Here is a 115,343-nt window from a genome sequence, read left to right as displayed (position 1 = left end):
CGAGGGGAGCTGCCCAAATGCGGCGACAGCTTCCAAGCCCTCGCTTGCCCACAGGCGGTATAGAAGCTTCGGCGAGCCGTCGTCGCGGCGCAGCCCAAAGTGGTAGTGTCGCTCGTCGGCGTGGAAGCCGTCCTGGTGGGAAAGGTTCGGATCGAGGTCGTCGAGCGAATACCAGTAAAGGCGGTCGGCCGGGGCGTGCAAAGCGGCGAGGAAGTGCTGCAACTGGCGAAATTCATCGTGCCGCCAGGTGGAGTAGCCCGCCTCGGTAATCCACAGTTGGAGGTGAGAATTGCCGCTTTGGTCGAGGACATCGCGTACCTCTTTCAGCGGTTCACGCCAGTCCTGCCACTGGTGGTCCCAGGTTTCCGGGAATCCATGAACGGAGACCGCGTCGAGGTGCTGCAATACCCCACGTTGGGCGAGATTCCAGAAAAACTGGCCTTCGATCGGGCTGACGCCACCCAAAACGACTTTCTTCCCGCACTGCTTGGCCCAGTGAGCGGCCATGCCGATCATCTCGGCAAACTTGGCCCAACCCGGGTCGTGATGGAAGTCCCACTCCACATGGTTGTTGGGTTCGTTCCACAGCTCGACCCATTCAAAATGCTCTCCGTAGCGCCGGATCACTTCATCGGTGAAGTCCGCAAACGCCTTCAAATCCTGCGGTGGGGCGCTGGTGCGCGGCGCCTCGGCAATCGAGGGCGGGGTGTAGTTCAGGCACGGCAGCAGCTCGACTTCCGCCGCCAGTGTGGGGACGAGCCAATCATACCACGCTTTGCCCTCCGGTCGGTGGTAATCTGCCCACGAAAAGCCGATGCGCAGGTGCTCGACGCCCAGCTCGCGTACGGCTGCAAGCACGCTGGCGACGCGGTCTTCTTCGCCTGGGCGGAACCATTCCACAAAACCAAGGGGAGTGCGGGGCGTTTCGCCATTGGCGGCGGAGTCGGTAGGAGAAATGATCATGGCTAAAGGGTCAGTCCACGTTGAGTCAGTTCGGAGCGGGCGGCCTCCGTATGGTCGGTGGCGATCTCGCCTTCCAGCCATTGGGCCAGTTCACGCATGCCATCTTCAAGACGCACTTCGGGCGTGTAGCCCAGGATATCCCGAGCCTTGGAGATATCGGCGAAGCAGTGGCGGATGTCGCCCACGCGATACTTGCCGGTGGTCTCGTAGCCCAGGTAGCTGCGGCCCATGGCTTCAGCCAGGCGCTGTGTCAGCTTTTCAATCGTGATGGGCTGGCCACTGCCCACATTGAAGACCTCGTTATGGGCGCGCTCGTTGTCCAGCGCCAGACGGCAGCAACGCGCGACATCCTTCACATGCACAAAGTCGCGCTGTTGTTGGCCGTCTTCAAATATCTGGGGCTGCTTGCCGTTGAGATAGCGCGAGGCGAAAATCGCGATGACACCCGTGTAGGGGTTGGAAAGGGCCTGATGGGGCCCATACACGTTGAAAAAGCGAAAAGCGGTCGTGGGGATGTTGTAAGCTTTGCCCACGATCAGGCACATGCGCTCCTGGTCGAGCTTGCCCAAGGCGTAAATCGACGAGGGCAGGGGCTGCTTGCTCTCTGGCGTCGGCACCGGCTCCAGTAGCTGGTCGTCTTCGTTGCGCACTTCCCACTGGGCCTGCTTCAGTTGCTCCAGACTGCGCTCGGGCACGCTGCACACCTCACCGCCGGGCTGGCGGTAAAGCCCCTCGCCATAAACGCTCATACTGGAGGCCACCAACAGGCGCTGGACCGGGCGTTCGATCAGGCATTGCAGCAGATTAGCGGTGCCTTGGTTATTGATCGCGGTGTAACGGTCGACTTCATACATGCTTTGGCCAACGCCCACGGCGGCGGCAAAGTGGTAGACGGTATCGATCCCAGCGAGGGCTTCCTGCAGCTCTCCCTTGTTTCGGAGATCGCCGCGGAAAAATTCCACGTTAGGATGCAGGTAGCCGGGAACCGACGGGGTATCGCCATGCACCTGTGCCTCCAGCGAGTCCATGACCCGGACACGATGCCCTTGGGTCAGAAGCTCGGTAGCGAGATGCGAACCGATAAAACCAGCTCCGCCCGTAATCAGGATGTGTCGTTGTTTCATGGGTGAGTGGGGCTGCGCACGCCTGATGCCAATCATAAGGTGGATTTTGTTAAACCGTTGGGATACCCGCTCTTACAATTTAGGCTTCTTCTGCTGCAGGGGGAGGCTGCATCCGCCCGTGCACCGTGCATGGCGGAATGGCATGGGCAGTTGCAGCTCACGGATTTAGGTGTTTACAATCTCTCCCCCGTTCGGATGGAGGACTTGGCCGGTGTAAAAACTGGAATCGCTGGACGCCAGAAAGACGTAGGAAGCAGCCAGCTCGTTGGGCTGCCCCGGACGCTGCATAAGGTTGTCGCTCCCAAACTCCTTGACCTTGTCTTCGTTGAAAGACGCAGGGATCAGAGGCGTCCAGACCGGGCCGGGGGCGACGGCATTGACGCGGATCTTGCGCTCGGCCAGCTGCGTGGCCAGCGAGCGGGTAAAGGAAACGAGCGCGCCCTTGGTCGAGGAATAGTCTACCAACCCCCCGCTACCCCGGTACGCGGTGACGGAGGTGGTATTGATGATGGCTCCACCTTCCGGCAAGTGGGGCAGGGCGTACTTCGTCAGCGCAAAAGCCCCGAAAACGTTCGTGCGAAAGGTGCGCTCGACCGTATCGAGGTCGATGTCATCAACTTTGGTGCATACGTGTTGCTCGCCTGCATTGTTCACGAGGATGTCGAGCCCGCCGAACGTCTCGACGACTTTCTGCACGGCCTCTCGGCAAAAAGCGCGATCTCCAATATCGCCCGCCAAGGCCAGCGAGCGCTGTCCGGCGGCCTCGATCGCCTTCATCGTACGCTCGGCATCGTCGCTCTCATCGAGGTAGAGTATGGCCACGCTTGCGCCCTCGCGCGCGAAGGCGGCGGCTACGGCAGCCCCGATCCCGCTGTCGCCCCCGCTGATCAGGGCGCGTTTACCCTTCAAGCGTCCTGCGGCAGGCGAAGCTGCTTGTCGCACCTGAGGTGCGGGAGTCATCTGGGCCTCATGCCCGGGCTGCTTGTCTTGATGTTGAGGAGGTAAGGTATTCGACATGCCTCCCTACATGCACCAAAAGTGCCAGAAAAGACCGTTGGACGAAAAATAATGATGAAGATGAAGCTTTCGAAGAATTACCCTCATGAAGGCGTGCATCTCAGTTTGCACCGCGAAAGTTAGCGAATCGCAAAGGCTCGGATGGGCCTCAATCAGCATATGTGACGACAGATTCTTTATTTCCCTGAACAGGAGTAAGAAAGCAAAGATGTAAGCGTTATTGGTATGGGCATTGCGCAAGTGAAAGGCGTCTGGAAACAGAAAATAAACCCACTGAAAATAAAATTATGATGAACAACCAGAAAACCACCCAAAGCCTCCGACGCCACGCCCGTAAGCCGCTTTCCGCGCTGCTCGCTGCCACTACGCTTGGCCTCTTGATTACTCCAAGCGCAATCTTCGCCCAGAACGGCGATTGGGAATATACCGATGAAGGCTGGAGCCAGGAAGAATGGTATGACCCCACTGACTGGTTTGATGATGAATTTCAGGAGTTGAACCAATCCGACTATGGTCGCTATTGGAACGACGATTCCTGGAGCAATAATATGGCCTCCAATAATAATGTAGGCTACGATGGCGACTACTATTACAATCGGAACGACAGCTCCGATCAATGGGAGCGCCAAGGTACACGCGATCAAAACAATAACCGCCAAGATCGAGCCCGCTCGAATTACGAGGCGGAATATGTGATCTATACCTTTACGAGCACCGATCGCCAGCGACAGCAGGATTCCCGGAACATGCGGAGCAACGATCGTAGCCAGGGAAACCGCAACCAGGCTTCTCAGGCGGAAGACAAGCAGAAGACGAAGAGCAAGCAAATCCAAGGCGAGATTCAAGGCTTTCGCCAAATGGAGCTGCAGACCCAAGAGGGCGATTCCGACCAGTTTACGGTCGTCAAGCTGCGCCTCGACGACGGTCGCAATACGGTCGTCAGTCTCGGTCGCTCGAACGATCTGCAAGATCTCAACCTTGAACAAGGGGACCAGGTCCAGCTGAAAGGCACCGTCGGCCAGATCGACAACCAGCCTGTCTTCATTGCTCAGAAACTGCGCGTCAACAACCAGACGGTAGACGTCAACCGCGCCATTCGACGCGAAAGCGTGAACCAGAGCCATTCCGACCGTAACCGCCAAGGTAATCGGAACGGCAGTTCGCAGAACTCCGACTGGAAGCAGTCGACTTCTTCCTATAACCCGGAAGACCGCAACCGTTCTGAAAGTTCCAACCAGAACCGCAGTAACTGGAACCGCAATCAGCAGGCTTCCAACAGCTCGGACCGCTACAACGATACCTATTCGTACGACTCCAACCAGCGGAACTGGGAGCAAAGCAGCCGCGACCGCAATGAGAGCCGTAATCAGCAAGCGAGTAACCGCAGTTCCGGCCAGTCCAATCAGTCCTACACCTACAATTCGAGTGAGGGCAGCTGGGAACAAGGCAACCGCGATCAAAACCGTAGCCAAAACCAGAATCGTTCGGATCGCAGCAGCCAGAATCAATCGGTGACTTCCTACACCTACGACTCGGCTGACGGGCAGTGGAGCGACAGCAAGGATCAGCGCAACGCGACCAACTTCAACTCCCAGAACCGGACGGCTTCTCGCATGCGTGCCATGCAGAATGAGGACCGCGACACCACCGCGTCCACCTCGCGAGATCGCAGCAATCAAAATCGCTACGGCCAGAACAGCAGCTCTGGCGACCAGATGGATCAGGTGACGCTCCGCGGCCGGGTCGAAGACTTTCGCCGGGTGACGTTGAACCGTAGTGGCCAGGATTCCGAGGAGCAAACGCTGGTCCGCATTCGCCTCCAGAATGGTGAAAGCGCCCTCATCAACCTCGGCTCCGACACCTCCCTCTCGGATCTCGATTTGCAACGTGACGACCGTGTTATGATCAGCGGTGAGCGTCAGCAATGGGGAGACCGTAGCATCGTTCAAGCTCAACGCATTCGTGTGGAAGGCGAAACCGTCAAGTCTTCTTCCTAAAGCTTAATGCTTGATTAGCAGATGCTTGGTAAGCCGTCCCGATGCGTTTCGGGGCGGCTTTCATGATTTTTATGCCGGTTTGGAACGGCGTATGCAAAAAGGTTTGGCAAACATCAACCCATCAGAGCCATGCTTGGATATATTTTTGCCATCATCGGTGTCGTGCTCCTGATCGTGCTCGCCTTTGCCATTCGCGGCCCGGCGAAAAATCAGGGCCTGAACGACGCCAAGCGCCTCCGCCCAGACGAACGCGCCGGCACCTCGCGCAGCGAACCTGTCGCCGAAGAGCCGCAACCCGGCCCGGTCAACAGCATTAACCGCCCGCGCACCTCCCACTAATTTTTCACAGACACAGAACCTCAACCGGACAAGACAATGTTGAATACCCTACACGATCTCTACCTCGAACAACTCCGAGACCTTTATAGCGCCGAGACGCAACTGATCGAAGCGTTGCCGAAGATGGAGGCCGCCGCCTCAAATCAGGACTTGAAAAAGGCTTTCCGCGAGCACCTCGATGAGACCCGCAACCAGGCGGATCGTCTCCTCAAGATCTTTTCTCAGCTCAACCAGCGCCCGGACGGCCATACCTGCGAGGCGATGAAGGGACTGATCCGCGAAGGCGAAGAAGCGATTCGTGAGCTCGGCAACCCTGAAGTCAAGGATGCCGCGCTCATCGCTGCCGCCAACCGCGTGGAGCACTACGAGATCGCCGCTTATGGCGCCACCAAGACCTTTGGCAAGATCCTCGGCGAAAAAGAAGCCGTCGACCTGCTCGAAAAGTCCGAAAAGGAAGAAAGCGCTGCCGATAGCAAGCTGACCAAGCTGGCCGAGGGTGGTATGTTCTCCAAGGGCCTGAACGAGGCCGCCGCCAAGCGCTAAGGCGACTCTTTCATGCACGGGTCGTAGCCTTCGGGTTGCGGCCCTTTTTGTAACCCATACCGGAAACCGCTATGTTGGAATATATTATGGTCGTGGCGGTCGTCGTCGTCATCCTGGGAGGCCTCTTCTGGTTCCTCTGGAAAGGACGCGAGCTGGACCGCGAACAACAAAACCGCCAAGTGCGGGCCGCTGAACACGCCGCCCAAGCGCATCAAAAATCGACGCATCCCACTCGCGGATGACGTATTTTCCGTTTAGTTCCTGAAGGCATGGAAGTCCATGTCTTGCAGCACTTGCCGTTTGAAGCTCCTGGCTCGATTGCGAGCTGGGCCGAAGCCCGGGGGCACCAGCTTAAGGTGACTCACCTCTATGCGGGCCAGACGGTGCCCGCCGCCGATGAGATCCGGATGTTGATCGTGCTCGGCGGCTCGATGGGGGTGAATGACGAGGCAGATTATCCGTGGATGACGGATGAGAAAAAGCTGCTTCGCCATTTGCTCCATCAAACTCAAGTCCCTGTAGCCGGGATTTGCCTGGGTGCGCAATTGATTGCTTCTTGCCTCGGCCAGAGAGTCTTTCGCGGCCCTGTGATGGAAGTGGGCTGGGCGCCGCTCATGCTGACGCCGGCCGCTCGTGAAGACCGCGTAGCATGGCAGGCAGGCATTACGCCGCTGCATTGGCACCACGACACCTTTGAATTGCCGCCCGAAGCGATCGTGTTGGCTTCTACGCCTGATTTCTCCCACCAGGCCTACCGGTGGCAAGATCGCGTGCTCGGCCTCCAGTTTCATCTGGAAGCGACTCCTGCAGGAGTAGAGGCCCTTTGCGCAGAATGCCCGCAAGACGTGCAGGCGGGCGTTTGGGGCCAGACACAGGCTCAAATTACCAACTGCGCCATCCAATGCGTCCAGACGCAGCCGTTGCTTTTCGCACTGCTGGACGATTTGGCGAGCCAGGCGCAGTAAGCTGCAAGCCTATTCAATGCCCGGATGCGCTTCCCGTCCCCATAATTCGGACGGGTAGACACCTTGCGCAATTAATTCATTAAGCTTGGCCTGCACCTGCGGGAGGTCTTCCCGGTAGGTCATGCCAAACCATGGCGAATCGGTCGATGGGACGGCCACCTCCAGCTTGCCCTGCTTTACGCCGGCCATCACGGCCGAGGGTAGATAAAATTCACCTTTGGACAGATCGCGGTCGGGCGTCTGCAAGAATGTCTTCAGCTCATCCTGCAAGAGATCGAAGAAACGGGGGGTAAAGCCGAAACAGTTGAGCGATACGGGCGTGCTGGGCGCCAGCTCCTGCTCGTCGCCCTCGCACTGACCCATAATGCGGTCGTCCCCTTGCCGCTCGATTTTGGTAAACTCGGTCAGCTGTTGCAGACTGCCGTTGTTAACCACGCATACGCCGCGAGATACCGGGCCGTGGGGAGAAAGAGTGTGATTGAGCGGATAGGAGACCAGGACCGCCTGGTCGACCTCGCCCGCTTTGGCTTCGGCCTCTTTGAGGCCCTTGATCAGCGTCTGGTAGGCGCCCTTGCCGTAAAAATCGTCGGCATTGATCAGGCCGAAAGGGCGGTCCACCACGGCACGGGCCGCCCACAAGGCGTGTCCGGTGCCCCACGGCTTGGTCCGCTCTGGCTGGTTCGCCAGTTCTACGGGCAGCTCGTCCGCCTTTTGGTAGGCGTAGCAATACTTCAGGCGATTGCCGAAACGGCTCGCTACCTGCCGCTCGAAGTCCTCCTCCAGCTCCGGGCGGATGACGAACACGAAGTCCGTAAAGCCAGCGCGCTGGGCGTCGAAGAGCGAATAGTCCAGCAAGGTGGAGTCGTCGGGCCCGAGTGCATGGAGCTGTTTCAAGCCGCCGAAGCGGCTGCCCATCCCGGCAGCGAGGATTACGAGGGTGTAGCGTTCCTTCATGGCGGCAGTGCTTTAGCGAGTCACACCAGAGGCGGCAAGCGCTTCCTCGGCGGGTTTGGCGCCGGCACGATCCCGGTAATACTGGCGCAGGTGCTGCATGATGCGTTGGGCGGTCTTGCCATCCCAGAGCGGCGGCACTTGGCAGTCGAAGTCCGGGTCGTCCATCACGCGGCGGAAGGCGGCGTAGATCTTCTCCGGATCGGTACCGACAAGCTGGTTGCCACCGAATTCGCAAGTCGAGGGGCGCTCGGTGTTGTGGCGCAGCGTCAGGGTAGGCTTGCGCAGGCACGTGGCCTCTTCCTGCAGGCCGCCGGAGTCGGACATCGCGATCCGGCAGTGCATCAGCAGGTTGATAAAGTCGAGGTAGCCCAGCGGCGGCAACAGGTGGAAGCGCTCGCTGTTCTGGACTTCGTCCCACCAGCCGAAGGCTTCGAGGCGGGCCTTCGTGCGCGGGTGCATCGGCCAGACGAGCGGCAGTCGCTCGGAGCACGAGTGCAGCACATCCAGCAAGCCACGCAAGGTCTCCTTATCGTCCACATTGGAGGGGCGGTGGAGGGTCACGAGGCCATAGCCGTTGTCAGGCAGGTTCAGGTTTTGCCAATACCCGCGCGCTTCCGCCTTTTGCTGGAAATGGAGCAGGGTATCGATCATCACGTTGCCGACAAAAAGGATGCGGCTGTCGTCCACCCCCTCGGTGCGGAGGTGGTTCACGCCGCTTTGCTCGGAGACGAAGAGCAGGTCGCTCAGGCGGTCCGTCACGAGGCGGTTCAGCTCTTCCGGCATTTCGCGGTCAAAGCTACGCAGCCCGGCCTCGACGTGGAAGAGGGGGATGTGGCGGTGCGCCGTAGCCCAGGAGGCTGCTGCGGTGGAGGTGACATCGCCTACCACGATCACGCCGTCGGGCTTTTCCTGCTCCAGGAAAGCGTCGAAGCGCTCGATAATCTTGGCCGCCTGGACGTTGATGCCGCCGGTGCCGATTTCGAGGTTGGCGTCTGGCTGACGGATGCCGAGGTCGGCAAAGAACGCCTTGCTCATCTGGTCGTCGTAGTGCTGACCGGTGTGGACGAGTGAAATGCGAAAATCGTCGGCCTGCTCGAAGGTGCGCATGAGCGGCGCGATCTTGATGAAATTCGGTCGCGTGCCGGCGACAATTACCAGGTGGATCGGGTGAGACATAGGATAAGAAAGTGGGTTTATCAGGCGCGCACGGGTTGCCATTGGTGCGGCGCGCCGGTGGTCAGCAAATCGAGGTAGACGCCGGCAAAGCGCTGGCGGTTGTAGGTGTTCTGGACAAACTCGCGGCCTCGCAGGCCCAGTAGCGCCCGGTGTTGCGGATCGAGCAAGGGCATGAGGTTGGCGAGCAGGTCGTCCACCGATTCGGGTTGGAAATTGTAGCCCGCCTGCGCTTCGTCCACCACGCGGGCAGCATCGCCAGCCACGCCATTGAGGATGGGACAGGTCATGGCCATGGCTTCAAAGAGCTTGCTCGGCAGCACGGTGCGAAAGAGGTCGGTATCGCGCAGGTGCACGAGCGCCACATCGCTCAGGCTCCAGTAGCGCGGCATGTCGCTCTTGGGCACGCGCCCCGTCAGGATCACATTGGAAAGGTGCTTCTCGGTGCGCAGTTGCTCCAGGCGGGTGCGGTCTGCGCCGTCGCCCACAATCATGAAGACTACCTGCGGATGCGTCACCTGGATCTTGGCTGCGGCTTGCAGCACTACATCGAGGGCCGAAGCCATGCCGACCGTACCGACATAGGAGACTACGATCTTGCCCTGCAGGTTCCATTGGGCCTCCAGCGCCGAATCGCGCGCCATCGGCTGGAACTGCTCCGGGTCTGCACCATTGGGGATCACCGTCAGCTTGGCGTCTGGCACGCCCTTGGAGCGGAGCTTTTCAGCATAGCCTTCGCCTACCGTTACAATGTGATCGGCGGAGCGGTACATTGCCTTTTCGAGGCCTTCCAGAAAGCGATAGACGCCCGAATCCGTTTTCATCGCACCTACTGCCGCAATGGACTCCGGCCAGAGGTCGCGGATTTCGAGGATAAACGGGAGCCGGCGCAGCTTGCTGAGGATCGTGCCTGCCCAACCCGCAAAGAACTGCGGCGAAGTTGCGATCAGGCGATCGGGGCGCTTCTGGAAGAGCCCCACGCACACGGCCATGACCATGTAGCTGAGGAAATTCAGGATGCGCTTGGCGAAGCCAGCATTGGGCGCGAGATAAGTCCAGACCCGCACCACCTTGATGCCGTCGATCATTTCCGACTGGCACAACTTGTTGCGGTAGCCTTCGTAAACCACGCCATCCGGGACGTTCGGCACCCCCGTGATGACGGTAACTTCGTGGCCGGCATCGACCCAGCGGCGGGCAAACTCATACCAGCGTGAAGCCGGCGCGTTGCCTTCCGGATAAAAGTAGTGCGAGAGCAGCAAGATTCTCATACGAGCGAGGGAGAAGAAGCGAGTGCCTTGGGTTGGCAATTCGCGTGCCAGCCTCCCGTCGGCGCGGCCCGTAGTTGCAACTCGTGCCGCCAATGGCTGGCGTGCGGCCCTACTTGCGCGCGGCCTACGAGCATGGAGCGCGCTTCTTCCTGCTGAAACGCCGGGTGGTAGACGCTCGCGCCCACTTCCCACACGACGTTGCGGGGCAGGGCGGAGTGGAATTCTATTTCCGCCGGATGTTGCCAAATCGCGCCGTCGACCGCATCGCGAAAGCCTACTTGCGGTGCAAGGTGCAATCGAGTGGTGGCGCTGAGAGTGCAGGATGCCTGTAGGGTATCTTCCCAGGCAATACGCCCGGAGGCATCACAGTCCCAGGCGCGCGTATGTCGATACGTCTGGCCGCGCTCGGCGTAAGAAACGAGTTCGCCACGTACGCGCAGTCCGCGTTCGTCGGCCTGCTCGATCTGATGCGTCACTTTTCCCTCGCGGGCGGCGCGGAAGGCCGACCACAGCTCGATCTGGCGCAGTCCCTCGACCTCCACCGTATTGTGCGCGGCGACCGAACGGTCATAGGTGCGGCTGGCGTTGGGTAGGTAATGGTGCACGCCGGTATCGGTCACGATCCGGGTCGAGCCCACCGACAGCTCGAAGGAGCCGAAGTCGGCGTGGGCGTGCCCAGGTTGGTGGCGCGGGGCGAACGAGCCGAGGTCGGCGATCAGGTTGAGACCTTGGTGGCAGAACCCGAAGTAACCAGCCGCCGGCAGGGCCCAGCCGCCGTCGAGGCGCCGGTTGTCGATCAGTTCCTCACGTTCGAGATGGCCGAGCAAAACGCGCGGCGTATGGGCGATACCGCACGCGCTGTCGTTGAACAACGCGATTTCTCCATCGCCATGGCTCAGGCAGCGCAAGGCCCGGGCGCCGGCTTGTAAACGCGCGCGCAGGATCGACTGGCGACCCTCATCCAGAAACGCCTCCGTCTGGGCGAGGGCGTAAAGTAATCGGGCCTGATAAAGCGGAGAGCGCTCATAGTGCATCCCGTCGCTCAAAAACTGGCGATCCAGTTCTTCTTCCAGCAACGGCCAGGCGGATTCCCACAGGCCCTTGGCCCAGGCACCGTCGAAGGCTGCGGCTACCATCGTCAGCGCAATGGCATTTTCAAGCAGGTGGTTGGCCTGCAGGTGCACCTCCAGATTACGGCGCAGGCACTCGGCCTGTTGGTAGATGCAGCGCCACCAGCGTTCGCGAAAGCCTTGATTTTCCAGTGCCGCAAAGCCGCGCTCGCTAAAGTAGCCCACCCAATTTTGCAGACGGAGCGAGATCACATACGGCTCCCACGCGTCGGTCGAAACATCGGCGGGGTGGGTCTGCATCCAGTCTTCAACCATCGCGGCAGCCTCTTCGGGCTCAAGACTCCAGATCCATTCGTGGTATTGCAGGTTGTAGAGCCATAGCTTGGAAGTTTCGCCAACCTGCCAACGATTGGCCGAGGTGCCGACCCGCTCTTCGTTGAGAAAGTTCCAGCGTGCACGGCGGAGCGAAGAGACCGGATTGAAGTCCGCACCTCGGGCCGCCAGCAACGGACGCTGGGGGCGGCGGCGCCAGCCAGGGAAGGGCGGGGCCTGTTCCGCCGCTGGTGCCGGACGAAAGCCGCGCAGCTTCTGGGAAACTTGCGCGGCAATCTGGACCGGCAGCAGGCGCCGGATGGTATGGGCGTAGAGCAGAGCCTGGTCGAGCTTCATCGCTGGGCTTCCAGTTGCTCTGCTGCTTCGAGAGTCGCTTCCGTCACTTCCACCAGTTCGGCAAAGGGGATCGGCATCGGCTGGCCTTCGCGCAGGGCCTGAGCAAAGGCGTCGACTTCGGCCTGATGGCCCTTGTCCTGGCTGGACGAGTAGCTGGCCTTGGCTTGTGGCCACTGATGCGTCTTCAGCTTTCGGAAGTTGTCGAGCTGCATCACGCTGCCGCTGGCAAATACCTCCAGGCGCTCCTTGGGCAACGATTTGCTGCCATTGGCGAAGTAATGGACCGTGCCGATGGAGCCGTTTTCAAAGCGCAACTGGATAGAGGCCGTGTCGATCGGATGATCGGAGGGCGCGGGCATGCCTACCGCGCGCACTTCGGTGATCGGGCAGCCGGCGAGGAAGCGCAGCAGGTCGATAAAGTGGCAGCCTTCGCCGCGAATCCGTCCGCCGCCGGTCTGGACATCCTGCGTCCAGTGTTCGGCCGGGATAGCTCCCGCGTTAACGTTCATTACCATGCTGATCGGGCCGCTTTTACGGCTCAGCAGGCGCTTCATTTCCTGCACCAGCGGGGCAAAGCGGCGGTTGAAGCCGACCAGCACTTGCGGGTTCAACCCCTCGTCGCGGAGGTTCTGGTAAGACTTCAGCACATCCTGCAACTCGCCGCGCGTCAGGCAGAGCGGCTTTTCAACAAACACCGCCTTCCCGGCCTGCCAGGCTTGGTGCACGAGGCGGGCATGGGAGTTGTGCGGCGTTGCCACGATCACCGCGCGGATCTCCGGATCCTGCAGCACGTCTTGCAATTCGGAGGTCGCGGTAGCGAAGCCCAGCTTACGCCCCAAAACGGCCGCGTTGGTCCCGCCGGGGGCGCAGATCGTGCGAAGGTCGGCGCCCGCCTTGGCGAAGGCCGGCAGCAGCACCTTACCCGCAAAGCCACCTGCACCGATCGCGCCCAAGGCGAGGCGGTCGGCCTTCTGCCCGGTCGGCTCGCGCAGCTCGATTCGGCGCGCCCAGGCATGTAGCGGCTCGGTTCCCGCCACGATTTCCGTGCGGGCCTCGTAGTTCAACACGATGCCGAGCGCCTCACGATTGCTGATCTGGCTGTATGCCTCGACCGCATTGGCAAAGGGGTAGCGGTGGGTGATCAGCGGTGCGACTTGCATCGCCCCACGCTGGAGCTGATCCAGCACCGCTTCGAAATTGCGTTGCTCCGTCCAGCGCACAAAGCCGATGGGGTAATCGAGTCCCATCTGCTCATAGCGGGCGTCGTAACGGCCGGGACCGTAAGAGCACGATACCTGGAACGAGATCTCCTTGGCGTAAAAGTGGTTGCGATTCAGCTTCAGGCCGATCACGCCCACCAGCACCACGCGGCCGCGCTGGCGGCAGACCAGGGCTGCATCGTTGGCTGGATCGTCGCTCTTGGTCGAAGCGGTGATCAGCACCCCGTCGACCTCGCGACCGCCATTGGCCTGCTTGATCGCTTCCACTGCGTCCATGCCGGGCTGCATCTGGACGGTCTTGACGCCAAACTGCTCGGCCAGGCGGCACTTTTGCGGGTCGAAATCGGTTCCGATCACCTTGCAGCCATGGGCTTGCAGCAGTTGCACCGAGAGCAAGCCGATCAGGCCGAGGCCCATCACTACGATGGTTTCGCCGAGGGTCGGCTCCAGCAGGCGGATGCCTTGCAGGCCGATGGCCCCGGTGACGGTAAAGGCGGCTTCGTCGAAGTCCACCCCGTCGGGGATGCGGGCGCAGAGGTTGCGCGGCACGCAGACGACTTCGGCGTGGGAGCCGTTGGAGACGACGCGGTCGCCCGGGGCGAGATCGGTCACGCCTTCGCCCACTGCCAGCACGACGCCGGCGTTGCAGTAGCCGAGCGGGATCGGCTGGTCGAGCTTGGTCTGGACGGCGTCCCAGGTGGCCTGGATGCCGTCGGTGCGAGCCTTCTGCAGCACTTCCTTCACCCGGTCGGGCTGCTGGCGGGCCTTGTCGAGCAGGCTCGCTTGACCGAACTCCACCAGCATCCGCTCCGTCCCGAGCGAGATCAAGCTGGCGCGGCTTTCAATCAAGACTGCCCCACGCTTCACTTGCGGAGCGGGGACCTCGATCAGTTGCGTATCTCCGTTGCGCAGGCTTTGCAGGATCTGCTTCATGACGCGGTGTGGCGGGAAAGATTTTCGTTAGTGCGGTGCGTTTCGGCGGTCGCTTCAGCCGGCTTGCGCTTGCGGAAGACCCAGAACTTCGAGATCAGGAAGTTGCTGAAGGTCCCGGCGACGATGCCGAGCACGGCGGCGAGCAGCGGGTAGGCTTCGAAAAACTCCACCCGGTGGGCGAGACTCACCGATACACCCCAGTTGATCGCCGCGCCGAGGGAGCACGTGGCGATGAACTTCGCGTATTGCGCCATCACGTTTTCCGTGCGCGTGCTGCTGAAGGTGATGCGCCGGTTGAAGTAGAAATTCCAGCTCATCGCGGTGAAGATCGCCATGATCCGCGCCACGGAGAAGGGCAGGGAGAAGGCGAGCAGCACGCTCATCAGCAACAGGTCGACGAACATGCCCGACGCGCCCACCATCAGGAACTGGCCGAGCTGGGCCAGGCTGCCAAACTTGAAGTCGAAGAGACGCTTGATGTGGCGGAGGTAGTTCCACTGTTCCTTGAGCGTCAGCTTGCTCTCGCCGTAGAGGCGGTCCTGGAAGTGGATCGGCACTTCGGCGACTTCGCGGCAGCGGCACTTCACCAGCAGCTCGAGTCCAATCTTGTAGCCGCACGGGTTCAGATTTTCCGCCCGGCGGAAGACCCGCTCGGGCATGGCAAAGAAGCCAGCCATCGGATCCTTCACCTTGGTAAAGGGCCGGGCCAGCAGCGTAGCCACCTTGCTGTTGAGCCAGCGGAACGCACCCCAGTTTTCGTCCGTCGAGCCGCCGGAGACGTAGCGGCTACCGATCACGAATTCCACATTCGGGTGCTGCTCCAGCGCCTCGCACATGGCCGGGAGGGCTTCCGGCGGGTGGCTGAGGTCGGCATCCATGCAGAGCAACAGGTCGGCCTCGCGGGCGTTGCGCATCCCATGCAGGACGGCGGAGCTGAGGCCGCGCTCTTCGGTGCGGACGATGAGGCGGAGGGGGTGGCCCTCCGCCACGAGTTTTTCGCAGACTTCGGGCGTGTTGTCCGGGCTGTTGTCGTCGACGACTACCACCTCATAGGGCCGCTGTGTAGGCAGCATGGTGTCGCGGATGCGCTGCAGCAAGACGGGCAGGTTTTCCGCTTCGCCGTAGGTGGGGACGATGATGGCGAGACTTTGAGGGTGAACCATTGAGCAAAGATTTGAGAATTAAAGAGAAGGAGCGTAAGGGCCGCGGGAAAGAGGTTGAGCGGTGTCCGGTTGAGCGCCTTTGCGCACCCACACCCATTCCGCACCCAGATCGGGGCGGCGCTCGAAGTTTTCGAGCAAGGCCTGGTGCAGCTCCGCCCGCGTTTCGTCGGGGATGGGCGCCCAGTAGGGGTGGTAGGACAGCTCGGGGTTGAAGATCACGAGCTGCGTGCTCGAATCGGCTGCCAAGGCCGGGAGCTGAGCGATCCACGGGTCGATCGCATAAGCCGGCATGTTATGGAAAAAGAGGAACGGGAAGTTCGGACGCGCGCCCGTGTAGTAGTAGAGCGCCGCCGGCTTCAAGTCGTCAGGACCACGGTCGAGGAAGAGCGCGTGCTGCCCGGGCTGGCTCACGTAGGCACCGAGTTGGTGAGCATGTTCGCGGATCTCCGGGCGGTCGCTGATCCCGAAGATACGGGCGAGGCTCTCGTGCTTGAGTGCGATCCCGCCCACCAGGATAGCCAGCGCGGCGACGGCCCCGGCGGTGATCCATTGCGGCTTCAACAGGCGCGCACTCCAGCGGCGGCCATAGTATTGCCAGCCATAGCCGAGCAAGACCATCAATGCGGGCACGGCGGCCAGTGCATAGTGCGAATAGGGGCGCTTTTGCAGCGAAAGCAGGAAACCGAGCGAGATAAAGAGCGCCAGCTGCAGCATCGCTTCGTCTTTCCAGAACTTGCCTTGCAGGACTCGGAAGCCCACCACCGCCAGGGCGGGAACGACAAACCAGCCGAGGCGCAGGGTGATCAGGAGGAAGCCGCCCAAGGAGTAGCGTTGCTCGTAGCCCGCCATATCGAGAAAACTGCGCTGCCAGAGCAGGTCGGCAATGCCTTGCCACTGGGCCAGCAGCCAGAAGGCGGCAGTGAACGCGATAAAACCTATCCAGTGTGCCGCAGTGCTGCCCATTGCCTGCTTCCAGCTGGCGTTGCGGAAAAGCGCCTGGAGTCCGGCCATCGCGGTAAAGGCAATCGGCAAGCCGTAACCAACCTGCTTGAAAGTCGCACCGGCGGCAAAGACGAGCCCGGCCAGCAAGGCGGCCTTAACCGTCAGCTCGCGGTCGCGCAGCACCCACAAGCCCAGCGCGGTGCATGCCGCCAGGCCTGCTTCGGTCATCACCAGCGAGCCTTCGGCAAACCATAGGGCCAACAGGCTCGCCACCGCCAGCCAACCGAGTTCATGGCCGCGCAGGCGCCCGCGCATCGGCTGGACGCAAAGGGCTGCCGTGCCGAGCATGAGGAGCCACGAAACAATGCGGCCCGTCCACCAGTGGTGGCCGAGCACCTTCATTGCACTACCAAACACGAGAAACGTCGCGGGCAGCTTGTTGTCGTAAACCACATACGGATTGTTGCCCCTGGCCCATTCCTCGGAAAAAAGGAGGAACACGCTGTCGTCGAGCATGTAAGGGCGTGCGAGGCCATAGCCCAGGAAGGCCAACGCGATAAACCCAAAGGCGAGCCCCCAGACGAGGGGGGAGGTGAGCCAACTGGCACGCGAGGTGGCCTTGTCCTGCGGCCAGGAACCGGCAGGAGCAGCAGGAATGGAAAGACCGTCGGCCATGGCCTTAAGCGCGTTCGGAGATGGTTTCGGAGGCCTGCACGCCCTTGTCCTGGTAGTGGCGTTGCATGATGTCCGGATTCAGCTTCAGCTCAAACACCTTGCACTCGATCTGGGTAAAGTAGACGAGGCGGGAGAGGGCAAAAGCGAGGCCCGCGCGTCCATCCAGAAAACCGAGTTTGAGGATGTAGGAGTGGATGAAGTAAAGGAAACCGGAGCCCGGTGTCTTGCGCAGCATGCGCTTGAGAAAGCGGCGTACGGGCGGATAGCTCTCTTCGATCCGGTGGAGGTGGATGCGGTGCACGGCCTCCAGGTCGGAATACCGATTGTGGCGCTTGTAATAGTGGAAAAGGGTCTTGCAGTCGCGGTGCAGCGCGTGGTGCTTGAGGCGACCGACTTCGCCGTCGATCTTCGGCTGGTAGTTGCCTTCCACCTCCCACATGGTCGAGACGAGCAGCTCGTTGGTGGGGATGAAGTGGGCGGTGCCACGACGGAAGAAAATCAACTTCATCGAGTGGCTGCCATGCACGAGACGGCGGCCTAGGAAGTAGTTGTCGTAGCTGATGAAGTAGCCGGTTTTGGCATCGGGATCGGCAGCTGCGCGTCCGATCTCGTCGCGCAGCTCAGCCGTCACTTCCTCGTCGGCATCGAGCATCAGGACCCACTCATGGGTCATGGGGCAATTATCGAGTGCCCACTGCTTCTTTTTAGGGAAGTCCCCGTTCCATTGGAAGGGGACGACGCGTGTATTCGGATACTGTCGGGCGCGTTCGACCGTGTCGTCGGTGCTATGGGAATCGACGACGAAAACTTCGTCGAACTCCTTAACTGACTCCAGACACTTGTCGATGTTGGCCGACTCGTTCTTGGTTAGAATGATGACGCTGACGGGCAGCGGGAAACTCGAGAGATTGTTGCGAGCGCTCATGAGGGCTTTGTTCAGAGATCTGAGAATAGAGGTCGCTCAACCTTTGGCAGGTAGAGTGCCAACTTAGGTTCTGTTGCGCGTATTCCTGGGCGCGAAGGCCCATTTCCTTGCGATTCGCCTGTTCGAGGCGGGCCATGTCGTGCGCGATGACATCGGCGTCCAGGCTGGTTACAATGCCTGCATCGGCGGCTTTCACGTAGCGGTGGGTGTCTACCCCGGGGGTTACCAGGCAGGGTTTTCCGTGGGCCATGCCTTCCACAATGATCACCCCAAAATTTTCATCGGTCGAGGTGAGGGCGACGGCTTCGCTTGCAAAGATTGCACCTTGTTTGGTCGGACCTTGCAGGAATCCCGCAAAGTGCACGACCGATTCCAGCTTTTGCTGGCGGATGATACGTTTGACTTTGTCCTGCAAGCCGTCTTCGGTCCCGGCGATCACCATATGCCAGTCGCTGCCTTGGGCGCGACGCTGGGCAAAGGCTCCCAGCAGCAAGTCGAGGCGCTTTTTGGGCGCGATGCGCGACATATAGAGCCAGAAGGGCTTGCCCTTCAGCTCCGGCAGACGCGTGTGAAAGGCCTGAATTGCGGTCTTGCAGTCCACGTCGGGCAGGCGGATGCCGTGCGGGATGATCTCGACACGCGTCTTGATCCCCAGCTCACGCAACTCTTCCCGTTCGCGCTCGGAGGTAGCGTGAATGAAGGCTGCACCTTGCAAGTCGGCCTGGACGCCACCCCAGCGGTAGAGGAGCTTCTTGAATTTTGCACGACCGGAGTCGAGGCACGCTTCATTGAGGCTGCCCGCCGGACGAATAATGTAGGGGATGCCCGCCTTGCGCGCTTCTGCTGCCGCGGCATGGGTCAGGTGGCTGAACACCCCGTGAATGTGTACCACTTCGGGCTTGCGCTGCGGATCGCGGAACTTCTCGCGCAGGTGCGCAACGCAGGCTGGCGAGTAGCTGAACCGCGACCACGGGCGGGTGCGGCCATAGGCCTTGCCGATGTAGAGCCCCACGCCATAAAAACGCGCATCTTCATGCAGACGATGGAGATACGCGAAACGCTCTTCCCATGGCTCGATCGACTGGGCGTCGGTCGCCACGACCTGGACTTGGTGGCCCAGAGCTAATTGGTGCGAGACAAGTTCGCGGAGGGATTCGCTGGGGCCGCCGGAGCGGGGGTCGAGACTGTGTTGGACGTGGAGAATTTTCACGAGCGGTCAGGGTGTTGAGAGGGATAGGGCAGGATCTGCCGACCATACACAGGTTGAGCCACCTGCAGCGGTTCGATCTCTGGCTGTCTTGCTACCAGCATTTCTTCTGCCGGAGCCGGGTTGGTCCGCATCCAAAGCAGGGCCATGCAGGCCCAGAAAGGCATGGTGCCGAGGTTGCCCACAGAAAAGAGCCAGCTTTCGAAAAACGCGCTGACCATGCCACCCATGGCGACTCCCGTGCAGCCTGCAATCAGGTGTTGCGAGCCCTTCGGCATCGGGAAATCGCTCAGCAGGATGCGGCCGTAAAGCCAGCCCACCAGTGCCAGGAAGAGCAGCAGGCCCACCACACCGTTTTCCTGCCACACCTGCAGGAAAGAATTGTGGAGCGGGTAGCCTTGGTCGTAGTCCGTCAGGCGCGGGTCTACGCCGTCGGAGACACCGCCGATACCGTAGCCCTGACCGAGCACAAAGTGCTTCTGGATGCTCAGCCAGCCAAGGGTCCAGCGCGTCAGGCGGTTTTCGGCCACATCTTCGACGTTGAACTCCGTCGTTTCGCCGCGGGAGGCAAAGGAGGCAAAGCCCTTTTCGATCGCGCTGGTGTCGGCAAACATCGCGAAGAGCACCACCAGCAACATACCACCCAGGATCAAGCCCTTGGCCTGGCGCTGGTAAACGAGCAACATGCCGGCGGAAGCTGCAGCGAGGGCCAGAATACCCGCGCGGCTTTGCGATTGCAGCACCATGTAGAAGGCGAGGGCGGCAAAAGCCAGCCACCAGATGTGCTTCTTCTTTTCCAGCCACAGCCCGATCATCAAGGGCACGGTGACGGCGGCACAGATGCCGATCTGGTTGGGATTGCCAAAGACCCCGGCGAAACGCCCGCCGTGGATGCCGCGATAGACTTCGTAGCCGTTCCAGGGCAAGGCCTTCCAGCCCGCGAAATACACGATCGACGAGACCACCGCGAGCGCGGCGCCATAGCCGGCCACCACCTTGATGCTGGCGCGAAAATGGCGCAGTTCATGTGCCCGTGAGGCCAGCACCACGAGAAAGCCGCACATGCAGCTGATCGAGATCGCCCGCAGCAGCGTATAAGCCTGGTCGGGCGACCAGAAAACCGAGAACAGGCGCAGCCCGGCATTGGCCCCCAGGAGCCAGAGCAAGGTCTGGCCCGCCGGGTTCATCAAGTCGCCAGTGCGAAAGAGCATGAATCCGCCGATCAGGGCGGAAAACAATACCCAGCGGACATCGTCGAGGCCCCCATTGATCAGGGGCAGGTAAAGCACGACGAACAGCAACCCCAGCAGCAGCAAGCTGAGGTAATCAGGACTTTTGGATTCGGAAGCTTCCATGGATCAGGACACGGTGGCGGCCGCCAAGCGCACGGCCTGCATGAATTCTTGTTCGCTGGCCTCGTGGGTCCACTCGCCGGCAATTTCGCGTGAGCGCTGGCCCATCGCCGCCAGTTGCGCGGCATTCCAGGTCTTGGCTTCGCTCAACGCTTCGGCCCAGCGCATAGGGGTGTTGGGCTCGATGCGGAGGCCGTTATGGCCCGGTTGCAGGATGTCGTGGGCCGCACCTACCTTGCCGGAGAGTAGCAGGGGCAGGCCGCAGGCCGCCGCTTCGTTTACGACCACGCCCCAAGGCTCTTCGCGAGAGGGGAGGACAAAGAAGTCACTCGCAGCGTAAAGCTCGGGCAGTTGGTCATTGGGCAGGAAGCCCGGCATCGTCACCGGCAGCTTGTGCTCCGCCACGATGGCTTCGAGTTGCTCCTTTTCCGGGCCATCGCCCACCAGCAGGATCTGCGGGCGTTGAGCCTCGGGTAGTTGTGCCATGCCTTCGAGCAATACGTCGACGCCCTTCACGCGCAGGAAGCGCCCCACGAAGACGCCCAGCGGACGTTGCGGGTCGAGGCCCAGCTTTTGGCGAATCTCTTGTCGACGCGGGCGCGCCTCCAGGCTGCGTTGTTGGAAGAAAGCGACTTCGGGCACATTGCCCACGATGTAAATTTTATCTCCGGAGATGCCGACCTGCTCCCAGTAGCGCTTGGCGAGGGTACCGGTGGCGAGGGCCGCCGCGGCATCGCGGATGGCAGGGAAGATCATCGTTTCCTTGATCTTGCGCTTCCAGAAGACGCGCGTCTTCAGCACGTGGCTTTCGCCCTGCAGCACAAAGGGGATGTTGTGGCGACGGCAGTGCTGGATGGCCCACCACATCGTCGGGTGGTGGTAGCCGGAGATCACCACCACGTCCCACTTCTTCGGGTCGAGGCGTTGGCGGATGACCGGGTTGATACGCAGGTAACGCTTTTCGCGCAGGCTGGTGGGCACGTTGATGCCGGGCAGCACCTCGTAGTCGATCGCCTGGCTGGCGGAGATTTCCCACGGGCGGGAAGAGCTCTTCCAGGTGAGGAAAAAGAACTTTAGCTGCAAGTCTTCGCGCTGCGAGAGGCGCTGGAAGAACGGGAGCTTGTAGGGGGTCGGCGAGGAGGTGACCCAGGCAACCCGGAGCGGGCGGGCGCTTTTGGGCGAAACGGTCGAGAAATCGAGAGAGGGTGTGGCGGTCATGCGGAACGCTTGGAAACGTGGGACTTGATCCAGCGGAATTTACCGGAGGCTTCCTGCTCCAGTTGCTGGCGATGGTGGAAGCGGAGGTGGATTTCGCCGCCTGCGGCACTGCGAAGGCGTTGGCGGACGACACCCAACCGGTTTTCGTCGAGCGGAGAGGGAGAAGCGTAGAAAATGTCGAGCTGGCCGTAATCGTTCTGCACGATCTGGTAGCGCTCGACCTCGTCGAGATACTTCATCGCGTGCGTGAACATCACCCCCGGGCGGGCGTCGCCGCTGGCGGTGTAGATCAGGTCGTAGGCACGCCCTTGGATCTGGCCCATCTGGCGAAGTAGCGGGGCTTCGGGGGCGCGCTCGACTTCCTGGGCGAGGTCGCCCGTGTCGTAGCGGATCAGCGGCACCGTCTGGCCGAGCAGCGAGGTGATGACCACGCGGCCCAATTCTCCGGGGCGCACTGGCTGGCCCGCTTCGTCGAGCAGCTCAATGTGGTAAAAAGGCGAGATGGCGTAGAGATTGCCATCGGGGTGCTCGTAGGCGGCGGAACCGGCTTCGCAGAGCCCGTATTCGCGCACGGCGGGTGCCTGGAACGCCTGCTGGATCGTCTCTGCCTGCCAGTCGTAGAGCATTTCTCCGGTGCTGACGACCGCTTGCAGGCGGTTCAGCGCCCGGTGTAGCTTGGGCGTGCCGCCGTGCTCGTTGAGGTATTCGGCGGCGGTGCTGAGAGCGGTGGCATAACCGACGACGTAGGTGGGCTGAAACTCGGCGATCAGGCTCCAGAACTCCTTCAGCTTGTCCTTGCCCAGGTCGTAGGCCGGGAAGACGCGACGGTTCATCGCGGCATCGAACAAGTGGCGGCGGGCCAGCTTCAGGCGCGCGGGCAGGCTCTCGGCCAGATACTTCGAGTGCCCCCAGAGCGAGACCGAGCGGGAACCCGGCTGGATGCCCCACCAGGAGCGGCCGAGATACATCGCGGCGGTCACCACGCTGGGCACTACGGGGTCGACAAAGGCCTTGAGCGGCGAACCCGTTGAGCCAGCGGTCTGGATCTTCGGGAGCGGCCCGGTATAGCCCGGACGCACGAAACGTTGCGGGTCGCGCTTCAGGTCGTCCTTGGTCAACACGGGCAGCTTGGCCAGGCTTTCGAGCGGGTAATCGGCATCGAAACCGCGACCGGCGGCAGCAAAGACTTCGGCGTAATAGGGCACCTGCCAGGCGGCGTGGAGCAGCTCTTGCAGGCGCTGCTCCAGATAGGCCTGTTGTGCGGCCAGCGGCTGGCTGCTCAGGACCTCGGCCTCTTGATAGAGCCCGTAGCCTTGCGTCTTGCGCACGCGGTCGGCAAAAGTGGGGCCGCAGCGGCGAAAAGCGGCATCGTAGGCGTCGACTAAGGCGTTCATGTGGTGCGGAGGGCGTAGCGGCGACGGCCGGCAAAGTAGGAACGCTCGCGGTTGATGCGCTCGTATTCGGCCCGCTCCGTCACGCGGTGGACCATGAGGTAGTCGATGAGGTTCTGCGTTTGTGGTGCGATCGGGCGACGCAGGTGGCGCAGCGTGTGGAAAAACTCCTTTACGTGTAGCGCCAGCCCCGGCAACAGCTCCTTGAAATAGCCGTTGGCGGTAGCGTCCTTGGCGTAGCGGACGAGCTTCCACGCAAAGTCGAGCCACACGCGCCCCAGGTAGGGGTTGTAGGTGGCGTTGTTTTGCATGCGGTGCAGATTCGACATCAGGAGCCGGTGCGACTTCACACGCTCCTTGGGCGAAAGTGCATGGCGTACGTGGACTTCGGGCCAATAGTAGACGTCGTAACCGGCATCGAGCACGGGGATCGCCAGGTAGGCCTCTCCGCCTGCCACCAGGTAGTGGTGGGGGAAGCCGCCCGCCTTGAAATAGGCCTCGCGGCGGATCAGCGCGGCACAGCCGTGGAACTGCCAGCGGAAGCAAGGCTCCTTGGCCTCTTCGCGCCCGAAGCCCATGCTGTAGACCGTCTCGCTGTGGAGGTCCTTGATCATGGGCTGGAGGATGCCGATGGAGCGCTCGGCTTCCATCTTGGCCACCAGCTTTTCCAGCGCGTCGGCGGGGGCCACCGCATCGCTGTCGATCATGAAAATGTAGTCGCCGGTAGAGTTCCAGATCGCCATGTCGCGCGGGCCCCAGGCACCGAAGTTGTGGGGCATACGGATGAGGCGCACGTGGGGGAAACGCTCGGCCACGGCTTCGGCGGAACCGTCCTTGGACCCATTGTCGAGCACGATGGTCTCGGTGCGTGCGTAGGTCTGCTGCTCCAGTGAGGCCAGGCAGTCGAGGATCTCTTCCTTGCGGTTGAAACTCAGGACGATGATGCTGACGAGAGGATCGTTCATGAAACGGCGACAGGGGCGGGGGTGGGCATCGAGCGGGCGGCAGGAGCGGCGGGTAGCAGGCTGTCCAGCTCGTTTGCGAGCATGGCGGCCTGATTCTGGCGCGTGTAGGTGTTGATCAGCGCGACATCCGGGTCGATGCGGAGGGGGCCCGTTTGCTTGCGCGTGATCAGTTCGTAAAGCTTGTCGGCGTACGCCTGCACGTCGGCGGGATCGACTACCCAGCCGGCGCGGGCATCGCGCACCAGGTCGGCGGCGTCACCCTCGGGCACGGCGGCCAAGATGGGCTTATGCTGGGCGAGGTATTCGTAGATCTTGCCCGAGGCGTTGTAGCTGCGGCGGTTGTCGGCCTCGCGACGCATGGGCAGGAAAACCGCATCGCTGCGCGATACCAGCTGGATCGCTTCGCGGTGGGGCAACATGCCGTGGACATGCACCGTGTCGGCCACGCCGCATTCTTCGGCAAAAGCCTTGTTGTCGGCCGGGATATTGCCCGCCAGGTCGACGCTCAGCTTGCCCCGTAGCTCCGGGTGTTGCTCAAAGAGGCGCTGGATGCCGAGGATCAGGAAGCGGGCGGAGTGCGTGACAAAGTCGACCTCGCAATTGCGGTAGGTAAGGCCACCGCTGCGGTGGAGGCGGTTCTGTTTGCCACCCACCGAATAAAGGCGACCGGCATAGCCGAGGCGGAAGACACCGTCGTCTACTCGCTTGTCGGCTTCCAGCCCCTTGAAGTCTTCCGGGTCGAAGCCGTTCGGGATCAGACGAATCTTGTGGGCAAACTCCGGAAAAGCCTCAGCCAGTGCGTCCCGCATTCCGGAGGTGACGACCAGGGCGCGGTCGCAATGCAAAAGGCATTTGCGCTCCATCTCGCGCTCGCGCTCAAAGTGCCACTTGCTGGGCCATGTGATGCTGGTGCTGTTGGTCCAGGGGTCGCGGTAATCGAGGATCCAAGGTAATCCCAACTTTTTTTTCAGCTCCAGCCCTACAAGGGCCGAGGCAAAGGGCTGAACCGTCGAAAAGATTGCATCTATCCGACTCTGCTTTGCAATTCGCAATGCTTCCTTGACCGCCGCGTCTTTCCAAAGCACTTGCGCATCGGGGCGCAGCCCGAGCGTCACTAGCGGCCCGAGGTGCATCTTGCCCAGCTTTTTGACCAGCTCTTCCCGACCGGGCACTCGGTGGACCTGGGTGCCGTTGAGGTTCTTGAGCAGGCTGTTGTCGCGGGTGTTCGTGATGCTGCCGTCGTCACAGGTGACGACGTGGGACTGGTAGCCGTGGTCGGCGAGGTAGCGGGCGAATTTCGAGGGCCGTTGCACGCCGCTGCCGCCGCGGGGCGGGAAATAATACGAGATGAGAAGCAGGTTTCGCATGTGCCTAAGCGGAGAAGGAATCGAGCAGGTGAGTCAGTATCTGCCGGGCGGCGTCCCCTTGGCCATAAGGCCGGTTCCAGGGGCCGGTCGTCCGGTTGAGCGCCGCTTCGATTTGCGGGACGGGATCGGTGCTCAGGTCGACCAGTTGGTTACACTGGTTGGCGAGCGTTTCGCCCCATTCCGTTTCGTCGCGCAGCGTCAGACAGGGCTTTTGCAGGAAGTGTGCCTCCTTTTGCAGACCGCCCGAATCCGTGGCTACGAGCTTGCATTCTCGCAGGAGCGAAAGCAGGTCGAGATAGGCCAGCGGGGCGATCCGGTGCACGCGCTCCGAAAAAGGATTTTCACCATGGAAGGCCTTCTCGATCGCGCCGTTGGTGCGCGGGTGGAGCGGCAAGACCACCGGCGCCGATTCGTCCGCCAAGTGGTTGAGCACGCGGATGGCGGCGCGTAGACGGTCGGGGCAATCAGTGTTTTCCGCCCGGTGCAAGGTCGAGAGGATCAAGTCACCGTCCGGGAGCTTGTTCTCCTCGCGGATCTTTGCGGCCCGGCCTTCGTTGGCGATCTTGTCGGCATAGTAGAGCACGCCGTCATACATCACGTCACCCACGACATGCACGCCGTCGTAGATGCCCTCGCGGTAGAGGTTCACGGCGGAATCGCGGGTGGGGCAGAAGCACCACTTCGAGAGCTCGTCGGTCAGCACGCGGTTGATCTCTTCCGGCATGCGGCGGTTGAAGGAGCGCAGGCCCGCCTCCACGTGGGCGAGAGGGATGTGCAGCTTGGCGGCGGCAAGGGCGCCGGCAAGCGTGCTGTTGGTGTCACCGTAGACGAGCACCACGTCGGGCTTGCGTTCGAGCATCTCCTTTTCGAGCGCTTCGAGCATGCGGCCGGTCTGTTGACCGTGCCCGCCGCCGCCCAGCTCGAGATTTTTGGCCGGCTTCGGAATGTCGAGCTCGTCGAAGAATACCTGCGAGAGGTTCGAGTCGTAATGCTGGCCAGTGTGGATGATCGCTTCTTCGACCGCCACGCGGTCGCCGAGTTGCGCATTGTATTCACGGACGGCACGCGAAAAGGTAGCCGCTTTGACGAATTGCGGGCGTGCGCCCACGATGGTTAGGATCTTGAGCATGGAGAGAGAGGTCAGAGAGGGAGAAGGGTTTTAGAATGCCAGCACCGCCCGAGGGCCTTCGCGACGGACGCGGGCCAGGCGATCCCGGACTTTCTGCCAGGGCAGGAGCCCCGTGAGGTGCAGCAAAAGGGCGTAGACGAGGGCAAAGGTGATTCCGGCCACGGCGACGCGGACGAAGATCGACTGGCCGAGCACGAGCTCCTTGGCGGCAAAGCCCACCGCACCGGCGATGCCCGCGGCAAGTGCGATCTTGCCGAGGGCTTTCCACGGCAACAGCTCGGCCGTGGTGGCCTGAAATGCGCGCCGCAGGAAGAACAGGTTATAGGGCTGGGCAAAGACCAGCGTGCAGAGGACGGTGGCCAGGGCCGCGCCGTTGGGGCCCATCCAGCGCACGAAGATCACGTTGGTGATCACCGTGAGGATCAGGAACAAAACGGTGCGCTTGAAAAGCAGGCCGCTGCGCCCGGTTGCCATAAAGACTGCGTCGAACCGCACGATGCGAGTCGGGAGGATCGACAGGTAAATGATAAAGGGAATGGCGCTGGCGGCGTAGGCATCGCCAAAGAGCAGCACCATCGCCTCCGGGGCGAGGATGATCAGCCCGGCGGTGACGGGGAAGAGCAAGTGAGCGCATTGCTCGGCGGCTCGCTTCCAGAGTGGCAGGCAGCTCTTGAAGTCGCCCGACTTGCTGGCCTTGCTCATTTCCGGCAGCATCACGGCGGTAATCGAATCGGTCAGTGCGCCCACGATGGGCAACTGCATCGCGCCGTTGACGAACACCGCGAAGGCGGCAGGGCTGGCCATGGCGGCGACGATCCACTTGTCGAGGTTCATCGCCACATTACCCATGATGTTGGTCAGCCCGAGCGGGGCGCTGTAGCGGACTTGCTGCCACGTCTCCTTGAAGCTGAGCTTGCCATTACCCGCCGGGACTGCGCGCCACATGATGACGAACGCCACCAGCGTCATGATCCCGGTGCCGATCACCATGGCCTGGAGGGCAGGGCCGACCTCGTCGGTATACAACGCGACGCCGATCACGAGCCCTGCGATGAGCAGGCGACTGATGATCGAGTAAAGCGCGGTGATCATCGCCTTGCCTTGCACCACCAGGCAGGCGGGCAGGGCGAGCGACGGTAGCAGGAAGACCGGATACAGGGCGAAAGCCTGCAAGAGCGGCTCCAGGGCCGGATTGTCGAAGTGGTGGGCCAGCCAGGCGTTGCCGCCAAAGTAGAGCAGGGCACCAAAAACGAGGCCCATGCCGGAGAGCACGAGCACGTTTTCCAAAAGACGAGCCCGGGAGGCTTCGCCTGCACCGGGCAAGAAATAATACAGCGCTTTGGGGATCCCCAGTGTCAGCAGTGGGGCGACGAACCCGTATGCGAGCAGCACTTGGCGGTAGCTGGCGTAGGTCTCTTGCGAGAAGAGGCGCGCCAGCACCGCCATGGTCAACAGCCCCGCCAGGTTGGCGGACATCTTGCCGATGCTGAGGGCCGCCGCCTGGACTTTGCGGGAGTGCTTCATTTAGCGGAAGAAGGCAACCAGTTGCTCGATCACGTAGTCTTGGTCGTCCGCGCTCAGGTGCGGGTGCACCGGCAGCGCCAGCACTTCCTGGGCAGCCAGCTCGGCCTCGGGGAATTCGCCTTCCTTGTGGCCGAGGTAGGCAAAGCACTCCTGCTGGTGGAGCGAAAGCGGGTAGTAGACGGCAGTGGACACGCCGCGATCCTTCAGGAACGCCTGCAGGGCGTCGCGACGATTGGTGCGGATGATGTACTGGTTATAGACGTGGCGGCTCTGGCGCTTGGCCAGCGGCATCAGGTGCCCGCCGGAGATCAGGCCGACTTCCTGCAACGCACTGTCGTAACGCTGGGCGTTCCGCTGGCGGCTTTCCGTCCACTGGTCGAGGCAAGGCAGCTTGGCCTTCACGACGGCGGCGTGGATCGTATCCAGACGGAAGTTGCCCCCGATCACGGCGTGGAAATACTTGGGCTCGGCTCCGTGGACGCGTAGGCGACGCAAGCGGTTGGCGCGCTCTTTGTCGTTGGTCGTCACGATGCCGCCGTCGCCGAGGGCACCGAGATTCTTGGCCGGGAAGAAAGAGAACGCACCGTAGTGGCCGATGGAGCCCGCGCGGTGGCCGTCCTCTTCCGCGCCGATGGCTTGGGCGCAGTCTTCGATCAACACGAGGTCGTGCTCGTCGGCGAGCGCCTTGAGCTGGGCGGTCTCGGCCATTTGCCCATAGAGGTGCACCGGGATGATGGCCCGGGTACGGGGCGTAATGGCGGCTGCCACCTGTTTGGCGTCGATGTTGCACGTCGCCGGGTCGATATCGACAAAGACAGGCTTGGCCCCGACGCGGCTGATGCAGCCGGCGGTGGCGAAGAACGTAAAGGGCGTTGTGATCACCTCGTCGCCGGGCCCGATTTCTTCGGCCATCAAGGCGATGAGCAGGGCGTCGGTGCCAGATGAGACTCCGATACCGTATTGCGCCTGGCAATAGGCGGCGACGTCGGCCTCACATTCGGCGACTTCGGGGCCATTGATGTAGGCGCCCGATTCGATCACGCGGTCGATGGCCTCGCGGAAGGCCGGGCCGACATCCTGGTGGTGTGCCTGGAGGTCGAGCAATGAGACGGAGCGGGAGGGAGAAGAAGCGAGTGGCATGTGCGTAAAACGAGAAGGATACGGGAAAAAGAACGAAAAGAGCGCTTACGGGTGGTAATGCGCGTAGGGGTTCTGGCCTTGCGCGAGGGCCTCTGGCAGCGGGTCGTCCTCCGGCAGGTCGAAACAGTAGAGCTCGCCCTGTTCGTTGAGGGCGTAGTGCAGCCCCGACTCGGGGCAGGTCCAGACGCCATCTTCAGACTTGCGCAACGGGTGCCCGTGGCGGCTGACGTAACCGGCCGGGCGAGCGGGTACGCCCATCATCAGCGTATAAGGTGGCACGTCCTTCGTCACCACGGCCCCGGCGGCAATCATGCAGTAGCGGCCGAGCTTGGTGCCGCAGACGATGGTGGCGTTGGCCCCGATGGTAGCGCCGCGCTCGATCTTGGTCTTCTCGTAGAGGTGGCGGCGGACCACCTGCGAGCGCGGATTGCTGATATTGGTCAGCACGCACGAAGGCCCGAGGAAGACGTCGTCTTCGATCTCCGTGCCTTCGTAGACCGAGACGTTGTTCTGGATCTTCACGCGGTCGCCGATCACCACATTGGGCGCGATCATCACGTTCTGCCCAAGCGAGCAGTTTTCGCCGATCACCGCGCCGGAATTGACGTGCGAGAAGTGCCAGATGCGCGTGCCGCTGCCGATTTGGGCGCCGTCGTCGACGACGGCCGATTCGTGGGCCTTGTAGCTCATACCGAGGCAACCTCCAGTTGAGAGAGTTCAACGGTGGAGCCGGTGTCCATCGCACGCTGGCAGGCTTCGAGCGTCCGCATGACGGCCTGCCCGGAGACGCCGTCCGTAAACGGCTGGCGGCGGTCTTGCATGCAATCCAGGAAGTGCTGGCACTCGGCCTTGAGCGGCTCGGAGGTCGGGTATTCGATCAGCTCGGCCTCGGCGCGCTTGGCGACCGGGCCGCGGTCGGACCACTCGACCCGGTGGGCAAAGAGCTGCAGCTTGCGATCGGGCAGGGTATCGTCGAACACCGCCATGCGGTCTTCGCCCACCACCACGATGCGCTGCTCCTTGAACGGGTTGAGCCAGCTGGCCTGCAGGTAGCCCTCGACTTCACCCGGGAAGTTGAGGTGCGCGTGCACCACGTCGGCCACGTCGCCCTGCAGGAAGCCCGTGCCGTGGCAGTGCACGGAGACGGGTTCGCTACCGGCCAGCCGCAGCATCACCGAGAGGTCGTGCGGAGACAGGCTCCACAGGGCGTTCTCGGCCGTGCGAATCTTGCCGAAATTGAGGCGACGGCACTGGATGTAGCGCAACGGCCCGAGCGCACCTTGCTCCACCAGCTCATAGAGGCGGCGGACGGCAGGGTGGTGCTCGAGCAGGTGGCCGACCATCAGCAGTCGGCCATGCGCTTCAGCGGCAGAGACCATGCGCTCGCCTTCCTCGGCATTCATCGCCATCGGCTTTTCCACCATCACATCCTTACCGGCGGCGAAGGCATCGCACGCGATCTGGAAGTGGGTGGGAGCCGGCGTGGCGATGACCACGCCGTGGATGTCGTCGCGCTCCCAAAGAACCGCCGGATCGTCGAAGACTTCCGCGCTCGGGGCGAGCTTGCGGGCTTCTTCGCGGCCCTGCGGCGAAGGGTCGACCACGGCCGCCAAGGCGCCGAGTTCGGCAAAATTGCGGACCAGGTTGCGGCCCCAATAGCCGCACCCCAGCACGGCTACCCGGCGGTCGAGGTGGTTCAGCGAGGATAAGGACATGGAGATGGAGAGAGGCTCAGGATTTGAAGAGCTGGCCCTCGCGGATGCTGCAGCCGTGCATCGCGTTGCGGGTGTCGACGATCAGGTCGGTCCAGTTGGCCAGCTCTTGGTAATCGACGCTTTGGTGGTTGGTGGCGATGAGCACGAGGTCGAACTCCTGCAGCACATCCTGCTTCCACTCGATCGACTTCCAGCCGGTGTATTCCGGGTGTTCGCGCGTCTTGGGTACGACAGGGATGTGCGGGTCGTAGAAGGAGACTTCGGCGCCATGGCCGCGGAAGAGGTCCATCAACTCCAGGGAGGGCGACTCGCGCATATCGTCGACGTTCGGCTTGTAGGCCAGGCCGAGGATCAGCACCTTGCTGCCCGAGATTGCCTTGCGGCGGCCGTTAAGGGCCTCCATGCAGCGCTGCAGCACGTAGCGCGGCATCTGGGTGTTGGTCTCGCCTGCGAGGGAGATGAAGCGGGTAAACTGGTTGTACTCGCGCGCCTTCCAGCTCAGGTAGTAGGGGTCGATCGGGATACAGTGGCCGCCGAGACCCGGGCCCGGGTAGAAGGGCATGAAGCCGAAGGGCTTGGTCTTGGCTGCGTCAATCACTTCCCAGATGTCGATGCCCATGGCCTCGTAGACGATCTTGAGCTCGTTCACGAGGGCGATGTTCACGGAGCGGAAGATGTTTTCCAGCAGCTTGGTGGCTTCGGCCACGCGGCAGGAGGAGACGGGCACGGTCTTCTCGATGGCAGTGCCGTAGAGAGCGCAGGCGCGCTGGGTGCAGCTGGGCGAAATGCCGCCGACCACTTTGGGGATGCGGCCCACCTGGCTCAGCGGGTTGCCCGGGTCTTCACGCTCGGGCGAGAAGGCGAGGCAGAAGTCACGACCGGCGACGAGGCCGGAACCCTCTTCGAGGATGGGGCGCAGTTCGTCGTCCGTCGTGCCCGGGTAGGTCGTCGATTCGAGAATGATGAGCTGGCCGGGGCGGATGTGCGGCGCGATGGAGCGACCCGTGGCGAGCACGTAGGTCAGGTCAGGCTCATGATTCTTGTTCAGCGGCGTGGGCACGCAGATGATGACGGCCTCGGTCTCGGCGATCGACGAAAAGTCGTTGGTTGCCTGGAAGCGCTCGTTGTCGAGCTGCTCCTGGAGGGAGGCGGAGGCGATGTGCTTGATGTAGCTTTCGCCCTTGTTCAAGCGCTCGACCTTTTCATCGTCGATGTCGACGCCGTTCACGTTCAGCCCGGCGCGGGCGAACTGGAGGGCGAGCGGCAGGCCGACATAGCCCATGCCGATGATGGAGACGGAGGTGAAGGCGGCTTGTTCGCCGACTTCCACCGAAAAGTTTTCGCTAGGCGCGACCGGTTTCAGGCTGGAGAGGTTCACGGGCTGCGAGAGAAGAGGACTGTGAGGAGGATTTGTTGTCGCCATAGTAGTTGCGGTAAGTCTTTTCGTCGTAGAATCCATAGAAGCCGTATTGTTGGGTGCGGCTGGTCTTTGTTTGGTTGAAAATGACGCCGAGCACGCGGCCGGGCGTGTGGTCGATCCGCTCGAGCAGGTATTTCACCTTGCGGCGGTTCACGTGATTGTGCTTGGCCACGAAGATCGTTTCATCGGCCTGGCTGGCCAGGAAGAGGGCATCGGAGAAGCCGCCGACCGGGGGCGTGTCGATGATGATCTGGTCGTAGTTGTCGCGCAGGCGCAGCAGCAGGTTGTGGAACTTCTGCGACTGGAAGAATTCGGAAGCTTCCTGGGTGGTGCCACCGGTGCGGAGCACGTGCAGGTAAGGGCTCACCTGGCGGATCTCCAGCAAGGGATCGTCGAGCACCGATTGCTCAGCGGAGGGCACATCGCCACGCTCCAGCCAGGGGATCAGGCCCGCGTCGTTCTTCATTTCGAAGTAGCGGTTGATCTGGGGGCGACGCAGGTCGCAGTCGATCAACAAGGTGCGGGCGTGGTGCTTGGCGAAGCAGCTCGCGAGGTTGCAGGCCACGAAGGTCTTGCCTTCTCCCGGGAGCGTCGAAGTGATGATCGAGACGCGGGGCGAGGTGGCTTCGCTCATCAGCATGATCTGGCTGTAGATCGAGCGGAAGTATTCGCGGGCTCGCGGGTTCTCGTTGTCGAGCACGATCTTGGCGCGTTTCTCCGGGTTGTTGCCCTTTACGAGCGGGATTTCACCAAGGAAATTCTTCTGCAGGAAGCTGCCCACGTCCCACTCGGTCTTCAGCTTGTTGTCGAAGGCCTCCATTGCAATCGGGATGCCGACGAGGATGAGGAGGAAGAGCATGGCCGAGGAGGCGATGACCTTGTTGCGGTCGGGCGTAAAGGGAGCGCCGGCAGGCTGGGCTTCGTCCACGATGCGGGCGTTGACGTTGCCGAGCTGGCTGGAGACGTTGGTCTCGTTGAGGCGCGACATCAGTTGGTCGAACAGGCGCTGGTCGCTCTCGATCTGGCGGCGCAGCACGTTGTATTCGATCGCCTGACGGTCGCGGCGCAGGGCTTCCTGCTCGGCGGAGGCCAGTTCGGTCTGCAGCTTGTTTTCGCGCTCCTGGGCTTCGGCCAACTGATTGCGCAGGTCCGTCACGCGGGTCTGGATCTGGCGGTCGAGCATTTGCTCAAGGCCTTCGATCTTCTGGGCGTTCTCGACCATGCGCGGGTGGCGCTCGAGATACTTGGTGTTGAGCGTTTCACGCTCGGCCTTGGCTTCCGCCAGCTTGGCGGCGGTAGCGTCCACGCCGCTGCCTTCGGAGATCGCGGGGATCTGGAGCAGGTTGCGGTCGGTCTGCATGGCATCCTCGACTTCGGCCACCTTGGCGGAAGCATTGAGGCGGTTGACGCGGGCCCGGGTCACGGCGGCGTTCAGCTCCTTCATGCGCTCCAGCACGATGTTCTGATTCTCTTCGAGCGAGACGAGATTGTGCTGTTGGCGGTAGTCTTGCAGCTTCAGCTCGCTGGCTTCGATCTGGCCGCGAAGCTCGTCAGCCTGCTGGCGGAGGAAGCCGAGAGCGCGCTCGTTACCGAGGTCGCTGCGCTCGCCCATGTAGTCGATGTATTCCTGGGCATAGCGGTTGGCCAGCAGGGCGGCGCCTTCGGCCGAGCGGTGGCGGAACGTGATGCGGAAGAGGGGTGCGCCACGGCCCGGGGAAATCGCGGAAGCCTGGCGGATGACGCTCGCGAGGGAAGGCGTCTTGCCGTCTTCATCCGCATAAGGGCGGGTGAGCAGCGTCTGCTCTTCCTGGTTGAGAGAGTCGATCACGCGCTGCATGAACTGGCGGCTGGTGATCTGCTCCAGGTGCACTTGCAGGATCATGTCTTCCTTGCCGCGCAAGGAGGTATCGACCACTTCCTCGATGTCCACGATGCGTTCGGGCGTGGTTTCGAAGAGCAGGGTGGTACTGGATTGGTAAAGACGTGGTTGCGACCACATGTAGGCGGCCAGTAGGCCAGCCGCCACCAGGGCGATCAGGGCCGCCCACCAGGCGCGTTCCCGCACGATCAGCAGGTAGTCCTGCAGCGTACGCTTTGGTTCACGTTTGGGGGCGGTAGTCCACCCGGAAGAGTTGTTGTGCGTATCAGCCATGGCAGCGCCGAGCGAGTTAGGAAGGGAGGGGTTAAAAAAGTCGTTGGGGGACTACGATGATGTCGCCTGCGTAGACGAAGTAGCCGTCCTGGTTGGACACGTCGTTGCGTGCCTTGAGGAACTTCTGCACATCTACACGGATAGTCGTGCGGCGGCCTTCCTCGTCGGTGCGGGTGATCTTGACATCACCCGTGTCGGCGATGCCGGTAAAACCACCGGCGCGGGAGAGGGCTTCGACGATCGGGATGCGGTTGTTCTCGATCGGCAGCGAAACCTGGCCCGGGCTGCGAACTTCCCCGAAGATCGAAATCTGTTTGGGGGTGTATTCATCGATCGAGACGGTCACCTGCGGGTTGCGCAGGTAGCGCTCGTCGCGAAAGAGCTGCTCGATCTTGTTTTCCGCATCGCCCACCGTCAGGCCGCCGATCTCGACGCGCCCGAGCAGAGGGATTTGCACCCGGCCCTGGACGTCGACGCGTTGCGAAGTCGTCAGGTCGGGATTGTCATAGACCGTGATCGTGAGCAGGTCTTGTTGATTGAGGCGATAGACGTCGGAAGACGGAGCGGAAGTTTGCCCGTGCAGCGCACTGCCAAGCAGGAGGCAGGCAGTCAGGAGGAAGCGGAAGAGAGTGTGCATGTTCGTTGGTTTGAGCTAGAAGCGTTGCATGAAGCCGGCCTTGAGCGTGTAGCGCGTGTAGTTGTTGGCTTCCAAATCCGAGTCGCGCTTCATCCAGGAGGCTTCGCCGAAAAGTCTGGAACCTTCCCACATCGAGTAGAAGACGCCTTGCCGGGCTACGAAGATCGTGTCGTCGCTACTGCTGTCGTTGTTGGAGCTGAAGCGGTAGATGTCGTAGCCGACGAAGGTCATGGTATAGAGCTTCGGGTTCCATTCCTTCTGCATCTGGGCAGAGAAGCTCGTCTCGTCGTTACTGCGGCCGTCTACAGTGGTGTTGTAATCCTGGATGGCCGTGAAATCGAAGAGGATGTCTTCGCGGAATTGCCAGCGGGCCTGCGCTTCGAAGAAAATCGCGTCGTTGTCCTGGCGGCTTACGATGACGCCGCCGCGGTCTTCGGAATCGAAGTTGCGCTGCTGCCAGCCAATCCGGGCGCTAGTCTCCAGTTTTTCATTCCAGACGCCGCGGGCGCCGATGTAAATGGCGTGGTCGTCGCTGTTCAGCTCTTCGTCGTTCCGCAGGTCGGGGAACTCGGCGAGGCTGAAGTCTTCGATGTCGGTATGGCGGTAGCGGTAACCACCGAGCAAGTCCCAGCGCTCCGAATAGGTGTAGACCAGGTTGGTGCCGCCTTCATAGGTTTCGTTACCGATGAAGTTCGCATCGTAGATATTGGTATTCTGGTAGCTGCCGAACAGCTCGGACGTGATGCGGTCGGTATAATGGTAGAGGAACAATCCGTCCGCAGTGGTAACCTCGCCGTGGATGCGGCTACGGTTGCCCGACAGGTCGGCTACTTTACTGTTGATCTCGTTGAACTCGTTGTAGCTGCCCTTGAGGTCCACATAATAGCGGCGCTCGTCCACATTAGGGAACGTCAGCTGGATCGAAGACTTGATATCTTCTGAGTTTTCCGAGTCGAACTCGTCAAAGTAGTTGAACTGCACGCCGCCCTTGGCGATCAGGTGCATAATGCCATACGTGCGCTCATAGGAGATTGCCGGGCGCACGGAGAATACGGTATCGTCCGGGCTTACGTTGTTACCGAAAACGGCGCTGTCGTAGGTGACATCGGCCAGAACTTCTGCGTGAAAGTAGTTACGCGGTCCAAGTTGAGCCGCGGCGGGAGCGGCCCCCATGGCAATCAAGGCCAGAGTGCCACCTGCGAGTCGTGGGTTTAAAGGACAATTCATATCGAGAAACGAGAGTGGTCGCCGCAGCGATGCCAATATCTTTGCAAGGATGGGACCAAAACGAGGCGAGAAGCTGTAACTTGCTGATTTTCAGAGGGAAGAAAATCTTCTATCTTGCGGTGCATGGGGGAAGGCCCCTTTGTCGTGCAGTCTGCACCTTTGAGCGCAAATTCGATCTTGCAGATTGTAGATTGCACTCCTGTCGTTTGGCCGGTTCGCATTCTGCCTTGTTACAGAATGTTAAAAAACGGCCGCGGCCCTAAAAGGCACGATCGACCGTTGTCATTGGTAAGCAGGTAGTTACTCGACCGTAACCGACTTCGCGAGGTTGCGCGGGCGGTCCACATTGCACCCGCGAGCCACCGCTGCATAATACGAGAAAAGCTGCAGGGGGATGGATGCGAGGACCGGCATGAGCGCCTCATGGGTTTGCGGGATCGTAATGATGTCGATCCCCTTCTCTTCGCAAAGGGGGCTGCCCTCAGTTGTAACGACAATAACGGGGCCACCGCGAGCCTTCACTTCATGGATGTTGGAGGCCACCTTCTCGATCATATCGTCCTCCGGTGCGATAAAGAGGGAAGGGCAGGTGGGCGAGACGAGGGCGAGGGGGCCGTGCTTCATTTCCGCCGCCGGGTAACCCTCGGCGTGGATATAGGAAATCTCCTTGAGCTTCAGGGCGCCTTCCAACGCGAGCGGGAACATCATCTGGCGACCGAGGAAGAGGAAATCGTTGAAGTCGGCATACTTCTTGGCCACGGCTTCGATCTCCTGGGTCTTTTGCAATACCTGCACGATCTGCTCGGGCAATTCGTGCATCGCCTTCACGATGCGCATGCCTTCGGTCATGCTCAGATCACGCAAGCGGCCGAGGTAAACGCCCACCATCGTGGCCAGCAACACCTGGGAGGTGAAGGCCTTGGTCGAAGCGACGCCGATTTCCGGGCCGACGTGTTGATAGATACCGCCGCCTGCTTCGTGGGCGATAGTCGAGCCCACCACATTGGTGATGGCGAGCGTCTCAAAGCCCTTGCGCTTCATTTCGCGGAGCGCTTCCAGCGTGTCGGCAGTTTCGCCGCTCTGGCTGATCACGAAGCACAGCGTGTCGTCGGGGATCGGGGCGTTGCGGTAGCGCAGCTCGCTGGCGTACTCGACGTCGACTGGAATGCGGGCCAGCTTTTCGATGATGTACTTTGCCAGGAGGCAGGCGTGCCACGCCGTGCCGCAACCCATGAAGAGGATGCGGTTGATGCGGCGCAGGTCCTTCGCTTCGAGGTTGAGGCCGCCGAACTTGGTTGTGCTGCCGTCGGAGCTGAAGCGACCGCGCATGGAGTTGCGCAAGGCTTCGGGTTGCTCGAAGATTTCCTTGAGCATGAAGTGCGCGAAATCGCCGCGGCCGTAGTCATGCTCCTCGCGTGCTTCCATCTCGCAGATCTCGGCAGTCACGCGCTCGTGATCGAGATTGAAGATTTCGAAATCCTTACCCGTCAGGCAGGCGACTTGGCCGTCGTCGAGATACACGATGTTGTTCGTGCGCCCGCAGAAGGCAGCGGCGTCGCTTGCGACCATGTTTTCGCCATTGCCGATGCCAAGCACCAGCGACGAACCCAGGCGGGCGGTAATGATCGTGCCGGGTTGCTCGGAGCACATGGCGGCGATCCCATAAGAGCCCTTCACTTCGCGCAGGCCGGCGAAAACGCTTTGCAGGAAAGCATCCTCAAGCCCCTGGGCGCGGAAGTCTTCATAATACTGGGCAATCAGGTTGCAAAGCACTTCCGTGTCCGTCTCGGAGTGGAAGTGCACGCCGTTTTGCTCCAGGCGGCGCTTGAGCACGGTGTAGTTCTCGATCACCCCATTGTGGACGAGCGCGATACGCCCGCAGTTAGAGAGGTGGGGGTGAGAGTTCTCAGGCGTCACGCCACCATGGGTGGCCCAGCGGGTATGGCTGATTCCGGAGTTGGCGTGAACCTTCTCCTTCATCACGATCTGGCCCACCGTTTCCGGGCTGCCGATATCTTTGAAAATCTTGATGCCCTTGCCATTCATCAGGGCATGGCCGGCGCTATCGTAGCCACGATAGGCCAGGCGGTTGAGTCCTTCGACCAGAATTTGAGGGGCGGCGTCATCGCCCACGTATCCAACAATACCACACATAAGAGAAAGAGGTTAAGAGTGCTGGCTCCCCTTCTACCATGCCCCATGCCAATTGCCGGATGCCCCTGCGTAACAACCTCCATTTTGAGGGCGATCACCCAACGCTCTAAAGGATTTTTTACAGACTCTCCGTGTAATTGCCGTGGAAATCATGCAGGATGCGTGCAGAGTGCGGTCAGTATGCATCCCTAGGAAATGCAGCCTGCACTTCAGCCTATTCTATTTCTAGATATTGCTGACAATTTCCCACTATTTCTGCGCCTTGAGCGGCAGGTGAGGGGTATTCCCGGATAGAGGTGGCATTAAATATGTTAGAGGGCAGGCATGCTCTCTACCTCGTCTCAGCCCGCAAAGGCGTTGGAGAAACCCTTTACGCCTCTCGTCGTATCTGCGCCCGAAACGCATCGTCAGCCGCTCGCGCGATTTACCACGGCTTCCTTTGTCAGTGGAAGCCTTGCCGTCTTCGATACGGTCCTCAGTTTTGGGGTCCTGCAAGCTATTTCGTGGGGGGTAAACCACTACTGGAAGGTAGCGGTCAGCCCCGGTGTAATTGGCGCCACCGCGCTTGGCGTCTGGATTACATCCATTCTGGCAGGAGGTTACCGTCGCTCTAGCCTGCTGCGAGGCGATGGCTGGATGATGGACTACTGGACCGCCGTTATTCTCTTTGCCGTCGTCTCTGGGGCCCTCTTCGGGTTTTCCATTCAGTATGACTGGGTCACCATCAAGTCGGCCCTACTGGTCCTTCTTTCCGTCTCCGGCACGATCCTGATCGGCATGGCAGCTCGCAAGATGCTGGCGCGCTTTTTGCGCGACACCTTACGCCAACGCTACATTATGGTAGTGGGCTCACCGGAACACACCCGCGAGTTTTGCCGCGAAATGCAGGCCGAAAACTGGCCTCACCGCGTCGTGCATGTCGACATGCAAAGCGTGACTGCTGATGGTGTGGCCTCTCGTGCCCTCTGGGGGCAGGCGCGCGAAGCGCAAGTAGAGTCGGTCGTTTTGCTCGATCCGGTGGAATCGGCCTCGAACACTTTCAAGGAAATGCTTTTGCGCTGGGACCGCCACAGCATCCCGGTTTTCGACCTGCACCGCTTCTATGCCAATTTCTGGCAGAAGGTGCCGCCTTACGCCTTGCATGCGGGCTGGGGCCAGGAAGAAGGCTTCTTGCTGCACCGCCAGCCGGTCTATCGCATGATCAAGCGCGCGGTAGACCTCGCGGGCGGCTCTGTCATGCTGGTTGCACTCTCGCCTCTGCTCGCGCTGCTTGCGCTGGCTGTGCGCCTGGAGAGCAAAGGCCCGGCGATTTTCCGCCAAACCCGCGTGGGGCAGGGCGGCACGCCCTTTACAATCTACAAGTTCCGCACCATGTGCGAAAGCGCCGACAAAGGCGACCGCTACACCCGCACCAACGACAAGCGCATTACTCGGGTGGGTGCCATCTTGCGTAAAACCCGACTGGACGAGCTGCCCCAGCTCTTCAACGTGCTCCAAGGTCAGATGAGCCTCATTGGCCCCCGCGCCGAATGGGTGCGCTGCACGGAGGAGTATGAGAAGACCATCCCGTATTACCACTGGCGTCACATCGTGAAGCCTGGGATCTCCGGCTGGGCACAAGTGAACTATGGCTACGGAGAAAATGAGGAGGATACCAAGGAGAAGCTGAAGCTCGATCTCTACTACGTAAAGCATTACTCTCCCTGGCTCGACATCCGTATTATCCTCAAGACTCTGTCGGTCGTCGTGACAGGTAAAGGCCAATAAGCCTGCCCATTGCGGCACGCAATGTGCGCGATTCAGGTATTGCAATGCGCATTCACGTTGTCCCAGGTGAGGATAGACTGAAGAGTAAGCCGCTGATAACAAGATAGATGCAGCCGTGACCAATTTTTGGCACGGCTCTTTCTATATCTGGAGGTGCATGAAAAACGCACTTTCTCTTCTGGCCTTCTCGCTTGTAGGGTCCGCGTGCTCGCTTCTCGCTCAGACGCCAGAACCGTTGCACTACTGGGCTTTCACCGAAGTCAACGGTGGTGTAGCTGTAGATGCCGGCACGGCCGGCTCTGGCGCTACCTTGCGCGGAGGCGCCCACAACAACAAAGTAGGCGTCAACACCCAAGGTCTCGGCCTGCCGAGCGGAGATGCTGCCGCCGTTTTCACTTCGACCTCTATCAACCAGTTGACCTTGGCTGCATGGATGCGTGTCGCTAGCATGCCAGACCCTGCGGCCGAAGTTTATGCTGGTCGTATCATCGAAGCTCCCGCTTATACGCTGTTTGTATCCAATAATCCCACTGCGCTCGTCTTCGAGTATCGCTACGACGACTTTTACGAAGCCAAGTGGCGTTGGAATATGCCCGCCAGCGAATTGCTCGGCAAGTGGAACCAGGCTGCTGTCGTGTTCGACCCGATGCTGCCGACCAACATCCCCACTCTTTATCTCAATGGCCAGCCGGTAGCAGGCGGCGTGCGCGACAAACTGAGCGAAGGTGCACCCATTGATAATGCCGGCACCGGCTATATTGGTAACCGTCAGGAAGGCGACCGCCGCTTCCTCGGTATGATCGATGAGGTTATGGTCTTTGATGCGCTGTTGACCCAACAGCAGATCAATGAGGTTAGCCTCACCTATCTGCCAGAGGAGTATTTCAGCTTCTTCAATTCCGAATACCGTGATGGCGACTGGGTTTACGCCGACTGGATGGGCTGGGTATTCGTGCGCGATTTCCCTTGGTGCATGAGCGCCCGTCAAGGCTGGTTCTACGTGGATGTGGCGACCGATTTTGGCGGAGGCAACGCCTACTTTGCCGCTACACGAGAGGATAACGGGCAGCCGCTCGGCTGGGTCCACCTCTCTCGCGATTCGGACAACCTGCTCTACCACTTCGGCCTCGAAGCATGGATCCAGTACGATCCGAATTCCGTCCGCAACCGCTATTGGAACTTCCAGAGCGAGTCGTTTATTATCACCAACCCGTAAGCGCTCCTGCGTTTATCTCTATTCTTTTGAGCCGTCCTCCTCATGGGGGCGGCTTTTTTCGTTTTGCAGCAGTTGCTCCAAAGCGTGTTGCAGTTCTGCCTTACGAACGGGTTTTGAAAGGTAGGCATTCATCCCGGCGGCCAGACACTGCTCAGCATCGCCCTGCATGGCATGGGCCGTCAAAGCAATGATGGGAATGGAGCGCACGGCCATGCCGACGGTGCCCAGGCGGATGCGCCGGGTGGCTTCATAGCCATCCATTTCCGGCATCTGGCAGTCCATGAGGATCCCATCAAAGCGTTCCTCCTGCAGGATCATCAAAGCTTCACGGCCATTGGCGGCCACGCGGGAGCTATGGCCCAGCCCCTTGAGGGTCAGTTGTAGCACCCGCTGATTGGTTTCGATATCCTCGACGATCAGCAGGTGCAAGGGACGGGGAGGGGCGACAGGGGAGGCGGTCCGCTCTCTTTGACCGTGGCTGTGGAGCTTGGCCCAGACGTCGGTCGGGCGCAGCGGCTTATAGATTTGGCCCATTTGCCAGCCCCGGCGCTGCGAAAGCGGGAGTGTTTGCCCAAAGGGCAGTAAGGCAAGGCAGGGCAGAGCAGGGTGCCGCCGCTGTAGCTCAGCTCTAGCTTCATCGTCCGGAGATTCCGGGGCTGGCGGCACTCCGAGCACGATCAACCCGGGAGCAGTGGCGTTTTGCAACGCACGATGTGCTTCCAGCCACGAGCGAAATGGCTCCACTTCGGCGCCGGCGAGGGCCAAGCGGCGCGTAGACAATTCGCGGGCGTCCGGGTGGGGCTCCACCAATGCAATCCGGAGGCTGGCGCGGCGTGCATTCGATTCTGCCCAGCGGATGACCTTGCACGGGAGCTGGAACCAGAATTCGGACCCCCGCCGGGGCTGGCTGCGCAGGCCGATCTGGCCCTGCATCAGCTCTACCAGTCGACGACTGATGCTCAAGCCCAGCCCTGTGCCGCCGTGGCGACGCGTCAAGGTGCCATCGGCCTGGGCAAAGGGCTGAAAGAGCTTCTCCTGTGCTTCTGGCGAAATGCCACATCCGGTGTCGGCGACGCAGAATGAGATGTGCGGCACATCGCCATTCTCACCAGGCATCAAGCGAGCCTGTAGAATCACGTGGCCCGTCTCAGTAAACTTGACCGCGTTGGACAGCAGGTTGACGAGGATCTGGCGCAGGCGGGTCGGATCGGTCTCCACGTATGAAGGGAGGTCCGGAGCCCAGTCGAGCAGCAGTTCCAGACCTTTGCGCGCAGCTCGTTCGGCCAGCATCAGCAGGCAACCCTCCACCAGCTCCAGCAGGCCCACCGACTCCGGCTGGATGTCGAGGTGTCCAGCTTCGATTTTCGAGAAATCGAGGATGTCGTTGATGATCCGCAATAGCGATTCCGCGCTATCGTGGATCGTCCGGGCAAAAGACCCTTGTTGCTCGTCGAGTTGCGTTTCGAGCAGCAGGTTACACATCCCGATGACGCCGTTCATCGGGGTGCGGATTTCATGGCTCATGTTAGCGAGGAACTCGCTCTTCAGGCGCGTGGCCGTCAGTGCGGCTTCGGTCGCCTTCTCCAGCTCATGGTTGGCATGGTTGAGCTGATTGGCCATCTGCTCCAGCGCCTGGTTCTTGCGGCGCAGCTCCACCTTCTGCGCTTCGACGAGCTCCAGTTGCTGCATCAGCAGGCGATGTTGGAGGTTGAGCAGCTGGCGGGTGGGGATCAGGCCAAGGAATCGCTGTTGAGGCCCCAGCAAGACAACATCGTCATAAAGGTGGTCTTCGGGGCGCTCGAAAAGCTCGCGCAATACCTCTTCGAAAGCATCGCCCTCCTGTAGCGTGAGCGCGGGCGTAAACTTGATCTCGTGGACCATCTTGCCGCCATACAGCGCAAAACCGTAGCGTCGCCCGAGCAATGCGCCCAGCTGGGTTTTCGAGATCAGCCCCGCAAAGCGCCCCGACTCCTGCACGATGGCGACAAATTCGCGCTGGCTCTCCAGCAGAAGTTGCTGGACACGTTCCAGGGTCTCATGGGGCGAGACGGCCAGCGTCGAGGCCACAAGCGCGCCGTAGCTTCCTTGGAGGGAAACCGGCAGGGGTGTTGGATCATGGGTTTCGGTACTCAGCAAGAGTGACACTTAACCCAATTCGGATTTCTGCGAGCCTGCCCTGTAACAGTTCGGTGAATTTACGCCGTCACTACAGCCAAAGCTACAAAAGCTGACCCTGTTGGTGGGCCGGAGGCACCAGGCCGAGGTATTCGTAACCTCGCCGCGTCAGCATCCGACCTTGCGCCGTCCGCTGCAAAAAGCCCTCCTGGATCAGATACGGCTCATGCACTTCCTCGACCGTATGCGGTTCTTCGGCCACTGCGACAGAGAGGGTACTGAGGCCCACCGGGCCGCCGCCATAGTTTTCCGCCAGGCAGCGCAACAGGCGCTGGTCGAGTTCATCGAGCCCGTAGGCATCGATCTCCAGCAGTTCGAGCGCTTTCGAGGCGGTCGCTTTGGTGATCACGCCCGTGCCGCGCTGCTCGCTGTAGTCGCGGACGAAGTGGAGCAGGTTGTTTACGATTCGGGGCGTGCCCCGAGCCCGACGAGCGATTTCGCGCGCGCCCTCATCCTCGATCGGCACGCCCAAAAGATGGGCGCTGCGCTCCACGATGTGGGTCAGGTCGTCGCGATCATAATAATCGAGGCGCGTCTGGAGTGTAAAGCGGCTGCGCAGCGGTGCGGTCAGAAGGCCGCGCCGAGTGGTGGCACCGATCAGGGTAAAGCGCGGGATGTCGAGCCGGACGCTGCGCGCGTTGGGCCCTTGGTCGAGCATGATGTCGATCCGGAAGTCTTCCATCGCCGAGTAGAGATACTCCTCCACCGTGCGCGGGAGGCGGTGGATTTCGTCGATGAAGAGGATGTCGCCCTGCGAGAGGTTCGTCAGCATGCCCGCAAGGTCGCCCGGGCGTTCGACCACGGGCCCGGAGGTCACACGGACCTGCGTGCCCATCGCGTTGCCGATGATCTGAGCGAGGGTCGTTTTGCCCAAGCCGGGCGGTCCGCTTAACAGGATGTGGCTGAGCGTGCCGTTGCGCTGCCGGGCGGCATCAACCATCACGCGTAGGCGCTCGACCGTCTTGGCCTGCCCGGTAAAGTCCTCCCAGCTCAGCGGCCGCAGCGCAGCCTCCCAGCTGGCAGGCTCCTGTTGGGCTTGTTCGAGGAAGGCGCGCCCCTTGGGCTGTGGATCGAGGTTACTCACCTTTCAGCTCGCTCGGCATTTCACTCTCGGGCAGGCGCTCGATCTGGGCGCCCAGCGTCCGCAGCTTCACTTCCATCTGCTCATAACCGCGGTCGAGGTGGTAGATGCGCTGCACCCACGTTTCGCCTTCGGCGGCGAGGCCGGCCAGCACCAGGGCGGCGCTTGCACGCAGGTCGCTCGCCATCACCGGGGCGCCGCTGAGACGGTCCGTGCCTTTGATGATGGCATTCGCGCCCTCGATTGCGATGTTGGCCCCCATGCGCAGCAGCTCCGGCACGTGCATGAAGCGATTCGGGTAAATCCGTTCGGTAATGATACTGAGGCCGGGCGTCAGCGCCATCAGTGCGCACATCTGGGCCTGCAAGTCGGTCGGGAAACCCGGGTGAGGCAAGGTGATCAGCTCGATCGGGTTGCGCGGGTCGCGGCGCGCGCCATGCACCGTAATGCGGCGGCGCTCGGTGTCGGCTTCCCAAGGCACATTGGCTTGTTCAAAGATATCGAGCAGGGCGCGCATGTGGCCGGGCACGACATTCTCCACCGTCACGTCTCCACCGGAGATGGCCCCGCCCACGAGAAAGGTGCCGGCCTCGATGCGGTCGGGCACGATGGTGTGGCGGCAGCCCTTGAGCTTGTCGACGCCGGTGATGCGGAGGTAGTGGCTGCCGATATTCTCGATCTGCGCCCCCATCTTGACGAGCATGTCGCAGAGGTCGACCACTTCGGGCTCGCAGGCGGCGCTCTCGATGCGGGTGATGCCCGGTGCGAGCACCGCCGCCATGATCATGTTGGCCGTGCCGGTGACGGTCGAGCCGTGGCGTCCGCCGAGGAAAAGGTAGTCGCCTTGCAGCTTGCTGCCGTCGACCTCCACGTAGCCGCGGTCGATCTTCACGTCGCAGTTCAGGCGTGCGAGGCCCTTGAGGTGGAGGTCGATCGGGCGGGGGCCGATGACGCAGCCGCCGGGCAGCGACACGCGGGCGTAGCGCAAGCGACCGACGAGCGGCCCCAAGAGCGTGACGGAGGCGCGCATCTTGCGCACTAGCTCATATGGCGCGATCGGGCTGACGTTGCGTGCGGTGATCTTCCAGGTGTGCGGATCTGGGCGCTCCACCTCTGCGCCGAGATAGCGCAGGATTTCGCCCATATAGCGCACGTCGGAGAGGTCGGGAACCTGCTCGATAACGCAGGTTTCCTCAGTCAACAAAGTAGCGGCAAAAATGGGTAATGCGGCGTTTTTGGCGCCCGACATGGTCACCGTGCCCTGTATCGGGCGGCCCCCTTCAATCCGGATCACATCCATGGACGATTATCCTGCAGACTCGGGATTGGTTGACGAGGAAGATTTGGGCCCGCTGCGACGCTTGCGTCGGCGCGGCTTGTCCTTGCCGTCCGCTCCAGCGTGCTCGTTGCGTTCGCCCCGCTCGTGGTCTTGCCCTTGGCGCGCTTTCGGTGGGTTGGGGTTGCCGCCAGCCTCCTTGCCTTTGCCGCGTCGGTTGCGTCCACCGCGCCGCCGGCCCTTGCGAGGCCCCTTGTCACCCTCATCGTTGCCTTGGCGATTCGCCTCCTCGCCTGCCGGTCCTGACGCCTCTGCTTTGGGTTGCTGGGGCTTGGGCTGCTTGTCGCGGCGGGGCCGTTGCTGCTCGTTCTTGCCGTGCTTCCCGTCTTTGCCGCCCTGCTTCGGGCTATTGTTATTGCGGCGACGGTTGCGGGGGCGCTTGCGTGGAGCTTCCGTTGCGGCATCGTCTGTTTCCTGGCCCTGCGGCTCGTCTCCCTCCGGATCTTTCTCGGCTTGTCGGGGACGAGGTTTGCGCGGGGCCTGCTCTTCGCGGGATTCGCGCCATTCTTCCCACCATTCTGCCAGACGAGCCCGGAATTCCAGCCAGCCGCCCATCAGCCCGGAATGGCGGACGGTGGTCTGCTTGTCTGCCACGCGAAAATCACGCTCCAGGGTACGGCTGTCGAGCAGGGTCACATCTTTCGCTTCCGGCACCTTGAGGTGCGTGGCGTGGTTGTGCTTGCCGGACGCACGCCCATTCCGCTGCGGCGTGTAATCGACGGCAGGGATGCTATGGGGGGCCACCGGGGTTACATGCAAACGCCCTTGGGCGTCACGTTCCAGATAGCGATCAAGGTTTTCAAACTCGGGCATGGCAAACGGCGCTCCGGCACTGGAAGCAGACAGACAGTAAAACCGGGGAGCGAAGAGGGTCATGAAGCCCGAAAGCTTGGCCGTCTTCAATCTTTTTCAGCGCCTTCCGGGGTTTGCCTTGCCGCCTTTCCAGCTCGCTGCCATACGAAACGGGGATGGACAAATTGGCTGAGATTTTCCGCCTGCAGGAGGCGCTCAACGAACGCATCGGCGTGAGCCTGAAAGACCTCGACGAGGCCGAACGTACCAAGTGGGTGCTCAATTACACCCGCGCCATGCAGCAGGAGATGGCCGAGCTGGTCGACTCCGTGCCGTGGAAGTGGTGGGCCCGCTATCAGGAGTTCGACCTCCAGAACGCCCGCGTGGAGGTGATCGACCTGTTCCACTTCCTCGTCTCGCTTGCCCAGACCCTTGGCATGACCCCCGACGACGTTTTCCAGGCCTACCTCAAGAAAAACGAGGTGAACCACAAGCGCCAGGAGACCGGCTATACTGCCAAAGACGCCGAAGACTCGCGCCACATTTAGGCACCCCGAGCGCGCGGCCATTGGCTGTGCGCGAGCAACTGCAGCGGATGGCAGATCAGTAAAGGCATCAGGATCAGCCCAAGCTGCTCTGCCCACACCGTGGGGCCAAACAGAAGAGTGGCGATGGGGATGCCCGTCGCCAAGCTCTTTTGCCCGCCGGTGATGAGCAGGCTGATCCGCTGGGGCTCCTCCATCCGACGCAACCGTGCTATCACCCAGAGTGCGAGTTGGCCGCCCGCAAAAAGCAGCACCGCGCTGCCCCCGGCCGCAATCGCTTCCCCCCGGCTCAAATCGGCCCAGACGCCTTGGGCCACGCTGCGGGCCATGGCGAGAAACAGGAGGTATAGAATTACCCCAAGGTTGAAATACGCTGCCCACCACGGCGTGGCATAAGGCCGCACCGCCGGAAAGGTCCGCAGCCACGTGCCCAGTAACAAGGGGAGGGCGAGCAGGAAGAAAAGCTCTTCGATCAGCCCCCAGAAATCGCCGCTCCCGCCCTGCGATTGGGCGAGATAGAGCGACATCAGTGCGGGAGTAAGCAGCACCGAGGCCAGATTGGAAACCGCAGTGGCCATGAGCGCCATGACGCGATCGCCGCCATTTTCGGTCGCAATCGCCACGGCGGAAGTCACGGTAGTGGGCAAGACTGACAGGAAGGCCAGGCCAATTGCGATGGCGGGCGGCAAGGGCAGGGCCTTCACCAACAGCCAGCCGATGATCGGCAGGAGCACAAAGTTGCCCGCGAGCACCCACGCAACCCGCTCCAGTTGCCGCCCCCAGCCCCCCAGCTGCTTGAGGTCGAGCGAAAGGCCCTGCAGCAGGAAAATGCCGAAGATGCCCGCGTTGCGCGCCCACGCATGGTCGATAGCAGATCCCCAGGAGCCCGGGATGACCGCCGAAAGGGCGATCACCAGAAAAATGCCGGGGATCATAAGTTGCCGGGCGGAAACTTTCATGGGTGAAGCTTGCGCACAAACCGACAATCCTGACAATGCGCCCTTTATGGGAAATGTAGAAAAGCGATTGCAGGAATTGGGTCTCGAATTGCCCGGCGTGCCGAAGGCCGCTGGCTCTTACGTCTTGAGCCGCCGGACGGGTAACACCCTTTATATCTCTGGCATGCTGCCGGTGCGCGACGGCCAGCTGACCTGCAAGGGGCCCGTGTTGGAGGAAAAGACCCTCGAGCAGGCCCAGGAAGCCGCCGCCCTTTGCGTGGCCAATGCCCTCGCCGTGGCTCAAGCCGAGCTGGGCAGCCTCGACCAGATCGAGGCCGTGTTGCTGCTCCAGGGCTTTGTGCTCGCGCCGCCGCGCTTCCCTGACAGCCCTAAGGTTATCAACGGCGCCAGCGACTTTCTCGTCAAAGTGCTGGGCGATGCGGGTAAGCATGCCCGTGCCGCCATCACCGTCAGCGGCTTGCCGCTCGATGCGACGGTAGAAGTGCAGCTGACACTGGCGATCAAGGGTTAATCCTTGCCGCCGATTCCAATCATCTATTCATAGCAGTGTTATGGCCCGATCGCGTTTTTCCTTCTCCCGTCTTTGGCGCAAACAGAAAACCTTGATCCTCGGCGCAGGGGCCGTGGTGGTGTTGGCGCTCGCGCTGTGGGCGATCTCCGCCCTGGCTTCTGGCGGCGTTTCGAGTGTCTCGCCCCAGAGCGCCCAGCGCGAAGCTGATCCGAGCGCTCCCGGCGGTGCAAACCACACCTATACCGATATCAAGCCGCTGATCGAGGCACACTACTCGGCGGTCGGCGGGCGTGCCCGCCTGCGTGAGCTGAACAGTTTGCGCATAGTTGGCACCTACTTTACGGCCGACGGCACTTCGTTCCCGCTCGACGTGATCAAGAAGAACCCCTTCCAGCTGCGGATCAAGATCCAGCGAGACAATCTCGACATGGTGACGGGTTACGACGGCGAAAGTGGCTGGCAAGCGGTGATGCGCGACGGCCAGGCGCTCCGCGTGAGCGACGTGACCGGCGCCGAAGCCACCGCGCTGCGGCAAGACGCCGACCTCCATAACCTGCTCTACAACTACGGCATCCGCGGCTACAGCCTCAGCCACCCGCGCTTGGTCGACTGGAAAGAAGGAGTGCCCGCCTACGAAGTCGAAGTGCGCGACCAGAACCGGGCTTTGATCAAGACCTATTACCTCAACCGCGAGACGCTGCTCGAGCTGGGCAACGTGCAGGATCGCGAAACCCAAGGCAAGATGGTCACCTACCGTGTCGAATATGAAGACGAGCGCCCTGTCGACGGCCTTACGCTGCCGCACCGCGTGATCACCTATCAAGACGGCCAACTCTATTCGCGCATGGAGATCGAGTCGATTGCGGCCAACGTCGGCATCCTTGGCGATGCCTTCAAGAAGCCCGACCTCGCCCCCTATGTGAAGGCGAAGATGGAGGAAATGGAAGCCGAGAAGGCCGCCGCCTCCACCCCCAAGCCGGCGGCGCCCTAAGGCGCCTATGCAAGGATCTGCGGCGGCAGCGGGATCTTGATCTTGCGCTGGCCGTAGTCGTAACGGGCGAGGTAAGGATCGCTGGCGGCATCGCCAGGCTGCGGTTCGGCCTCGCCTTCTTCGTCTTCGATTTCCTCGAGCACTTCCTCGGGCGTCTCGTCGACGATTTCGATGCCCATATATTCGGTCGGCGCTTCCAGCGGCTCGGGCTCATCGAAAAACTGGGACAGACGCCGCGCTTCCGGGAAGAGCAACTCACTGGGGCCTTCGACCGCACCGCTTTTCTTCAGCGTGGCGACCATGAAGGGGTAGGCGTGTTTCTGGAGGTCGCGTTCCAGCTCGCTCACCCACTTCTTTTCTACGGCGTCGCGGTGGCTGAACAGCAGCACGTCGCTGAAGTGCATGCACGCGTCATACCATTGGCGCAGCGACGGGTGGTCGTGCACAGCAGGGCAATCGAAAATCGTGATGATTCGCGCCAGGTCGAGGTCGAACTCCTCCTGCCAGCCGCGGACGGCTTCCAGCCAGTCGCGCGGATCGTCGCCCAATGGCGGGAGCAGGAAGGCAGCCTCGCTTTCTTCACCGGCTGGGATCGTGGGGGTGCCGGACGCAATGGCTTCGATCTGGATCTGTCGAGCCAGCTTGTGCTCCGTGGTCGGCAAGTCGGCCTCTTCCAGCCAGAGCGATACCTTTTCGCTGGCTTCCCAACCGGTCCGGATGAGGAAATCGGCGAGCAGGATGCGGTCGGCCGGATTTACGCCGAGAATGATATAAAGTGGGCGCGTCATAACTCTAACCTGTTGACTAAAATAGACCTGCTGACAAGCGCAGGGGCACGAAACTCCTGCTTACGGTGCCGTTTTCGCAGTATTTTGCGGCTGGGCGGCTGAGGGCGACTCGGCTGGCTGGGCCTCGCGGGTGCGGGTGATCTCCCAACGTTGCGTGTCCGGGTTCCACTCCTGCCGCGTATCCTCGTCGACGAATTCGTATTCGCCTGTTTCCGGGTTAAAAGCGCGAGTAGGGTCGCGGTTGAATTCGAATTGATCGCGCCGGCGCTGCTCTTCATTGGCGGCAGTGATCGCGTCGAGATACTGATCGCGGTTTAGCTCGCCGGCCAGCAGTTGGCCCGTCGGGGAATTCTCCTTGAACTCCTGCCAGGAGCAACCGGTGATGAACAGAGGCAAGGTGCAGACAGGCACGCAGAGAAAGCGCAGGTCCATAAGCACACAGCATGGACGGCCCTGCGCTTCTCGGCAAGCTGGAGTGCAGGGCAGGCCTAATATTCCAGCAGCTCGGGGTCGAGCACCATGTCACCCACACGCGTTACCGGGCCGATCATCGTCACGCGGAAGTCGTCGTCGATCAGCAGTTCGAGCGTGCCGCCCGGCATGTGGACGGTGAAGTGGTTGTCGACCAAGCCCATCTTGCGGGCGACGGCACCGGCCGCGCTGGAGCTGCTGCCCGAGGCGAGGGTATAGCCCGCGCCGCGCTCCCAGATCTCGATCTGGATGTTTTCGCGGTCGATCACCTTGAGGAACTGCACGTTGGTGCGGTTGGGGAAGCGGGCGTCCTTTTCGAGGATCGGGCCCAGCTCTTTCGTCTCACGGGCGGAAATTTCATCGCGCGGCAACACACAGTGGGGGTTGCCGATGGTTGCGGCGTAGTAGCGGTATTCCTTGCCACCAAGCGTGATCGGCTCGTCGAGCACTTCGCGCGGGCTGCCCGCGACGGGGATTTTCGACGAGTGGAAGCTCACCTGGCCCATCTCGACCTTGATCAACCCGTCTTCACGGATCTGGCACTGCACCACGCCGCCCTTGGTCTCGATGCTGAACTCGCGGCCCACCTCCACGCTCTTGATGTCGAGCAGGAAGCGGCAAAAAATCCGCAGGCCGTTGCCGCTTTTCTCGGCTTCGCTGCCATCGGGGTTGAAAATCCGCAGTCCGAAATCGGCCACCTCGGAGGGCAGGGGGCCATACAGGATCCCATCGGAGCCCAAGCCGAAATTGCGGTGGCACACGCGCTCGACGAAGGCTGGCGTGAGCGTGGCTTCCTCCGCCTGTTCCATCGGAAGCACCAGATAATCGTTGCCCAAAGCGTGGTATTTCGCGAACTGCATAAGCCCTCTATTTGGACGCGTGATTCGACCGACGACAACCGAAAAACGCGCCGGTTGGCCGCTTGCAAGCCGCTGCGCCGCAACACGAAAAAGCCCCGCAGCGCATAGGCGCAGCGGGGCGAAAAGGAGGACGCGGAGCGCCCGCTCTTAGCCGTGGTAGATCTTGAGCAGGGTGTCGGCGATTTCGCTGGGCGTGGCCGCCACGGCGATGCCAGCATCCTTGAGCGCTGCGATCTTGGTCTCGGCCGAGCCGCTGCTGCCGCTGACGATGGCGCCGGCGTGGCCCATGCGACGGCCAGGAGGCGCGGTCGTGCCAGCGATAAAGGCGGCGACCGGCTTCTTCACGTATTGCTTGATGTAGGCGGCGGCTTCTTCTTCGGCGCTGCCCCCGATTTCGCCGATCATGATGATCGCGTCGGTGTCCGGGTCTTCGTTGAACATGCGGACGGCGTCGAGGTGGCTGGTGCCGTTGATCGGGTCACCGCCGATGCCGATGCAGGTGCTCTGGCCGTGGCCGCGGGTCGTGAGTTGATACACGGCCTCATAGGTCAGCGTGCCGGAGCGGCTGACGACGCCCACCTTGCCGGGGGTCGCGATGTAGCCGGGCATGATGCCGATGTTGCACTGGCCGGGCGTCATGATGCCGGGGCAGTTGGGCCCGATCAGGCGGGTCTTGGGCGCCTTCTTGAGGGCGTCCTTCACGATCGCCATATCGCGCACCGGGATACCCTCGGTGATGCAGATGACGAGCTCGATCCCGGCTTCGATCGCTTCGAGGATCGAGTCGGCCGCGAAAGGCGGGGGCACAAAGATGACGCTGGTATTGGCGCCTTCCTTCTCCACGGCTTGCGCTACGGTGTCGTAGATCGGGAGCTTGTCTTCGAACTTCTGGCCGCCCTTGCCAGGCGTGACCGCGGCGACGTAGTTCGTGCCGTATTCGATGTTCTTGCGGGCGTGCAGGCTGCCGAAATTACCGGTGATGCCTTGGCCGACCACGCGGGTGTCTTTACCAACCAAAATAGACATGGTGTTGAAAAGGTAGAAGTTTGCAGGTGGTGGCTTAGGCCGACTTGGCGGCCTTCACTTGGGCGACGATCTTCTCGGCGGCGTCGGCGAGCGTGTCGCCGGAGGTCAGCTGGATGCCGCTCTCGGCGAGCAGCTTCTTGCCCTCGGCCACTTCATTGCCTTCGAGGCGCACGACGAGGGGCACCGTGATCTCGACGTTGTTAGCCGCGCCGATCACGCCCTTGGCGATACGGGCGCAGCTCATGATGCCGCCGAAGATGTTGACGAGGATGCCTTCGACCTTCGGGTCGCTCAGGATGATTTTGAAAGCTTCCGTCACGGCTTCTTCGGTCGCACCGCCGCCGACGTCGAGGAAGTTGGCCGGGTTGCCGCCGAAGTGCTTGATGATGTCCATGGTCGACATCGCGAGGCCGGCACCGTTCACGAGGCAGGCGATATTGCCGTCGAGCGCAATGTAGCTCAGGCCGTGCTTGCTGGCTTCGATTTCCTTGGGGTCTTCTTCACCCAGGTCGCGCAGGGCCACGATCTCGGGGTGGCGGAAGAGCGCGTTGGAGTCAAAGCTCACCTTGGCGTCGAGGGCTTGAAGGTCGCCCTTCTTGGTGGTGATGAGCGGGTTGACTTCGACCATCGCACAATCCTTCTCCCAGTAGAAGCGATACATGCCGCTGATCAGCTTGTCGAACTGCTTCATCTGCTCCTTGGAGGTGAAGCCGAGCCCGAACGCGAGCGTGCGCTTGTGGTGGTTCTGGAGGCCGGTCGCCGGGTCGACGAGCACCGAGGTGATCTTCTCCGGCGTGTGGGCCGCGACTTCCTCGATGTCGACGCCGCCCTCGGTCGAGGCGATGATGACGATCTTGCTGGTGGCGCGGTCGAGCGTCAGGGCCAGATAATACTCCTTCTCGATGTCGACGGGCTCAGTGAAATACACCGTCTTCACCTCGCGGCCCTGCGGCCCCGTCTGGTGCGTGACGAGCGTATTGCCCAACATCTTTTTGGCGTAGTCCTTCGCTTCTTCGGTCGTCTTGGCGATCTTGACGCCGCCCTTGAAGCCGTCGGTAAAAGTGCCTTTGCCACGCCCGCCAGCGTGGATCTGCGCTTTAACGACCACTGCGCCGCCGGAGAGCTGGGCGAGCGCCTGGTCGACTTCCGCTTCACTCTTCACCGCAACGCCCGGAGCTACGGGGACGCCAAACTCGGCGAAAAGTGCTTTTGCCTGATACTCGTGGATATTCATGAGGAAAGGGGTGCTTTTGAGCTGAATTCTCAGCTAAACAGACTGTTCTGGGAAGACAATGACTTTTGGACCGCAGGGGCAAAGTCATTTTCATGGGTAATGAGGTGGCGAATCTCATCTCTTAAGCGAAGGAGGCAACTTCGCCGCGTTCGGACGGTCCGGCGGCCTAGCGCTCCCAATCGAGTCTTACGATGCGCGCGCCCCAAGCAGGCAGGCGGAGGCTGCGCTCGGCAGGCTCCGGAGGGTTCGTTGAATCGAGAATGGTAACATGTTGCAAATCAAGCCCCTTCTTGGTCTTGAGCTGTTGGGGTAAATCTGCCTTCACCTCCTGCACCTGTGGGGACTGGTTCAGCAGAATCACATAGCTGCATGAGCCGTCTGGCGCCTCTGCCGCTACGTAATCGACCGCCGCGTTGCCTATATCGAGGTCGAGCCAAGCCAACTGTGCAGGCTGTCCGAAAATCTCGCCCGGGGCAAAGCCGTAGCACGCATGCGGGCCGACCTTGGGCGTCATGAAACCGCGCGGAAAGCGAACTGCGCCATGCGTCCGGTAAGAAGCTTCGGAGATCAGGTAATCCGTGATCCAGCCGATCTGCCACCAGCCGTGGTGAGGGTAGGGGCCTGCGCCTCTATTCATGGCAACCCAGTAATAGGAAGCAACTTGCGTCTCTTTGTTTACAAAAGCATCGCGTGCGAGCGTAGCGGCGCGGGCAAGCTCTACCAGATAGGTGTCGCCCGTTATTTCGGCCATGCGGATGAAAAGCCCCGCGTGGCTCGCCAGCAAGATCGGGCCCTCCGTCGCGGCCGAGCCGATGGAGCCGCCATGCTCGAAGCTGAGCCCGGTCTGATTGATCGCCCAGTCCGGCACCTCTTCGCCTTTCACCTCCTTCGTCACCGTCGTCGCGCGTGGGTGGGTGAAGATGGCCGTCGTGTAAAATCGCGCCGTCTGGATGGCCGCCTGCAGGTAATCCTCGTTTGCGGTCAGCTCGTAGAGGTCGAGCAGCCCTTGGGCGATTTGAGCGGTGGCGAAATCCGGAGCGAAACGGTTGTCGCCGCATACCCCGAGGAAGCGCCCATGAGCCACTGCGTGCTCGATCAACCATTGCGCACCCTGTTCGGCCCCCTTCAGGTAACGTTCATCGCCTAGCAGGCGGTAGGCGACCAGCAAGCCGTAGAAAGTGGGTCGATAGTCGGGCGTAGCGGTAAAGAGCGGCTGCTCGGTTTCATGATCGTAAGCAACTTCCCAATGGCCGTCTTCGTGTTGCCAGGCGAGCAGCCGGTCCGCAGCCAGGCGGACGCGGTCCCTCAGTTCGGCATCTCCTGGGGTGATCAGCAGGATGTTGCCGAGATCGAGTAGCATGTAGTAGGTCAACGCCACCGGCTCGATATAGTCCCCCCATTCTTCGGTGAAGCGTCGGCTCTTTGAAAGAAAATATTGTCCAAGCGCAGCGCCTTGGAAAAATCCACCCTCAATCTGTTGCTGGGCGAGCTTGAAGTTGCGCGCAAATGGCAGCCGGTCTTCCGTCAGGCGCGGATCTTGGGTCAAATTGGCGAGCATCCACATCGCTCCGTAGTCCGAGTTTTTCATCGCATCGCGATCCGAGCGGACGACGCCGCCGAGGTAGGCTTGCGCGCCGATTTTGAGTCCTCCAAACTCTTCGGTCCGCCACATCGATGTTTCGTCGTCGACCACGTATTCGTGTAGTTCGATCAGGCGCTCGCTCAAGGAAGTCTGCGGTTGTTTCAGCTCCAGAAAGTCAGGTAGGCGGTAAATGTCACGTGCCACATGTTGCAAGGCTCGGTACCAGTCTCCATCGCTCAGGCTATAGCGGAAGGTAAAAGTGACCGACTCGCCAGTCTTCAGAAAGGAACCCTCCTCGCCCAATACCGGGTGATAAAGCGTTGGTGCCAGCGCGCCTTGCCGGTTGCGGTGCGAGAGACCGAGCTTCCAGATGGCCCGCTGCGCTCGGTCCTGCGGCCAAGGGTCAGCCGCTGTGCCCGGCGCTGCGGTTACGGCCAGGGTGAGGCCGTTCTTGACTGTTTGGATCGACGTCAGTGACGACGTGCCTCTTTCGCGCGCCAGAACAGGCAGCGCAGGCAAGCCGTGACCGTAAACCAGCGATTCCACCAGGTTTTCGTTGACCGTATCGCCTTGGAAATAGCCCGGCACGGTCGCCCAGGCCAGTTGATCCGGCTTGGCGGTAAAGAGCGTGGGCGTGCTTTGAGAGAAGTAGCCGCTGCGTCGTGCGGTCAGCGTCTGCGTTACCACTACGTCGCCCGGGAAGGAAGGATCCAGTTGCCAATGGGTGGTGACGGTCGCCTGATCAGAGGTGGCCCGAGTGTGCAGGCTTCCATCCGGCATCAAATCGGCCGTTGCTGGCCAGAAACTCCAGTGCTCACCCGCTTCGTTGAGCGCTACCGGGGTCGTAGCCTGCTGCCATTTCGCGATGTTGTAGCGGTAGATGGGCTCTGGGAATGGCCTGTCGTTCTTTGACAAATAAAATGGTCTGGACTCCTGCGAAGGTTCCTCGGCGGAGAATATAACCGACTGGGCGCCACTGCTGGCGGGTGCGTTGATTTCGCCCGCTGCAGTCTTCAGGGCCACTTCGACCAGTTGCCACCCTTGGGACGACTCTTCCCAACTGAGGCGGCAAGCGGAGTCTTCGAGCACGAGCGTTTCGGCGGCCAAGGGCGCTGCCGCGAGGCAAAATATGAGCCACTTCATGGTCTTTATCGGGCTGGAATGAAGCGGATCACAAGGCCGTCGCCTTGCTGCAGTGAAAAGGTCGGTCGCCAATTGGGCGTTGCGGCATGCGATTCAGCACTCAAGGCGTTCGGCTGAGGGCTTCGCAGCACATGTGCTTCATACGCACCGTCCCCAAGGAAAGAGAGATCGAGCGGCCATTCCAGCGGCTGATTGTTGAGCACGGCCAGCCACCACTGGTCACCACTGCGGCGCGCCAATGCTGCCAGTTTACCGATTTTGCTGCCGGGCAGGACGCGCGTTTCGTCCCATACCGTGGGCACGTCGCGGATGAAGGGCAAGGCGGGCGCGGTGCGTTCGTCTTCCAGCAACATGCGGGGATGCTCCGCGATCACTTGCACAGGCGAGGTAAAGGCAACAAGGGTGGCGACCTGGTGCGCCCAAGTAGTTGGTCCCGGTTTGGAAAATGCGATCGGTGTATAGTCTCCAGCGCCGACGACCAGCCGGGTGAAAGGCAGCGCGGTGTTGTGTTCTGCGGTCAGCGGCCCCTCTGCCATCTTGTTCAGTTCGATGCCGCGAATACCTTCGCGTGTGACTTCGTTCGGGAAGGTTCGGGCTTCACCGGTCGGCTTTTGGATGCCATGGAAAATGACGACCAGTTGGCGGCGAGCCGCCTCCTTCAGGGCGCGTTGTTCAAAGTCGATGCGATCCTTGGATTCTGCATTGAAAAAATCTATTTTCAATCCGGCAACCTCGGCTTTTGCGGCTTTGTCGATAAAATATGTCAAAGCTTCGTAGTCGTTGCTTGGATCAGCTAAGTCTTTGTAATCTCGCCAGATCAGCAAATGCACGCCTTGGTCTTTCCCATACGCTGCCAACTCGGCGATTTGCGCCCACGGCTGCTCCCAATCCTTCCAGCCATCGTCGACCAGTGAATACGCAAAGCCCAGTTTGGCCGCGTAGTCGATAAATTCCCGCTCTTCAGCGGGGGTCCCGGTGCCTGAGCTCCACCAGCGCCATGCCGCCTTGCCGTAATGGATCCAGGAGAGATCGACAAACAAGGCGGGATCGGGAGCCGGGTTGAGTGCGGGAATGACCCGTTGGTTCACCAGCGTATTGAGATCCTGCGCATAGAGAGCCACACGCCAAGGGGTCACGAGCGGACCGTCTGCACGAAAGGGCGCAAAATCAGCCTGTAAGCGGCCATCTTGCTGTGCTTTGAGGCGCATGCCGCTGTAATCCGCTAAGGCCGCTTCCGTCAAAAGTGCAAAGCCACCGCCGGGCAACTCCGCCACGAGCGGCGGACCTTGGACTGGGCCGACCGGCGAAAAGGTGGCCAAATCTTCAACCGGGACTTGCATCCAATAGCCCGCATACGACTTCAGCTTCCAGTCATTGGGGCGTTCCGCCACCCACACCTGGCTTTGAGGCGGTAGCTTGAAGCTGCTCACCTCGCCGTTTACTTCCTGATTTTCAGTTTGTTCCAATCGGTATCGCCAGGCAAAGCCATCGTCAAAAAGCCGGGTTTCCAGCGTCCAAATCCGGCCATCAGGCTGGTGACGCAGCTCCAGGGTTCGTCCCTGCCATGCCACTGAAGCGGCCTGGGCTACTCCCGTTGCGGCCACCACGTCTTCACCGGAGGTCGGTTGAACCTTCACCAGTTCGGAATCCGCCCCGAGGTCGACCCCGCCCAAGGTGATCCCTATCGGGGCCGGCAGCAGGATCGCCTTGTTGCCGGCCTGCAAGCTCCAATGCGGTCGGCTGTCGCTAGCCAGCTCCAGCGTTGCTGTAAGCTGACCATTGGGGCTCTGCCAGCGGATCGTGTTCTGGGCGCAGAGCACAGTCGTGGCAAAGGTGAATAGGGGGAGTATCCGTCGGGCGAAAAAGGGAAACATCATCGGAGGGGGTAGGTTTGTCACGCGGGACCACCCCCACTTTCGAGCCGATTGAGGTGCTAAGACAATCCTGACCTCGGTGTACCGTTTACCTCATGCCTCCTGATAGGTATCGTAAAGGCTTAGCGCCCGCAATTCACTTGCGTCGAAGCTTGGCTCCTGCTCGCGGATCCTCCCGGTAAAGACGCGTGTTTCGCCCGCGCTGAGATGCGTGAAGCTGTCGTCCCAGCGGATGTCCGCCGCCGGGTGGGTTAGCCACGTCCAAAGAGCCGGTTTTTCGGCAGAAACGGTGGCGGTGATGCGGTCGCCCTCCACTTTGGTGGTCAACTGGAGCTTCGGGTCCGGCAAGTCCATGTGCTTGGGCCGGGCAAACAGCGCGAGGCTGCGCGATACGACCCGTTCGCCGATCTCGAGGCTGAACCATGCGATCACGTCGCGCGGCCCGTGTTTGGCCAGTGCTGCCGCCGCATCGAGCGTAAAAATGCGCGCGCTGGCGTTGCCGTCGATCTGGGCCGAGCGGTGTCCTTGTTCGATTACCTCGCCGCTAGTGGTCGTCAGTTGCCAGTGGATATGGCCCTCCTGGGCCTGTGCGTAGTCGTTGCTCAGGTGGACTTCGACGGACTGCGCCTTCAGGTCTTCGACCGTCGAGAGCATCACGGGCGCGAAGAAGCGGCGAGCAGCGTAGTGCAGGGCCTTCCAGCGGTGCAGATAGTCGATGGACGCCCAGCTTGCGACAGGCCAGCAGTCGTTGAGCTGCCAATAGATCGCGCCCATGCAGCGCGGCATGTTACGCCGCCAGTGTTCGACGGCATATTGGATGCCAAGCACCTGGATGATCTGCGAAAGCCAGAGCGTGGCGTCGAAGCCCACGGGCAGGCGGAACCAGCTGAGCCCGTAGTCCATGATCGCGCTGTTCCCGATGGGGCTGCGCTGGTGGAGTTCCATCACATAGCTGGTGATGTTGCGGTCGCGTGGCTCGGTGTAGGTGGCGACGGTGCGGGGCTCGGGGAAGCTCTGGAAGCCGAATTCGCTGCAGAAGCGGTGAAAGGCGGTGCGGTACCATTCGAAAGGCTCGCGCCCGTGCCACACCTTCCAGAGGTGGGCGTCGCCCCAGCGCGGGTCGGTCGAGGCGGGGGCGGCGCGGTCGCCGATGGGGCTGTGTTCGCTCGATGGCCAATAGGCACGGACGGGGTCGAGCCGCGTGACGACTTCGCCGAGCAGGTCGTCGAAGAGGGTGCAGTAGTCGGCCCAGTTCATCGTGCCGGGCTCATCGCCTACGATCCCGGGGATCTGCTCCAGCTCGTTGTTGCCGCACCAGAGCGCAAGGCAGGCGTGGTGGCGCAGGCGTCGCACATTGTCTTCAGCTTCGGCCTGGACGCTTGCGCGGAATGCGGGGACGTGTGCCGGGTAGGCCGAGCAGGCAAACATGAAGTCTTGCCACACGCAGATGCCCAGCTCATCGCACAGCTCGTAAAAGGCGTCGCACTCATATTTGCCGCCGCCCCATACGCGGATGCAGTTCATGTGGGCGGCGCGGGCGCTTTCGAGCAGGTCGCGCAGGTCTTCGCGGGTGATGCGCCCATCGAAGGAGTCGGCGGGGATCCAATTTGCGCCTTTGGCAAAAAAACGACGCCCGTTGGCCGCAAAGCAAAAAGACTCACCCCATTCGTCCTTCTCGCGCACCAGCTCGAGCGTGCGCAGGCCGAGGCGCTGGTGACATCGGTCAATAGTTTGGCCGCCCTGCCGTAGCGTGACCTCCATGTCGTAAAGCGGTTGAGCGCCCAGATCGTTGGGCCACCACAGTTCCGGGTGATCTACCGTAAGGGTGCCGCTACCATCCTGCAGCGTAACCTCAGTCACCGCTTGGCCCCGCAGGCTCAGCTTGGCGACCACCTGTTGACCCGGCTGGGCGTGCTCGACTTCCGCGGCCAGGCTCAGCTCTACGCGGCCTTCGCGATGGATCTGCTGGGTGTGCACGTCTCCCAAGCGGCTGGTAAAGGCGACCAGCGAAAGCTCGCGCCAGATGCCCATCGTCGGTAGCATCGGGCCCCAATCCCAGCCGAATTGGCACTGCTCCTTGCGCACCCAGTTGCCGCCACTGATGCGGTGGTGGTCGATGCCGGTGTGCCAAAGGAAGTGCTCCTGTTGTCGTGCGCGAATGTAGTCGGTGGGCGAGGTGAAGCGGACCTCGATGTCGTTTTGTCCAGGCTTCAGGAGGTGCTTTACGTCAAACTCCCAGGTGCGGAACATGTTGTCCGTTTGGGCAACTGGCGTGCCGTTGACGCGGACTTCGGCAAAGGTGTCGAGGCCTTCCGCCCGGAGTCGCACCTGAGGCTGGTCGAGGAAATCCGCAGCGATGGTAAATTCGCGGCGGTAGCTCCAATCCTGATCGGAGACCCAGCCGTATGCTTGCTCGCGGTCGCGATAAAAAGGGTCTTCGATGCGACCGGCGCGTAGGAGGTCGAGGTGGACGCAGCCCGGGACGCGGGCGGGCAGGGGGTCGTTTTCGGTGGCAAGGTGCAGGGTCCAGTCGCCCGACAGGGAAAGGGTTTTCATAAGGTGCATACCATTATGCGCTATGCGGAAGCGGCGGTAAATGCCTGCGCGGGCGGAGGACATATCTCTTTGGGCAGCGACGGGGCTTGCCTGTCCGACACTGGGGCATCATGCTCGCATGATGACTTTTCGGGCGCAGGCTTTTCCACGGGCGGAAGGAGGCACGACGGCCTTGCCCCTGCGGCCGCGCTATCGGGATTTGCACCATGTGCACGTCGATGCGGACTTTGAGTTCCCGCTGCATCAGCACATGCGCTACTACGAGGTGGTGCTGGCGCGCCATACACCCTACAGCTGCACGGTCAATGGGGGCGAAGTGGTGCTGCAGCCCGATCAGCTGCTTGTGATCCAGCCGGGCGACTGGCATCAGGACCATTTCCGTAAAGGGGATCGGCATCTGGTGCTGCATTTCGAGTTTTACGACGATGCGGTGAACGCTTTTACACTTTTTGCCCGCGACATTCCGTCGACCCTGCAGGTGTGTCGCGAGCCGTTTACGGACGAGGCGGCATGGCTGGAGACGCTGGTAGAGGAGGCGGAGGGCAACGCGGCTCACGCGGCGGAGGTGCAGGATTGCCTGGTGGAGGCGCTGCTTTGGCGGATCGTGCGCAAGCTGCCGGTGGAGGCGCTGTCGCCACGTTTTCAGCAGCACACGGCTGGTCAGGACTTTTGCAGGCGCCTGGGGCGGATCTTCAGGGCCGCGGAGCAGCGTGATTTGAGCGTGGAGGAGATGGCGCAGGCGATGCATCTCAGCCGTCGTCAGCTGACGGAGCTCTGTACGCGCTGGATGGGCGCACCGCCCGCCCGCGCCTTCGACGAGCACAAGATTCGGCAGGCGCGCCGGCTACTCCTGAATACGCCAATGCTGGTCAAGGATGTCAGCTTTCGCCTCGGCTTCAAAAACCCCTATCACTTCAGCCGCGTGTTCAAGCGGCACACGGGGCTCTCGCCTGCTCAAATGCGGCAAGGCGGCGACGATACGATGGTGCGGTGGTCTTAGGCCGGGCGTGGCTCCGGCAGGGCCGATGTGCCGGGAGCTATGCGATGGGAGCCCAAGGCCTGTCGGGCTTCGGCGGCTTCCTGCAGCATGCGCTCGAGGTGGTCGAGATATTGGAGAAACTCCGCGCGCCCCTGCTCGGTCAGGCGGATGATACTCTGCGGGCGGCGCTTGGCGGGCACCTTTTCAGTCTCGATCACATGGGCGTCGTGCAGCACCTTGAGGTGACGGTCGAGGTTGCCGAAGGTCAGGTCGAGCTCTTCGCGCAGGCGAGGAAAGGCGATGCCGTCGGGCTCGCGGATGAGGCGGCACAGGATCGCCAGGCGGGCCGGCTCATGGAAATGGCGTTCCAGCTTTTGGTGGGGCAGGTCTTGGTTCACGACAACACCTCCTTGCGGGTCGGTTCAAAGCGGAAAAAATCGCGGAGGCGCTTGAGGTCTCCGTTTACATGGAAGATCAGGCCGCCGGCAAATTCACCGACGAAGAAGACTGCCCCCATTGCCAACGGGCGAGCGAAAATGCCGTCGGCCCACCACAGGCAAAGCCCGCCGCAAAGCAGGTAGTAAGCACCCAGAAGCCCGATCCCGCGTGGCAGGTGGTGGCGGTTGAAGATTTGCGCGAGGCCGAAGAGCATCATCCACAGGCCGTAAAGCAGGTCGGCCTCGCCCTGCAGCCAGAGTGCAAGGGAGATAACGCCTGCGGTCAGCCAGATAGTGCAGGTTTCCAGCAGCTGGGGCACACGACGCGAAAGCAGGGGCTCTCGGCCACGGGCCAACCAGTAGCACAGGGCGCCGTAGTTGAGGCTGGCGGCGAGGACGAACACCACGCCCCAAACGGCGAAGATGCGCTCTGGCGTCGCCAGTGGGGCCAGGAGCGTGAGGCCGAGGGCTGCGCCGAGTGCGATCCCGCCGCCGAGTGCGCGGGCGCGCCCGGAATAACCGCGAAAGCGCTGCTTCTCAACGATCGCCTGTTTCAGCGATTGCACTTCGCGGATAGCCTGGCGGATCTGCAAGGAGTCCATGTCGGCGCTATCTTGTGACGTGCGATTGCAGAGGTAAAGTCCTTTGTCGCTGCTTTCTGCAAAACAGAGTATCCTCTCATTCAATATTATAAAAACTCTGCAATTCAGAATAAAAGCTCGACAGCCAAGGGGGTAACTTGTAATCCAGAATCTTGTCGCGCCGGTTGATTTTCCCATGTCTCCCGCGCCCCGAACGGCCTTTTGTCATGGTTTGGCTGTTCGGGGCGCGGCTGGCAGGGCATCGTGGCTTTTACCAGACCACTGCTTGCCCTGTAAACTGGCTGCTACTGGGGGTGTATTGCTGGAATTCGACGCGCATGCCGTTCGGGTCGGTCACCCAAAACTGGTAGGTCTGGTCCTTGCCGAGCTTGATTTCTTCGGGTTTGTAGCCGGCATCGACGAGCTTTTGCCGGGTAGCGTGGATGTCCGCACATTCCAGGCAAAAGTGGAAGAGCACGTGCGAACCGGAATCGGTCTCGATTCGGGGCTCGTAAAAGACCTCGATGTATTGGCCTTCGGTGATCTTGAAATACGAGCCGACAACCTCGCCGGCGCGGAAAAAGTCGAACAGGTGCTCCATCCCGAGCACGTCGCAGTAAAAGCGGTGAGTGGTGCTGAGATTGGATGTGCGGATACAAGTGTGGGCTAAGCGGGTAACCGGAGCGGGGGGCGTGGTAGAGGCCATGTGGCAAATTGACCGGCTCCGGTGGATTCTCAAGACCCGGAGATGCGTTTTTGGGGAGGCTGGCTGTTGCGCTCCCAAAAAACCTGATCGGAATAGCCCTGAATCCCCGGTTGGGTCTGGGCAAGCTCCAGTCGTTTCTGGGCCAGCAGGGCGTATTCGAGATCGCGCTCGATGCCCAGCACCTTGCGCTCGAGCTTGTGGCCGACGACCGCCGTGGTGCCGCTGCCGAGGAAGGGGTCGAGCACCCAGCCGTCGGGCGGGCAGCTGGCAAGCAGCAGCTTGGCGAGCAGCTTTTCGCTCTTCTGGGTCGGGTGATCGGTATTTTCCGGCATCGACCAGAAGGGGATGGTGATGTCGGTCCAGATGTTGGAGGGGTAGGTGTCGCGGTAATTGCCTTCGGCCGAGCGGTTCCAGTCCTTCGGCTGGCCTTCGTCATTGCGGTAGGGGGCCATCACGCGGCGGCGCAGCTTCACGGCCTCCACGTCAAAATAGTAGTCCGGCCCGCAGGTGCAAAACCAGATGTCTTCGGTGCAGTTCTTCCAGTTCTGGAGGGCGCCACGACCTTTTTCCCGCTCCCAGGTAATGCGGTTGCGCACGTGCAGATGGCGGCTGGCTACCTCGAATATCGAGTGTGAGGTCAGCCAATCGCCGCAAATATAGGCGGTCGCGGTCGGCTTGAGCAGGGGAAGCAGCGGTTGCAGGATGATTTCCAGCCACTCGGTATAGGCGGGCGCCTGCTTGCGGGCGAATTTCTGCCCGTTAAAGCTCTTGGCGAGGTTATAGGGTGGGTCGAGAATCAGCAGGTCGAAGGAGGCCTCCGGCAGGTGCGGCACCACTTGCTCAAACTCGGCCTGCACGATGCCGGGCTGCAACGTAGACGCCAGCGCCTCTGGCTTCAGTAGCTGAGGTTGTAAACGCTCGCGATCAGCCGCACTCAGGGTCAAGGTGCGGTTGCGGGGGGCACGGACTTTTCCCATGGCCGCAGGGGCTGGCTAAAGGTTGCGGACGATGGCCTTCGCGACGCCTTGGACGACGAGCTCAGAGACAGGGTAGAGCTCCGGGTAGTTCCGGTTTTCTGCCTTCAGGTAGGGCGCGCGGCCTGCGGGCGCGATGAAGCGCTTGAGCGTCGTCTCGCCGTCGATCAGCGCCGCTACGATATCGAGATGGCGGGGCGGCGATTGCTCGATGATAACGGTGTCGCCGTCAAGGATGCCGGCGTCGATCATGCTTTCGCCGCGCACCTTGAGTGCGAAGCAGCGGCGGCTGCGGCGGATGCCCGCCGTGTCGATATCGATCTGCAGACGCCCGATCTCGCCGGCTGGCTCCACGCCGTCGGGGTAGCCCGCAGCGATGTGCCCGTAGATGGGGATCTCCACTACGTCCACCGCCTCTACCGGCTGCTCCTCGTCATCGAGGGCGAGGTTGATGCGGAAGGTCCGCGCCTGGCCGGGCACGCGGCTGATGTAGCCCTTGCGCTCCAGGGCGCGAATATGACCCATCACGGCATTGGTGCTCTTGAAACCGAAGTGTTGCTCGATCTCGCGGAAGCTGGGCCACGTCCCATGATCCCGCATGTGGATCTGGATGTAGCCGAGCACCTCCTGTTGCCGGTAGGTCAGGTCCTTCATAGTGATGCTTTGTATACGTAAACATCTCTGCAGTGTCAAGATGTTTAGCGTATGCAAAAGAGCATCTATGGAGGCAAAAAAAACGAAGAAGGCTGACTTCTTCGTTTTTGGGTGGAATGGGCTTTTTACAGGCGCTCCGGCAACTCCGGTCGGGGAGGAATGACCGCCGCGATGACGATCAGCAGCAGTTGGCTCAGGATGAAGCCCATCAGCGCATAGAAAGCCTTGTCCATAAAGCCGTAGCTGTGCAGGCCGATGCCGAGCATGTTGGTGCCGAACCAGCTCCAGGCGGTGATGATGTTGCCCACGAGGGCCATCTGCATAAAGCCGGTGGGCCCGATTACGCGACCCCAGCGGGCGTGCAGCATAGCGGCGCCCCAGAGCACGATCATGAGTGCCCCGTTTTCTTTCGGGTCCCAACCCCAGAAGCGCCCCCAGCTCTGGTCGGCCCAGATACCGCCGAGCACAGTGCCGACAAAGCTGAAGAGCAGGGCAAAGCAGGTGGTGCCGTAGACCATACCGCGCAAGGCCTTTTCGGCGTCTTTGTTCATGCCGTTGGGAATGCGCGCGAGCAGGAGGTAAATGATGCCGAGGAAACCTGCGAGGAAGGTGGCGGAGTAGCCGATCGTCACGGTGGGCACGTGGGTAGCCAGCCAGAAGTTGCTATCGAGCACCGCGCGCATGACGCCCATGGTGTCGCCTTCCTGCTTCATCAGGTGGGCGGCAATGATCAGCGTGGCGTAGCCGATGGCGGAGCCGGCGGCGGTGGCAAAGCCGTAGCGGAAGCGGTCTTCGATCAGCCAGCAGAGCAGAATGACAAACCAGCCGATGAAGATGGCGGACGAATACAGCGTGGTGACCGGGGGGCGCTCCTGAATGTAGATCCGCCCGCCGAGGCCGTAGGTGTGCATCAGGAAGGCCAAAATCATCAGGATGTAGGCGGCCGGGCGCAGCGTCTTGGGCGCAAAGATCCAGCTGAGGGCAGCGAGCAGGAAGGCGAGGATGTAGACGATCTCACTGAACAGGAACGGGTTCAGCTGGTTGAGGAACATCTCGAAGCGCACCTTGTGGTCGAGCCCCGCGAGCCGCTCGTGATACTGGTCGTTCAGCAGCTTCACCTGCATGTCGAACTGCTCGATGTGGCCGTTGCGGTAGGCGTGGGCGAGGATGGCCCACTGGCGCAGGGTGGCGGGCATGCGCTCGCCTTCGAGGGTGGCGAGCAGAATGCCGGGGAGGCTGCGCCAGCTGTCGGCCTGCACGTCGGCAGCGGAGGGCACGTTGCTCTGGCGCTCGATGGGGGCGCTCGCGCCTTGCTTCGACGGGAAGGGTTGGATCATGTTGGCCCGGGCCTGCTGGCTGTAGAACACCTGCAGGTCGCGGCGGATCTGGTTGAGCTGCTCCGCCATCATCGGGTCTTCCGGCGGCTGTTCGACCGCTTTGCCGAGGCCGGCAATGAAGTCGTAGGTGGCTTCCGCCGTGGAGACTTCCTGGCTCAGGGGCGAGGCCACGACTTGATCCGCGAGGCCGTCGTAGATCGAAAGGGCCGTGTGCAGCTTGGACAAAGCGCTTTGATAAGGGTCGCGCTTGGTCGGCTCGGGGTCGATCAGTTGGAATTGTTCCTCCAGCGTCTGGAGGTGGGGCATCAGTTCCATCAGCGAGAAGTATTTCTTCTTTTCGCTTTCGGCGTGGAGGATGTCCTTAATGTCCGGGTGGTCGATCCGGAAAATGGGGGCCTGGGCGGCTGCGGCCGGGTCGAACCACAGGTCGGCCAGCCAGTTGAGCGCCTCGCGGCGTTCGCCTTCGGCGTTTTGGTAGTGGTCCTTCTGCGCGATCAGGAGGAGGTTGATCCGTGCCACGCTGTCGATCGGCATGATGCGGCCGCTGGCTTGCACGGGCAGGGCCCCGAGCCCTGTCAGGTTGATCTCGGTATGGTAGTTGGTGGGGCGGAACTGCCGCCAGAGCAAGCTACCGATGAGCAGGGCCAGCAGGGCGTAAAAAATGTAACGGGCGGAGAACTTCATGCTTGGGAGGTCTCGGTTTTGCGACGACGGATGACGCCCTGGAAGAGACCCAGGATGAACTGGAAGAGCAGGCCGATGGTGACGAGGATGCAGGAGATGTAGGGGATGGCCTGAGCCGGGTTGCGCACCACCTGGAACATCGAAGCGGTGTCGGCATCGGCAAAGGAGGCCTGGTAGAAGGTCAGGCCTTCGTAGCGCAGCGGGTGGTTCATGTAGATACGGGCGTCGCGAGCGTGGTCGCGGCCCTCTTCATGGATGCGCACGTCGCTGGAGAAGTTGTAGGGGACTTCGGTGCCCGGGTAGCGGTCGTGCGAGAAGTCGACCAGCTCGATGGACGCGGGCAGGTATTGGCGCTCCTTGCGCAGGGCGATCTCGTAGGTTTTGCCGTTGTATTCGAAGACCTGGGGCGGGAACCACATGATCATGGGGCGCTCTTGGCGGAAGGCTTCCGAGACGACCCAGCGACCGAGCGGCTGTCCTCCGGGGCCTTGCAGCTCCACGATAGCCGTGCCCCAGTTTTCCGCGCCCTGCTGGTAGCTGACACGGGCGGGCAGCACCGTCAGGTCGCGCTCGCTCACGATCCCGCGGTCCACCTGATAAAACTGAGCGGCGTCACTGGCTCCTTCAGGCGTCATGGCTCGGGATTGGACGATGGCGTTGGGAAAGTATTCGAGCACCTGCACATGGAAGGGCAGGGTAGACGAGCGCAGCACCGGGCGGTCGCGGAAGCTGAGCGGCTTGACTGGCCATGCGGTGACGAGGTCCTGACCGTTCACGTCCTTTTCGATCACGACGATTTCGTTGTCGTAAAAGTGCTCCACGAAATTCTTCTGCGTGCCTTCGTTGAGCCACAGGAAATACTCGTCCTGCTTGATCTGGGTCCAGAGCTGACCAATCAGCAGCAGGGTGACGCCGGAGTGGATCAGCACGATGCCCAGCTTCTTCCAGCTCGCCCGGAAGTAGCGGAAGTGCGCGCAGATCAGGTTGACGATCAGCAGCGGGCCGATGAGGTAGCCCCCAGGGATCGGCAACTGGAGCCAGCCGAGCACATCGGCCGCCGGCCATTGCTCCGGGTAGTGCCAGAGCGCCACTACGTGCTCGAAATATTGATGCTGAGCCTGGTAGATGCCGTAGCGGGCTTGGTCGAGGGTGCCGAAGAAGACCAAGGCCACGCTGGCGATCAGCAGGATGACGGTCAGTTGGAGGGAGCTGAAAAACTTGAGCAGTGGTTTCACGTCAGGATGGGAAGGCGGGCAGACGACACCCGCTTAAGGAAATGGAACTGGCGCTATGAACGCAGCTAAAAGGAATTTATTCCAAGGTAAATCGCGATCTATATGCAGAGCTTTCGATCGCTTTTAGCGCGAGGGCTCCGCCGCAGGCTTTTCGGCGGGCGATTTTTGCGGCGGCTTCACGAAAGTAGGCAGCAGGGCCAACACGGCGAAAAAGGCCGTAGAGATCATCAAGCCTGGCAGGTCATCGCGGGTGACGACGGGCACGAAATGCTGGGTATTGCCTGCGATCCCGCTCACGTTGCCGATCAGGGTGAGGGCGCCGCAAAGGGAGAGGATCAGGCCGCCCAGCCCGATGCTGTTCAGCAGAGGAGATAAAGAAGATTTACGGGGCATGGGCTCAGTGGAAGCGGGTGGATTGGACGTAGGCCTTGAAGGCTTCGCGCTCGCGTGCAACGAGGGCGTTTGGCCCCGTCAGCTTGAAGAACCAGGTGTTGCCGTGGTGCGGGACGATGGCGGCAATGGTCGCCTGTTCGCCCGCTTCGAAAATCTCGACATACTTGGACTGCTCGCCGTCGACGACCATCGGCTGCAGCGCCTGCGCCAGTTGGTTCGCATTGATCGGCGCCAGATTCAGCTGTCGGCGCCAGCGGTTGACATTGGCCAGGTCGCCGCCCACATCGCCGGGGAAGGAGGTGACCGACATATCGGCCTCACCGCCTTCTCCACGCACGACATAGCTGGCGCGGCGGACATTGGAAGCGGGCGCTTCTTCCCAGTGGGAGGGGGCCTGCCAGCGGGGGTCGTGACCACCGGTATTGATCGCACCTTCGGGAAGTGTCTGGGCGGCCATGTTATCCATGTCGCTGCCTGCGTTGGCGGCAAAGGGCGCGCGCGGCATTCCGCTGTTTGAGGGGGGTGGGGGTGCTTCTTCGGTGGGGACGCGGTAGGTGACGGCGTCGGGGCTACCGTCGCCGCAACCGCCCAGAAGCACCGTCAAGGCCAGGGCGGGGATCGATTTCCAGAGCTGCATGCGGTGGATTTAGGCCAGCACCCTTCGCCGTGTCAAAAGCAACCGGCCAGCTGCGTGCACCTCTTTATTCCCCCCGAGGCAACTTTGAGGGCAATCATTACTGCTGCTGTTAGGGTCGTGAACCAAAACTGTTAATCACGTTGCTCTGGGGTAAGGACTTCAATACTGCGTTTTCGGCTGCTTATTCTCAAGGCGCACCGACAACGCTGTATCTGTCATGAGTCTGGTCTGGAACGATCGCTATACCACGGGGCACCCCCGTGTCGACGAGCAACACAAGTCGCTTTTTGCGTATTTGAACGACCTTGAAGGCCTACTGCGCCTTCGTGAGTGTGACACGCCTATGGTGGAAAACCTGATCCGCTCTCTGGGCGTGTATGTGCGCATTCACTTCGCCTGCGAGGAATCGTGCATGGAGATCCACCGCTGCCCCAATGCAGAGAAGAACAAGCGCGAGCACGCCATCTTTTTGCGCGAGTTCAACAGCTTTCGCGAGGCATGGCGGCAGGAGGGCCCCTCGCTGGAGCGCCTGCAGATGCTGCACCGTGCGAGCGAGGCGTGGATCGTGCAGCATATCTTCAAGGTCGACCAGGAGCTGGGCGAGACCCTGAAGGAGCGCGACTACAATTTGGCGCAACGCGAATCGCATATCCGCTGGGAGGCCGTGGCCAACTAGCGCCGCATTGCTCGCGAAACTTGACTCATGGCCTACGCCCTTGTCTGCTGGGCCGATGCGTTACATCTCCACGCGTGGTGCTACGGAGCCCATGGGTTTTTCCGAAGCGGTGGCCACCGGGCTCGCCCCGGACGGCGGCCTGCTGCTGCCCGAATCTTTCCCCGACCTCAGCGGGGAGCTCGATGCCTGGTCTCGGTTGACCTACCCGGAGTTGTGCGAGGCGTTTTTCCGCTATTTCGCGACCGACCTCGCGCCCGAGGTGCTGCGCGACCGCATTCGCCGCAGCTACGCGACCTTCGATCATTCCAAGGTGGCTCCGCTGGTCCGCCTCGACCCGAAGACCTTCGTGCTCGAGCTGTTCCACGGCCCCACGCTGGCCTTCAAGGATTTTGCGCTGCAGCTCTTGGGTAACCTCTATGAGGAGCAGATCCGCCGCACAGGCAAGCCGATCAATGTGCTCGGCGCGACAAGTGGCGACACCGGCTCGGCCGCCATCCACGGCCTGCTGGGCAAGGAAGGCGTCAACATTTTCATCCTCTACCCGCGCAACGGCGTGGCACCGCTGCAGGAGCGGCAGATGGCCTGCACGGGCGCCCCCAACGTCCACCCGATCGCGGTCGATGGCACCTTCGACGATTGCCAGGCCATCGTGAAGGACCTCTTTGGCGATCTGGAGCTGAAGCAGCGCTACAACCTCAGCGCGATCAACTCGATCAACCTCGCGCGGGTGATGGCGCAGTGCGTCTATTATTATGCCGCGTGGTTCCAGCTGCCGGCCAAGGCGCGCGAAAACGTGGAATTTGTGGTGCCGACGGGTAACTTCGGCAACATTCTCGCCGGTTGGATGACCCAGAAGATGGGCCTGCCGGTCAGGCGCTTCTGCGTCGCCACCAACCAGAACGACATCCTCTACCGCCTCTTCGAGACGGGCCGCTACGAGGTCGATTCCGTCCAGCCGAGCCATGCCCCGAGCATGGACATCCAGGTGGCCAGCAACTTCGAGCGCTTCATCTACTTTCACGAAAAGGGCGATACGGCCCGCGTGAAAGAGATCATGCAGACCTTCAAGGCGACTGGCCGCTACACCTTTGAAGCCTTCGAGCGCGATACCTTCCGCGCCTCCAAGGCTACCGATGGCGATATCGAGCGCATCATTGCCGACGTCTACCGCCGCTACGGCTATATCGTGGATCCGCACACGGCCACGGGTTTTGTCGATCTCGACCCGGCGATGACGAGCGTCGTGCTCGGCACAGCCCACCCGGCGAAGTTCCCGGACACGCTGCAGCAGGCCATCGGCTCCGAGCCGACCGCGCCGGCGCTGGAAGAACTCAAGGCCCGCCAGCTGCACCGCAACGAGTTGCCCGCGCAGGCCGAGACGATCCGCCAGTTCATCGAGCAGACGGTGCGCTTGTAAAAGCGCGCGCTTGCCCTTCGCCCCACTCGGCCCATACTGCGAGCCCATGATGGAGCAAGCGCAGGCTTCCGAGACGAAAGTAAAATGTGGCGTGGTGGGTGTCGGCTCGCTCGGCCAACACCATGCCCGCCTCTACGGTGCCTTGCCGGAGGTCGAGCTGGTGGGGATCTACGATGCCAGCCCCGAGCGTGCGGCCGAGATTGCCGAGCGCCACGGGGGGCGAGTCTACACCAGCATCGAAGAGCTGGGTGCGGCCTGCGACGCCGTCAGCGTGGTCGTGCCGACCAACCTGCACCGCGACATCGCCCTGCCGCTGCTGGCCCAGGGCTGCCACTTGCTGATCGAAAAGCCGATCTGCGCCAGCCTGCAGGAGGCCGAAGAAGTGCTCGCCGCCGCCAAGGCTGCCAACCGCATCGTGCAGGTGGGCCACATCGAGCACTTCAACCCGGTGATGAGCTTCCTGGAGGAAAACGTGCACGATCCCCGCTTCATCACGGCGGAGCGCCTTGCGCCCTTCACGCCTCGCGGCACCGACGTCGGCGTAGTGCTCGACCTGATGATCCACGACATCGGCATCATTCTGGAGCTGGTCAAGAGCCCGCTGGAGCGTGTCGAGGCGGTGGGCGTGAATGTGCTGACGGCCCATGAAGACATCGCCAACGCGCGCCTCGTCTTCGAAAACGGCTGCGTCGCCAACCTCAACACCAGCCGCGTGAGCCTCAAGAAGGTGCGCGAAATTCGCGTCTTCCAGCCTGAGACCTACCTTTCGCTCAATTTCATGGAGCAGAGCGGCCACCTGATCCGCAAGCAGGGGGTGGCGCTGGACAAGCAGGATATCCCGATTGAGCGTGACGAGCCGCTCAAGCTGGAGCTGGCCTCGTTTGCTGAGACCGTGCGCAAGGCGGGCGACCCCAAATTTTCCGGCGACATGGGCAAGACCGCCCTCGAAGTCGCCATCCACATCACCGACCTGATTCGCTCGGGTTGGAAGCGCTAGCACGCCCTCGATGCCAGATTCTGCGCCTCTTCTTTCCGCCCAGGTGGCCGGGGCCGATGTGCTGATCGTCGCCGGTGAGCACTCGGGCGACCAACACGCCGCCCGGCTCGTGCGCGAGCTGCAGTCGATCCGCCCAGACGTATCCGTCGCTGCCCTCGGCGGACCGCAACTGCAGAAGGCCGGGGCAGGGCTGTTGTTCGACCTCACGGCACACAGCGTAGTGGGCCTGGTCGAGGTGCTGAAGCACTACAGCTTTTTCAAGCAGCTTTTCGATGAAACACTGGCCTGGATCGAGCGTCACCGGCCCAAGGTGGTCGTCTTTGTCGATTACCCGGGGTTCAACCTGCGACTGGCCAAGCAGCTGAAGGAGCGCGGGCTCAGCCGCAAGGGCGGGGGAGACGTGGCGACCTACTTCTACGTAAGCCCGCAAATCTGGGCCTGGAAGGCGCACCGCCGCTTTACCATGGCCGAGCAGCTCGACGAGCTGGGCGTGATTTTCCCATTTGAGGTCGATACCTACGCCGATACGAGCCTGCCGGTGAAGTTCGTGGGGCACCCCTTTGTCGAGCCCGACCACGTGAGCCCGGTAGATTACGATGCGCAGGCGCCTGTGCTGTTGTTGCCGGGCAGTCGTCGCCAGCCGGTGCAGCGCATTTTCCCCACGCTGCTGCAAACGGCGGCTGCGGCGATCAAGGAAGATCCATCGCTGCGCTTCACCGTGATTTATGCCGAAGACGCGCTCAAGGCGCTGATGGAGGAAATGCTGGCGGCACAGCCCGCGCTGCAGGGCAACGTCGACTTTGCGGCCAGTGGCGAGCCGGTCGCAGGGCGCGCAGTCTTGACCAGCTCGGGCACGATGTCGCTCGCTTGCGCGTTGGCGGGCCTGCCGGGTGCGATTCTTTATCGCGCGCACCCCGTCACGTACTGTATCGGGCGTCGGGTGGTCAAAATCCGCTACCTCGGCATGATGAACCTGATTCTCGACCGTCCGATGTATCCGGAGTTTATCCAGGGTCAGGCGCAACCGGCACGGCTCGTGCGCGAGCTTCTGGCCCTGCAGAGCCCGTCACGCGTTGCGCGGGCCCAGCAGGATGCGGCCGATCTTCGCGCTGCGCTGACTCAGGAGCGCGGCGAAAGTGCGGCCCAGCGGATCGCGGCGTTGATGGGGTAGCCCGCACGCCGGGATCCGATGATCCCTATCAGCCCCGTCCATCGGTAAGCGTCTGCCAGGTGGCGGCTTCCGCATGCAGATCGTATTTCAGTAGATTCTGCATTCGCAGGGCGCTAATGTCTCATTCCGGTTGACGACGCCGATCAATCCGCAACGCTGTAGAGATTCCCATGGCCGACGAAGACAAAAAGCCCAGTAACTTTATCCGCGATATCATCGCCGAAGACCTCGCGAGCGGCAAGCACCAGGCGACCCAGACCCGGTTCCCGCCCGAGCCCAACGGCTATTTGCACATCGGCCACGCCAAGGCCATCACGATCGACTTTGGTCTTGCGCGCGAGTTTGGCGGCAAGGTCAACCTGCGTTTCGACGACACCAACCCGGTGAAGGAAGAGACGGAGTTTGTCGACGCGATCAAGGAAGACATCGCCTGGCTCGGCTGGACGTGGGACCGCGAGTGCTACGCCTCCGATTACTTTGAGCAGCTCTTCGCGTGGGCCTGTGACTTGATCAAGCGCGGCCTCGCTTATGTGGACGACCAGACGGGTGAGGAAATCCGCGCCAGCCGGGGCAACCTGACCGAGGCGGGCAAGCCGAGCCCCTATCGTGACCGCTCGCCGGAGGAAAACCTCGACTTGTTCCAGCGCATGCGCGCGGGCGAGTTCCCGGACGGCAGCCGCGTCTTGCGCGCCAAGATCGACATGGCGAGCCCCAACATGAACCTGCGCGACCCGGTGATGTACCGCATCATCCGCCAGCATCACCACCGCACGGGCGACACCTGGTGCATCTACCCGACCTACGACTACACGCACGGGCAGAGCGATTCGCTGGAAGAAGTCACACACAGCCTTTGCTCGCTGGAGTTCGAGGATCACCGTCCGCTCTACAACTGGTTCATCGAGCAACTCGGCATCTTTCCCTCGCGCCAGATCGAATTCGCGCGGCTCAACCTGACCCGCACGATCGTGACCAAGCGCAAGCTGCGCCAGCTGATCGAGGAAAACCACGTCAATGGCTGGGACGATCCGCGGATGCCGACCTTGCGCGGGATGCGGCGCCGTGGCTACACGCCCGAATCGATCAAGGAATTTATGGCCCGGGTTGGGGTGACGAAGTACAACAGCCGCACGGAGTTTGCGTTGCTGGAGCACTGCCTGCGTCAAGACCTCGAGAATCGGGCGCCGCGCCGGATGGCCGTGCTCGATCCGGTAAAGGTCACGATCACGAACTTCCCCGAGGGCGAAACCGAATGGTATGAAGGCCCGAATCACCCGGGCGACGAGTCTTTCGGCACGCGCAAGGTGCCGTTGACGCGCGAGATTTATATCGACCGCGACGACTTCATGGAAGACCCGCCCAAGAAGTACTTCCGCCTCGCACCGGGGCAGGAGGTGCGCCTGCGCTACGCCTGCTACATCACCTGCACCAAGGTGATCAAGGATGCCGACGGCAATATCGTGGAGCTGGAGGCGGAGTTCGACCCCGAGAGCCGTGGCGGCAGTACGCCCGACAACCGCAAGGTCAAGGGCACGATCCACTGGGTTAGCGCGACCGAAAATGTGCCCTTCGAGTGCCGTCTGTATGACCACCTCTTCCTCAGCGATGACCCGGAAGATCTGGAAGAGGGTAAGACCTTCCTCGACAACCTGAACCCGGATTCGCTGCAGGTGATCCAGTGCTATGGCGAGCCGGAGCTGGCGAAGCACGGGATGGGGGACATCGTCCAGTTTGAGCGCAAAGGCTACTATTGCGTCGACCTGGATTCTACACCCGACAAGTGGGTCTGGAACCGCACGGTATCGCTTAAGGATAGCTGGAGCAAAAAGGGTTAGGCCTCTTCGCTTCACCCCGTCTTTGAACCGATGGACCGGTCGCTTTGCCGCCGGTCCTGAGGGCGTTGGTAAAGAGATGTAAAAAGGGATAGCTTGGGCTCATGGCCGCAACGCCAATCTCTCTCCCGCCGAAACCGGCATCTCTTCCCGCTGCCGCTCAGCCGAGGTTGACCCCGCAGCAAGCGTCTGCCGCCCTCATGCAAGTGGTGCGGCAGACACAAAGCTTTTTTGCTTAGGCCGAGGTGGGCGCCGGCGTGCCTACCTTGATGTCCACCATCAGATCGGAGGCAATGCCTTCGAGGGCTTCCCGCAGCTCGGCCGACGGCAGCTCCGACGGCACGCGCGCTTCCACGTGGGCGCAAAACAGCGTATCGCCCGACCAAGGGGCACTTTCCGTCCAGGTCGAGAGTTCTTCGATGTTGCCCTCGTGCTGGGCTAGCACCTGGGTCAAATCGCGGACAATGCCCGGGTGGTCTTGCCCCGTCAGCTCAATCTTGAAGCTCTTCCGCATCACGGGGGCGGTATCGGCTTCATCGGGCTGCACGGAGATCTGCAGCCCGGCCTTGCGTAGCCGTGCAAACCCGTCTTCAAGCTCAGGCTGGCGTCCCGGCGCCACGGTGATGCGCAGGATGCCTGCAAACTGGCCACCAAGGTGGCTCATGCGGCTGTCGAGCCAGTTGCCGTCGCAGGAGGTGATCAAGGCGGCCAGTTCTTCCACCAGGCCTGCCCGGTCGGGTCCAAGGATTGTTAATACAAGCGCCACTGCCATACGATGTGCATAAGGCAGGGCGCTGCGGTTGACAAGTCAGCTCTGCTAATAGCGGAGCAATGCGGCGAAGGGGCGCGTGCCCGGCACGTTGCTCGGGTCGGTCACAAAGACGTGGCCGCTGTTGCGCAGAGTCTCCTTCGCGATGAAGTCGGCAATATCGGTAGCGTCTGCCTTCACTTCGCCGTTGAGTAGCTTGACCTTATTGGCCTCCGCGTCGATCTCGGCGCTGCGCTGGTAGCTCGGGTCGATCAGGCAAGCTTCGACGCGACCAAAATGGGCGTCGAGAGCCAGCTTTTTCGGGTCCTGCTCACCGCGGCCCTGCTTGGCCAGCTCCTGGTTGATCTGCTCGCCCAGGCGTTCTACGCGCTGCTGACGCTCGCGGCGGAGAATCTCTCGGGCGGCTTCCGCCAGTTCCGTCGGCTTGCGGGCGTCGGGGTTGCCGTCGATAAAGCTGTCGACCAACTGGTGGTAGCGATTGGCCTTTTGGTAGACGCCGTGGTGCTCGGAAAGGCACGCGACGATCAAGGGCAGGTTGTCCGGGTTGATGCGCTTGCGCACCGCGACATCCACGCGGTCGAAGAATTCCTTGATCTTGCGCTCCTGGTGCTCTTCTTCACCGCCGGGGCCATAAAAGCGGGGGTCTTCCGTCGCTGGCCGGCTGCTGGCGGCGCGCGCCTGCAGGTTGTCCTGGTGCTCACGGAACTTGGAGGCCTCACTCAGGCTTTCGGGCATATCGGGCACCTCAACCTCCTCAAACTGCTCGTTGTGCAGGCGGTAGAGCACCACATGGCCTTTCGAGAGCTGGAGCACATAGGCGTCGAGCGAGCGCTCGAACAACGGCAGGAAGGGCATGACGCGCATCGAGCGGTCAAAGGCCCAGAATTCCTGCGGCTCGTAGGGCAGGCCGCCGATGATCAGGCTCTCTCCATTCAGCACGATGCCGAGGCCGGCACGCTGATGTTGCCAGAAGTCGTAATTGTCGACGAGGCCGTCCAAGGGCTCGAAATAACCCTTGGGCAGGTCGAGCTCCTTTTCTTCGGCAAAGCGTTTGATCTGCTGGAGATTATGTTTCAGGCGTGCCGGGTTGCCCAAGGTATCGCGTCCAGCTTTCGCCATGGGCATGGCAAGGGTGAGGGTGGGGAAACGGGTTTCGGGGTCCTTGATCTGCTCTTTGAGCAGTTCAACCGGCAATAGTTCTATTTCGCTCATGGTGAAGCCCATTTAGCCAAACACATGCCAGCCGGGTGCGCGGCTCCAACCCACCGGATTTACAACAGGTTGCAAGATTTGCGGCTAGCATCGTTAGTGCAATCTGCATGCGGATCTACAACCCATGGGGCAAGCTGCAAAAAAAAAATAGCCCCTTCCTGGGCTGGAAGAGGCTATTGCGTGACGAAAAGGCTGCTTGGTTAGCGCTTGGCCTTGGCGTCGGCATGTTCACGCTCCAGAAAGCGCAGGGTGACTGCCGGGACGTTGTCGGCCAGGAAGTCCGCGAACTCGCGTTTTTCGGAGAGGTTTTGCTCGATCACTGCCTTCAGTTTCTCGTGCTTGAAGCGGTCGGCGGTTGCGAGCAGCGAGACGTAGGAAGCAATGGCAAAATGGACAAAGCCAAAGTTGGAGAGCACGTATTTGACGGCTTCATCGCTGGCGGTCGTCGTCATCATCGACTGGAACTTGCCCGCGAGCGAGCTGACGCCAGAGAAGGCACTTTCCGGCTTTTCGCCCATGTCCTGCAGCGCCTGAGCGAGGCGGTCGGCCGAGCGCTTCGAGGCTTCGACCTGGTCATTCGTCTTCTCGGCAAAGAAGGGGTAGTTTTCAAGGCGCTTGGCCTGGCGCTCGAGCGTATCGATCCAGCCCTTTTCCATGCCATAGGCATCTTTCAGCCATTCGGTGAGTCGTGTGGTTGTATCGGTCATAGTTTAATTCGGGTTCGAGTTGAGACGTAACAAGCCCCGTGCCACATAAGAAGAGAAGGGAACGACAACTGCTATTCGTTGAAGCCTATGCCTGAGAAGCGCCTCCAGATTATTCTCAACCGCCGGTCTGGCACCTTGATCCAGATGGATGCCGATGCGGTTTCCACTCACATCCAGCAAGCCTTTGAAGAAAAGGGGTGGGTGGTGGAGGCCAAGCTGGTGGAGGGGCCGGATCTGGTGCCCGCGCTCGATCAAGCGGTCGAAGGCCCGGCTGATACGATCCTTGTCGGCGGCGGCGACGGCACCATTGCCACCGCCGTGGAAAAGCTGCGGGGGACCGACAAGACGCTGGCAATCCTGCCCTTGGGCACCATGAACCTGCTGGCCAAGGACCTTGACCTGCCCGACGACTGGAAGGAGGCGGTGGAAACCCTGCTGCAAGGCGAGGTGCGCGAAATCGACATCGCGATGGTCAACGGCCAGCCCTTTACCTGCATGTCCGTCCTTGGCGTCTATCCTCGCATCTCGGAGAGTCGGGAATCCTTGCGCGGGCAGGGCTTCTTTCTTAAATGGCTGCGCGTTTTCGGAGCCGGCATCCGGATCCTCGCGACTTATCCGCTCCTGCGGGTCAAAATTACCACGGCAGAGGGCGAAACGCACGAATTGCGGACTCGCTTGCTGATGATTTCCAATAATCAATACGAGCCCGGTGTGATCGGGCAGTTGCCTCGTCGCCGCGCACTGGATGAGGGCAAGCTCGGCATTTATGTTTACGACAATCCGGGGCGCTGGCAGATGCTTTACGTGACGGCCGCCTTGCTGCTCGGCTGGTGGGACAAGGTGCCCGACCTTCGGGCCTATGCCAGTAGCGAAGTCACGATCCAGCCTCGCCGCAAACGCAAGATCCGCACCATGACCGACGGGGAGATCCTGAAGTTACGCGCGCCCCTGAAATACTCGATCGAAGCTCGCGGCCTACGCATGCTTACCTCGCCTCAAATGGATGCAGAGACTTCCTGCCCAGAGCTGAAAGCGGAGGAAGCCTAAGACTAGTGACTACACTCGCACACATTTCCGACCTGCATTTTGGTACTACACGCCCGGAGTTGCTCGAATCGCTCCGGGCCGACCTGAATCGACAGCGCCCCGACATCCTGATCATAAGCGGCGACTTTACCCAGCGCGCGAAGAAGAGCGAGTTTGCCGCGGCCAAAGCCTTCATTGATACGCTCCCGCAGCCGCAGATCCTCGTGCCGGGCAACCACGACCTGCCGCACTGGAACCTGATCGAGCGCTTCACCAAACCGCTGCGTCGCTATCGCCGCTACATGACACGCAATATGTGCCCCTTTATCGAGACGGATCACTGTGCCGTCCTGGGGCTCAATACGGCACGCCCCGGCGGCTTTTATGCCGACTGGTCGCGCGGGCGGATCAGCGATTGGCAGGTGGAGGAGGTCCGGGAAACCTTCCGCGAAGTGCCGAGCCACAAGATTAAGGTCGTGGTGACGCATCACCCCTTTCTGGTGCCCGAATCGGCTGCGCAACGCGGGATCATCGGCAACGCGCGGGACGCACTGCACGCTTTTGCCGAAGCCGGGGTCGACCTCCTGCTCTCCGGCCACTTGCACCTGGGCTTCTCCGGGCACGCGTTGACGCACCATGAGATTGTCGAGCGCATCCTGGTGATTCAGGCGGCTACGGCGACTTCCACCCGCCTCAAGAACGAGCCCAACGCCTACAACTGGATCCGCCTCGAAGGCAATCGCATCGGCCTCGAAAAGCGCATCTGGCAAGGGCAGTCGTTTCGCTCGGAGCCGGAAGACACTTTCGAAGTCAGGCACATGGAGGACCCTGGGCGACTGGACAAAGTGCAGAAGAGATAATCTGCTTTTACCCTTCCCGTGGGGCCGAAAAACGGGTAGGCATGTGAAAAGACAGTTTTCTCATGACCACCGCCCCGCAAAACTCGGCCAATTCTCTCCTCCCCCTCGTCATCGAAAAGCACCTCGACCGCATCCTGGATACCTGGATCGCTGAGCTGCAAGTCGACGGAGGGCGTCTCCTCAGCCTCATCCGCGAAAGCGAACTGCGCGACCAAGCCGCGCGCTTCCTCGACCTGCTCCGCAAGGCGATCAAGGTCGCAGGGGTTAACCCGGAAAAAACGGCGGCCTACGACGAGTTGCGCGACCTGCTCGACGAGCTCTCCCGCTCTCGCAGCGAACAAGGCTTTACGCCCACCGAAACCGCTACGTTTGTCTTTTCCCTCAAGCGCCCGCTCTTCCGCGAGCTGAAGCTGGCCCACGACGACAACGATACGGTCGCCCTGCTCGAAGACATCTGGCAGTCCACGATGCTGCTCGACCGCCTCGGCCTGAACACGACCGAAGTCTTTATCGCGACCCGCGAGGCTATTATCCAGCGCCAGCAGCAAGACTTGCTGGAGCTCTCGACCCCGGTCGTAAGCCTCTGGAAGGGCATCCTGGCGCTGCCGGTCATCGGCACGCTGGACAGCGAGCGCACGCAAACGGTGATGGAGAGCCTGCTGCAAAAGATCGTCGCGACTGGTTCCGACATCGCGATCATCGACATCACCGGTGTGCCGGCTGTCGACACCCTCGTCGCCCAGCACTTGCTGAAGACGGTGACGGCAGCCCGCCTGATGGGCGCTGAATGTATCATCAGCGGCATCCGCCCGCAGATCGCTCAGACGATCGTCCACCTCGGCGTCGAGTTGGGCAACGTCACGACCAAGGGCACGCTGGCCGATGCTTTCGCTCTCGCGCTGAAGAAAAAGCGCCAGAAGATCGACGAGATCTAAAGCACGCGACGCATGTATCGGATTCCCATCCTACGAGTCGAAGAGTTCCTCCTGGTTTCCATCCAAATGGACCTGGACGATGCGCTGGCCATGCGCCTGCAGGACGACCTGACGAACAACATCTCCCGCCACCATGCGCGGGGGGTCCTGATCGACATTTCCGGCCTCGAAATCGTCGATTCGTTCATCGGTCGCATGCTGGCCGACATTTCCGCCATGGCCCGGATTCAGGACTGCCACACCATTGTGGTCGGTATGCAACCCGCCGTTGCAATCACCTTGGTCGAACTGGGCTTGTCGCTCAGTGGTGTGCAAACTGCACTGAATATCGACCAGGGCATGCGAATTCTGCGCAAATTGCCCGCCGAGTGGGGCGAGGAGGAAACCGATGAGCGGGAATGACGGCCTTCAGTTGCCGATCTCAACCGAGCCAGATGTCGTCTACGTCCGCCAAGCTGTCCGCAAGCTTGCCAGTGAGTTGGGATTTTCGTTGATCGACCAGACGAAACTCGTCACCGCCACCAGTGAATTGGCACGTAATGCGCTAATTTATGGAGGCGGAGGTATGGCAACCATCGAAAAAATTTCCCAACACACCCGGACCGGCATTCGTCTGACGATTGTCGACCAAGGGCCCGGCATTGAGAACATCGAAAAAGCCCTGCAAGATGGGTATTCGACCGGCTCAGGCTTAGGCTTGGGGTTGGGTGGAGCCAAGCGCCTCAGCAATGAGTTCGAGCTCCAATCCACACCCGGCGCAGGTACCAAGGTCGCGATTACGCGATGGTTATGATGCTTCGTGGCACTGCCATTGCCCGCCAGCCCGTGGCGGAGCGAGGCGATGTCGGCTGGGCGAGGCGGCAGATAGTGGAGCTGGCAAAACGCCACGCCTTCAGCGATTCTACCGTCTCGCGCATCGAGATCACCGTCCAGGAGGCGGCTCGAAACATCATCAAGCACGCCGGGCGCGGCATGATCGTCGCGCAGACGATCGCTTCGGAAGACGACACCCAGCTTGATGTGCTGGCGATCGACAACGGGCCTGGCATGGTGGATGTGGAGCGCTGCCTGCAAGACGGCTACTCCTCCGCCGGCTCCATGGGCACTGGGCTTGGGGCGCTCAAACGCTTGTGCGACCACTTTGCGATCTTTTCCCAGCCTCAACAGGGCTCCATTTTCCTGATGCGTTTTCTGGGGCGGAAGCCGAAGCAGCCTGCCAAGCCTCGTGAACTGCCCGAGGCCGTTGCAGGGCTGCTGGTGCCGCATCCCAACGAGCAGGTCTCCGGAGATGGCTGGAGCCTGCAGCGCATGCCCGATTTTACGCTCGCCTTCCTGGCAGACGGCTTGGGTCACGGGCCCGACGCTGCACGTGCGGTCTTGGCTGCGCAAGATTGTTTTCAGCACATGTCGCAGCAAGACCCGCGACAGCCATTGCCGCAGATGATCGACCAGATGCACCACGAACTGCGCCGGACTCGTGGGGCTGCGGTGGCGTTGGCCCGCATCAATCGTGGCCAGCGGGATGTCGAATTCAGCAGCTTGGGCAACGTCCAAGGGTTGATTGTCGATCGTTCTACGAGCAAACACCTGCTTACATCCAACGGCATCGTGGGGGTCGAAAAATCCCGCGCCACTGCGATGTCCTACGGGCTCAACCCCAATCAGGCCTTCATCATGGCCACCGACGGCCTGCAATCCCGTTGGCAGCTGCCGGCATCGCATGATTTCTGGCACCAGGATCCCATGATCGTAGCCGCATACCTTTTTAAGCAATTCGGGCGTGGTCGCGACGACGTTGGCGTCCTCGTCTTCCCTCCGCTGGCATGACCTTCTATGCCTCACTCTGAGCTTCACAGCCCTGATCAGATGCCCCGCTTCCTGCAGGAATGGCGGGACGTGCTGACTTGTTTGAAGCTCGATGGAGGCAGCCGCGTCAGTTATGGGCTGATTCTGGAAGAGCTGCTACAGCTGGGCTTGCAGGATGGCTTGAAGCTGCGGGTGGAGCCCATTGGAGAAAAGAACCGCCCGGGAGTGCGCGTAACCTGGGCCAAGCAGACGCCGGGGCAATGGTTGGAGTCATTTCGGCAGCAGACTCAGCGCCTCGCGGTGTCTACACAGTTGATCGAAGACGGGCTGGAGCTGACGACTGACCCTCAGTTGCGGATTTTCGATACGCCGCTCGACGCAGGCGGCTGCCTCGACGTGCTCTACGAGTTGAAACAGCGCCGCCGGGAGAGTGCCGAACTCAACCGGGAGATTGAGGAAACCAATCGTGGCGTTGTGGCCTTGTATGCGGAGCTGGAGGCAAAGGCGGAGTCCGTCCGGCAGTCTGCCGAGATGAAGCAGCGCTTCCTCTCCAACATCACGCACGAGTTTCGCACGCCGCTCAAGTCGATCGTCAACCTCAGTAGCATGCTGCTCGATCGCTTCGACGGAGACCTGACGAGCGAGCAGGAAAAGCAGGTATCGCTGATTCAGCACGCGGGCGATACCCTGCTGGGGCTGGTCAACGACTTACTTGACCTGGCCAAAGCAGAATCGGGCAAGCTCACGGTATACTATACCCTGGTATCGCTCCGTTCCGTGCTTGCGAGCCTGAAAGGGCTCATGCGACCGCTGCAGGCCCAGCAGTCGGAAGTGGAGCTGCTGATCGAAGAGCCGCAGCAAGACCTGAAGTGGGAGACCGACGACGGCAAGCTGACCCAAATCCTGCGCAATCTGATTTCCAACGCGCTGAAATTTACCGAGCGCGGCGAAGTCCGCCTCACCGTTGAGCACGACGCCGAGATGGTGCGCTTTTCCGTCAGCGATACAGGCATCGGCATTGCCCGAGAAAACCTGGAGCGGATCTTCGAAGAATTTATCCAGATCGAGAACCACCTGCAAAAGCGGGCCAAAGGCACCGGCCTCGGTCTCTCGTTGTCGCAACGCCTGGCCCAGATGCTGGGCGGCTACTTGACGGTTTCGAGCGTGCTGGGGCAGGGGTCGCGCTTCACGCTCTATCTGCCGCGCGATCCTACCCAACGCCTCGCTCTGCCGGAGAGCGGTATCGCGGAGGTGGATACAGAGGAGCTTGAGCCGGAGGGTGAGCCGCTCGCCGCCAACCGTGTGTTGCTGGCTGAAGACAACGAAGCCTACCGCTACTGGCTGGCCAACTTGCTGCGTCAGCGGTTTGACGAAGTGCTGGAGGCCCCCGACGGCCAGGAGGCGTGGCAACTGTTGCAGCGCGAGCCCGTGGACCTCGTCGTGCTTGACCTGCAAATGCCGCGCATGACAGGCTGGGAGGTGATGGATGCACTAAAATCGCATCCTCAGTTGCGGAAAGTCCCTATTGTCATCAACAGTGCAGAGTCCCAATATTCCGTGCCTTCGGAGATTGCAGAAAGTTTCGCTCCGGTTTTTCTCGAAAAGATGGAGATGGGTGACTCGCAGGCCGCTCACCTCGCGCTCGACCATGCTTTACGTCAGCTCCAGAAGGCACGAACCGCTTCCACGCCCGAATGTTAAGCCAAGAACAAAATACGATTCTGATCATCGACGATCAGGAAACCAACCGTTATACGCTCCGTCGCTACCTGGAACGCGCCGGATACGTGGTGATGGAAGCCGGAACGGGTGAGGAAGGCCTGCAACTGGCTGAGCGTGGCCCCTCCCTGATCATTCTCGACGTAAAGCTGCCGGACATGATCGGCTATCAGGTGTGCCGCCAACTGCGCGCACACGAGCGCACGAGTTCGATCCCGATCTTGCAGACATCCGCTGCCTTTGTGGATTCCGACGATGTGATCGAAGGCCTCGAAAGTGGTGCCGATGGTTACTTGCGCGACCCGATCCGCCCGCGCGAGTTGATCGCTACAGTCAACTCGCTCCTGCGTATGCGTCGGGCAGAACAACGGGCCGACCGTCTGTCGCACCGCTGGGAGGTGTGCCTCGATTCCTTGCCTCAGTTTGTCTGGATTCTCAACGAGCAGGGCAAGGTGACATACTCCAACCGCCGCTGGCGCGAGCATGCCGCTTTGTTAAAGGTAGACCCGACGGAAGCGTTTATCGACGAGGTCGTGCATCCGGACGATCGTAGCGCACTGCAAGCTGAGTGGACCACGGCGATTCGTGACAAGCAGCAGTTTGCCAATGAATACCGCCTGCGGACGGCAGAGGGGGAATACCGCTGGCAGTTGGTCCGTGTCATTCCGCTGCGTTCGGCCAATGAATCGGCGGATTACTGGGTGGCGAGCTCGACAGACATCCACACGCAGAAGCAGGCCCAAGTCGCAATGGTGGTGGCTAAGGAGGAAGCCGAGGCCGCAAGTCGCGCCAAGTCCAACTTCCTCTCCAACATGAGCCATGAAATCCGCACGCCGTTGACGAGCATCATCGGCATGGCGGAGATCTTGAAGGAAAAGGCCGACCTGGAGCTGCAGGAAATGGCGGACTTGCTGCACAGCAACAGCCAGCGCCTGCTCGCGACGATCAACTCCGTGTTGGACCTCGCACGGCTGGAGAGTGGAAAGACGAAGCTCAGCATCAAGCCGGTCGATCTCTGCCAGGAGATTCGAGAGACCGCCAGCATCATGAAGCTGCAGGCCCGCGATGCCGGGAACGAATTGTCTCTGGAGGGCTGCGACGATGGCTTGCCGATCGAGGCCGACCAGTCGGCGCTCCACCGCGTCCTCGTCAACCTGCTGGGTAACAGCATCAAATTTACGCAAAACGGCCGCATCTGCATCAAGGTCGAGCGGGCGGAGCAGATGGCTCGCTTCACCGTGGAGGATACTGGGCGCGGCATTTCGCCTGAGTTTCGCGAGCGTCTTTTCCGCCCCTTCGAGCAGGAATCGAGTGGTGAAGACCGCCGGCATGAGGGCAGCGGCTTGGGGCTCGCCATTACCTACCAGCTGGTGCAGCTGATGAACGGGCGGATCGAGGTGCAAAGCGAGGTCGATCAAGGCACCCGCTTCATTGTCTCGTTGCCTCTGGCTGTTGGCGTCGAGGCCGAGAAGCCCACTGGGGGGGAGTCGACGGGCCTGGGCCTCAAGATCCCGGGTGCCACGGGCAAGCGAAAAGGCCCGATCCTCGTGGTGGAAGACAACGCCCACACGGTGAAGGTGATGCGATTGCTCCTGCAAGACCGTTACGATATCGATTTTGTGCTCACGGCGGAGGATGCGCTCGAGCGGGCAAATGAAGTGCGCTACCATCTCGTCTTCCTCGACATCAATCTGGGGGAGACCACCGGGATCAATGCCTTGGAGCAGCTGCGCCAGTTGCCCGAATACGACAAGACCGTGATGGTGGCCTTTACTGCCTTTTCCCTGCCAGGCGACCGCGAGCGCTTTGAGTCGATGGGCTTCGATACCTACCTGGGCAAGCCATTTCGGGCGGAGCAACTGATCAATCTGATCGAGAAATCCCTCGAAGAACCGGACTTGGTGCGCTCGTAAGGGCTCACTTCTCCCATCGTGGTGCTTGCCAGCGGCCTCCGCGCTTCCTATGTAGGGGGCATGGAGTCTCACGAGATCGTCAAGCAGTGTCTGACCCAACGTAGTCCCAAGGAGTTGGCGCAAGAACTCGGCGTCTCCGTCTCGCTCGTCTACAAATGGTCGCAGCCCACTCATGCGCAACACAGCGGAGCCATCAATCCGCTGGATCGCGCGCGTCAGCTGGACGACGTCAGCGGCACGCAGGCGGTGACGCGCTGGATGGCTTCCAAGGCGGGCGGTTTTTTCCTCGCCAACCCGGAGGTGCAGGATGAGGCGCACCGCGATTATGTCACATGCATGAACCAGCTCGTCCAGGAGTTTGCCGACATGCTCGCGACGGTGACGCAGTCAGCTGTCGACGAGCGGATTTCGCGCCTCGAAGCCACTGAAATCCGCCAGCGCTGGGATCAACTCAAGGCCGATACCGAGAGCTTTGTCAGCGCCTGCGAGCGAGGCGATTACGGCGCGGTCGGCCTCCAGTCGATCCACCATCGCCCGGAAGCTCTCAAACGCCTCGAAGCCTAAACTTCTGTTTCCACCCTCTGCATCCGCGCAGCCTTGTCTCACGGTCTGTTTTTCTCTAGCATTCCGGCCCTATGGTGGCGATTGAATACCTGACGCTGCCAGAGGAGGTCTTGCTGCTGCGCGCCTTCGACGCCAAGGCCAATTTCGTCCGCAAGGAAGCGGATAATCATTTGGTGTACCTGGTGGCAGGGTTGGTAGAGCTTTTGTTACGTGGGCGCATCGGGCTGGACCCGCGTCGCCAGTTGATCGCTCAACGCGAGCAGCCGGACGACTGGCCGGAGCGCCAGCCGCTGATCTCGATCGAGCGCAGCATCCGCCAGCTCTTTCCTCTTTCACTGGAAGAGGCGCTGGAGGTCTTGACCCACGAGAACCTGTTGGCGGCCGAAATGGTGGCGCAAGGGCTCGAGTTCAAGGGCGTGCTGCATGTGACGGAGCGCCGCCGCCTCGGCCTCTTCAAGGAGCCGCATTGGCAATTGATCAACCCGCAAGTCATCGAGATGTTGCAACAGCGGATCTGGAACGCAGCCAACTCAGCCGATTGGCCAGACTTGCGCTGCCTGGGGGTCTGTTTTCTGGGCTACTCGGGTGCTCACTTCGGCCCGGCTCGCCAAGCTGTCGTGAGCCAGGCCTTCCGCCGCTGGCACCAGAAAGCGCAGGAAATCGTCGCGATGGCCTCCGGGCGTGGGCTCGACCCGGAAGAGCGGCAGGTCGCGGCCTTGATGACCTGCCTCGACGCAATGGACCGCTGGCGCACCCGCCAACCCCTTGACCGCCTTGGCACGCGTATCGACCATGACTGAGAGGCGTGGGCCGATAAGTTTTTGTTGTTAGACGCGATTCGAAACGATTGGCTGGGGCTATGGCCAAGGATGCAATCAGCCGCCCCGAGTGGGCCGAAGGTGGCCCTGAGCAGGGCTTCAACAGCTTTGTCCGCGCCGGGACGGAGCCGGCCCTCAGTCGCACGCGCAGCGTCAAGCGCCGCCCGACTCTGCAGGTCGAGGATTACGTGAAAGGTGTCCTGGCGGGCGATCGCACCACGCTGGGCCGAGCGATCACGTTGATCGAGAGCAACGCTCCCGCCCACCGCGAGCTGGCCAAAGAAGTCCTCGCCCAGTTGCTGCCCCATGCGGGGCGTTCCGTCCGGGTCGGCATTACCGGCGTCCCGGGCGCGGGCAAGAGCACGACAATCGAGACGATTGGCAAATGGCTGTGCGACGAAGGCCACCGGCTGGCGGTGCTGGCGATCGACCCCTCATCTTCCGTCACCAAGGGCAGCATCCTGGGCGACAAGACGCGCATGGTTGAGCTGTCGCGCCACCCCAACGCCTTTATCCGGCCATCGCCCAACGGCGGCACGCTGGGAGGCGTGGCCCGCAAGACCCGCGAAACGCTCCTGCTGTGTGAGGCTTTCGGTTGCGACATCATCATTTTGGAGACTGTCGGGGTAGGGCAAAGCGAGGTGACGGTACGCTCGATGGTCGACTTTTTCCTGCTCGTCTCGATTGCCGGAGCCGGTGACGAGTTGCAGGGGATCAAGAAGGGGGTTATCGAGCTGGCCGACCTGATTGCGGTCAACAAGGCCGACGGCGACAACCTCCAACGCGCTCGCATGGCCAAGGCGGAGCTTAATCGCGTGCTCTCTTTTCTCGCGCCGGCTACCGAGGGCTGGAAAACCAAGGCCGTCATGTATTCCGCGCTGACGCGTGAGGGCATCCCTGAGCTTTGGCAAAAAGTGGAAGAGTTTCGCCAGTTAACGCTAGAGAATGGCCAGTTTGAGCGTCGTCGTGAAAGGCAGCGCGTCGAGTGGATGGATGCGTTGCTGACCGAGGGCCTGCACGACCTGTTTTTCCGGGATGCATCGGTGCAAGGGCGACTGGTCGGGCTGCGGCAGAAAGTCGCACAAGGCGAAGTGCCCGCAGCTCAGGCGGCAGAGGAACTGCTGTCGCTCTGGAACCAATGATCGGTCGCGAAACAGAAGCACTTTCCCCGGGCCAGGTATTGCCGCCCGCCTTTTTTGCGGCGGGTGCGCTGCCGGTCGCCCGCCAGTTGATCGGTAGTTATCTGTGCCGCCAGGAGGGGCCGGGCGCCCCGATCCAGCGCTGGGCGATCCACGAGACCGAGGCGTATACGGGGCCGGACGACAAGGCCTGCCACGCCGCCAAGGGCCTGACGGACCGCACGCGCGTGATGTTTGGCCCACCCGGCGCGTGGTATATTTACCTGTGCTACGGCGTGCACTGGATGGCCAACATCGTCTGCGAGCGCGATGGCTACCCGGCGGCGGTGCTGCTACGGGGCGCTGGACCGACGGATGGGCCAGGAAAGCTGACCAAGGGGATGGTGATCACGGCCCTGCAAAACGGCAGCCTGGCCACTCCCGCTACCGGGCTTTGGATCGAAGCGGCGCCGCCCGTACCCGATGATGAGGTGCTGGTGACGCCGCGTATCGGGATCGGCTATGCGGCGGAGTGGGTGGAGAAGCCGTTCCGCTTTATCTGGAAGAAGGCGACGCACGACCTGAAGCCCGCCCGCTGGAAGCCTGCCGCCAATACCCAGGCCAGCCAGCGCAAAACCTGACCTTGCCAGGTAGACAATTTGGTCTTGGAGTTGCGCGAGACTGGATTCACAACTATATCCATGTGCAGCAGGGATTGACCTGCTGTGTGTCCGAAACGTCATGCCTGAGCCTCTTTCTTATCAAGCCATCCGTGAAGCTACCGCGAGCCAGTCTCTTTTTGAAGACAAGACCTGGCGCCTTTCGCCCGAAGCCTGGCCGCTGAGCCCCAAGCAGTTGCAGCAGATCGAGCAGATTGGCCAAGCCTGCCTTGAATTTTACAAGGCAGTCGAGCTGCTCTACCAGCGTTCTGCGGAAGGGAAGAACATCTTGCGCAATCGCGAGCTGAAGACGCCCTGGGTGGCCGAATACCTCGACCGCGGCAAGCCGGAAAGGCTCGTCAATCATGCCCGCCACCGCAACCTGCGGCAGTCGCAGCCCATGGTCATCCGGCCCGACCTCCTGCAGACCGACGACGGCTTTGCGGTGACGGAGATCGACTCCGTGCCGGGTGGGATCGGCCTCACTGCCTACCTGAACCGTCTCTATCGCGAGCAGGGCGAGGTGATCGGCGGTCAGGATGAGATGCTGGACGCCTTCTACCGCTCGTTGTCGTCGTTGCGTTCGGAGAAGACGTCGCCCTTGATCGCGATTCTGGTGTCGGACGAAGCGGCGACTTATCGGCCGGAGATGGACTGGCTGGCCAGCGAGCTGCAAAAGCGCGGCTATCGGGTCTACGCATTCCATCCGAGCGATGTCATGCCGCTGGGCGACACGCTGTGCGCCGACATCGGCGGCAACCCGGAAGAGATCGACATCGTCTACCGCTTTTGGGAACTCTTCGACCTGCCGAACATCCCGGTGGTGCCTTACATCCAGGAGATGCTCGAAGGGGGGCAGCCGCTGAAGGTGAGCCCGCCAATGCGCCACTTCCAGGAGGAGAAGCTGAACCTCGCGCTTTTCCACCACCACCGCTTGCAAGACTTCTGGCGCGAAAACCTGAGCAAGCGTTCGCTCAAGCTGTTGAAGAAGATCATCCCGCAGGGCTGGATCATGGATCCGGTCGACCTGCCGCCCAATGCCGTGCTCGATGCGCCTACGGTCGGGGGAAACCCGATCTATAACTGGGAGCAGTTGGCCGAGGCTTCGCAGAAGGAGCGTAATCTGATCCTGAAGCTGAGCGGCTTCCATGAAAACGCCTGGGGCGCACGCTCGGTCTTGCTGGGCAGCGATGCTTCGCGCTCGGAGTGGGAAGAGGGCATCCGCGAAGCCATTGCCGAGGCCTCCAAGAGCCTTTATATCCTGCAGGAATATCGGAAACCCAAGCGGCTGAGCCACCCCATCTATCGCGAGGATGGCAGCGTTGCCCCGATGGAGGGTCGCCTGCGCTTGTGCCCGTATTACTTCGTCGAGGGCGACCAGGCGAAGCTGGCGGGCATTCTGGCCACGTTTTGCCCGGCGGACAAAAAGATCATCCACGGGATGCGCGACGCCGCCCTCCTGCCGTGCCGGGTCGACGAAAATGCCGCGACCGAATAGGTTCGCGGCATGTGTTAAAAGCAAGCTGTTCCGCCTCGATCAGGAGTCGCTCGTGCGAATGAGGATCTCCTGATTGGTCGGGGCGCTGCTCAGCGGCACGCCCGGCGCATAGACTTCGCGCACGAAGCCGCGCGCAGAGGGGCGCAACAGGTCCTTTGAGCCGTCTTCCCAGTTGATTACGAGGTAATCGCTGAAGAGGCGCCATTGGCCCTTCATGTCTGCCGCGCCGGGGGAGGTGCGGCGCGCCTTGCCCCAGCCGTCGATCTCGATGGACTTGAGGCTGGTGTTTTCCATTACCGGCTCCCAGCGACCGCGGATGTCGTTGACGGAGAGGAATTGCACCTCGCCGGCATTGAAGAGGCGACCGGCATCGGCAGTCGAAGAGCGGGCGGCTTCGCGGGTCTGGCGGGGCTTGTCGCTCCAGCCCTGCTTGCGGTTAAACGTGGCGAGCTCCAGTTTGCCACCGGAAGTCTGGCGCAGGATGTCCTTGGTCCCGCCGCTCCATTCGATGTAGGCGTGGCCGTTTTCTTCGTGCCAGCGACCGGTGGAGCCGGGCGATTCGTCCCACGAGCGCAAGGCGGTACGGGCTTCGCCGCTGCGGGAGAGGAAGATGTAAAAGTGGTCGCTGCCGCCGCCGAAGCCCATGAAGCCGCCGCTGCTTTGCGGTATTTCCCAGTAGCCTACGTAGTTGCTCTGCAGAGGCGCGGGCCGGGCAGGCTGTGCGGGCGCAGCCGGGGTGGCTTCTTCGCCGATCACCGGGCTCTCGCTCTCCGTGCCGGTGCTCGCAGGCGCAGGACCGGAGGGGGCCGCGCCGCCGCCTGCCGCGAGGCTGCCAACTTGACGCGGGTCGAGGCGGGTCGCACGGGCTTCGTCGATCGGCTGGGCGGTCAACGGTTGCCCGGCTTGGAAGCTCTTGCGGACGAGGGAGGAGGGGCCGCCAAACTCAAATACTTCCACGAGGCCGGATTCCCAGCGTGCGACGAGGTTGTTGTCCTCGATCGTCCACTTGCCCTTGATGATGTCGTTGGTCTTGGTGCCGGTCCAGAAGGCGGAGATCCCGCCGCCTGCCTTGATGTTGATCACACAGCTATCGCCCGCACTTTCCCGAATGAGCCAGAATCCTCGATAGTCTTCCGCCGAAACGTCTTGGGCATTCAAAAGGGGCGCAGAAACGGAAAGGGCCATCAGGCTGATGAGCCGTAGGGATCGGAACAAGGACATAATCAGAGTTGAAGTGGTGCTGTATCGTGAAAGGCCGCCGTGAGCGCTCTTCCTTAAAAGACGGCAATTTAAAAGACTAAGCGAGCGCCGAAAAGTTCAAAATCGAAAGACTCACCAGGCCTTGGCGGACGACGGCCCGATCGGTCGCATGATCTACCTGTGGCTCGGGAGGCCGGTTGTATTCGAAATCAAAACGGTTGGGGTGGGTGGTGCCGAAAAGGCAGCGGGCCTCGACGCGCGCGGGGCGGGTTTCGACGACTTCGGTGCCTTCCTGCATGGGGTAGGGGAAGTTGAGATTATGCACGTGCAGTTCCGAATTGCAACGCCCGGCTATCTCCAGGGCGAGCTTGGCCGTGATTTTTGCGCCGGCCTTGACGGTGCGCAGGCCGTCCTCGGGCAGCTTGCCCCCGCTGCGGGCGGCTTCGCGAAACTCGCCGGCCGGCAAGGCCTGAGAGGCGGCAATCGCCGGGATGCCCCAGTGCGCGCCCTCGATCGCTCCTGCGAGGGTGCCGGAGCTGAGGATGAGCGGCATGCTCGTGTTGTAGCCGATGTTGATCCCGCTGACGACCACATCGGGCTTTTCCGGCAGAAGGTGGCCCAAGGCGATGTTGACGCAGTCGGTGGGGGTGCCGTCGATGGCCCAGCCCTTGGCTTCGCCAAACTGCACCTCTTCGGCCTCGACGCTGCGGCGCCGGCTGAAGGCGCGGCCGATCCAGCTTTGTTCCTGTGCGGGCGCTGCGATCACCACGCGAAAATGCGGCGTCAGTGCCTCCAGCAGCAGTTGAAAGAAGATGGAATGGACCCCGTCGTCATTGGTTACCAAGGCAGTCGGTCGCGTCATAAGCGGGCACTATGGTGCATCTTTGGCTCTCGCGCCAAGTATTTCGTATGAGCGGTTGAGCAGGGCGCTGCGGGTTTTTACAGATCGGTGACGCCGATTGGCGGTTCCTGTGGTTGCCTTGCGCGCGACAATCCTTAAGCTGCGGCGCGTCATGGATGTTGTCTGCCCTCGCTGTGCCGCGCCGACCAAGGCCGAAAATGTGGATCTGACCAGCGGTCTGGCCAAGTGCCACGAATGCAATGCCGTGTTCGACTTCCGTACCCAGGTGGGCGGCCAGGCGGTGATCGAGCGTAAACCGGTCGAGATGCCCAAGCAATTTAGCTGGCAGGAAGGCTTCGATGGCCTTTCGCTCGTTTACGCCTGGAAGGGGGCCAGCGCCTGGTTTCTGCTGATGTTTACGCTGTTCTGGGATGGGTTCATGGCGGTGTGGTACGGTATCGCCATCACGCAGGGCCAGTGGACGATGGCCGCTTTTGGCGTCATCCACCTCGCGGTCGGTGTGTTCCTGACTTATTTCACGCTCTGCAAGTTCGTGAACCGGACAGTGATCACTTTCCAGCCGAGTCGAGTCACAATTCGCACTGCGCCGCTCAAGTTTATGATGGGCAGAGATCAGGAATACGAGCCGCGCGACATCGAGCAGGTGTATTGCGAGGAAAAGATCCGACGGACCAAGAACGGCACGAGTCGGAGCTACCACGTCAAGGCCCGCTTGCGTTCGGGTGACGATGTGGATCTGCTGAAGAACCTTGATGGCCCTCAACAGGCGCTCTACATCGAGCAGGAGATCGAACGCACCCTCAACATCCGGAACGTCCGGGTTGAGGGTGAGATGGTCCCGTAAGGGGCTATTCGGCCGGCTTTTGCTCTTCCGGCTGCTCCCGGTGGCGGAAGCTCTCCACCACGAGGCGCGACAGTTCCTTGTCAGGATTGCGCGCCATTTCGCCGGTGATGACGAAGGTCTGCTGCCGGGTGTTGCGGGCGATGATTTTGAGACCATGGACAAAGTCGCGGAAGCGGTCTTCGCAGATCGCACGGATCGTCTTGTCCTGATCGACGGCAGCATCCACCAGCACATCGGTGGCCTCGTTGGCAAACGAGATTTCGAGCCCGTTGACTTCGGCAAAGTCTTCGGCGAAGGCCTTCAACTCACGGCAAAGCACGCTGCGCTGGAGGTGGGCGTTGTCGCGCAGGAGGGCCTTGAGCGCCTCATGCGGGCTTTCGACCGTCTCGCGGGTGACTTCGAAGGACTGAATGCCGGTGCTGGGCAGCTCGAACTTGAATTCGCGGAAGATCTTTTCGAACACGGTCATCAGGCCGCGCGCGCCGGTTCCCTCGTGGTGGCCGCGTTCGGCAATGGCGTCGAGGGCTTCCTTGGTGATCTTGAAGTCGATCCCATAGCCTTTGAAATCCTGCCGATACTGCTCCAGGATGTTGCCTTCGCTGGTGGTCATGATCTGCACGAGATCATCTTTGCCCAGCGGGTTGCAGGCGACACGCACCGGCAGGCGGCCGACGAACTCCGGTTCGTAGCCGTATTTGATCAAGTCCTTGGTCTCGACGCGGTGCAGGTAGCTGGCGTCGTCGTGGTCCGGCTCTTCGACCGGGCGCCCAAAGCCGATGGGCGTATCCTCCAGGCGCTTTTTTACGCTCTCGCTCAGGCGATCGAACGCACCGGAGACGATAAAGAGGATGTGGCGGGTGCTGATCGTGCGCTTGCGGCTCTTGCCACGCTGCGCCTCCATCATGGCCTGCATCTGGCCCATCATGTCGGTCGCGCTGGTCAGGGGCACCTCGGCGTCTTCCATCAGCTTCAGGAGGTTGATCTGCACACCGCGGCCCGAGACGTCCTTGCCGCCCTGCATGTTGCTGGAGCTGGCAATCTTGTCGATCTCGTCGATGTAGATGATGCCGTATTGGGCGAGTTCGGCGTTGCGACCGGCGGCGCGGTAGAGATCGCGCACGAGGTCTTCTACATCGCTGCCCACGTAGCCCGTCTCGGAAAACTTGGTCGCGTCGGCCTTGACGAAAGGCACGCCGATCAGTTTTGCCGCCGTCCGCATCAGGTAGGTCTTGCCGACGCCGGTGGGCCCGAGCAGGAGGATGTTTTGCTTGTGATAATCGCGCTCCAACAGCTCCGGGTTTTCCAGGCATTGGCGTACGTGGTTGTAGTGATCGCAGATGGCGACCGATAGCACACGCTTGGCCTCCTGCTGCTTGACCACGAAGCGGTCGAGGTAGTCTCGAATCTCGCGAGGCTTGCGGTTGAAGGCCTGAATGGCCTGCAGCACCGAATCGTCGTCAGGCTCCGTTGGAGCTCCTCCAGAGGTGCTTCCAGCGGTGGCTCCGGAGGAAGATCCTGGACCAAATGGGCTGTTTAAATTGACTTGTCCGCTACGGATGGCTTCTTGCAGTTTCTCCTGCAATTCTTCCAGCGGGTTCTTGTTGTCGTCTTTACTCATTTTTTGGAAAAAGCCGGTGGTTGGCTTGACACATTCCCAAGTGTCAGATAACTAGTGACTTCAAATTGGCTTGCAACCCCTCTAACAGAATCTTCTATGGCTGCTAACCTCACCAAACGTGATATCGTCCTGAGCATCTACGATAAGACGGGCTATCCGCAAAAGGAGGTTCGTGAAATCGTTCAGTTCACACTGGACACAATCGCAGATGCTCTTGCTGAGGGGCGGAACGTCGAGCTGCGCAATTTCGGTGTCTTCGAGGTACAAGTTCGCAAATCTCGAATCGGACGCAACCCCAACAAGCCGGAAAAAGACGTGATTATCCCCAAACGGGCGGTGATCAAGTTCAAGGCCGGCAAAGAACTCAAGGCCGAGCTCAAGGATCTCGACCTAGGTCAGATCACGACCGAAGAGTAGGGGCTCAGTCGCTCTTTCCGCTCCCTTTACAGCCCTGGCAGTCGCCAGGGCTTTTTTCATAATCCCAACCTTCGACCGGCTTTGGCTTGCCTTGTGCGGGCGCAGCCGTTCGATTGGCACCTTTTCCGTCATGTTCCAGCCTCTACCCGGTTTTCGCGATTTCTTCCCCGACCGCTGCGCCAAGCGCAACCACATCTTCCGCTTGTGGACGCAGACGGCGCGCAGCTTCAACTACCAGCAGTACGACATCCCGACGCTGGAGCCGCTGGAGCTGTTTACGCAAAAGAGCGGCGAGGAGATCGTGGGCCAGCTCTTCAACTTTACCGACAAAGGTGGGCGCGAAGTGGCCTTGCGCCCGGAGTTGACCCCCTCCCTGGCCCGCATGGTGGGCAGCCAGGCCAACTCGCTGAAGCGCCCGATCAAGTGGTTCAACATCGCGGAGAATTTCCGTTATGAGAAGCAGCAGAAGGGTCGCCTGCGCTCGCACTACCAGCTGAATTGCGACATCTTTGGCGAGCCCGGCGCAGGAGCCGACGCCGAGGTGATCGCGACCGCAGTGGGCTGCCTCGCCGTCTTCGGCCTCGGCCCCAACGATTTCGTCGTGCGCTTGAGCGACCGCAACCTGTGGCTGCACTTCCTCGCCAGCCAAGGCAAGACGGGTGACGATGCCATGGGCGTGCTGGGTGTGGTGGACAAGATGGAGCGCATGGAAGAAAAGGAGGCGGTCGAAAAGCTGACGGCCTTCTTCGGGGGCGAAGCGGCTGCTTTCCTCGCTCGTGCGCGCCAGTTGATCGCCTGCCGCTCGCTGGAAGACCTGCAAGCGTTTTTCGGCGGGCTGGCTCTCGAAGGGGAATTGGCCGACACGGTGGCCGCCCGCCTGGCCGAGTGGAAGAACCTGCTGAGCTGGCTAGAATCGCTGGAAGTTGGCGACGTGCTGCGGGTCGACCTCGGGATCGTGCGCGGCTTGGCCTACTACACCGGCTTTGTCTTCGAAGTTTTTGAAAAGGGTGCCGAGGGTGAGTTGACCGGACGCGCCCTCTGTGGGGGCGGTCGCTACGATCACCTGGTAAAGAAGCTCGGCTATACCGATCTACCGGCGGTCGGCTTTGGCATGGGCGACGTCACCATTACCGACCTGCTTGAATCCAAGGGCCTTTTGCCGGACTACATCACCGCGCCCGACCTCTTCCTTGTCGTGGGTAATGGCGAGTTGGAGCGCAAGCAGGCCCTGCACGACGCCCACCGCCTGCGTTCCGTCGGCTACAGCGTGGAATACCCGCTCAAGGACGTGGGCTTTGGCAAACAGTTCAAGTCGGCGGCTCAAAGCGGAGCACGCTTTGCCCTGATCTATGGCGAAGACGAGGTCAAGCAACGCCAGGTGAAGGTGCGCAACCTGCAGAGTGGCCAAGAGATGGCGCTCATGTCGGTCTACCTGATCGACGCTCTAGGCCAGTTCTTCGCCGAAGGCATGCCGGAAGAGCATGGGCACGGCCACGAGCACCCGCACACACATTGATCCCCAGCTACTTGCGGTCGAGGGCGGATGGCCTCACAGTGGGGTAAGTCATGGAAGTGATCCCCACCGAAGCCCACCTCGATCCCGACAAGGACAAGCTGCGTCAGTTCCTCGAAGCCTGTCGCGACGCCGCCGAGTCGGACCAGCACTTCAAGCTCGTCAGCATCTCCCGCACCTGCCGCCACCTCGACCCGTTGGCGGTGCTGGAGAGTATTTACGAGCCCGGTGAGCTGCACTTTTACCTGGAGCACCCGCAGCGCAACGAAGCACTGGCCGGGGCCGAGGCGGTGGTGCTGGGCACCTGGAGCGGCACGGATCGCTTTGCGCAGGCCAAGGCCTTTGCTGAGGATGTGCTGGAGCATACTGTGGCGGTCGGTGATGTGGCCTCGCCCTTTGCCGGGCCGCACTTTTTCGGTGGCTTCACCTTTTTCCCTGAGCGGCAGACCCCGCAGAATCCGCCTCCGCCGACCGCAGGCAACGGTAACCTCCCGGGCCCGGAGGAGCGCAAGACGGGGCAGGGCGATCCCGAGCCTTACGAGCCCGATGGCTTCGACGGCGACTTTGAGCCCGCCACGCTCTTCGTGCCTCGCTGGCAGGTGGGGCGCCGTGGCAACACCTACACAGCGGTCGCGAACTGCCGGGTCGACCCCGATGCGGATATTGATGCGTTGACGGAGAAGATCTGGGCGGCCTACCAGAAGTTCATGACCTTCAATTACGAGCAGGCGCCCGTCTCTCGCCCGAACGAGCTGGTGCGCCGGTCAGAGGTGGGCCCCGAAACGGGCTATGAGTCTCTGGTGGCGGACGCGGTGGACGAAATCCAGGCGGGGACGCTCGACAAGGTTGTGCTGGCGCGTGCGCTCGACCTCCATTTTGCCCGTCCGCTGCAACCGCTGGAGACGCTCAACAGCCTGCGCAATCGCTTCCCGACCTGCTTCAGCTTTTCGTTTGAGAACGACAGCGGGCACAGCCTGATTGGGGCGACTCCCGAACGCCTCGTGCGTATCTGCCAAGGTAAGCTGCAGACGGAGGCCTTGGCTGGCAGCGAGCCGCGCGGCGCCAATGCCCGCCAGGACGCTGCTCTGGCGCGAGCCCTCCTGGAGAGCAGCAAAGACCGCCACGAGCACGAGGTGGTGGTGGAAGAGCTGGTCAACGGCCTGCAGACGCTCGGGATCGAGGCCGACTACGCGCCCGAGCCGGAGCTGGTGCAACTGGCGAACGTCCAGCACCTGCGCACGCCGATTGCCGCCGATTTGCCGGAGAGTCTGCACCTGCTCGACGTGCTGCGCGTGCTGCACCCGACCCCTGCCGTGGGCGGAATGCCGCGCCAGGGCGCATTGGCCCACATTCACGATGTGGAGCACTTCCCGCGCGGCCTCTACACGGGCATCGTGGGATGGTTCGACCACGCGGGCAATGGCGAGTTTGTGGTCGGTCTGCGCAGCGCCCTGGTCAAGGATACGCACGCGCGCCTGTTTGCCGGGGCTGGCATCGTCGCCGGTAGCGAGCCAGACAAGGAGCGCCGCGAAACGGAGGTCAAGATGCAGGCCCTGTTGGAGGCAATCCTCGAAGGGCCGCAATCTGGGCTGGAAATTAAGGAGCCTACCGCGTAAGCTCATTTTCACCCGTGGCAGACGTAACTCCCCAGCCCGTCCGGCAATCCGACCAACTTGAATTGACGGTGGAAGAGCGGAAGGCCGCCGAGCCGATCCCGCCGCCAACCCCGGTGCCCGCGAAGCCTCCTTCGCTTCCGGGGACCGACCCGCGTGTGGTGAACACGGTGTGGGGGCAGCTCGCCGCCGCTGCCTTGGCCCGCCTCGGAGTGACACACGTAGTGGCTTCGCCGGGCTCTCGCTCGACGCCTCTGACCCATGCGTTTGCCGAGCAGGGTGGCTTGATCGTCACGCCGGTGCTCGATGAACGCTCGGCCGCCTTTTATGCCCTGGGCCTCGCCCGTGCCCGCGGAGAGCCGGTCGGGCTGGTCTGCACCTCGGGCACGGCGGCGGCGCATTACCTGCCGGCGGTGATCGAAGCCAGCGAGAGCCGGGTGCCCCTGGTGATTTTGACGGCTGATCGACCAGCGGAGCTGCGCTTTTGCCGCGCCGGGCAGACGATCGACCAAGTGAAGCTATTTGGCGACTATGTGCGCTGGTATGGCGAAGCGCGCGACCCCGAGGGTGGCGACGCCAGCCTGCGCTATTGGCGTAACCTGCTCGTCCATGCGGTGGAACGTAGCCGCTATCCGGTAGCAGGTCCGGTGCACATCAACGTGCCTTTTCGCGAGCCGCTGGAGCCGGTGCCGACCAATTTCAACGAGCGCCGCGACGCCCTGCTGAAGCATGTGGAGCCGCCTGCCCGCGTCCATGTGCAGGCGGAAATTCCGGAGCTGAACGGCAGCGGCATCATTATTGCCGGCCCCGCTCAGCCCGTGGACTTGCCGGCCTATCTCCAGGCGCTGAAGCAGATCGCGGAAAAGACGAACTGGCCGGTGCTTTCCGACACCCTCAACCCGGCGCGCCATCATATTGAGACGATCCCAAACGTCATCGCGGGTTACGACTTGATCCTGCGCCATGCCGAAGGCCGCAACTTTGTGCCGCAGCAGGTGCTGCAACTGGGCGATTTGCCCACGAGCAAGGCGCTCCGGCAGTGGTTGCAACTCCACCAGCTCCCGACGGTCGTCGTCGACGACGGTGCGGTCAATGCCGACGCGGCCCACGCCCGTTCGCAGCACTGTCGCTGCACGATCGAGACCTTTGCCCGGGATCTGCCCCGGAACCTGCGGATGGATATGGGCTTTACGGTGCGCTGGATGCGGGCCGACAAGCAGGCGCGCGCTTACCTGCGGGATAATCTGCGCGGGCTGGGTTGGCTCTTTGAGGGCACGGTGGCCCGCGCGGTGGCCGAGGCCGTCCCCGATGGAACGGCGCTCTATGTGGCCAGCTCGACGCCAGTCCGCGACTTCGAGTGGTTCTGGCCGGCAGGGGATCGCCAGCGGCGTATCTTCTTCAATCGTGGAGCGAACGGCATCGACGGCACGCTTTCGACCGCCCTGGGCGTCGCCGCTGGGCTGGAGCAGCCCACGATCCTCTACACCGGCGATCTGGCGCTGCTGCACGATACGAATGGCTTCCTGCTGGGGGCGTCCAAGTATTTCCGCAGCGGCCTGACGATCGTCTGCATCAACAATCAGGGCGGGGGGATCTTCGAGCACCTTGCCATCGCCAAGCAGACCGACCATTTCGAGGAGCTTTGGGGCACGCCCCAAGTGGCCAACCTCGGCGCGCTGGCCACCGCCTACGGGGTGAGCCACGAGCGCATCGATGATCTGGAGACGTTGCGCAAGCGCCTGGAGACGCTGCCCAAGCAGGGGGTGCGTCTGTTGGAACTCTGCACCGACCGCAAACGCGACGCCGCCTATCGCCAGAAGCTCTTCGCCGACTTCGAGTTGCCAAACGAGCCCAATTCGTAATCGTCTTTCACCATGCAGTGGCAAAAAGTCCGTGAGTTTGAAGACATTATCTACGAGAAGGCCGACGGCATCGCCCGGGTGACAATCAATCGCCCGCACCGCCGCAACGCCTTTACCCCCGACACGGTGGCCGAAATGATCGCGGCCTTTACCGATGCGCGCGACGACACATCAGTCGGTGTGGTCTTGCTGCAGGGCGCGAATCCGCAGACCGACGGCAAATACGCCTTCTGCTCGGGTGGCGACCAGAAGATCCGCGGCGAGCAAAAGGGCGGCTACATCGGCAAGGACGGTGTCCCGCGTCTCAACGTGCTGGAGCTGCAGCGCCTCATCCGTACCATGCCCAAGGTTGTGATCGCGCTGGTGGCAGGCTATGCTATTGGTGGCGGGCACGTGCTGCACGTGGTCTGCGACCTGACGATCGCGGCCGACAACGCCGTATTTGGCCAGACAGGCCCCAAGGTGGGCAGCTTCGACGGCGGCTTTGGCAGTAGCTACCTCGCCCGCATCGTAGGGCAGAAGAAGGCCCGCGAGATCTGGTATCTCTGCCGTCAATATAACGCGCAGGAGGCCAAGGAAATGGGCCTCGTCAACACGGTGGTGCCCGTCGACCAGCTGGAGGCGGAAGGCATCAAATGGGCGCAGGAGATCCTGCAACACAGCCCGCTCGCCATCCGTTGCCTCAAGAGCGCTTTCAACGCCGATGTCGACGGGCAGGCAGGCCTGCAGGAGCTGGCCGGAAACGCCACGCTGCTCTACTACCTGACCGAGCAGGGCGAAGAAGGCCACCGCGCCTACGTCGAAAAGCGCAAGCCCGACTTCAAGAAGTATCCCTGGCTGCCGTAAGGCAGTCGATGTTGCCTTTGAACGGAAAATCTTTATCACTCTTCTTGTGGCAACCGATCTGAAGGTCATCGAGCAGCAAGCCTTGGAGCTTTCGGCAGCCGATCGTGTGCATCTCGCCGATCGGCTCCTCGCCAGTTTAAATACTGAAACCGCCGATCTTGAGTCGGCCTGGGAGGCTGAATGCGAGCACCGGCTGGCTTCGTTCGAGCGTGGAGAAGTTGAGGCCCTTGATGGTGACTCCGTGATGCGGGAGCTTAGAGCGAAGCTTCGAAGATGAAGTATCGGTTCTTGCCTCCAGCTCGCGAGGAACTAGTCGAAGCAGCTCAGTATTACGCCTCGATTGAGTCAGAGTTGGGACTGCGCTTTTATGCTGAGCTGGAAAACGCAATCGGGCGTATACTCTGTTTTCCAGAGTCCTGGCCTCAGTGTTTCAGCAGATTTAGACGCTGCCGCCTCAACGTATTTCCTTTTGCCCTCGTCTACCAGATTCGACCGGAAGAGGTCTTGATTGTCGCGGTGGCGCATGCTCGCCGGCGGCCTGGCTATTGGCAGGACCGGCTAAAATAGCCAAGGGCTTGGCGATAGAGGAGGCCCGCAAGCCTCCTGTTAACTTCCGCAAGAATGCGGACCCCTTACTCGGCGAACTCGCCCGTCTGATCGAAGCCGCGCCAGGTGTCGACCATGACGCAATCCATACCGCAGGCGTCGGCTGCGCGCTTGCCGAGCAGGCTGTCTTCAAAGACGAGGCAGCCTTCGGGCGGCACGCCGAGTTGGCGGGCGGCTTCGAGGAAGAGGTCTGGCTCGGGCTTGGCGAGCTTGACGTCGTCAGCGGTCACCACGGCTTCGAAATATTGGCGGATGCCAAGATGCTTGAGCGTGAATTCGATGTCTTCGCGGGTGCCGCCAGAGGCCACGGCCAGCTTTTCGCCTCGCTCGTGCAGCTCCTTGGCCCAGCCGATGGCGTCGTCAAAACCACGAATCTTGGCCAGATGCTTTTGCACGTAGTCATTTTTCACCCGGATGACCACTTCGCCGTCGATCTGGGTGTCGTGGAGTTCGTTCCAGTGGTCGATCGTCTGTTGTAGCGCCATGCCGGCTACCGTCATGAACGAGTCGCGCTCCAGGCGGAGGGGGGCGTTCACGTGCTCCAGCGCATGATTCCATGCGAGCAGGTGCAGCGGCATGGAGTCGGCGAGAGTGCCGTCGCAGTCGAAAATGTAGGCGGGATACTTCCGGTCTCGATTGAAGGCCATCGAGAGCAGTCTGCCGCAGCCCTCGGCGGAGCGAAAGCCGAAAACGCCGAAAGATGCATCCACAAGAAAGCCCGGAGCTTTTGGCACCGGGCTTCCAGTAAAAGACGTAGCTGTCTCGGTCTTACACTTGGCCGAACAGGGTCTTGCCGACGGAGAGGAGGTCAGAGCAGCCTTCCGCAATGCGGGCGGCCATGCCTTCTTCGGCCTTCTTGAGGTAGCCGCGGGGGTCGTAGGCCTTCTTGTTGCCCACTTCGCCGTCGATCTTCATCACACCGTCGTAGTTCTTGAAGATGTGGTCGACCACGGGGCGGGTGAAGGCGTATTGCGCGTCGGTGTCGATGTTCATCTTCACCACGCCGTAGCCGAGGGTCTCGCGGATTTCGGAGAGGAGGGAGCCGGAGCCGCCGTGGAACACGAGGTCCATTTCGGCACCCTTGCCATACTTGGCCATCACGGCATCCTGACCTTGCTTGAGGATGTCGGGGCGCAGCTTCACGGCGCCGGGCTTGTAGTGGCCGTGCACGTTACCGAAGGTGGCGGCGAAGGTGAAGCGGCCGAGCGGGTTCAGCGCTTCGTAAACGGCCAGCATGTCTTCGGTCGTGGTGTAAAGCTTGTCTTGCGGGGTGTCGTGGCTGCCAGCGGCGCCGTCTTCTTCACCACCGACCACACCGGCTTCGACTTCGAGCACGATCTCGTTGGCCGCGCAGAGCTTCATCAGCTCCTTGGAGAGGGCCATATTTTCTTCCAACGGCAGGTTGGAAGCGTCGAGCATGTGGTTGTTGAAGAGGTTGTTTTCACCCTTGGCGCGACGCTTGGCCGTGGCTTCGATCAGCGGCTTCATGAAGCTGTCGACCTTGTTGGGCGGGCAGTGGTCGGTATTCAGACCGATGAGCACGTTGTATTGCTCGGCCAGGCGGTGGGCGGCTTCGGCGAGCACGATCACACCAAAGGCTTCGTTCTTGTGGTTCACGCCGCTGGCGAATGAACCGGCGCCGGTGGAGAACTGGATGATGCCGTCAGACTTCGTGTCCGCGAAGGCCTTCATCGCAGCGTTCAGCGTCACGATCGAGGTGCAGTTGATCGCCGGGTAGGCGTAGCCACCCTGCTGGGCGGCATCCAACATCGCGGCAAATTGTTTGGGAGTGGCGATGGGCATCGGTATTTAGCTAATGTTGAGTGTTTCTAATGGAAATCGAGCCGAGTATTAGCAGCGGATTTAATGCTGGCAAGGCTTTCGCTCCACTTTTTCTGCGAGAACAAACAGCGTAGGGCAAGGACAACTTACGAAATCCAGGCCTCGCGGGCAAAATCCCAGATAGCGGCGTTTCCACTACCCGGCGGCGAAGCAAGCAGCCAACTGTTGGTGCCTTTGCGGTAGAGGCGCGGATAGGTGTCGGTTCGCAAGCAGAGTTCGCCCAACTCGTGCCGCTCAACCCAAAACTCTTCGGCGCTTGCTTGGCCGATCAGCTTCAACCAGCCCAGCTCGCGGTGAAAGACCCAAGGGAAGGTCGCCAGCACCATTTCGCCGGCCCACGATGGGACGCGGCTGTCTTCAATCGGCAGCAAAGAGCCGAAGAAGGCGCGGTAGGGCTCCAAGCGTTCGAGGGCTTCGACAGGAGGCGTTTCCGCATGGCCCAAGCGCCAGCGTGCGTAGGCGTAGATGACTTCGTCTTGCTGGATGTAGGGGCGGAGCAGGGCGTCGATCTCCGGACGCTCGAGATAGGCCTTGGCGGCGCGGTATTGTTCGCGATCGTCGGCAAATTCGGCGGTGGTGTTGGCTGAGCGAATCTGGATCTTCCGTCCGGTTCGTTCCTCCAATGCCTGTAAATACGCGGGCATGTGCTCCAGCAGGCCCACGACGTCGATCAGGTCGATGGCGGCAAAGGCCCGTTCGGTTGCGCGGCGCAAGTTCAAATCAACGCTGCCCTCGGGGCTGACTCCGCCCAGCTTCTTGGCGTAGGTGTCGGCGATGTGCGGCAGGCGGTCGCTGTCGAGATAGCGCTGCAGCTCGGCGAGTGCGTCGAAGGGGACGTCCTTGGCCCGCTTCGTTTCGGGATCCGCGCTGCGGTTGAGGAAGATATTGTAGAGCACATGGCTGCGGATGCGGGCGAGCGGCTCCCGCAGCACCGTGGTCGACACTACCTCCTGGCGAAATTGCGCGAAGAGGTTAGGCGAAAACGGGTGATGCGCTCCGATGACGCGATAGCCTGCCTCATAGTAGAGCCCGAGTAGCGTTTCCAGGCTCTCCAGCATGCCCGCCTCGGCCTCGGCGTAGGAATTGGGGTGCCGCCGGTGGTAGACGCTATAGAGGTGCTGCTCCATCGGGAAATAGGGCGGCACCTCTGCCGGGGCGACTTGCCAAGCCTCAAGCAGGGCCTGATAGAGGGCTGTGCCCGCGCACTTCGGCAGGTGCACGAAGTGCAGGCGGGGCGGAAACGGCGAGCCCGTGTCTTCCATGGGTGGGCGCTATTGGCCTTCTTGTTCGGAGGCGTTGCGGGAGGCCTTCTTGGCAGCTTTTTTCGCGGCGGTTTTCTTCGGCGGGCGGGGCGGGAATTCGAAGCCGATACCGCCACCGTCCTTGAGCACGAGAAAGGCGTCGAAGAGGCGCTTGGTGCGGTTCGAGCGCAGGCCCTGGATGAGGCCCGTCTTGCCATCCTTGAGCAGCTTGGCGATTTCCTCCGGTGGGATGGCCTTGCCCAGTAGGGTGCGGCTCATGCGGAAGGCGTTCTTCTCCTCACCGGCGATGCTGTTTTCGCAGGCGTAGGCGTTCGGCGTCTCGTAAACCTTGGCGCCCGTTTTCTGGAAGATGCCGACCACGTTGAGTTCTTCGAGGTTGAGGCTCTCGCCGTCTTCGCCGTCCTGATTGGGCCCATTGCCAAAGTCGAACGTCACCTTGTTCATCGCGTCGAGGCGCAGCATGGCCGAGTAGGGCTTGCCGGCCTTCGAGCGGAAGCCGTCCAGCGGCCCGACCACGCGCTCGTTGACGAGGGTCTGCACTTCTTCCTCGGTCATCTTGCGGTTGCCGATGGTCTTGGGGACTTGCAGCACGTCGTCCTGGCTTTTGTAAAAGCGGAGGGTCTCGACCATGGTTTTCTGGTCGGTCGGGGAGACGATCTTGGTCTCCTTGGTGCCGGCGTCCTCTTCCTCAAAGTCGCGCGTGCGGTTCACAATGGCCTCGGTCAGGCTGACGATGCCCTGCATGAACTCGCCGCGGCTCAGCTGGCCCTTTTCCATTTCGAGCAGCTTGAACTCCCACTCGCCGGTCAGGCTGGGTTGGGTCAGCGCATCGGCCTTGATGGCGCCGAGGAAGTCGAAGAGGTTCTCGGCCTTGACGGTGGGAAGGAGGTTCTTGCCTTCGCGCTCGAGGTATTTTTCGCGCAGCAAGTGCTCGATGATCGAGGCGCGCGTGGCCGGGGTGCCAAGACCTTTCTCCTTCATCGCTTCGGCCAACTCTTCGTCGTCGACCAGCTTGCCTGCGCCTTCCATGGCGGCAAGCAGCGTGGCTTCGGTGAAGCGGGCCGGCGGCTTGGTCTCGTCTTCCTCCTGGTCGAAACCATCGGGGCGGGCGAGGTAGGCCTTCTGGTCCTTGGGGGCGGCGCCTCCCGTCTTTTGCAGGCGCTCGGCCAGCCACGACGGGTTTTTGTCGGGGTCGGTCAGCGCGGGCAGCGAGCGATCGAGCTGGGCCTTGCCATAGACTTCAAGGTAACCCGGCACCACGAGCACCTTGCCGTTGGTCCGGAAGTTGTGACCGGCAATGGTCGTCGTGCGCTCGGTTTCGTCGAACTCGGCCGGCGGATAGAAAATGGCCATGAAGCGGCGGGCCACGAAGTCGAAGATCTTTTGCTCGTCGTCGCGCAGCTTCCCGGGCTTTTGACCGGTCGGGATGATGGCAAAGTGGTCTGTGACCTGTGCGTTGTTGAAGATCTTCTTGTTGGGCTTCACCCAGTTGTTCTTCAGCACGCGCTCGGCGATATCGCCGTAGATTTCTGTCAGGCTGCCGAGGGTTTGCTTGACCGTGGGAATGTAGTCTTCCGGCAGTGCGCGCGAGCTGGTGCGCGGGTAGGTCAGCACCTTGTGCTTTTCGTAGAGCGCCTGGGCGATCTGGAGCGTGTGGTTCGCCGAATAACCGAAGCGTCCGTTGGCTTCGCGCTGCAGGGCCGTGAGGTCGAACAGACGGGGCGCGCTTTGGCGGGTGCGCTTGCGGGTGTCTTCGGCGGTGGCCCAGGCGGCCTTGGCGAGGTCGGCCACGACGGCTTCGGCTTCTTCCTTTTTCCAGAGACGGTCGGCCTTGTCGTGCGTATCGTCCTTGCGCACGGTTTCGGCCTTCTGGAAGTAGCCCTGGTAATCGCCCTCGGTCACGTTGAACTGGCCGAGGATGCGCCAGTAGGTGCGCGGTTTGAAGGCGCGGATCTCGAGCTCGCGCTGGAGCACGATGGAAAGGGTGGGGGTCTGCACGCGGCCGACGGTTGCGACCTGACGGGCGCGGCCAAACATGCGCTTGGTGATGGCGCGGGTGCCGTTGATGCCGATCAGCCAGTCGGCTTCGGAGCGGCTGCGGGCGGCATCCTGCAGGCCCTGCATCTGCTCGGCGCTGCGGAGGTGGTTGAAGGCCTCACGGATGGAGTCCTTGGTCATGGACTGCATCCAGACGCGGCGGAATGGCTTCTTGCAGTTCGAGACCTGATAGATGTAGGTGAAGATCAGCTCCCCCTCGCGCCCGGCGTCACACGCGTTGTAGATCTCGGTGACGTCCTTGCGCTTGATCAGCTTCTCCAGATACTTGAGGCGATCCTTGCTGCGCTTCTCCTCGATGGGCTTGAGCTGGAAGTCGCCCGGGATGATGGGCAGCTCGCTGAGGCGCCAGAAGCCATAGCGCTTCTTGTCGATGTCTTCGGGCATGAAGAGCTCCACCAAGTGCCCGGCGGCAGCGGCGATCACGTATTCATCTCCTTCAAAGTGATCGTCTACCTTCTTGCATCCACCCAATGCGCGGGCGATGTCTTGTGCGACACTTGGCTTCTCGGCTATGACCAATTTCTTCATGATAAAACAAGGATGAAGCGCGTCCCGTGGCGGACGCGCTTCGCTATGGAAGGACAAACTATAGATTCTATGAGTGGGAATTACCCGAGCTGAGCCACGACGGAATCGAGGTCTTGCAGCAGCTTCTGGATCGTGGCTTCCGTTTCATCGCCCATGTTGGAGATGCGGAAGGTCTTGCCCTTCAGCTTGCCGTAGCCGCCGTCGATCACGCAATTGTGCTTTTGCTTGAGCAGCTTGTTGAGCTGCGAAAGGTCCCAGCCCTTGTCGTTCTTCACGCAGTTGAGGCTCTTGGAGCCAAACTCTGCGGGCGGCAAGAGGGACAGGCCGTGGCGCTCCACCCAGGCGCGGACCATCTGGTTGAGCTTTTCGTGGCGGGCGTAGCGGTTCTCGACGCCTTCAGCTTCGATGTCTTCCAGCTTGCTGCGCAGGGCGTAGATCAGCGGGATCACCGGAGTGGAGGGCGTCATGCCCTTCTCGTGGTTCTTGTGGAATTCTTCGAAGTCGAAGTAGTAGCCACGGTCGGGCAGCTCCTGGCAACGCTTCAGCGCACGCTCGCTCACGCTGAGAAGGGCGAGGCCGGGGGGCAGGGCGAGGGCCTTTTGCGAGCCGGTCAGCATCACGTCGATGCCCCATTCGTCCTTGAGGATCGGAAGCACGGAGAACGAGCTGACGGTGTCGACCACGCTCATCACTTCCGGGAACTCGCGAAGGACTTCCATGATCTCCTTCAGCGGGTTCATGGTGCCGGTCGAGGTCTCGTTGTGAATGATGGTGATGACGTCGTATTCGCCGGTCGAAAGCTCCTTGCGGATATCTTCCGGGTCGAGCGGCGTGCCCCATTCGTATTGCAAGGCCTTGGCTTGCTTGCCGCAGCGCTGGGCTACGTCAAACCACTTGTCGGAAAATGCGCCACTGCAGCAGTTCAGCACCTTCTTGCGGCACAGGTTGCGCAGGGAGCCTTCCATGACGCCCCAGGCACTGCTGGTGGAGAGGTAAACCGGATCCTGGGTGTAGAACAGCTTCTGCAAGCTGGGCTGCACGGCTTGGTAGAGGGCGACGAAGTCGGCGCTGCGGTGCCCGACGACCGGGGTCGTCATGGCCTGGTAGGTTTTGGCCGATACTTCGATAGGACCGGGGATAAACAGCTTATAGCTCATGTATACCTTGGTAAATGCTCTGTAAATCGAGGTCGAACAGGCAGACCCTCGAGCGGATTGCGCTCAAGAGGGGGTGTATCTGGTTAAAACGAGCCTCTTCTGCGAGCGTCAAGGGGAATCCGAGACTTCCTTGTCGATCGTATCCATGCGTGCAGATACATTCATACGTCCTTTTTCGCTGAATCCTTGTCGTTTGGGCGCGGCAGCGACGGCGGGCGCTCCTTGAAAGCATGCCCTCAAGGAGCCGGACAAAAGAGCGGCATTCGATGGGAGAATGCCGCTCGGTAATGATGGAAGGCTTAGAAGGTGCCCTTGATGCCCAGCGTCATCTGCACCCCGAACTCCTCGCGGCGTTCCAGCATCTTCAGGCCATAATCTTCCAGCTCGTTTACCCGGTCTTGCGGGTCGCCGAAGATATTGCGCGCGCTGAAGAAGATCGTGGCGTGACGCGAGGCGGCGTATTCAAGGTCTACGTCAACGTGCTCAAATGGGTCGTAGTACTGGAACAGGTTGTAGCCGGTGCCGTCGTCGTTGATTTCCGAGATCCGGTTCAGGAGTTCCTTCCCACGGTGGTTATATTTCACCCGCACCGTGACAGGGTGCATCTCGTAGGTCACGCCGAAGTTATAAGTCCGCTTGATGAAGCCCTCCAGGTCATCGTATTCGCGGTCCGAGCCAAAGTTGCCCTTCGTTTTGAGGAACGTGCCGTTGGCGAAGACGGTGAAACCTTGAGCCCAGCCAGGCAAGTCGGCCAAACCCGAAAGCGGAAGCTGAGCGCCCAGCTCGATCCCGTCGATCTTGGCATCGCCCCGATTCACCTTTTGACTGATGGTGAAACCTTCATATGCATCGGAGAGGCCCAACCTTTCGAGATTTTCAAGCGTCGAATCGACAGGAGCTGTTCCAATGTACTGATCGATCTTCTTGTGAAATAGCCCGAGCGTAAGCGCGCCCCCAAAAGGCGTATAGTATTCGAGGGACAGGTCGAAGTTATCCGCGAACTGGGGCTCAAGCTCAGGGTTAGTCAGGTCGAGCGTCTCTTCTTCCAGATCCACGTCAGTTGACGGTATGATCTCAGAGAAGTTGGGGCGCCCAATGGTCTGGGCATAGGCCAGACGCAGCACCAGATTGTCTGTCACATCCAGTTTGGCGGCTACACTGGGATAAAAGTTGTCGTAGGAATTATCGGATTTATACGGGTCGTAGGTGTCTCGGTCTGGATCGTAAGCGAGACCGTCTCCCTTAAGATCCGTGTATTCATAGCGAACGCCTGCGACCAAAGTGAGGCGCTCCTGCCACGTATTATATTCGGCCATCGCATAGGCGGCGGTGATGGATTCCTCGACCTCGAAATCACCATTGGCCGTTTCTTGGGCATTGGCCCCGGATCGATCGGTGGAGCCGCGGGTTTCGATGAAGTCTCCGCGGTTGGCCAGGTAGAAGTCGTAGATCTTCTCAAAATCAGGCCAAGCCATTGCTGGCAGGCCATAGCCCGGGCTTTCCGGCGAGTAGACTTCGTTGAGAAACTGGCCGCCAATCGCTGTGGTATTGTTCCGATAGAGCAAGCGCGTCCGTGGAGCGAAAACATCCCGGTTTTGGCGCTGCCAATGCAGGCCGCTTTTCAGCGCCAATCGATCGTCACCAACCTTGAGGAAATACGTGCCATCGGCCTTGCCGCCCATGAAGGTATCCGTGCTGTCGAAGTCGCGGAAAGCTGTTACTTCGTCCAGGAAGTAGTTGTCGAGGCTGCCTGCTCCCAGGTTCGGCAGCTCATTGCCGTTGGCGTCGGTGACGCTGATCTGAGGCTTGGCGTCGTAGTGCCCATTGGTGTCACCATAGCCGCTCAAGGTGATGTAGCCGGGGACGTCGTAGCTCAACGTGGCAGATTCGACGTAGCCCGAGGCGGCCGAATCGTAGTGGTTGGTTGCATGCGAGTAGAAGCCGCCGACCTTGTACTCGAACTGGTCGCCGAAGTGCTTGAGCTCGAAGTCGGTATGGACGGTATCGCCGTACTTGTCGCGCCAAGAGCCGCCGTAGTCGATATCGCCTCCGCCCAGCTTAGAAGTTACGCTGGTGGCGGTGGGCAAAGTGCCTGAAGTAATGTCTGCCCGCTCGTCGATGTTGGTGTCCCAGGTGATGTTGGTGTTGCGAAACTCGGAGCTGTAGTAGTTATACTGCAGGCTGGCCGACAGAACCGTATTGTCGTTCACGCGATAGTCGCCCTTCACACTGCCCGATTGCCGGTTGGTGAATTTGGGGCCATCCTGAACTGTGTAGCGGCGCACAACTGGGATCGGGTCTGCCACGCCCTTGCGGAATTCGGGATACTCCCAGCGGATATTGGAGCGCTGCTGAATATTGAATTGGTTGTTGTTCTTGTAAGCGAAGATCAGGCCGAGATTCCCGTCCATATAGACGTCGGAATAGTGGAAATCGAGGCCGGGCCAGATCTTGTAATGATCCTCGTTGCCCCAGCCAGGCGTCTTTTTGAGCGTGAATTCTTCGCTGTTGGCGCTGAGGTAGACGCTGTATTTGACTTCGCGCCCTTCACGCTCGAAAGCGCTCTTGGAAACGAGGTTGACTCGACCGCCGATCGTATTGGCAGGCATCTCGGCTGTTGGCACCTTGATGACCTCGATGCGCTCTACGTTGTTGAGCGACACTTGCTCCAGCTCAAATTGGCGGTTGGAGCTGCTGGAAGAGGCGCTGGCCATCTGGTTACCGTCGACGGTAACCTGCGTCAGGTTGGCCCCGAGGCCGCGGACTTCGATGGTGCGAGCGTCGGCCGCAACGTAGTCGATACTGATGCCGGGCAGGAATTTCACGAACTCACCGATATTGCCTTCGGTTACATTGCCGAAGGCGCCGGAGTCGACCACCGTGCGCGCGGTATCAGAGTAACGCTGTACATTCAAAGCGGCGGCGATGGCGTCGCTTTCGCCTCGTACTTCGTAGGCTTCCAGCTCAAAGACCTCGTCCTCTTCTGCCCGGGTGGCAGCCATGCTGCGCAAACTGACATTGAGGCGTTCGGGGCTGGAAGAGTCGACGGCGACCGTTTCCGGGTAAAAGCCCGTGGAGCTGACCACCAGATTTACGTTGCCCGACGGCACACCGCTGAGGCGGAATTCACCGTAATTGTTGGTGAGCGTGCTGATGTTGGTCCCTTCTACCTGCACGCGGGCTCGGTTCAGGTATTCGCGGGTGGCCACATCTTGAACCCGTCCGGTAACGGTAGTCGTGGCAGGTTGCGCCCAGACGATGCAGGGGGCGAGGGTCGTGAACAGGGCGAGAGACGGGCGGATCGTTTGGCCAAGCAGTGGCCATACACGACCGCGCCAGCGGGTGTTTTTTGATGTAGACATAGTTAGGGTAGTAGGTGGTCTGACTGGGTCAGATTTTGATGGAGACAATTTTGGGGATTCTTGGCTCGATCAATGCATGGGGAGTAGCGTCAGTCTGTAACGTGCTTATCAGCTATGGATATTGGACCTAAAAGCAATGCTTTAAAGCATGGATGGTTGTATTTTTGGCATGGGAAGATGGTGACCTGTAGTGATGCATTACACGTCTTGAGTGCTTTTCATATCTTAGATGGGGCTAATTTTTGAACCTTCCTGGGTGATGTTTGACTGGAGGGGTAGCCTGTCGCTTGCTGTAGTTTAATCTGTTGATTATGAGGTATAAGGACGATTGTTATGGGGATTTGTATGCAATCGGATGATACAATATGTATGCAAAAACAGACCGCGCGATGCTATTACCTAGTGGAATCCGACTGATGTAGTGGAGCAGCCGTAAGGAATCCGAAAAAACCGTGATTAAAGAGCCCGAGGCTCGCGTGGATAGCCTCACATGGAGATGGCTTCGATGCTGAATTCTTCATGTTAACCGTTCACGTGTTTTGCTGAACCAAAGGATGTTTTTACATGCCGCAGGCGATGTTTTCAGGTTCCAATGGGATTGGGTAATAAGGCTTGGTGGTTGAACCCTGTCTTCTGGTCCTATTCTTAAATACAGCTTGCACCATTTCGGCTTTTAACACCCTGCTGAAAAAGCGCTTTGATCAGAGGTTGAGGCAGTAACAAGTAACGTGCGATGAAACAGCTGGAGCGTCTCTGGCCCGGTTTTCGGGCTTTTTCTTGTAATTTGGGTAGCGCGGGGCGAGGGCGGCGGCGTTAGCCTGCCGCCAGCGTGGATCTGGGCGGATCGCTGGTGGAGTCGGCGAGGAGTTTGGCCATGCGCACGAGGTTGCAGGCGGCGGCGACGAGTTGGGCCTGGAAGTGCGTGCGTTCGACGCCGCGGTAGCGGGTTTTGCGGAAGGCACCGGTGGTTTTGATCCAACCGAAGAGGTTTTCGATGCGCTTTCGGATGCGTTGGCTGACACGATAGCCGGGGTGGCGGGTGGTGCGCCCGTCGAGCCCCGGGGTCCTGCGGCCCTTGACCTGCGCCACGTGCGGGGCGATCTCGCGCTCGCGGCACGCGCGCACAAACTGCTGGTTATGGTAGCCGCGGTCCGCGCCGACGGTGCGAGGCTCAAAGCCGCGCATCGTCAGCTCGTCGAGTTGCTCCAGCGCGACTTCATGCTCCGTGCAGCCTTTGCCGACCGCCGAACGCACGTCGAAGAGCACGCAGAGCCCGTGACGGTTTTCCATCACCGCATGCGCGCCAAAGCAGAGCTGGGCGGCGCTGCCGGCGCTCTTCTTGAGCAGCTTCGCCTCCGGGTCAGTCTTCGATCCGTGGGTCTGGTTCGAGCGCTTTTGCCCCTTGAAGTCCGCAAAGCCGCCGGGGCCGCGTCCTTCATCGTCCTTTTCATCCTTCGGGCGGAAGCTCTTCATGCTCGCCCACGCCTCGATCAACGTGCCGTCCACGCTGAAATGCTCGTCGCTGATCCAGTCGTGCGAGCGCGCCAGCTCCACCACTTCCAGCAAAAACAGCTCCGAGGCATGGTGGCGCAGCAGTCGATCCGCATTCTTCGAGAAGGTCGACGCGTTGAAACTACCCTCGCTCGGGTTGAGGTCCAGAAACCACTGGAAAAGCAGGTCGTAGCGCAGCCGTTCGCAGAACTGGCGGTCACTACGCACGCTGTAAAGCGCGCACAACACCTTCGCCTTCAACAGCCGCTCTGGCGGAATCGACGGGCGCCCCAGCTCCGCATACATCTGCTCGAACTCATCCTCCAGCTCCACCAAAACCGCGTCCACCAGCTGCTTGATCCGGCGGATCGGATGCTTCGCCGGAATCAACGACTCCAGGTTGATCAACGCCACCGCATCCAACTGTCTCGACACCTTACCGCGCATACCCACAGCTTATCTATGCCGCTGCCCCGGAAAAGGACTTTTTCAGCAGGGTG

The 115,343-nt window shown here is 61.3% G+C and carries 98 protein-coding genes (1 of these 98 running past the window's edge); 36 read left to right on the top strand and 62 right to left on the bottom strand.

Going from position 1 to position 115,343, the window contains the following annotated elements; all coding sequences use genetic code 11:
- From Q7P63_16870 to Q7P63_16860, 3 genes are all read right to left on the bottom strand, one after another.
- Positions 1–963: the start of an NAD-dependent epimerase/dehydratase family protein gene (locus tag Q7P63_16870; protein MDP0501769.1), read on the bottom strand. It extends 1,101 nt beyond the left edge of the window; 963 of the gene's 2,064 nt are visible here — the first part of the coding sequence; its start codon is at positions 961–963; its stop codon lies off the left edge, out of view.
- 2 nt (positions 964–965) lie between these two features.
- Positions 966–2,087: an NAD-dependent epimerase/dehydratase family protein gene (locus tag Q7P63_16865; protein ID MDP0501768.1), complete on the bottom strand. Its 1,122-nt coding sequence runs from the start codon at positions 2,085–2,087 to the stop codon at positions 966–968.
- Positions 2,088–2,252: 165 nt separating this feature from the next.
- Complete coding sequence (locus Q7P63_16860; GenBank protein ID MDP0501767.1) at positions 2,253–3,104, bottom strand: SDR family oxidoreductase; 852 nt, start codon at positions 3,102–3,104, stop codon at positions 2,253–2,255.
- A 290-nt stretch (positions 3,105–3,394) separates the two neighbouring features.
- Here Q7P63_16860 and Q7P63_16855 point away from each other — a divergent pair, with 290 nt between their 5' ends.
- From Q7P63_16855 to Q7P63_16835, 5 genes are all read left to right on the top strand, one after another.
- The gene (locus Q7P63_16855) at positions 3,395–5,101 is read left to right on the top strand and encodes a hypothetical protein (protein ID MDP0501766.1); all 1,707 of its coding nucleotides are present in this window, start codon (positions 3,395–3,397) and stop codon (positions 5,099–5,101) included.
- 129 nt (positions 5,102–5,230) lie between these two features.
- A complete protein-coding gene (locus tag Q7P63_16850; GenBank protein MDP0501765.1) occupies positions 5,231–5,440 on the top strand; it encodes a hypothetical protein in 210 nt (69 codons plus the stop codon).
- 36 nt (positions 5,441–5,476) lie between these two features.
- Entirely contained in the window at positions 5,477–5,983 is a 507-nt protein-coding gene (locus Q7P63_16845; protein ID MDP0501764.1) for a ferritin-like domain-containing protein, read from the top strand.
- A 71-nt stretch (positions 5,984–6,054) separates the two neighbouring features.
- Complete coding sequence (locus Q7P63_16840) at positions 6,055–6,225, top strand: hypothetical protein (GenBank protein ID MDP0501763.1); 171 nt, start codon at positions 6,055–6,057, stop codon at positions 6,223–6,225.
- Between the two features lie 27 nt (positions 6,226–6,252).
- Positions 6,253–6,948, top strand: a complete 696-nt coding sequence (locus Q7P63_16835) for an amidotransferase (GenBank protein MDP0501762.1) — start codon at positions 6,253–6,255, stop codon at positions 6,946–6,948.
- A gap of 9 nt (positions 6,949–6,957) precedes the next feature.
- Here Q7P63_16835 and Q7P63_16830 read toward each other — a convergent pair whose 3' ends face one another.
- The 24 genes from Q7P63_16830 to glmS form a co-directional block, all read right to left on the bottom strand.
- On the bottom strand, positions 6,958–7,902 hold the full coding sequence (locus tag Q7P63_16830) for an NTP transferase domain-containing protein (GenBank protein ID MDP0501761.1): 945 nt from the start codon (positions 7,900–7,902) through the stop codon (positions 6,958–6,960).
- A 12-nt stretch (positions 7,903–7,914) separates the two neighbouring features.
- A complete protein-coding gene (gene wecB, locus Q7P63_16825) occupies positions 7,915–9,078 on the bottom strand; it encodes a UDP-N-acetylglucosamine 2-epimerase (non-hydrolyzing) (protein MDP0501760.1) in 1,164 nt (387 codons plus the stop codon).
- A gap of 20 nt (positions 9,079–9,098) precedes the next feature.
- Complete coding sequence (locus Q7P63_16820; GenBank protein MDP0501759.1) at positions 9,099–10,346, bottom strand: glycosyltransferase family 4 protein; 1,248 nt, start codon at positions 10,344–10,346, stop codon at positions 9,099–9,101.
- Positions 10,343–12,085, bottom strand: coding sequence for an alginate lyase family protein (locus Q7P63_16815; GenBank protein MDP0501758.1), 1,743 nt, complete (start codon positions 12,083–12,085; stop codon positions 10,343–10,345). The genes Q7P63_16820 and Q7P63_16815 overlap by 4 nt, the downstream gene beginning before the upstream one ends.
- Positions 12,082–14,238: a bi-domain-containing oxidoreductase gene (locus Q7P63_16810; GenBank protein MDP0501757.1), complete on the bottom strand. Its 2,157-nt coding sequence runs from the start codon at positions 14,236–14,238 to the stop codon at positions 12,082–12,084. Before Q7P63_16810 ends, Q7P63_16815 begins: the two co-directional genes overlap by 4 nt.
- A complete protein-coding gene (locus Q7P63_16805) occupies positions 14,235–15,401 on the bottom strand; it encodes a glycosyltransferase family 2 protein (GenBank protein ID MDP0501756.1) in 1,167 nt (388 codons plus the stop codon). The genes Q7P63_16810 and Q7P63_16805 overlap by 4 nt, the downstream gene beginning before the upstream one ends.
- Positions 15,402–15,419: 18 nt before the next feature.
- Entirely contained in the window at positions 15,420–17,018 is a 1,599-nt protein-coding gene (locus tag Q7P63_16800; protein MDP0501755.1) for a hypothetical protein, read from the bottom strand.
- A gap of 4 nt (positions 17,019–17,022) precedes the next feature.
- The gene (locus tag Q7P63_16795; GenBank protein ID MDP0501754.1) at positions 17,023–17,943 is read right to left on the bottom strand and encodes a glycosyltransferase family 2 protein; all 921 of its coding nucleotides are present in this window, start codon (positions 17,941–17,943) and stop codon (positions 17,023–17,025) included.
- Positions 17,840–19,153 (bottom strand): glycosyltransferase, encoded by a 1,314-nt coding sequence (locus tag Q7P63_16790; protein MDP0501753.1) that lies wholly within the window; start codon positions 19,151–19,153, stop codon positions 17,840–17,842. Before Q7P63_16790 ends, Q7P63_16795 begins: the two co-directional genes overlap by 104 nt.
- Complete coding sequence (locus tag Q7P63_16785; GenBank protein ID MDP0501752.1) at positions 19,150–20,505, bottom strand: O-antigen ligase family protein; 1,356 nt, start codon at positions 20,503–20,505, stop codon at positions 19,150–19,152. Before Q7P63_16785 ends, Q7P63_16790 begins: the two co-directional genes overlap by 4 nt.
- 3 nt (positions 20,506–20,508) lie before the next feature.
- Positions 20,509–21,720: a glycosyltransferase family 4 protein gene (locus Q7P63_16780; GenBank protein MDP0501751.1), complete on the bottom strand. Its 1,212-nt coding sequence runs from the start codon at positions 21,718–21,720 to the stop codon at positions 20,509–20,511.
- Positions 21,717–23,114, bottom strand: coding sequence for a hypothetical protein (locus tag Q7P63_16775; GenBank protein MDP0501750.1), 1,398 nt, complete (start codon positions 23,112–23,114; stop codon positions 21,717–21,719). Before Q7P63_16775 ends, Q7P63_16780 begins: the two co-directional genes overlap by 4 nt.
- Positions 23,111–24,076: a glycosyltransferase family 2 protein gene (locus Q7P63_16770; GenBank protein MDP0501749.1), complete on the bottom strand. Its 966-nt coding sequence runs from the start codon at positions 24,074–24,076 to the stop codon at positions 23,111–23,113. Before Q7P63_16770 ends, Q7P63_16775 begins: the two co-directional genes overlap by 4 nt.
- A complete protein-coding gene (locus tag Q7P63_16765) occupies positions 24,073–25,443 on the bottom strand; it encodes a glycosyltransferase family 4 protein (protein ID MDP0501748.1) in 1,371 nt (456 codons plus the stop codon). Before Q7P63_16765 ends, Q7P63_16770 begins: the two co-directional genes overlap by 4 nt.
- Before the next feature lie 4 nt (positions 25,444–25,447).
- Complete coding sequence (wecB, locus tag Q7P63_16760; GenBank protein MDP0501747.1) at positions 25,448–26,572, bottom strand: UDP-N-acetylglucosamine 2-epimerase (non-hydrolyzing); 1,125 nt, start codon at positions 26,570–26,572, stop codon at positions 25,448–25,450.
- Between the two features lie 30 nt (positions 26,573–26,602).
- Positions 26,603–28,096 (bottom strand): oligosaccharide flippase family protein, encoded by a 1,494-nt coding sequence (locus tag Q7P63_16755; protein MDP0501746.1) that lies wholly within the window; start codon positions 28,094–28,096, stop codon positions 26,603–26,605.
- Positions 28,097–29,236, bottom strand: coding sequence for a DegT/DnrJ/EryC1/StrS family aminotransferase (locus Q7P63_16750; GenBank protein ID MDP0501745.1), 1,140 nt, complete (start codon positions 29,234–29,236; stop codon positions 28,097–28,099). It abuts the gene before it with no gap.
- Between the two features lie 45 nt (positions 29,237–29,281).
- A complete protein-coding gene (locus Q7P63_16745) occupies positions 29,282–29,926 on the bottom strand; it encodes an acyltransferase (GenBank protein MDP0501744.1) in 645 nt (214 codons plus the stop codon).
- Positions 29,923–30,951, bottom strand: a complete 1,029-nt coding sequence (locus Q7P63_16740) for a Gfo/Idh/MocA family oxidoreductase (GenBank protein MDP0501743.1) — start codon at positions 30,949–30,951, stop codon at positions 29,923–29,925. Before Q7P63_16740 ends, Q7P63_16745 begins: the two co-directional genes overlap by 4 nt.
- A 16-nt stretch (positions 30,952–30,967) precedes the next feature.
- A complete protein-coding gene (locus Q7P63_16735; protein ID MDP0501742.1) occupies positions 30,968–32,281 on the bottom strand; it encodes a nucleotide sugar dehydrogenase in 1,314 nt (437 codons plus the stop codon).
- Between the two features lie 13 nt (positions 32,282–32,294).
- Positions 32,295–34,523: a polysaccharide biosynthesis tyrosine autokinase gene (locus Q7P63_16730; protein ID MDP0501741.1), complete on the bottom strand. Its 2,229-nt coding sequence runs from the start codon at positions 34,521–34,523 to the stop codon at positions 32,295–32,297.
- Between the two features lie 31 nt (positions 34,524–34,554).
- Complete coding sequence (locus Q7P63_16725) at positions 34,555–35,160, bottom strand: polysaccharide biosynthesis/export family protein (protein MDP0501740.1); 606 nt, start codon at positions 35,158–35,160, stop codon at positions 34,555–34,557.
- A 15-nt stretch (positions 35,161–35,175) separates the two neighbouring features.
- Positions 35,176–36,333 carry a hypothetical protein gene (locus Q7P63_16720; GenBank protein MDP0501739.1) on the bottom strand — a complete coding sequence of 386 codons (1,158 nt, stop codon included), beginning with the start codon at positions 36,331–36,333 and terminating at the stop codon, positions 35,176–35,178.
- A gap of 354 nt (positions 36,334–36,687) precedes the next feature.
- Entirely contained in the window at positions 36,688–38,541 is a 1,854-nt protein-coding gene (gene glmS / locus Q7P63_16715) for a glutamine--fructose-6-phosphate transaminase (isomerizing) (GenBank protein MDP0501738.1), read from the bottom strand.
- Positions 38,542–38,865: 324 nt separating this feature from the next.
- Here glmS and Q7P63_16710 point away from each other — a divergent pair, with 324 nt between their 5' ends.
- Together Q7P63_16710 and Q7P63_16705 are read left to right on the top strand one after the other, a co-directional pair.
- Positions 38,866–40,308 carry an exopolysaccharide biosynthesis polyprenyl glycosylphosphotransferase gene (locus tag Q7P63_16710; protein ID MDP0501737.1) on the top strand — a complete coding sequence of 481 codons (1,443 nt, stop codon included), beginning with the start codon at positions 38,866–38,868 and terminating at the stop codon, positions 40,306–40,308.
- Positions 40,309–40,465: 157 nt separating this feature from the next.
- Positions 40,466–41,524: a LamG domain-containing protein gene (locus tag Q7P63_16705; GenBank protein MDP0501736.1), complete on the top strand. Its 1,059-nt coding sequence runs from the start codon at positions 40,466–40,468 to the stop codon at positions 41,522–41,524.
- 18 nt (positions 41,525–41,542) lie between these two features.
- Here the strand turns inward: Q7P63_16705 and Q7P63_16700 are convergent, their stop codons facing one another.
- The 4 genes from Q7P63_16700 to Q7P63_16685 form a co-directional block, all read right to left on the bottom strand.
- The gene (locus Q7P63_16700; protein MDP0501735.1) at positions 41,543–43,591 is read right to left on the bottom strand and encodes an ATP-binding protein; all 2,049 of its coding nucleotides are present in this window, start codon (positions 43,589–43,591) and stop codon (positions 41,543–41,545) included.
- 151 nt (positions 43,592–43,742) lie between these two features.
- The gene (gene ruvB, locus Q7P63_16695) at positions 43,743–44,783 is read right to left on the bottom strand and encodes a Holliday junction branch migration DNA helicase RuvB (protein ID MDP0501734.1); all 1,041 of its coding nucleotides are present in this window, start codon (positions 44,781–44,783) and stop codon (positions 43,743–43,745) included.
- Positions 44,776–46,080, bottom strand: coding sequence for a UDP-N-acetylglucosamine 1-carboxyvinyltransferase (gene murA / locus Q7P63_16690; GenBank protein ID MDP0501733.1), 1,305 nt, complete (start codon positions 46,078–46,080; stop codon positions 44,776–44,778). The genes ruvB and murA overlap by 8 nt, the downstream gene beginning before the upstream one ends.
- Before the next feature lie 6 nt (positions 46,081–46,086).
- Positions 46,087–46,929: a hypothetical protein gene (locus tag Q7P63_16685; protein MDP0501732.1), complete on the bottom strand. Its 843-nt coding sequence runs from the start codon at positions 46,927–46,929 to the stop codon at positions 46,087–46,089.
- Positions 46,930–47,084: 155 nt separating this feature from the next.
- Here Q7P63_16685 and Q7P63_16680 point away from each other — a divergent pair, with 155 nt between their 5' ends.
- Positions 47,085–47,456 carry a dUTPase gene (locus tag Q7P63_16680; protein MDP0501731.1) on the top strand — a complete coding sequence of 124 codons (372 nt, stop codon included), beginning with the start codon at positions 47,085–47,087 and terminating at the stop codon, positions 47,454–47,456.
- Here Q7P63_16680 and Q7P63_16675 read toward each other — a convergent pair.
- The gene (locus tag Q7P63_16675; GenBank protein MDP0501730.1) at positions 47,453–48,412 is read right to left on the bottom strand and encodes a bile acid:sodium symporter; all 960 of its coding nucleotides are present in this window, start codon (positions 48,410–48,412) and stop codon (positions 47,453–47,455) included. The genes Q7P63_16680 and Q7P63_16675 overlap by 4 nt on opposite strands.
- A gap of 46 nt (positions 48,413–48,458) precedes the next feature.
- Here Q7P63_16675 and Q7P63_16670 point away from each other — a divergent pair, with 46 nt between their 5' ends.
- Entirely contained in the window at positions 48,459–48,923 is a 465-nt protein-coding gene (locus tag Q7P63_16670; protein MDP0501729.1) for a RidA family protein, read from the top strand.
- Between the two features lie 40 nt (positions 48,924–48,963).
- On the top strand, positions 48,964–49,914 hold the full coding sequence (locus tag Q7P63_16665; protein MDP0501728.1) for a hypothetical protein: 951 nt from the start codon (positions 48,964–48,966) through the stop codon (positions 49,912–49,914).
- Between the two features lie 5 nt (positions 49,915–49,919).
- Here Q7P63_16665 and Q7P63_16660 read toward each other — a convergent pair whose 3' ends face one another.
- The 8 genes from Q7P63_16660 to Q7P63_16625 all read right to left on the bottom strand — a co-directional run bounded on the left by Q7P63_16660 (position 49,920) and on the right by Q7P63_16625 (position 61,448).
- Entirely contained in the window at positions 49,920–50,702 is a 783-nt protein-coding gene (locus tag Q7P63_16660) for a hypothetical protein (GenBank protein ID MDP0501727.1), read from the bottom strand.
- 60 nt (positions 50,703–50,762) lie between these two features.
- Positions 50,763–51,134, bottom strand: coding sequence for a hypothetical protein (locus Q7P63_16655; protein MDP0501726.1), 372 nt, complete (start codon positions 51,132–51,134; stop codon positions 50,763–50,765).
- A 56-nt stretch (positions 51,135–51,190) separates the two neighbouring features.
- A complete protein-coding gene (gene dapF, locus Q7P63_16650) occupies positions 51,191–52,033 on the bottom strand; it encodes a diaminopimelate epimerase (protein ID MDP0501725.1) in 843 nt (280 codons plus the stop codon).
- Between the two features lie 147 nt (positions 52,034–52,180).
- Complete coding sequence (gene sucD / locus Q7P63_16645; protein MDP0501724.1) at positions 52,181–53,059, bottom strand: succinate--CoA ligase subunit alpha; 879 nt, start codon at positions 53,057–53,059, stop codon at positions 52,181–52,183.
- A gap of 34 nt (positions 53,060–53,093) precedes the next feature.
- Positions 53,094–54,293, bottom strand: a complete 1,200-nt coding sequence (gene sucC / locus Q7P63_16640; protein ID MDP0501723.1) for an ADP-forming succinate--CoA ligase subunit beta — start codon at positions 54,291–54,293, stop codon at positions 53,094–53,096.
- A 166-nt stretch (positions 54,294–54,459) separates the two neighbouring features.
- Positions 54,460–57,018, bottom strand: coding sequence for a glycerophosphoryl diester phosphodiesterase (locus Q7P63_16635; protein ID MDP0501722.1), 2,559 nt, complete (start codon positions 57,016–57,018; stop codon positions 54,460–54,462).
- Positions 57,019–57,023: 5 nt separating this feature from the next.
- Positions 57,024–58,895, bottom strand: coding sequence for a glycoside hydrolase family 97 catalytic domain-containing protein (locus Q7P63_16630; GenBank protein ID MDP0501721.1), 1,872 nt, complete (start codon positions 58,893–58,895; stop codon positions 57,024–57,026).
- A 90-nt stretch (positions 58,896–58,985) separates the two neighbouring features.
- The gene (locus Q7P63_16625; GenBank protein MDP0501720.1) at positions 58,986–61,448 is read right to left on the bottom strand and encodes a glycoside hydrolase family 2 protein; all 2,463 of its coding nucleotides are present in this window, start codon (positions 61,446–61,448) and stop codon (positions 58,986–58,988) included.
- 118 nt (positions 61,449–61,566) lie between these two features.
- On the opposite strand from Q7P63_16625, the gene Q7P63_16620 reads away from it, so the two are divergent.
- Positions 61,567–62,448: an AraC family transcriptional regulator gene (locus Q7P63_16620; protein MDP0501719.1), complete on the top strand. Its 882-nt coding sequence runs from the start codon at positions 61,567–61,569 to the stop codon at positions 62,446–62,448.
- On the opposite strand, the gene Q7P63_16615 is transcribed toward Q7P63_16620, so the two are convergent.
- The 9 genes from Q7P63_16615 to Q7P63_16575 form a co-directional block, all read right to left on the bottom strand.
- A complete protein-coding gene (locus tag Q7P63_16615; GenBank protein ID MDP0501718.1) occupies positions 62,445–62,825 on the bottom strand; it encodes a transcriptional regulator in 381 nt (126 codons plus the stop codon). The genes Q7P63_16620 and Q7P63_16615 overlap by 4 nt on opposite strands.
- A complete protein-coding gene (locus tag Q7P63_16610; protein ID MDP0501717.1) occupies positions 62,822–63,466 on the bottom strand; it encodes a hypothetical protein in 645 nt (214 codons plus the stop codon). Before Q7P63_16610 ends, Q7P63_16615 begins: the two co-directional genes overlap by 4 nt.
- A 250-nt stretch (positions 63,467–63,716) precedes the next feature.
- Positions 63,717–64,151, bottom strand: a complete 435-nt coding sequence (locus tag Q7P63_16605) for a VOC family protein (GenBank protein MDP0501716.1) — start codon at positions 64,149–64,151, stop codon at positions 63,717–63,719.
- Positions 64,152–64,180: 29 nt separating this feature from the next.
- On the bottom strand, positions 64,181–65,128 hold the full coding sequence (locus Q7P63_16600; GenBank protein ID MDP0501715.1) for a site-specific DNA-methyltransferase: 948 nt from the start codon (positions 65,126–65,128) through the stop codon (positions 64,181–64,183).
- 15 nt (positions 65,129–65,143) lie between these two features.
- On the bottom strand, positions 65,144–65,779 hold the full coding sequence (lexA, locus tag Q7P63_16595; protein MDP0501714.1) for a transcriptional repressor LexA: 636 nt from the start codon (positions 65,777–65,779) through the stop codon (positions 65,144–65,146).
- Positions 65,780–65,904: 125 nt separating this feature from the next.
- On the bottom strand, positions 65,905–67,800 hold the full coding sequence (gene ccsA, locus Q7P63_16590) for a cytochrome c biogenesis protein CcsA (protein MDP0501713.1): 1,896 nt from the start codon (positions 67,798–67,800) through the stop codon (positions 65,905–65,907).
- A complete protein-coding gene (locus Q7P63_16585) occupies positions 67,797–69,035 on the bottom strand; it encodes a cytochrome c biogenesis protein ResB (protein ID MDP0501712.1) in 1,239 nt (412 codons plus the stop codon). The genes ccsA and Q7P63_16585 overlap by 4 nt, the downstream gene beginning before the upstream one ends.
- Positions 69,036–69,158: 123 nt before the next feature.
- Positions 69,159–69,428 (bottom strand): hypothetical protein, encoded by a 270-nt coding sequence (locus Q7P63_16580; protein MDP0501711.1) that lies wholly within the window; start codon positions 69,426–69,428, stop codon positions 69,159–69,161.
- 4 nt (positions 69,429–69,432) lie between these two features.
- Positions 69,433–70,065 (bottom strand): hypothetical protein, encoded by a 633-nt coding sequence (locus Q7P63_16575; protein ID MDP0501710.1) that lies wholly within the window; start codon positions 70,063–70,065, stop codon positions 69,433–69,435.
- A 217-nt stretch (positions 70,066–70,282) separates the two neighbouring features.
- On the opposite strand from Q7P63_16575, the gene Q7P63_16570 reads away from it, so the two are divergent.
- From Q7P63_16570 to Q7P63_16550, 5 genes are all read left to right on the top strand, one after another.
- Complete coding sequence (locus Q7P63_16570) at positions 70,283–70,741, top strand: hemerythrin family protein (GenBank protein ID MDP0501709.1); 459 nt, start codon at positions 70,283–70,285, stop codon at positions 70,739–70,741.
- 55 nt (positions 70,742–70,796) lie between these two features.
- Complete coding sequence (thrC, locus tag Q7P63_16565; GenBank protein MDP0501708.1) at positions 70,797–72,158, top strand: threonine synthase; 1,362 nt, start codon at positions 70,797–70,799, stop codon at positions 72,156–72,158.
- 46 nt (positions 72,159–72,204) lie between these two features.
- Positions 72,205–73,155, top strand: coding sequence for a Gfo/Idh/MocA family oxidoreductase (locus Q7P63_16560; GenBank protein MDP0501707.1), 951 nt, complete (start codon positions 72,205–72,207; stop codon positions 73,153–73,155).
- Positions 73,156–73,165: 10 nt separating this feature from the next.
- On the top strand, positions 73,166–74,326 hold the full coding sequence (gene lpxB, locus Q7P63_16555; GenBank protein MDP0501706.1) for a lipid-A-disaccharide synthase: 1,161 nt from the start codon (positions 73,166–73,168) through the stop codon (positions 74,324–74,326).
- A gap of 170 nt (positions 74,327–74,496) precedes the next feature.
- Complete coding sequence (locus Q7P63_16550; GenBank protein MDP0501705.1) at positions 74,497–76,161, top strand: glutamine--tRNA ligase/YqeY domain fusion protein; 1,665 nt, start codon at positions 74,497–74,499, stop codon at positions 76,159–76,161.
- A gap of 232 nt (positions 76,162–76,393) precedes the next feature.
- Here Q7P63_16550 and Q7P63_16545 read toward each other — a convergent pair whose 3' ends face one another.
- From Q7P63_16545 to Q7P63_16535, 3 genes are all read right to left on the bottom strand, one after another.
- Positions 76,394–76,930: an ACT domain-containing protein gene (locus tag Q7P63_16545; protein ID MDP0501704.1), complete on the bottom strand. Its 537-nt coding sequence runs from the start codon at positions 76,928–76,930 to the stop codon at positions 76,394–76,396.
- Positions 76,931–76,975: 45 nt separating this feature from the next.
- Entirely contained in the window at positions 76,976–78,139 is a 1,164-nt protein-coding gene (locus Q7P63_16540) for a hypothetical protein (GenBank protein ID MDP0501703.1), read from the bottom strand.
- A 200-nt stretch (positions 78,140–78,339) separates the two neighbouring features.
- Positions 78,340–78,846, bottom strand: coding sequence for a DUF892 family protein (locus Q7P63_16535; GenBank protein MDP0501702.1), 507 nt, complete (start codon positions 78,844–78,846; stop codon positions 78,340–78,342).
- An 87-nt stretch (positions 78,847–78,933) separates the two neighbouring features.
- Between Q7P63_16535 and Q7P63_16530 the strand changes: the two genes are divergently transcribed.
- From Q7P63_16530 to Q7P63_16470, 13 genes are all read left to right on the top strand, one after another.
- The gene (locus Q7P63_16530) at positions 78,934–79,893 is read left to right on the top strand and encodes a diacylglycerol kinase family protein (GenBank protein ID MDP0501701.1); all 960 of its coding nucleotides are present in this window, start codon (positions 78,934–78,936) and stop codon (positions 79,891–79,893) included.
- A gap of 5 nt (positions 79,894–79,898) precedes the next feature.
- Positions 79,899–80,732 carry a metallophosphoesterase gene (locus tag Q7P63_16525; GenBank protein MDP0501700.1) on the top strand — a complete coding sequence of 278 codons (834 nt, stop codon included), beginning with the start codon at positions 79,899–79,901 and terminating at the stop codon, positions 80,730–80,732.
- Between the two features lie 62 nt (positions 80,733–80,794).
- Positions 80,795–81,667 (top strand): STAS domain-containing protein, encoded by an 873-nt coding sequence (locus Q7P63_16520; GenBank protein MDP0501699.1) that lies wholly within the window; start codon positions 80,795–80,797, stop codon positions 81,665–81,667.
- Between the two features lie 12 nt (positions 81,668–81,679).
- Entirely contained in the window at positions 81,680–82,069 is a 390-nt protein-coding gene (locus tag Q7P63_16515) for an STAS domain-containing protein (protein MDP0501698.1), read from the top strand.
- Complete coding sequence (locus tag Q7P63_16510) at positions 82,056–82,460, top strand: anti-sigma regulatory factor (protein MDP0501697.1); 405 nt, start codon at positions 82,056–82,058, stop codon at positions 82,458–82,460. Before Q7P63_16515 ends, Q7P63_16510 begins: the two co-directional genes overlap by 14 nt.
- Positions 82,451–83,494 (top strand): ATP-binding protein/SpoIIE family protein phosphatase, encoded by a 1,044-nt coding sequence (locus Q7P63_16505; GenBank protein ID MDP0501696.1) that lies wholly within the window; start codon positions 82,451–82,453, stop codon positions 83,492–83,494. Before Q7P63_16510 ends, Q7P63_16505 begins: the two co-directional genes overlap by 10 nt.
- Before the next feature lie 39 nt (positions 83,495–83,533).
- Complete coding sequence (locus Q7P63_16500; GenBank protein MDP0501695.1) at positions 83,534–85,174, top strand: ATP-binding protein; 1,641 nt, start codon at positions 83,534–83,536, stop codon at positions 85,172–85,174.
- Positions 85,168–87,105, top strand: coding sequence for a response regulator (locus Q7P63_16495; GenBank protein MDP0501694.1), 1,938 nt, complete (start codon positions 85,168–85,170; stop codon positions 87,103–87,105). The genes Q7P63_16500 and Q7P63_16495 overlap by 7 nt, the downstream gene beginning before the upstream one ends.
- A 60-nt stretch (positions 87,106–87,165) precedes the next feature.
- Positions 87,166–87,669, top strand: a complete 504-nt coding sequence (locus Q7P63_16490; GenBank protein MDP0501693.1) for a hypothetical protein — start codon at positions 87,166–87,168, stop codon at positions 87,667–87,669.
- Positions 87,670–87,740: 71 nt separating this feature from the next.
- Positions 87,741–88,469: a GPP34 family phosphoprotein gene (locus tag Q7P63_16485; GenBank protein ID MDP0501692.1), complete on the top strand. Its 729-nt coding sequence runs from the start codon at positions 87,741–87,743 to the stop codon at positions 88,467–88,469.
- 59 nt (positions 88,470–88,528) lie between these two features.
- Positions 88,529–89,629, top strand: coding sequence for a methylmalonyl Co-A mutase-associated GTPase MeaB (gene meaB / locus Q7P63_16480; GenBank protein ID MDP0501691.1), 1,101 nt, complete (start codon positions 88,529–88,531; stop codon positions 89,627–89,629).
- Positions 89,626–90,246, top strand: coding sequence for a DNA-3-methyladenine glycosylase (locus Q7P63_16475; protein MDP0501690.1), 621 nt, complete (start codon positions 89,626–89,628; stop codon positions 90,244–90,246). The genes meaB and Q7P63_16475 overlap by 4 nt, the downstream gene beginning before the upstream one ends.
- A gap of 100 nt (positions 90,247–90,346) precedes the next feature.
- Complete coding sequence (locus Q7P63_16470; protein MDP0501689.1) at positions 90,347–91,762, top strand: hypothetical protein; 1,416 nt, start codon at positions 90,347–90,349, stop codon at positions 91,760–91,762.
- A gap of 39 nt (positions 91,763–91,801) precedes the next feature.
- Here Q7P63_16470 and Q7P63_16465 read toward each other — a convergent pair whose 3' ends face one another.
- Positions 91,802–92,983 carry a hypothetical protein gene (locus Q7P63_16465; protein MDP0501688.1) on the bottom strand — a complete coding sequence of 394 codons (1,182 nt, stop codon included), beginning with the start codon at positions 92,981–92,983 and terminating at the stop codon, positions 91,802–91,804.
- 76 nt (positions 92,984–93,059) lie between these two features.
- On the bottom strand, positions 93,060–93,824 hold the full coding sequence (surE, locus tag Q7P63_16460) for a 5'/3'-nucleotidase SurE (protein ID MDP0501687.1): 765 nt from the start codon (positions 93,822–93,824) through the stop codon (positions 93,060–93,062).
- A gap of 151 nt (positions 93,825–93,975) precedes the next feature.
- Between surE and Q7P63_16455 the strand changes: the two genes are divergently transcribed.
- Positions 93,976–94,668 (top strand): hypothetical protein, encoded by a 693-nt coding sequence (locus tag Q7P63_16455; GenBank protein MDP0501686.1) that lies wholly within the window; start codon positions 93,976–93,978, stop codon positions 94,666–94,668.
- Between the two features lie 4 nt (positions 94,669–94,672).
- Here Q7P63_16455 and Q7P63_16450 read toward each other — a convergent pair whose 3' ends face one another.
- Positions 94,673–96,286, bottom strand: coding sequence for an AAA family ATPase (locus tag Q7P63_16450; protein MDP0501685.1), 1,614 nt, complete (start codon positions 96,284–96,286; stop codon positions 94,673–94,675).
- Between the two features lie 96 nt (positions 96,287–96,382).
- Here Q7P63_16450 and Q7P63_16445 point away from each other — a divergent pair, with 96 nt between their 5' ends.
- From Q7P63_16445 to Q7P63_16420, 6 genes are all read left to right on the top strand, one after another.
- On the top strand, positions 96,383–96,703 hold the full coding sequence (locus tag Q7P63_16445) for an HU family DNA-binding protein (GenBank protein MDP0501684.1): 321 nt from the start codon (positions 96,383–96,385) through the stop codon (positions 96,701–96,703).
- 130 nt (positions 96,704–96,833) lie between these two features.
- Entirely contained in the window at positions 96,834–98,219 is a 1,386-nt protein-coding gene (gene hisS / locus Q7P63_16440) for a histidine--tRNA ligase (GenBank protein ID MDP0501683.1), read from the top strand.
- A 50-nt stretch (positions 98,220–98,269) separates the two neighbouring features.
- The gene (locus Q7P63_16435) at positions 98,270–99,832 is read left to right on the top strand and encodes an isochorismate synthase (GenBank protein MDP0501682.1); all 1,563 of its coding nucleotides are present in this window, start codon (positions 98,270–98,272) and stop codon (positions 99,830–99,832) included.
- A gap of 14 nt (positions 99,833–99,846) precedes the next feature.
- Positions 99,847–101,691, top strand: coding sequence for a 2-succinyl-5-enolpyruvyl-6-hydroxy-3-cyclohexene-1-carboxylic-acid synthase (gene menD, locus Q7P63_16430; GenBank protein MDP0501681.1), 1,845 nt, complete (start codon positions 99,847–99,849; stop codon positions 101,689–101,691).
- A gap of 12 nt (positions 101,692–101,703) precedes the next feature.
- On the top strand, positions 101,704–102,537 hold the full coding sequence (gene menB, locus Q7P63_16425; protein MDP0501680.1) for a 1,4-dihydroxy-2-naphthoyl-CoA synthase: 834 nt from the start codon (positions 101,704–101,706) through the stop codon (positions 102,535–102,537).
- A gap of 46 nt (positions 102,538–102,583) precedes the next feature.
- Positions 102,584–102,814, top strand: coding sequence for an addiction module protein (locus tag Q7P63_16420; protein MDP0501679.1), 231 nt, complete (start codon positions 102,584–102,586; stop codon positions 102,812–102,814).
- 355 nt (positions 102,815–103,169) lie between these two features.
- On the opposite strand, the gene Q7P63_16415 is transcribed toward Q7P63_16420, so the two are convergent.
- The 7 genes from Q7P63_16415 to Q7P63_16385 form a co-directional block, all read right to left on the bottom strand.
- Positions 103,170–103,853, bottom strand: coding sequence for an HAD family phosphatase (locus Q7P63_16415; GenBank protein ID MDP0501678.1), 684 nt, complete (start codon positions 103,851–103,853; stop codon positions 103,170–103,172).
- Positions 103,854–103,911: 58 nt separating this feature from the next.
- The gene (fbaA, locus tag Q7P63_16410) at positions 103,912–104,946 is read right to left on the bottom strand and encodes a class II fructose-bisphosphate aldolase (GenBank protein MDP0501677.1); all 1,035 of its coding nucleotides are present in this window, start codon (positions 104,944–104,946) and stop codon (positions 103,912–103,914) included.
- Between the two features lie 125 nt (positions 104,947–105,071).
- Positions 105,072–106,247, bottom strand: a complete 1,176-nt coding sequence (locus Q7P63_16405; protein ID MDP0501676.1) for a hypothetical protein — start codon at positions 106,245–106,247, stop codon at positions 105,072–105,074.
- A gap of 9 nt (positions 106,248–106,256) precedes the next feature.
- The gene (locus Q7P63_16400) at positions 106,257–108,833 is read right to left on the bottom strand and encodes a DNA topoisomerase 3 (GenBank protein MDP0501675.1); all 2,577 of its coding nucleotides are present in this window, start codon (positions 108,831–108,833) and stop codon (positions 106,257–106,259) included.
- 80 nt (positions 108,834–108,913) lie between these two features.
- Complete coding sequence (locus Q7P63_16395) at positions 108,914–109,990, bottom strand: alanine--glyoxylate aminotransferase family protein (protein ID MDP0501674.1); 1,077 nt, start codon at positions 109,988–109,990, stop codon at positions 108,914–108,916.
- Positions 109,991–110,289: 299 nt separating this feature from the next.
- The gene (locus Q7P63_16390) at positions 110,290–113,352 is read right to left on the bottom strand and encodes a TonB-dependent receptor (protein MDP0501673.1); all 3,063 of its coding nucleotides are present in this window, start codon (positions 113,350–113,352) and stop codon (positions 110,290–110,292) included.
- A gap of 813 nt (positions 113,353–114,165) precedes the next feature.
- Positions 114,166–115,290 carry an IS5 family transposase gene (locus tag Q7P63_16385; protein MDP0501672.1) on the bottom strand — a complete coding sequence of 375 codons (1,125 nt, stop codon included), beginning with the start codon at positions 115,288–115,290 and terminating at the stop codon, positions 114,166–114,168.
- Between the last annotated feature and the right edge of the window lie 53 nt (positions 115,291–115,343).

This window comes from Verrucomicrobiota bacterium JB022, from assembly GCA_030673845.1.
GTDB lineage: Bacteria > Verrucomicrobiota > Verrucomicrobiia > Opitutales > Oceanipulchritudinaceae > WOUP01.
The sequence above is the reverse complement of the archived record's forward strand: the minus strand, read 5'-3'. Positions and strand labels throughout refer to the sequence as shown.

Coding starts and splice junctions, on each gene's coding strand:
- Q7P63_16490 (MDP0501693.1), top strand. CDS start 87,166: ATGGAGTCTCACGAGATCGTCAAGCAGTGTCTGACCCAACGTAGTCCC.
- Q7P63_16740 (MDP0501743.1), bottom strand. CDS start 30,951: ATGTCCTTATCCTCGCTGAACCACCTCGACCGCCGGGTAGCCGTGCTG.
- Q7P63_16750 (MDP0501745.1), bottom strand. CDS start 29,236: ATGCCACTCGCTTCTTCTCCCTCCCGCTCCGTCTCATTGCTCGACCTC.
- Q7P63_16630 (MDP0501721.1), bottom strand. CDS start 58,895: ATGATGTTTCCCTTTTTCGCCCGACGGATACTCCCCCTATTCACCTTT.
- lpxB (MDP0501706.1), top strand. CDS start 73,166: ATGCCAGATTCTGCGCCTCTTCTTTCCGCCCAGGTGGCCGGGGCCGAT.
- lexA (MDP0501714.1), bottom strand. CDS start 65,779: ATGAAGGACCTGACCTACCGGCAACAGGAGGTGCTCGGCTACATCCAG.
- Q7P63_16705 (MDP0501736.1), top strand. CDS start 40,466: ATGAAAAACGCACTTTCTCTTCTGGCCTTCTCGCTTGTAGGGTCCGCG.
- ccsA (MDP0501713.1), bottom strand. CDS start 67,800: ATGAAGTTCTCCGCCCGTTACATTTTTTACGCCCTGCTGGCCCTGCTC.
- Q7P63_16665 (MDP0501728.1), top strand. CDS start 48,964: ATGGCCCGATCGCGTTTTTCCTTCTCCCGTCTTTGGCGCAAACAGAAA.
- glmS (MDP0501738.1), bottom strand. CDS start 38,541: ATGTGTGGTATTGTTGGATACGTGGGCGATGACGCCGCCCCTCAAATT.
- Q7P63_16680 (MDP0501731.1), top strand. CDS start 47,085: ATGGACAAATTGGCTGAGATTTTCCGCCTGCAGGAGGCGCTCAACGAA.
- Q7P63_16865 (MDP0501768.1), bottom strand. CDS start 2,087: ATGAAACAACGACACATCCTGATTACGGGCGGAGCTGGTTTTATCGGT.
- Q7P63_16395 (MDP0501674.1), bottom strand. CDS start 109,990: ATGAGCTATAAGCTGTTTATCCCCGGTCCTATCGAAGTATCGGCCAAA.
- Q7P63_16685 (MDP0501732.1), bottom strand. CDS start 46,929: ATGCCCGAGTTTGAAAACCTTGATCGCTATCTGGAACGTGACGCCCAA.
- Q7P63_16500 (MDP0501695.1), top strand. CDS start 83,534: ATGCCCCGCTTCCTGCAGGAATGGCGGGACGTGCTGACTTGTTTGAAG.
- Q7P63_16795 (MDP0501754.1), bottom strand. CDS start 17,943: ATGAGCGCTCGCAACAATCTCTCGAGTTTCCCGCTGCCCGTCAGCGTC.
- Q7P63_16580 (MDP0501711.1), bottom strand. CDS start 69,428: ATGCCCCGTAAATCTTCTTTATCTCCTCTGCTGAACAGCATCGGGCTG.
- Q7P63_16545 (MDP0501704.1), bottom strand. CDS start 76,930: ATGGCAGTGGCGCTTGTATTAACAATCCTTGGACCCGACCGGGCAGGC.
- Q7P63_16860 (MDP0501767.1), bottom strand. CDS start 3,104: ATGTCGAATACCTTACCTCCTCAACATCAAGACAAGCAGCCCGGGCAT.
- meaB (MDP0501691.1), top strand. CDS start 88,529: ATGGCCAAGGATGCAATCAGCCGCCCCGAGTGGGCCGAAGGTGGCCCT.
- Q7P63_16730 (MDP0501741.1), bottom strand. CDS start 34,523: ATGGCTGATACGCACAACAACTCTTCCGGGTGGACTACCGCCCCCAAA.
- Q7P63_16455 (MDP0501686.1), top strand. CDS start 93,976: ATGGATGTTGTCTGCCCTCGCTGTGCCGCGCCGACCAAGGCCGAAAAT.
- hisS (MDP0501683.1), top strand. CDS start 96,834: ATGTTCCAGCCTCTACCCGGTTTTCGCGATTTCTTCCCCGACCGCTGC.
- Q7P63_16520 (MDP0501699.1), top strand. CDS start 80,795: ATGACCACCGCCCCGCAAAACTCGGCCAATTCTCTCCTCCCCCTCGTC.
- Q7P63_16820 (MDP0501759.1), bottom strand. CDS start 10,346: ATGAGAATCTTGCTGCTCTCGCACTACTTTTATCCGGAAGGCAACGCG.
- sucD (MDP0501724.1), bottom strand. CDS start 53,059: ATGTCTATTTTGGTTGGTAAAGACACCCGCGTGGTCGGCCAAGGCATC.
- Q7P63_16475 (MDP0501690.1), top strand. CDS start 89,626: ATGATCGGTCGCGAAACAGAAGCACTTTCCCCGGGCCAGGTATTGCCG.
- Q7P63_16775 (MDP0501750.1), bottom strand. CDS start 23,114: ATGAACGCCTTAGTCGACGCCTACGATGCCGCTTTTCGCCGCTGCGGC.
- Q7P63_16635 (MDP0501722.1), bottom strand. CDS start 57,018: ATGAAGTGGCTCATATTTTGCCTCGCGGCAGCGCCCTTGGCCGCCGAA.
- surE (MDP0501687.1), bottom strand. CDS start 93,824: ATGACGCGACCGACTGCCTTGGTAACCAATGACGACGGGGTCCATTCC.
- Q7P63_16835 (MDP0501762.1), top strand. CDS start 6,253: ATGGAAGTCCATGTCTTGCAGCACTTGCCGTTTGAAGCTCCTGGCTCG.
- Q7P63_16575 (MDP0501710.1), bottom strand. CDS start 70,065: ATGCAGCTCTGGAAATCGATCCCCGCCCTGGCCTTGACGGTGCTTCTG.
- dapF (MDP0501725.1), bottom strand. CDS start 52,033: ATGCAGTTCGCGAAATACCACGCTTTGGGCAACGATTATCTGGTGCTT.
- Q7P63_16450 (MDP0501685.1), bottom strand. CDS start 96,286: ATGAGTAAAGACGACAACAAGAACCCGCTGGAAGAATTGCAGGAGAAA.
- Q7P63_16660 (MDP0501727.1), bottom strand. CDS start 50,702: ATGACGCGCCCACTTTATATCATTCTCGGCGTAAATCCGGCCGACCGC.
- Q7P63_16845 (MDP0501764.1), top strand. CDS start 5,477: ATGTTGAATACCCTACACGATCTCTACCTCGAACAACTCCGAGACCTT.
- Q7P63_16745 (MDP0501744.1), bottom strand. CDS start 29,926: ATGAGCTACAAGGCCCACGAATCGGCCGTCGTCGACGACGGCGCCCAA.
- Q7P63_16560 (MDP0501707.1), top strand. CDS start 72,205: ATGATGGAGCAAGCGCAGGCTTCCGAGACGAAAGTAAAATGTGGCGTG.
- Q7P63_16470 (MDP0501689.1), top strand. CDS start 90,347: ATGCCTGAGCCTCTTTCTTATCAAGCCATCCGTGAAGCTACCGCGAGC.
- Q7P63_16535 (MDP0501702.1), bottom strand. CDS start 78,846: ATGACCGATACAACCACACGACTCACCGAATGGCTGAAAGATGCCTAT.
- Q7P63_16465 (MDP0501688.1), bottom strand. CDS start 92,983: ATGTCCTTGTTCCGATCCCTACGGCTCATCAGCCTGATGGCCCTTTCC.
- Q7P63_16550 (MDP0501705.1), top strand. CDS start 74,497: ATGGCCGACGAAGACAAAAAGCCCAGTAACTTTATCCGCGATATCATC.
- Q7P63_16765 (MDP0501748.1), bottom strand. CDS start 25,443: ATGCGAAACCTGCTTCTCATCTCGTATTATTTCCCGCCCCGCGGCGGC.
- thrC (MDP0501708.1), top strand. CDS start 70,797: ATGCGTTACATCTCCACGCGTGGTGCTACGGAGCCCATGGGTTTTTCC.
- Q7P63_16800 (MDP0501755.1), bottom strand. CDS start 17,018: ATGGCCGACGGTCTTTCCATTCCTGCTGCTCCTGCCGGTTCCTGGCCG.
- Q7P63_16780 (MDP0501751.1), bottom strand. CDS start 21,720: ATGACCGCCACACCCTCTCTCGATTTCTCGACCGTTTCGCCCAAAAGC.
- Q7P63_16655 (MDP0501726.1), bottom strand. CDS start 51,134: ATGGACCTGCGCTTTCTCTGCGTGCCTGTCTGCACCTTGCCTCTGTTC.
- Q7P63_16570 (MDP0501709.1), top strand. CDS start 70,283: ATGAGTCTGGTCTGGAACGATCGCTATACCACGGGGCACCCCCGTGTC.
- Q7P63_16840 (MDP0501763.1), top strand. CDS start 6,055: ATGTTGGAATATATTATGGTCGTGGCGGTCGTCGTCGTCATCCTGGGA.
- Q7P63_16610 (MDP0501717.1), bottom strand. CDS start 63,466: ATGGACTCCTTGCAGATCCGCCAGGCTATCCGCGAAGTGCAATCGCTG.
- Q7P63_16405 (MDP0501676.1), bottom strand. CDS start 106,247: ATGGAAGACACGGGCTCGCCGTTTCCGCCCCGCCTGCACTTCGTGCAC.
- Q7P63_16720 (MDP0501739.1), bottom strand. CDS start 36,333: ATGGGGGCCGCTCCCGCCGCGGCTCAACTTGGACCGCGTAACTACTTT.
- murA (MDP0501733.1), bottom strand. CDS start 46,080: ATGGATGTGATCCGGATTGAAGGGGGCCGCCCGATACAGGGCACGGTG.
- Q7P63_16390 (MDP0501673.1), bottom strand. CDS start 113,352: ATGTCTACATCAAAAAACACCCGCTGGCGCGGTCGTGTATGGCCACTG.
- Q7P63_16485 (MDP0501692.1), top strand. CDS start 87,741: ATGGTGGCGATTGAATACCTGACGCTGCCAGAGGAGGTCTTGCTGCTG.
- wecB (MDP0501760.1), bottom strand. CDS start 9,078: ATGTCTCACCCGATCCACCTGGTAATTGTCGCCGGCACGCGACCGAAT.
- Q7P63_16605 (MDP0501716.1), bottom strand. CDS start 64,151: ATGGCCTCTACCACGCCCCCCGCTCCGGTTACCCGCTTAGCCCACACT.
- Q7P63_16530 (MDP0501701.1), top strand. CDS start 78,934: ATGCCTGAGAAGCGCCTCCAGATTATTCTCAACCGCCGGTCTGGCACC.
- Q7P63_16710 (MDP0501737.1), top strand. CDS start 38,866: ATGCTCTCTACCTCGTCTCAGCCCGCAAAGGCGTTGGAGAAACCCTTT.
- Q7P63_16505 (MDP0501696.1), top strand. CDS start 82,451: ATGGTTATGATGCTTCGTGGCACTGCCATTGCCCGCCAGCCCGTGGCG.
- Q7P63_16830 (MDP0501761.1), bottom strand. CDS start 7,902: ATGAAGGAACGCTACACCCTCGTAATCCTCGCTGCCGGGATGGGCAGC.
- Q7P63_16385 (MDP0501672.1), bottom strand. CDS start 115,290: ATGCGCGGTAAGGTGTCGAGACAGTTGGATGCGGTGGCGTTGATCAAC.
- sucC (MDP0501723.1), bottom strand. CDS start 54,293: ATGAATATCCACGAGTATCAGGCAAAAGCACTTTTCGCCGAGTTTGGC.
- Q7P63_16620 (MDP0501719.1), top strand. CDS start 61,567: ATGATGACTTTTCGGGCGCAGGCTTTTCCACGGGCGGAAGGAGGCACG.
- Q7P63_16495 (MDP0501694.1), top strand. CDS start 85,168: ATGTTAAGCCAAGAACAAAATACGATTCTGATCATCGACGATCAGGAA.
- Q7P63_16755 (MDP0501746.1), bottom strand. CDS start 28,096: ATGAAGCACTCCCGCAAAGTCCAGGCGGCGGCCCTCAGCATCGGCAAG.
- Q7P63_16510 (MDP0501697.1), top strand. CDS start 82,056: ATGAGCGGGAATGACGGCCTTCAGTTGCCGATCTCAACCGAGCCAGAT.
- Q7P63_16400 (MDP0501675.1), bottom strand. CDS start 108,833: ATGAAGAAATTGGTCATAGCCGAGAAGCCAAGTGTCGCACAAGACATC.
- Q7P63_16600 (MDP0501715.1), bottom strand. CDS start 65,128: ATGGGAAAAGTCCGTGCCCCCCGCAACCGCACCTTGACCCTGAGTGCG.
- Q7P63_16850 (MDP0501765.1), top strand. CDS start 5,231: ATGCTTGGATATATTTTTGCCATCATCGGTGTCGTGCTCCTGATCGTG.
- Q7P63_16855 (MDP0501766.1), top strand. CDS start 3,395: ATGAACAACCAGAAAACCACCCAAAGCCTCCGACGCCACGCCCGTAAG.
- Q7P63_16785 (MDP0501752.1), bottom strand. CDS start 20,505: ATGGAAGCTTCCGAATCCAAAAGTCCTGATTACCTCAGCTTGCTGCTG.
- Q7P63_16810 (MDP0501757.1), bottom strand. CDS start 14,238: ATGAAGCAGATCCTGCAAAGCCTGCGCAACGGAGATACGCAACTGATC.
- Q7P63_16770 (MDP0501749.1), bottom strand. CDS start 24,076: ATGAACGATCCTCTCGTCAGCATCATCGTCCTGAGTTTCAACCGCAAG.
- Q7P63_16675 (MDP0501730.1), bottom strand. CDS start 48,412: ATGAAAGTTTCCGCCCGGCAACTTATGATCCCCGGCATTTTTCTGGTG.
- Q7P63_16515 (MDP0501698.1), top strand. CDS start 81,680: ATGTATCGGATTCCCATCCTACGAGTCGAAGAGTTCCTCCTGGTTTCC.
- Q7P63_16815 (MDP0501758.1), bottom strand. CDS start 12,085: ATGAAGCTCGACCAGGCTCTGCTCTACGCCCATACCATCCGGCGCCTG.
- Q7P63_16805 (MDP0501756.1), bottom strand. CDS start 15,401: ATGGTTCACCCTCAAAGTCTCGCCATCATCGTCCCCACCTACGGCGAA.
- Q7P63_16725 (MDP0501740.1), bottom strand. CDS start 35,160: ATGCACACTCTCTTCCGCTTCCTCCTGACTGCCTGCCTCCTGCTTGGC.
- fbaA (MDP0501677.1), bottom strand. CDS start 104,946: ATGCCCATCGCCACTCCCAAACAATTTGCCGCGATGTTGGATGCCGCC.
- Q7P63_16670 (MDP0501729.1), top strand. CDS start 48,459: ATGGGAAATGTAGAAAAGCGATTGCAGGAATTGGGTCTCGAATTGCCC.
- Q7P63_16625 (MDP0501720.1), bottom strand. CDS start 61,448: ATGAAAACCCTTTCCCTGTCGGGCGACTGGACCCTGCACCTTGCCACC.
- Q7P63_16435 (MDP0501682.1), top strand. CDS start 98,270: ATGGAAGTGATCCCCACCGAAGCCCACCTCGATCCCGACAAGGACAAG.
- menB (MDP0501680.1), top strand. CDS start 101,704: ATGCAGTGGCAAAAAGTCCGTGAGTTTGAAGACATTATCTACGAGAAG.
- wecB (MDP0501747.1), bottom strand. CDS start 26,572: ATGCTCAAGATCCTAACCATCGTGGGCGCACGCCCGCAATTCGTCAAA.
- Q7P63_16445 (MDP0501684.1), top strand. CDS start 96,383: ATGGCTGCTAACCTCACCAAACGTGATATCGTCCTGAGCATCTACGAT.
- Q7P63_16540 (MDP0501703.1), bottom strand. CDS start 78,139: ATGAGCGAAATAGAACTATTGCCGGTTGAACTGCTCAAAGAGCAGATC.